The sequence below is a fragment of the Lysinibacillus sp. NPDC093210 genome (genome assembly GCF_044753985.1).
In the GTDB taxonomy this organism is placed as follows: domain Bacteria; phylum Bacillota; class Bacilli; order Bacillales_A; family Planococcaceae; genus Lysinibacillus.
This window is the reverse complement of sequence record NZ_JBIVOE010000005.1, coordinates 1-115,343: the sequence shown is the minus strand read 5'-3', so window position 1 is coordinate 115,343 and position 115,343 is coordinate 1. Positions and strand designations below refer to the sequence as shown.

At 35.5% G+C, this 115,343-nt stretch carries 106 protein-coding genes, 2 pseudogenes, 1 riboswitch and 1 other annotated feature (1 of these 110 running past the window's edge); of the genes and pseudogenes, 26 read left to right on the top strand and 82 right to left on the bottom strand.

The window, feature by feature from the left end; all coding sequences use genetic code 11:
- Both ACIP9C_RS13825 and plsY read right to left on the bottom strand, forming a co-directional pair.
- Positions 1-201, bottom strand: partial view of a HesB/YadR/YfhF family protein gene (locus ACIP9C_RS13825; RefSeq protein ID WP_401011453.1) — the 5' portion only. The gene continues 90 nt to the left of window position 1, outside the view; only the first 201 of its 291 coding nucleotides appear in the window; its start codon is at positions 199-201; its stop codon lies off the left edge, out of view.
- Positions 202-219: 18 nt separating this feature from the next.
- Complete coding sequence (gene plsY / locus ACIP9C_RS13820; protein ID WP_401011451.1) at positions 220-822, bottom strand: glycerol-3-phosphate 1-O-acyltransferase PlsY; 603 nt, start codon at positions 820-822, stop codon at positions 220-222.
- A 652-nt stretch (positions 823-1,474) separates the two neighbouring features.
- Here plsY and parE point away from each other — a divergent pair.
- Positions 1,475-3,451, top strand: coding sequence for a DNA topoisomerase IV subunit B (gene parE / locus ACIP9C_RS13815; protein ID WP_401011450.1), 1,977 nt, complete (start codon positions 1,475-1,477; stop codon positions 3,449-3,451).
- A complete protein-coding gene (parC, locus tag ACIP9C_RS13810) occupies positions 3,448-5,877 on the top strand; it encodes a DNA topoisomerase IV subunit A (protein WP_401011448.1) in 2,430 nt (809 codons plus the stop codon). The genes parE and parC overlap by 4 nt, the downstream gene beginning before the upstream one ends.
- A gap of 178 nt (positions 5,878-6,055) precedes the next feature.
- Here the strand turns inward: parC and ACIP9C_RS13805 are convergent, their stop codons facing one another.
- The gene (locus tag ACIP9C_RS13805) at positions 6,056-6,466 is read right to left on the bottom strand and encodes a hypothetical protein (protein WP_401011446.1); all 411 of its coding nucleotides are present in this window, start codon (positions 6,464-6,466) and stop codon (positions 6,056-6,058) included.
- Between the two features lie 189 nt (positions 6,467-6,655).
- Positions 6,656-6,767: riboswitch (TPP riboswitch) on the top strand.
- Positions 6,768-6,961: 194 nt separating this feature from the next.
- Here ACIP9C_RS13805 and ACIP9C_RS13800 point away from each other — a divergent pair.
- From ACIP9C_RS13800 to ACIP9C_RS13780, 5 genes are read left to right on the top strand one after another with little or no spacing between them, the layout of a single operon-like run.
- A complete protein-coding gene (locus ACIP9C_RS13800; RefSeq protein WP_401011444.1) occupies positions 6,962-7,957 on the top strand; it encodes an ABC transporter substrate-binding protein in 996 nt (331 codons plus the stop codon).
- Positions 7,958-8,251 (top strand): thiamine-binding protein, encoded by a 294-nt coding sequence (locus ACIP9C_RS13795; RefSeq protein ID WP_401011442.1) that lies wholly within the window; start codon positions 7,958-7,960, stop codon positions 8,249-8,251.
- A complete protein-coding gene (locus ACIP9C_RS13790) occupies positions 8,248-9,021 on the top strand; it encodes an ABC transporter permease (RefSeq protein WP_401011440.1) in 774 nt (257 codons plus the stop codon). Before ACIP9C_RS13795 ends, ACIP9C_RS13790 begins: the two co-directional genes overlap by 4 nt.
- Positions 8,996-9,745, top strand: coding sequence for an ABC transporter ATP-binding protein (locus ACIP9C_RS13785; protein ID WP_401011438.1), 750 nt, complete (start codon positions 8,996-8,998; stop codon positions 9,743-9,745). Before ACIP9C_RS13790 ends, ACIP9C_RS13785 begins: the two co-directional genes overlap by 26 nt.
- Positions 9,735-10,484, top strand: a complete 750-nt coding sequence (locus ACIP9C_RS13780; protein ID WP_401011436.1) for a TatD family hydrolase — start codon at positions 9,735-9,737, stop codon at positions 10,482-10,484. Before ACIP9C_RS13785 ends, ACIP9C_RS13780 begins: the two co-directional genes overlap by 11 nt.
- 23 nt (positions 10,485-10,507) lie before the next feature.
- Here ACIP9C_RS13780 and ACIP9C_RS13775 read toward each other — a convergent pair whose 3' ends face one another.
- The 5 genes from ACIP9C_RS13775 to ACIP9C_RS13755 form a co-directional block, all read right to left on the bottom strand.
- Positions 10,508-10,696, bottom strand: coding sequence for a hypothetical protein (locus tag ACIP9C_RS13775; RefSeq protein WP_401011434.1), 189 nt, complete (start codon positions 10,694-10,696; stop codon positions 10,508-10,510).
- Positions 10,697-10,794: 98 nt separating this feature from the next.
- A complete protein-coding gene (locus tag ACIP9C_RS13770; protein WP_401011432.1) occupies positions 10,795-12,339 on the bottom strand; it encodes a solute symporter family protein in 1,545 nt (514 codons plus the stop codon).
- Complete coding sequence (locus tag ACIP9C_RS13765) at positions 12,336-12,674, bottom strand: DUF485 domain-containing protein (protein ID WP_340824673.1); 339 nt, start codon at positions 12,672-12,674, stop codon at positions 12,336-12,338. Before ACIP9C_RS13765 ends, ACIP9C_RS13770 begins: the two co-directional genes overlap by 4 nt.
- A gap of 460 nt (positions 12,675-13,134) precedes the next feature.
- A complete protein-coding gene (locus ACIP9C_RS13760) occupies positions 13,135-14,688 on the bottom strand; it encodes a solute symporter family protein (RefSeq protein ID WP_401011430.1) in 1,554 nt (517 codons plus the stop codon).
- Positions 14,689-15,024, bottom strand: coding sequence for a DUF485 domain-containing protein (locus ACIP9C_RS13755; RefSeq protein ID WP_172771447.1), 336 nt, complete (start codon positions 15,022-15,024; stop codon positions 14,689-14,691).
- Between the two features lie 590 nt (positions 15,025-15,614).
- On the opposite strand from ACIP9C_RS13755, the gene ACIP9C_RS13750 reads away from it, so the two are divergent.
- The 3 genes from ACIP9C_RS13750 to accD all read left to right on the top strand — a co-directional run bounded on the left by ACIP9C_RS13750 (position 15,615) and on the right by accD (position 18,593).
- On the top strand, positions 15,615-16,202 hold the full coding sequence (locus tag ACIP9C_RS13750; RefSeq protein WP_401011428.1) for an SCO family protein: 588 nt from the start codon (positions 15,615-15,617) through the stop codon (positions 16,200-16,202).
- A 1,297-nt stretch (positions 16,203-17,499) separates the two neighbouring features.
- The gene (locus ACIP9C_RS13745) at positions 17,500-17,703 is read left to right on the top strand and encodes a hypothetical protein (RefSeq protein WP_401011426.1); all 204 of its coding nucleotides are present in this window, start codon (positions 17,500-17,502) and stop codon (positions 17,701-17,703) included.
- 35 nt (positions 17,704-17,738) lie between these two features.
- On the top strand, positions 17,739-18,593 hold the full coding sequence (gene accD / locus ACIP9C_RS13740; RefSeq protein ID WP_401011424.1) for an acetyl-CoA carboxylase, carboxyltransferase subunit beta: 855 nt from the start codon (positions 17,739-17,741) through the stop codon (positions 18,591-18,593).
- Positions 18,594-19,184: 591 nt separating this feature from the next.
- On the opposite strand, the gene ACIP9C_RS13735 is transcribed toward accD, so the two are convergent.
- The 13 genes from ACIP9C_RS13735 to ACIP9C_RS13675 form a co-directional block, all read right to left on the bottom strand.
- Positions 19,185-20,984 (bottom strand): ABC transporter ATP-binding protein/permease, encoded by a 1,800-nt coding sequence (locus tag ACIP9C_RS13735; RefSeq protein ID WP_401011422.1) that lies wholly within the window; start codon positions 20,982-20,984, stop codon positions 19,185-19,187.
- A complete protein-coding gene (locus tag ACIP9C_RS13730; protein ID WP_401011420.1) occupies positions 20,984-22,927 on the bottom strand; it encodes an ATP-binding cassette domain-containing protein in 1,944 nt (647 codons plus the stop codon). The genes ACIP9C_RS13735 and ACIP9C_RS13730 overlap by 1 nt, the downstream gene beginning before the upstream one ends.
- Positions 22,928-23,248: 321 nt before the next feature.
- Entirely contained in the window at positions 23,249-23,806 is a 558-nt protein-coding gene (locus ACIP9C_RS13725; RefSeq protein WP_401011418.1) for a hypothetical protein, read from the bottom strand.
- Between the two features lie 369 nt (positions 23,807-24,175).
- Entirely contained in the window at positions 24,176-25,324 is a 1,149-nt protein-coding gene (locus ACIP9C_RS13720; RefSeq protein ID WP_401011416.1) for a sensor histidine kinase, read from the bottom strand.
- Positions 25,324-26,007 (bottom strand): response regulator transcription factor, encoded by a 684-nt coding sequence (locus tag ACIP9C_RS13715; protein ID WP_401011414.1) that lies wholly within the window; start codon positions 26,005-26,007, stop codon positions 25,324-25,326. The genes ACIP9C_RS13720 and ACIP9C_RS13715 overlap by 1 nt, the downstream gene beginning before the upstream one ends.
- Positions 26,008-26,417: 410 nt before the next feature.
- Positions 26,418-27,971 carry a glycoside hydrolase family 10-like protein gene (locus tag ACIP9C_RS13710; protein WP_401011412.1) on the bottom strand — a complete coding sequence of 518 codons (1,554 nt, stop codon included), beginning with the start codon at positions 27,969-27,971 and terminating at the stop codon, positions 26,418-26,420.
- A gap of 942 nt (positions 27,972-28,913) precedes the next feature.
- Positions 28,914-29,519 carry an N-acetyltransferase gene (locus ACIP9C_RS13705; protein WP_401011410.1) on the bottom strand — a complete coding sequence of 202 codons (606 nt, stop codon included), beginning with the start codon at positions 29,517-29,519 and terminating at the stop codon, positions 28,914-28,916.
- Positions 29,520-30,072: 553 nt separating this feature from the next.
- Positions 30,073-30,519, bottom strand: a complete 447-nt coding sequence (locus tag ACIP9C_RS13700) for a DinB family protein (RefSeq protein WP_401011408.1) — start codon at positions 30,517-30,519, stop codon at positions 30,073-30,075.
- A gap of 280 nt (positions 30,520-30,799) precedes the next feature.
- Positions 30,800-31,087, bottom strand: coding sequence for a hypothetical protein (locus ACIP9C_RS13695; RefSeq protein WP_401011406.1), 288 nt, complete (start codon positions 31,085-31,087; stop codon positions 30,800-30,802).
- 5 nt (positions 31,088-31,092) lie between these two features.
- Positions 31,093-31,344 (bottom strand): serine hydrolase, encoded by a 252-nt coding sequence (locus tag ACIP9C_RS13690; protein WP_401011722.1) that lies wholly within the window; start codon positions 31,342-31,344, stop codon positions 31,093-31,095.
- Positions 31,345-31,400: 56 nt separating this feature from the next.
- On the bottom strand, positions 31,401-31,667 hold the full coding sequence (locus tag ACIP9C_RS13685) for a hypothetical protein (protein ID WP_401011404.1): 267 nt from the start codon (positions 31,665-31,667) through the stop codon (positions 31,401-31,403).
- Positions 31,668-32,662: 995 nt separating this feature from the next.
- Positions 32,663-33,568 carry an NAD(P)/FAD-dependent oxidoreductase gene (locus ACIP9C_RS13680; protein ID WP_401011403.1) on the bottom strand — a complete coding sequence of 302 codons (906 nt, stop codon included), beginning with the start codon at positions 33,566-33,568 and terminating at the stop codon, positions 32,663-32,665.
- 377 nt (positions 33,569-33,945) lie between these two features.
- Positions 33,946-35,139 carry an MFS transporter gene (locus ACIP9C_RS13675; protein WP_401011401.1) on the bottom strand — a complete coding sequence of 398 codons (1,194 nt, stop codon included), beginning with the start codon at positions 35,137-35,139 and terminating at the stop codon, positions 33,946-33,948.
- 118 nt (positions 35,140-35,257) lie between these two features.
- On the opposite strand from ACIP9C_RS13675, the gene ACIP9C_RS13670 reads away from it, so the two are divergent.
- The gene (locus tag ACIP9C_RS13670; RefSeq protein ID WP_401011399.1) at positions 35,258-36,154 is read left to right on the top strand and encodes a LysR family transcriptional regulator; all 897 of its coding nucleotides are present in this window, start codon (positions 35,258-35,260) and stop codon (positions 36,152-36,154) included.
- Positions 36,155-36,336: 182 nt separating this feature from the next.
- Here ACIP9C_RS13670 and ACIP9C_RS13665 read toward each other — a convergent pair whose 3' ends face one another.
- Positions 36,337-37,188 carry an aldo/keto reductase gene (locus ACIP9C_RS13665; protein WP_401011397.1) on the bottom strand — a complete coding sequence of 284 codons (852 nt, stop codon included), beginning with the start codon at positions 37,186-37,188 and terminating at the stop codon, positions 36,337-36,339.
- Between the two features lie 76 nt (positions 37,189-37,264).
- Positions 37,265-37,687: a MerR family transcriptional regulator gene (locus tag ACIP9C_RS13660; protein ID WP_401011395.1), complete on the bottom strand. Its 423-nt coding sequence runs from the start codon at positions 37,685-37,687 to the stop codon at positions 37,265-37,267.
- A gap of 539 nt (positions 37,688-38,226) precedes the next feature.
- Here ACIP9C_RS13660 and ACIP9C_RS13655 point away from each other — a divergent pair.
- Positions 38,227-38,502, top strand: coding sequence for a YqhV family protein (locus ACIP9C_RS13655; RefSeq protein WP_401011394.1), 276 nt, complete (start codon positions 38,227-38,229; stop codon positions 38,500-38,502).
- A gap of 307 nt (positions 38,503-38,809) precedes the next feature.
- On the opposite strand, the gene ACIP9C_RS13650 is transcribed toward ACIP9C_RS13655, so the two are convergent.
- Positions 38,810-40,609, bottom strand: coding sequence for a S9 family peptidase (locus ACIP9C_RS13650; protein WP_401011393.1), 1,800 nt, complete (start codon positions 40,607-40,609; stop codon positions 38,810-38,812).
- Between the two features lie 296 nt (positions 40,610-40,905).
- On the opposite strand from ACIP9C_RS13650, the gene ACIP9C_RS13645 reads away from it, so the two are divergent.
- On the top strand, positions 40,906-41,112 hold the full coding sequence (locus ACIP9C_RS13645; protein WP_401011391.1) for a DUF5342 family protein: 207 nt from the start codon (positions 40,906-40,908) through the stop codon (positions 41,110-41,112).
- Between the two features lie 291 nt (positions 41,113-41,403).
- Here ACIP9C_RS13645 and ACIP9C_RS13640 read toward each other — a convergent pair whose 3' ends face one another.
- From ACIP9C_RS13640 to ACIP9C_RS13570, 15 genes are all read right to left on the bottom strand, one after another.
- The gene (locus ACIP9C_RS13640; RefSeq protein ID WP_401011389.1) at positions 41,404-41,751 is read right to left on the bottom strand and encodes a hypothetical protein; all 348 of its coding nucleotides are present in this window, start codon (positions 41,749-41,751) and stop codon (positions 41,404-41,406) included.
- 687 nt (positions 41,752-42,438) lie between these two features.
- Positions 42,439-42,624, bottom strand: a complete 186-nt coding sequence (locus ACIP9C_RS13635; RefSeq protein WP_401011387.1) for a hypothetical protein — start codon at positions 42,622-42,624, stop codon at positions 42,439-42,441.
- A gap of 196 nt (positions 42,625-42,820) precedes the next feature.
- Positions 42,821-44,176 (bottom strand): NAD(P)-binding domain-containing protein, encoded by a 1,356-nt coding sequence (locus tag ACIP9C_RS13630; RefSeq protein WP_401011385.1) that lies wholly within the window; start codon positions 44,174-44,176, stop codon positions 42,821-42,823.
- Between the two features lie 96 nt (positions 44,177-44,272).
- Positions 44,273-45,331: an ACR3 family arsenite efflux transporter gene (arsB, locus tag ACIP9C_RS13625; RefSeq protein WP_401011384.1), complete on the bottom strand. Its 1,059-nt coding sequence runs from the start codon at positions 45,329-45,331 to the stop codon at positions 44,273-44,275.
- Positions 45,324-45,650, bottom strand: coding sequence for an ArsR/SmtB family transcription factor (locus ACIP9C_RS13620; protein WP_401011383.1), 327 nt, complete (start codon positions 45,648-45,650; stop codon positions 45,324-45,326). Before ACIP9C_RS13620 ends, arsB begins: the two co-directional genes overlap by 8 nt.
- Before the next feature lie 679 nt (positions 45,651-46,329).
- A complete protein-coding gene (locus tag ACIP9C_RS13615; RefSeq protein ID WP_401011382.1) occupies positions 46,330-46,539 on the bottom strand; it encodes a hypothetical protein in 210 nt (69 codons plus the stop codon).
- A 181-nt stretch (positions 46,540-46,720) separates the two neighbouring features.
- A complete protein-coding gene (locus ACIP9C_RS13610) occupies positions 46,721-47,920 on the bottom strand; it encodes a DUF2812 domain-containing protein (RefSeq protein WP_401011381.1) in 1,200 nt (399 codons plus the stop codon).
- On the bottom strand, positions 47,913-48,233 hold the full coding sequence (locus ACIP9C_RS13605; protein WP_401011380.1) for a PadR family transcriptional regulator: 321 nt from the start codon (positions 48,231-48,233) through the stop codon (positions 47,913-47,915). Before ACIP9C_RS13605 ends, ACIP9C_RS13610 begins: the two co-directional genes overlap by 8 nt.
- 244 nt (positions 48,234-48,477) lie before the next feature.
- On the bottom strand, positions 48,478-49,494 hold the full coding sequence (gene adhP / locus ACIP9C_RS13600) for an alcohol dehydrogenase AdhP (protein WP_401011378.1): 1,017 nt from the start codon (positions 49,492-49,494) through the stop codon (positions 48,478-48,480).
- Between the two features lie 329 nt (positions 49,495-49,823).
- A complete protein-coding gene (locus ACIP9C_RS13595) occupies positions 49,824-50,813 on the bottom strand; it encodes a DUF4179 domain-containing protein (protein ID WP_401011377.1) in 990 nt (329 codons plus the stop codon).
- The gene (locus tag ACIP9C_RS13590) at positions 50,810-51,349 is read right to left on the bottom strand and encodes a sigma-70 family RNA polymerase sigma factor (protein WP_401011375.1); all 540 of its coding nucleotides are present in this window, start codon (positions 51,347-51,349) and stop codon (positions 50,810-50,812) included. The genes ACIP9C_RS13595 and ACIP9C_RS13590 overlap by 4 nt, the downstream gene beginning before the upstream one ends.
- Positions 51,350-51,590: 241 nt before the next feature.
- Positions 51,591-52,085, bottom strand: coding sequence for a DinB family protein (locus ACIP9C_RS13585; protein WP_401011373.1), 495 nt, complete (start codon positions 52,083-52,085; stop codon positions 51,591-51,593).
- A 269-nt stretch (positions 52,086-52,354) separates the two neighbouring features.
- On the bottom strand, positions 52,355-54,334 hold the full coding sequence (locus ACIP9C_RS13580; RefSeq protein ID WP_401011371.1) for a cation:proton antiporter: 1,980 nt from the start codon (positions 54,332-54,334) through the stop codon (positions 52,355-52,357).
- A gap of 252 nt (positions 54,335-54,586) precedes the next feature.
- Positions 54,587-55,348, bottom strand: coding sequence for a CPBP family intramembrane glutamic endopeptidase (locus tag ACIP9C_RS13575; RefSeq protein WP_401011369.1), 762 nt, complete (start codon positions 55,346-55,348; stop codon positions 54,587-54,589).
- A 13-nt stretch (positions 55,349-55,361) separates the two neighbouring features.
- Positions 55,362-56,021 carry a TetR/AcrR family transcriptional regulator gene (locus ACIP9C_RS13570; protein WP_401011368.1) on the bottom strand — a complete coding sequence of 220 codons (660 nt, stop codon included), beginning with the start codon at positions 56,019-56,021 and terminating at the stop codon, positions 55,362-55,364.
- 449 nt (positions 56,022-56,470) lie between these two features.
- Between ACIP9C_RS13570 and ACIP9C_RS13565 the strand changes: the two genes are divergently transcribed.
- Positions 56,471-56,860, top strand: a complete 390-nt coding sequence (locus tag ACIP9C_RS13565) for a spore coat protein (protein ID WP_401011366.1) — start codon at positions 56,471-56,473, stop codon at positions 56,858-56,860.
- Between the two features lie 77 nt (positions 56,861-56,937).
- Here the strand turns inward: ACIP9C_RS13565 and ACIP9C_RS13560 are convergent, their stop codons facing one another.
- Positions 56,938-57,762 (bottom strand): SDR family NAD(P)-dependent oxidoreductase, encoded by an 825-nt coding sequence (locus ACIP9C_RS13560; protein ID WP_401011364.1) that lies wholly within the window; start codon positions 57,760-57,762, stop codon positions 56,938-56,940.
- A 594-nt stretch (positions 57,763-58,356) separates the two neighbouring features.
- Between ACIP9C_RS13560 and ACIP9C_RS13555 the strand changes: the two genes are divergently transcribed.
- Positions 58,357-59,115 (top strand): glycosyltransferase, encoded by a 759-nt coding sequence (locus ACIP9C_RS13555; RefSeq protein ID WP_401011720.1) that lies wholly within the window; start codon positions 58,357-58,359, stop codon positions 59,113-59,115.
- Between the two features lie 425 nt (positions 59,116-59,540).
- A complete protein-coding gene (locus ACIP9C_RS13550; protein WP_401011362.1) occupies positions 59,541-59,918 on the top strand; it encodes a hypothetical protein in 378 nt (125 codons plus the stop codon).
- A 246-nt stretch (positions 59,919-60,164) separates the two neighbouring features.
- On the opposite strand, the gene ACIP9C_RS13545 is transcribed toward ACIP9C_RS13550, so the two are convergent.
- Genes ACIP9C_RS13545 through ACIP9C_RS13535 form a run of 3 tightly spaced genes read right to left on the bottom strand, consistent with a single transcriptional unit; the run spans position 60,165 to position 63,717 of the window.
- The gene (locus ACIP9C_RS13545) at positions 60,165-61,271 is read right to left on the bottom strand and encodes a Ger(x)C family spore germination protein (RefSeq protein WP_401011360.1); all 1,107 of its coding nucleotides are present in this window, start codon (positions 61,269-61,271) and stop codon (positions 60,165-60,167) included.
- Positions 61,271-62,365, bottom strand: a complete 1,095-nt coding sequence (locus ACIP9C_RS13540) for a GerAB/ArcD/ProY family transporter (RefSeq protein ID WP_401011359.1) — start codon at positions 62,363-62,365, stop codon at positions 61,271-61,273. Before ACIP9C_RS13540 ends, ACIP9C_RS13545 begins: the two co-directional genes overlap by 1 nt.
- Complete coding sequence (locus ACIP9C_RS13535) at positions 62,362-63,717, bottom strand: spore germination protein (RefSeq protein ID WP_401011718.1); 1,356 nt, start codon at positions 63,715-63,717, stop codon at positions 62,362-62,364. Before ACIP9C_RS13535 ends, ACIP9C_RS13540 begins: the two co-directional genes overlap by 4 nt.
- 276 nt (positions 63,718-63,993) lie before the next feature.
- On the opposite strand from ACIP9C_RS13535, the gene ACIP9C_RS13530 reads away from it, so the two are divergent.
- Complete coding sequence (locus ACIP9C_RS13530) at positions 63,994-64,941, top strand: LysR family transcriptional regulator (RefSeq protein WP_401011357.1); 948 nt, start codon at positions 63,994-63,996, stop codon at positions 64,939-64,941.
- A 106-nt stretch (positions 64,942-65,047) separates the two neighbouring features.
- Here the strand turns inward: ACIP9C_RS13530 and scpC are convergent, their stop codons facing one another.
- The 12 genes from scpC to ACIP9C_RS13470 form a co-directional block, all read right to left on the bottom strand.
- On the bottom strand, positions 65,048-66,553 hold the full coding sequence (scpC, locus tag ACIP9C_RS13525; protein WP_401011355.1) for a succinyl-CoA:acetate CoA-transferase ScpC: 1,506 nt from the start codon (positions 66,551-66,553) through the stop codon (positions 65,048-65,050).
- A gap of 28 nt (positions 66,554-66,581) precedes the next feature.
- Positions 66,582-67,217: an HD domain-containing protein gene (locus tag ACIP9C_RS13520; RefSeq protein ID WP_401011353.1), complete on the bottom strand. Its 636-nt coding sequence runs from the start codon at positions 67,215-67,217 to the stop codon at positions 66,582-66,584.
- Positions 67,218-67,420: 203 nt separating this feature from the next.
- Positions 67,421-68,701: an MFS transporter gene (locus ACIP9C_RS13515; protein WP_401011351.1), complete on the bottom strand. Its 1,281-nt coding sequence runs from the start codon at positions 68,699-68,701 to the stop codon at positions 67,421-67,423.
- A gap of 69 nt (positions 68,702-68,770) precedes the next feature.
- Complete coding sequence (locus tag ACIP9C_RS13510) at positions 68,771-70,249, bottom strand: aldehyde dehydrogenase family protein (RefSeq protein ID WP_401011349.1); 1,479 nt, start codon at positions 70,247-70,249, stop codon at positions 68,771-68,773.
- A gap of 84 nt (positions 70,250-70,333) precedes the next feature.
- Positions 70,334-71,470, bottom strand: a complete 1,137-nt coding sequence (locus ACIP9C_RS13505) for an acyl-CoA dehydrogenase family protein (protein ID WP_401011347.1) — start codon at positions 71,468-71,470, stop codon at positions 70,334-70,336.
- A gap of 18 nt (positions 71,471-71,488) precedes the next feature.
- Entirely contained in the window at positions 71,489-72,685 is a 1,197-nt protein-coding gene (locus ACIP9C_RS13500) for an acyl-CoA dehydrogenase family protein (RefSeq protein ID WP_340824596.1), read from the bottom strand.
- Positions 72,686-72,721: 36 nt separating this feature from the next.
- Positions 72,722-73,138, bottom strand: a complete 417-nt coding sequence (locus tag ACIP9C_RS13495; protein WP_401011344.1) for a Zn-ribbon domain-containing OB-fold protein — start codon at positions 73,136-73,138, stop codon at positions 72,722-72,724.
- A gap of 11 nt (positions 73,139-73,149) precedes the next feature.
- A complete protein-coding gene (locus tag ACIP9C_RS13490) occupies positions 73,150-74,313 on the bottom strand; it encodes a thiolase C-terminal domain-containing protein (RefSeq protein WP_401011343.1) in 1,164 nt (387 codons plus the stop codon).
- A gap of 26 nt (positions 74,314-74,339) precedes the next feature.
- On the bottom strand, positions 74,340-74,756 hold the full coding sequence (locus tag ACIP9C_RS13485) for a MaoC/PaaZ C-terminal domain-containing protein (RefSeq protein WP_401011341.1): 417 nt from the start codon (positions 74,754-74,756) through the stop codon (positions 74,340-74,342).
- Positions 74,757-74,826: 70 nt separating this feature from the next.
- Entirely contained in the window at positions 74,827-75,282 is a 456-nt protein-coding gene (locus tag ACIP9C_RS13480) for a MaoC family dehydratase N-terminal domain-containing protein (RefSeq protein ID WP_401011339.1), read from the bottom strand.
- A 4-nt stretch (positions 75,283-75,286) separates the two neighbouring features.
- A complete protein-coding gene (locus ACIP9C_RS13475) occupies positions 75,287-77,455 on the bottom strand; it encodes an acetate--CoA ligase family protein (RefSeq protein ID WP_401011337.1) in 2,169 nt (722 codons plus the stop codon).
- A 417-nt stretch (positions 77,456-77,872) separates the two neighbouring features.
- On the bottom strand, positions 77,873-79,915 hold the full coding sequence (locus tag ACIP9C_RS13470) for a helix-turn-helix domain-containing protein (RefSeq protein ID WP_401011335.1): 2,043 nt from the start codon (positions 79,913-79,915) through the stop codon (positions 77,873-77,875).
- A 267-nt stretch (positions 79,916-80,182) separates the two neighbouring features.
- Here ACIP9C_RS13470 and ACIP9C_RS13465 point away from each other — a divergent pair, with 267 nt between their 5' ends.
- On the top strand, positions 80,183-80,395 hold the full coding sequence (locus ACIP9C_RS13465; protein ID WP_401011333.1) for a TetR-like C-terminal domain-containing protein: 213 nt from the start codon (positions 80,183-80,185) through the stop codon (positions 80,393-80,395).
- Positions 80,396-80,573: 178 nt separating this feature from the next.
- Here the strand turns inward: ACIP9C_RS13465 and ACIP9C_RS13460 are convergent, their stop codons facing one another.
- The 5 genes from ACIP9C_RS13460 to ACIP9C_RS13440 all read right to left on the bottom strand — a co-directional run bounded on the left by ACIP9C_RS13460 (position 80,574) and on the right by ACIP9C_RS13440 (position 85,533).
- A complete protein-coding gene (locus tag ACIP9C_RS13460; RefSeq protein WP_401011331.1) occupies positions 80,574-81,230 on the bottom strand; it encodes a carboxymuconolactone decarboxylase family protein in 657 nt (218 codons plus the stop codon).
- Between the two features lie 61 nt (positions 81,231-81,291).
- Positions 81,292-82,779, bottom strand: coding sequence for a sodium:solute symporter family protein (locus ACIP9C_RS13455; RefSeq protein ID WP_401011330.1), 1,488 nt, complete (start codon positions 82,777-82,779; stop codon positions 81,292-81,294).
- A gap of 1 nt (position 82,780) precedes the next feature.
- Entirely contained in the window at positions 82,781-82,987 is a 207-nt protein-coding gene (locus ACIP9C_RS13450) for a DUF3311 domain-containing protein (RefSeq protein ID WP_401011328.1), read from the bottom strand.
- A 39-nt stretch (positions 82,988-83,026) separates the two neighbouring features.
- Complete coding sequence (locus ACIP9C_RS13445; protein WP_401011326.1) at positions 83,027-84,313, bottom strand: amidohydrolase; 1,287 nt, start codon at positions 84,311-84,313, stop codon at positions 83,027-83,029.
- A gap of 20 nt (positions 84,314-84,333) precedes the next feature.
- Positions 84,334-85,533, bottom strand: coding sequence for a MalY/PatB family protein (locus ACIP9C_RS13440; protein WP_401011324.1), 1,200 nt, complete (start codon positions 85,531-85,533; stop codon positions 84,334-84,336).
- A gap of 227 nt (positions 85,534-85,760) precedes the next feature.
- Here ACIP9C_RS13440 and ACIP9C_RS13435 point away from each other — a divergent pair, with 227 nt between their 5' ends.
- The gene (locus tag ACIP9C_RS13435; RefSeq protein WP_401011322.1) at positions 85,761-86,228 is read left to right on the top strand and encodes a MarR family winged helix-turn-helix transcriptional regulator; all 468 of its coding nucleotides are present in this window, start codon (positions 85,761-85,763) and stop codon (positions 86,226-86,228) included.
- A 98-nt stretch (positions 86,229-86,326) separates the two neighbouring features.
- On the opposite strand, the pseudogene ACIP9C_RS13430 reads toward ACIP9C_RS13435, so the two are convergent.
- The 12 genes and pseudogenes from ACIP9C_RS13430 to ACIP9C_RS13375 form a co-directional block, all read right to left on the bottom strand.
- Positions 86,327-86,422: pseudogene (locus ACIP9C_RS13430) on the bottom strand (hypothetical protein); the annotation flags it as partial.
- A gap of 380 nt (positions 86,423-86,802) precedes the next feature.
- On the bottom strand, positions 86,803-87,306 hold the full coding sequence (locus ACIP9C_RS13425) for a GNAT family N-acetyltransferase (protein WP_401011320.1): 504 nt from the start codon (positions 87,304-87,306) through the stop codon (positions 86,803-86,805).
- A 247-nt stretch (positions 87,307-87,553) separates the two neighbouring features.
- Positions 87,554-88,126 (bottom strand): GNAT family N-acetyltransferase, encoded by a 573-nt coding sequence (locus ACIP9C_RS13420; RefSeq protein ID WP_401011319.1) that lies wholly within the window; start codon positions 88,124-88,126, stop codon positions 87,554-87,556.
- 14 nt (positions 88,127-88,140) lie between these two features.
- Positions 88,141-88,572 (bottom strand): annotated as a pseudogene (locus tag ACIP9C_RS13415) (GNAT family N-acetyltransferase).
- Between the two features lie 125 nt (positions 88,573-88,697).
- Positions 88,698-88,982 carry a CD3324 family protein gene (locus tag ACIP9C_RS13410; RefSeq protein WP_401011317.1) on the bottom strand — a complete coding sequence of 95 codons (285 nt, stop codon included), beginning with the start codon at positions 88,980-88,982 and terminating at the stop codon, positions 88,698-88,700.
- A gap of 242 nt (positions 88,983-89,224) precedes the next feature.
- Positions 89,225-90,946, bottom strand: coding sequence for a sensor domain-containing protein (locus tag ACIP9C_RS13405; protein ID WP_401011315.1), 1,722 nt, complete (start codon positions 90,944-90,946; stop codon positions 89,225-89,227).
- A gap of 359 nt (positions 90,947-91,305) precedes the next feature.
- The gene (locus ACIP9C_RS13400; protein WP_401011313.1) at positions 91,306-91,476 is read right to left on the bottom strand and encodes a transcriptional regulator; all 171 of its coding nucleotides are present in this window, start codon (positions 91,474-91,476) and stop codon (positions 91,306-91,308) included.
- Positions 91,473-91,628, bottom strand: coding sequence for a transcriptional regulator (locus ACIP9C_RS13395; RefSeq protein ID WP_401011311.1), 156 nt, complete (start codon positions 91,626-91,628; stop codon positions 91,473-91,475). Before ACIP9C_RS13395 ends, ACIP9C_RS13400 begins: the two co-directional genes overlap by 4 nt.
- A gap of 200 nt (positions 91,629-91,828) precedes the next feature.
- Positions 91,829-91,978: a transcriptional regulator gene (locus ACIP9C_RS13390; RefSeq protein ID WP_401011309.1), complete on the bottom strand. Its 150-nt coding sequence runs from the start codon at positions 91,976-91,978 to the stop codon at positions 91,829-91,831.
- Between the two features lie 322 nt (positions 91,979-92,300).
- Positions 92,301-92,804 carry a DinB family protein gene (locus ACIP9C_RS13385; protein ID WP_401011307.1) on the bottom strand — a complete coding sequence of 168 codons (504 nt, stop codon included), beginning with the start codon at positions 92,802-92,804 and terminating at the stop codon, positions 92,301-92,303.
- A 70-nt stretch (positions 92,805-92,874) separates the two neighbouring features.
- On the bottom strand, positions 92,875-93,837 hold the full coding sequence (locus ACIP9C_RS13380) for a tyrosine recombinase XerC (RefSeq protein ID WP_401011305.1): 963 nt from the start codon (positions 93,835-93,837) through the stop codon (positions 92,875-92,877).
- Between the two features lie 499 nt (positions 93,838-94,336).
- A complete protein-coding gene (locus tag ACIP9C_RS13375; RefSeq protein ID WP_401011303.1) occupies positions 94,337-94,750 on the bottom strand; it encodes a hypothetical protein in 414 nt (137 codons plus the stop codon).
- A gap of 76 nt (positions 94,751-94,826) precedes the next feature.
- Here ACIP9C_RS13375 and ACIP9C_RS13370 point away from each other — a divergent pair, with 76 nt between their 5' ends.
- The 3 genes from ACIP9C_RS13370 to ACIP9C_RS13360 all read left to right on the top strand — a co-directional run bounded on the left by ACIP9C_RS13370 (position 94,827) and on the right by ACIP9C_RS13360 (position 98,152).
- Positions 94,827-96,317 (top strand): circularly permuted type 2 ATP-grasp protein, encoded by a 1,491-nt coding sequence (locus tag ACIP9C_RS13370; protein WP_401011301.1) that lies wholly within the window; start codon positions 94,827-94,829, stop codon positions 96,315-96,317.
- Positions 96,271-97,236: an alpha-E domain-containing protein gene (locus ACIP9C_RS13365; RefSeq protein ID WP_401011299.1), complete on the top strand. Its 966-nt coding sequence runs from the start codon at positions 96,271-96,273 to the stop codon at positions 97,234-97,236. The genes ACIP9C_RS13370 and ACIP9C_RS13365 overlap by 47 nt, the downstream gene beginning before the upstream one ends.
- Before the next feature lie 61 nt (positions 97,237-97,297).
- Positions 97,298-98,152 (top strand): transglutaminase family protein, encoded by an 855-nt coding sequence (locus ACIP9C_RS13360; RefSeq protein ID WP_401011297.1) that lies wholly within the window; start codon positions 97,298-97,300, stop codon positions 98,150-98,152.
- Positions 98,153-98,196: 44 nt separating this feature from the next.
- Here ACIP9C_RS13360 and ACIP9C_RS13355 read toward each other — a convergent pair whose 3' ends face one another.
- A complete protein-coding gene (locus ACIP9C_RS13355) occupies positions 98,197-99,072 on the bottom strand; it encodes a tyrosine-type recombinase/integrase (RefSeq protein WP_401011295.1) in 876 nt (291 codons plus the stop codon).
- 357 nt (positions 99,073-99,429) lie between these two features.
- Here ACIP9C_RS13355 and ACIP9C_RS13350 point away from each other — a divergent pair, with 357 nt between their 5' ends.
- The gene (locus ACIP9C_RS13350) at positions 99,430-100,224 is read left to right on the top strand and encodes an enoyl-CoA hydratase/isomerase family protein (protein WP_401011293.1); all 795 of its coding nucleotides are present in this window, start codon (positions 99,430-99,432) and stop codon (positions 100,222-100,224) included.
- A 46-nt stretch (positions 100,225-100,270) separates the two neighbouring features.
- On the opposite strand, the gene ACIP9C_RS13345 is transcribed toward ACIP9C_RS13350, so the two are convergent.
- The gene (locus tag ACIP9C_RS13345; RefSeq protein WP_401011291.1) at positions 100,271-101,083 is read right to left on the bottom strand and encodes a hypothetical protein; all 813 of its coding nucleotides are present in this window, start codon (positions 101,081-101,083) and stop codon (positions 100,271-100,273) included.
- A 249-nt stretch (positions 101,084-101,332) separates the two neighbouring features.
- Here ACIP9C_RS13345 and ACIP9C_RS13340 point away from each other — a divergent pair, with 249 nt between their 5' ends.
- Complete coding sequence (locus tag ACIP9C_RS13340; RefSeq protein ID WP_401011289.1) at positions 101,333-102,496, top strand: aminotransferase class I/II-fold pyridoxal phosphate-dependent enzyme; 1,164 nt, start codon at positions 101,333-101,335, stop codon at positions 102,494-102,496.
- A gap of 107 nt (positions 102,497-102,603) precedes the next feature.
- Here the strand turns inward: ACIP9C_RS13340 and ACIP9C_RS13335 are convergent, their stop codons facing one another.
- On the bottom strand, positions 102,604-103,803 hold the full coding sequence (locus tag ACIP9C_RS13335) for an AI-2E family transporter (protein ID WP_401011287.1): 1,200 nt from the start codon (positions 103,801-103,803) through the stop codon (positions 102,604-102,606).
- Between the two features lie 63 nt (positions 103,804-103,866).
- Entirely contained in the window at positions 103,867-104,817 is a 951-nt protein-coding gene (locus tag ACIP9C_RS13330) for an LCP family protein (RefSeq protein WP_401011286.1), read from the bottom strand.
- A 179-nt stretch (positions 104,818-104,996) separates the two neighbouring features.
- Between ACIP9C_RS13330 and msrA the strand changes: the two genes are divergently transcribed.
- A complete protein-coding gene (gene msrA, locus ACIP9C_RS13325) occupies positions 104,997-105,518 on the top strand; it encodes a peptide-methionine (S)-S-oxide reductase MsrA (RefSeq protein WP_401011284.1) in 522 nt (173 codons plus the stop codon).
- A gap of 83 nt (positions 105,519-105,601) precedes the next feature.
- On the opposite strand, the gene recQ is transcribed toward msrA, so the two are convergent.
- The 6 genes from recQ to argS all read right to left on the bottom strand — a co-directional run bounded on the left by recQ (position 105,602) and on the right by argS (position 113,113).
- Positions 105,602-107,380 (bottom strand): DNA helicase RecQ, encoded by a 1,779-nt coding sequence (recQ, locus tag ACIP9C_RS13320; protein WP_401011282.1) that lies wholly within the window; start codon positions 107,378-107,380, stop codon positions 105,602-105,604.
- Between the two features lie 8 nt (positions 107,381-107,388).
- Complete coding sequence (locus ACIP9C_RS13315) at positions 107,389-108,492, bottom strand: TcaA NTF2-like domain-containing protein (protein WP_401011280.1); 1,104 nt, start codon at positions 108,490-108,492, stop codon at positions 107,389-107,391.
- Positions 108,493-108,711: 219 nt separating this feature from the next.
- Positions 108,712-109,305: a DUF6241 domain-containing protein gene (locus ACIP9C_RS13310; protein ID WP_401011279.1), complete on the bottom strand. Its 594-nt coding sequence runs from the start codon at positions 109,303-109,305 to the stop codon at positions 108,712-108,714.
- Positions 109,306-109,538: 233 nt separating this feature from the next.
- Positions 109,539-109,796 (bottom strand): hypothetical protein, encoded by a 258-nt coding sequence (locus ACIP9C_RS13305; RefSeq protein ID WP_401011277.1) that lies wholly within the window; start codon positions 109,794-109,796, stop codon positions 109,539-109,541.
- A 258-nt stretch (positions 109,797-110,054) separates the two neighbouring features.
- Positions 110,055-111,236: an MFS transporter gene (locus ACIP9C_RS13300; protein ID WP_401011275.1), complete on the bottom strand. Its 1,182-nt coding sequence runs from the start codon at positions 111,234-111,236 to the stop codon at positions 110,055-110,057.
- A 203-nt stretch (positions 111,237-111,439) separates the two neighbouring features.
- The gene (gene argS / locus ACIP9C_RS13295; protein WP_401011273.1) at positions 111,440-113,113 is read right to left on the bottom strand and encodes an arginine--tRNA ligase; all 1,674 of its coding nucleotides are present in this window, start codon (positions 113,111-113,113) and stop codon (positions 111,440-111,442) included.
- Between the two features lie 45 nt (positions 113,114-113,158).
- Positions 113,159-113,375: a binding site (T-box leader), on the bottom strand.
- A gap of 237 nt (positions 113,376-113,612) precedes the next feature.
- Between argS and ACIP9C_RS13290 the strand changes: the two genes are divergently transcribed.
- Positions 113,613-115,217 (top strand): ABC-F family ATP-binding cassette domain-containing protein, encoded by a 1,605-nt coding sequence (locus ACIP9C_RS13290; protein WP_401011271.1) that lies wholly within the window; start codon positions 113,613-113,615, stop codon positions 115,215-115,217.
- Positions 115,218-115,343 lie beyond the last annotated feature (126 nt).

The window sequence follows — 115,343 nt, the reverse complement described above, 5'->3', positions numbered from 1 at the left end:
ATCGATATAGTAGGTCACACCATCAATTTTAGTTTGAACACCTATTTCGAAAGGTTCTTCGCGAGTCATCCCAAGAGAAAATCCTTCATGGAAAGGGCTTGAACCACCATATCTTGCATAAAATCGGATTGTATCACCTGTTTCGACTTCCATTTCGTTTTTAAACCATTGAAGCGCTTCATCTGTCAGTGCGATATTCATGTGTGAACTCCTTTCATGTTAAAGCCATTTCACTTTTGGTTCAGTACCATTTTTAATGCGCGTAATATTTGCTCTGTGACGATAAACAATAAAAATAAATAAAAAGGCTACTAATATAGCTAATGCGAAATCGCCTGTCACAAAAAAATAAATAATCGAATAGATTAATGCAACTAGTGCAGCAATCATCGATGTTAGGCTGACAATTTTCGTAAGCTTTAACGTTACGATAAATGCGATGAATAGTAAAATGAATAGTGGCCAAGAATAGCCAAGTAGGACGCCAGCTGATGTGGCAACAGCTTTTCCGCCACGGAAGCTGGCAAAAATAGGAAACATATGACCAATAACCGCAACAAGTCCTAAAATAAGTCCGTGAATTGTGGCATCAGAGAAAACAGGGAGTGTTACTAATAACACAGCAGCTGTACCTTTTAAAATATCCATGATTGTAACAACTAAACCTGCTTTTTTACCTAATATACGGAAGGTGTTGGTAGCACCTAAATTGCCGCTACCATGCTCGCGAATATCTGTTTTGTAAAATATTTTGCCAATCCATAACCCAGAAGGTATAGAGCCGATAAGATAGGCACATAAAATAATAAGTCCGTTTAACATAGGTGGACTCCTTTCATCCAAATAATAACACTTGGTACTAATAGTTTGTAACAAGTATTTTACACTTTTTCTCTTTAATCTACAATGATATGAAGGAGATTTCATCATGGGCCTTGAATTCAATACAAAAGGAAAATATTTCACTATGATTTCAAAAGTCACAGGCTTATGTTAGCTTATGTTAGGTTGTACGACACTATTATAGTATCAATACCTAAGCCCTTTCTTAAAAATATAGGTAAAATGGCAATTTTGTCAATCACACATTCCTTTGGTAGAATAGAAGTCTATCTTTAATTTCTATGTGAAGCTATAAAAAATCATCATTCAACAGATAACGCCTACTCATCACGATTTGGTAAGTTGAGTTTAAGCATGTAGTTGGCGTTTATTGCTGGCTGAATGAAGATAGAGCCTATGACGATAGTTGTGGATTTTGTATAGTGGTCATTGCAGTAAGCTCCAGGCAGTTGCTGTCATTTATGTCCGTTAATTGGCTTTGATTGGTCGTTTAACAAAATTCATAGAAGACATTACGCCATAGCGTAAACAAAAATATATATATCTGTCACTAGCTATTGACAGGAAATGCTATTATTATTAGGATGAGAACGTAATCAGAACATGCGTTTGTTTTTTGGAGGGGAATCTTTTGGCGAATAAACAGTCACCAAGCGTCTATAATGATGACGCCATTCAAGTATTAGAAGGATTAGAAGCGGTACGAAAGCGACCCGGCATGTATATCGGTTCCACAGACGGCAGAGGACTTCATCACCTTGTATATGAAATCGTGGATAATGCGGTGGATGAAGCACTAGCTGGCTTTGGTTCTCATATCATAGTCACAATTCATAAAGATCAGAGCTTAAGTGTTCGAGACTTTGGACGAGGGATGCCAACAGGTATGCATAAAATGGGCAAGCCTACCCCAGAAATTATTTTCACTGTATTACATGCAGGCGGCAAATTTGGGCAAGGCGGCTATAAAACGAGTGGTGGCTTACATGGTGTTGGTTCTTCAGTTGTCAATGCTTTGTCGACATTTTTAGAAGTAACGATTCATCGTGATGGCAAAAAGTATAAGCAGCGTTTTGAAAACGGAGGACACCCTGCAACGACACTTGAAGAAATTGGTCAAACAAAACAAACAGGAACACTTGTCCATTTCCTGCCAGATGACACAATCTTTTCAGTCACAAAATTTAATTATGATACGCTTGCAGAACGTTTACGTGAGTCTGCATTTTTATTAAAAGGATTAAAAATTGAGTTAATCGATCAACGCGAGGAAGGCAAAGGTGATGTTTTCTTTTATGAAAACGGCATTGAAGCTTTCGTTGCGTATTTGAATGAAGAAAAAGATGTTCTTCATCCTGTGAAATATGTAGAGGGTGAACAAGATGATATCGAGGTTGAATTTGCCTTCCAATTCAACGACGGCTATTCAGAAACTATTTTATCGTTTGTTAACAACGTTCGTACACGTGATGGTGGCACACATGAAACAGGTGCAAAATCTGCGTTGACGCGAGTTTTCAATGAATATGCACGTAAGATTGGTCTATTGAAAGATAAAGATAAAAATCTTGAAGGGACAGATATTCGTGAAGGTTTAGCGGCGATTATCTCTGTTCGTATTCCAGAGCATTTATTACAATTTGAAGGCCAAACGAAAGGTAAGCTTGGTACGAGTGAGGCGCGTTCTGTAGTAGATAGCGTTGTTTCAGAGCAGATTTTATATGTACTTGAAGAGAACGCGGAGCTCTCAGCTTCCCTTGTTCGAAAAGCGATACGTGCACAACAAGTCCGTGAAGCGGCGCGTAAAGCGCGTGAGGACGCTCGTAACGGGAAGAAAAACAAAAAAGGTAGTACGATCCTTTCAGGAAAGCTAACACCTGCACAATCTCGCAATGCTGCGAAAAATGAATTATATCTAGTCGAAGGTGACTCTGCCGGCGGTTCAGCAAAACAAGGGCGAGACCGTACTTTCCAGGCAATTTTACCGTTACGCGGTAAGGTCATTAATACTGAAAAAGCGAAGCTCCAAGATATTATGAAAAACGAGGAAATTTCAACGATTATTCATGCTATCGGTGCTGGGGTAGGAGCGGATTTCTCAGTAGAAGATTCTGCTTACGATAAAGTTGTCATTATGACCGATGCTGATACGGATGGCGCACATATTCAGGTGCTACTATTAACGTTCTTCTATCGTTACATGCGCCCGTTAATTGAGGCGGGTAAAGTATTTATCGCACTGCCACCACTTTACAAAGTATCTAGAGGTGTTGGTAAAAAAGAGGTCATTGAGTATGCTTGGACCGAAAACGATTTACAAAAAGCTATTAAAAAGGTCGGAAAAGGCTATATTCTGCAACGCTATAAAGGTCTTGGTGAGATGAATGCAGATCAGCTATGGGATACAACGATGAACCCTGAAACACGTACTTTAATTCGTGTTACGATTGAGGATGGAGCACGTGCAGAGCGTCGTGTGACGACGTTAATGGGCGATAAAGTAGAGCCGCGCCGTAAATGGATCGAAGCAAATGTAGACTTCGGCATGGAGGATGATTCAAATATTTTAGACAATGAATTCATCCAACAAGAGGAGGACCAAGCATGAGTAGTACGGAAAAGTTTCAAGATTTACCTTTAGAAGAAGTAATGGGTGACCGTTTTGGTCGCTATAGTAAATATATAATTCAAGACCGAGCGTTGCCAGATGCGCGCGACGGTCTTAAACCTGTACAACGTCGTATTTTATTTGCAATGTATACAGAAGGAAATACGAATGAAAAACCGTTCCGTAAGTCTGCAAAAACAGTCGGGAATGTTATCGGTAACTACCATCCACATGGTGATAGTTCGGTATATGAAGCAATGGTGCGCATGAGTCAGGATTGGAAGGCTCGCCATATGTTGATTGAAATGCATGGTAATAATGGTTCCGTTGACGGTGACCCTCCAGCTGCGATGCGTTACACAGAAGCAAGATTATCAGCAATTGCTGCTGAAATGTTACGTGATATCGGTAAAAAAACAGTGGAATTTATACCGAACTTTGATGATCAGGATATGGAACCAACTGTATTACCTGCTCGCTTCCCAAATTTACTTGTTAACGGCTCGACAGGGATTTCTGCTGGTTATGCGACGGATATTCCACCTCACGCACTTAATGAGGTGTTAGATGCGGTGTTAATGCGTTTAGATCAACCGAATGCTACTGTTGATGAGCTCATGACGGTTATTAAAGGTCCTGACTTCCCAACAGGCGGGATTATCCAAGGTGTAGATGGCATTAAAAAAGCTTATGAGACAGGGCGCGGTAAAATTATTGTGCGTGCTCAAGCAGCCATTGAACCATTAAAAGGCGGGAAAGAGCAAATCGTTATTACGGAATTACCGTATGATGTTAATAAGGCGAATCTTGTTAAGAAAATTGATGAACAACGTGTCGATAAACGACTTGAAGGTATTGCTGAAATCCGTGATGAATCCGATCGTACAGGATTACGCGTAGTAGTTGAGCTGAAAAAAGATGTGCCAGGAAAAGGAATTTTAAATTATCTCTTCAAAACTACAGATTTGCAAGTAGCCTACAATTTTAATATGATCGCTATCCATAATCGTCGTCCTACGATGATGACCTTGCCACTGCTACTTGATGCGTACATAGCCCATCAAAAGGAAGTGGTGACAAACCGCTCGATTTATGATTTGCAAAAGGCGAAAGACCGTTCGCATATCGTTGATGGTTTGATTAAAGCACTTTCTATTTTAGATGAAGTAATTGCGACGATTCGTTCATCGAATGATAAACGTGATGCGAAAACGAATTTACAGGTCAAGTATGACTTTACTGAAGTTCAATCTGAGGCCATTGTGAGCTTACAATTATACCGTTTAACAAATACGGATATTACAGAGCTACGTCATGAACAAGATGAATTAAATGCACTAATTACAAAGCTAGAAGGTATTTTGCATAGTGAGGCTAAGCTGATTCGTGTCATAAAACAAGAATTGCTCGACATTAAAAAACGGTTTTCTGAGCCACGTCGTTCGAAAATCGAACAAGAAATTGAGGAAATTAAAATTACGCTAGATGTCCTTGTGCCAAGTGAAGAAGTTGTGGTTACAGTGACAAAAGATGGTTATATTAAGCGTACATCTACTCGTTCTCACGCAGCGTCCAATGGGCAAGATTTTGCGATGAAAGATTCGGATTATTTATTGTATGAGGCAACCTTAAATACACAACATCATGTACTGCTGTTCACAAATCGTGGAAATTATATTTATCAGCCCGTGCATGAATTGCCAGATATTCGTTGGAAGGATCTTGGTCAGCATATTTCAAGTATTGTGCCAACGGGTGAAGACGAAACAATTATTGCTGTTTATGGTTTTGACTCATTTGAACAGCCAAACACCTATATTTTAACTGCTACAAAAGAAGGGCAAATCAAACGTTCACCATTACCTGATTATGCCGTTACACGTTATTCTAAACCGATTAAAACGATGAATGTGAAATCGGGTGATGAAATGATACTTGCGGACATTGTATCGGATGATGCCGAATTGTTATTAATCACAGATACTGCATATGCTATCCGATTCCCGATTGAAGAGCTGCCTGTCACTGGCGTTAAAACTGGTGGTGTGAAAGGTATTACTTTAAAAGATGGGGAAGAATTGGTTGGTGTCACAATATTAAAACCGTCTGACACGGAGTACGTTGTAATTGTTACACAGCGTGGTGCCGTGAAAAAGATGAATGTTGCCGAAGTCGATATAGCTAGTCGTGCAAAACGCGGGTTAAAAGTGTTAACAGAATTAAAAGCGAATCCACACCGAATTGTTGCGGTTGTAAGGGCTAGTGATGAGGAACAGGTTATTGTTGAAACGGATAAGGGCGTGCAAGAAATCATTGATGTCAAAGGGTTAACACGCGCTGATCGTCATTCAAACGGCTCCTTCAAAGTCGATATCGCTACAGATGGTGCCATTTCACATGTAGTTAAAAGGAAAAAAGAAGAGTAACAAACTACTTTGCCCATGTTCTATCATAAGAACTGGGCTTTTTTTAATGGTAGTTTTATTGCTTTCAACTAGTTTGAAAAAGGAGAAATGTTAGCACTTGAAAACATAAAAAAACTGTTGAGTCATTTTCAATAACAGAAAAAAAGACCTCTATAATCATAGGTCGTTAGTAAGGCTTCTATTCTTCAACAATTTCTAACTGTTTGTAATAGTTATTTACAATTGGATAAATATCCGGTTTTGAATCGTAATAGATATTGTCAATGTGATGTAAAGTAAATTTAAATTCCTTTTTACCATCCAAAAGCGTAATACTATACCGCCAGCCGACACGTTCTTCTTGATTATCTTGAGGCGTAAATATTATTTCTTTAATTAAAGCTAGAAATTCATTGATGTCAGCTTGCTTAGTAATCGTTTTAGAAGCTCCAGTTGAACCATCCTGTATGATAACTTTATCTACATTTACAATTTTCGCGTCTTTATAAAACGCCTCTAATAATTGTGTATTTCCACTAATATTTTCATCAGTACAGGCAGAAAGTCCAAATAGAATTACTAATAATTTTAAGAAAAACGATTTTTTCAAATGACCACCTCAAAGTCTCTTTTTTTCTAGTAGACTTATTAAAATACAAATAGTTACATTTTTTCGGATAAGTTTTGGTAGTAATTACAATAATCTTTTAATAACAACTTAAATTTTATCGCGTTTGAAATTACTAGCTTGTCATTTTACGATAGATATGGGTATAATAATCAACGAAAAGTTCATAAGTTAAGAATGTAGGGGGGCTGGAAGTTGCCAGCTGAGATTGCGTCCATTTAGATGCTGACCCTTTGAACCTGATTTGGCTCGTACCAGCGTAGGGAACATCTATTCAAAAATATTCGTATACTATTTTTTGATACCGTTTGCAAACGTCTGGGATAATTCCTAGGCGTTTTTTGTTTAGGATTCATTATTCCGCCTATAACTAGGAGTAATCTATCATAAGCGATGCAAATGGCCTTAGAATACCTTTTTCTGGTGAAAACATTCAATCATGAACACTTTCAAACTACTAGACTTGGAGGACACAGCATGAAAAAGTGGTTTTTCGTTCTTGTTGCTGCATTATTAACATTAGTTGGTTGTAGCGAAAAAGAGGACAAAGAGGAAACAAGCACATTGAAAAAGGTATCCGTTGTACTGGACTGGACACCTAATACAAATCATACAGGACTTTATGTTGCGAAAAAGCTCGGCTACTTTGAGGAGCAAGGTTTAGACGTAGACATTATCTTACCTGGTGATGCTGGTGCAGATCAGCTTGTTGCATCGGGCAAAGCGCAGTTTGGCGTAAGCTATCAGGAAGGTATTACCCAAGCACGTGTACAGGATGTACCGCTAGTATCGATTGCCGCAATTATTCAGCATAATACATCTGGCTTTGCATCAGATGCTTCAAAAGGTATTACGTCACCAAAGGATTATGAAGGAAAAACATATGGTGGCTGGGGTTCCCCAGTTGAACAAGCTGTTTTACAATCTCTTATGCAAAAAGAACATGCCGACATTAAGAAATTAGATATCGTTAATGCTGGAGATTTAGACTTTTTCACAATGATGCAGAAGGATATTGATTTTGCATGGATCTATTATGCTTGGACAGGTATTGAGGCGGAGCTTCGTGGAGAAAAATTAAATATGCAGTATTTAACAGACTATAGTGAGCAACTCGATTATTATACACCTGTACTTGCAACGAATGAAAAGATGATTAAGGATAATCCTGATGTGGTAAAGGCATTTGTTGCAGCTACTACAAAAGGTTATGAGTATGCGATTGAACATCCTAGTGAAGCGGCTGATATATTGCTTGAAGCGGTACCTGACTTAGATAAAGCACTTGTGCATAAAAGTCAGGAATGGTTAGCAAACAAATATCAAGATGATGCAGCGCAATGGGGCGAACAAAAATTAGCAGTTTGGGAAAACTATGCGGAATGGATGACAAAGAACAACGTTTTAGAAGGCGAATTCCATGCAGATCAAGCTTTTACAAATGATTTCTTACCAGAGAAAGGAGCAAAATAAATGGCTAATTCATTAATTAGTGTACAAATTATACCTAAAACAGAAAAATACGAGGATGTAATTCCTTTCGTTGATGCGGCGATTGCGATTATCGATGCTTCAGGTGTGCGCTATGAAGTGCAGCCACTAGAAACGACTATGGAAGGTGAACTGTCTACCTTACTGCAAATTATTGAAAAGATGAATAAAAAAATGATTGAATTGGGTGCCATTAATGTTATTACGCAAGTAAAAATTTTATATCAGCCAACTGGCATTACAATGGGGACGTTGACGGAGAAGTATCGAGGATGAAACAGGTAGTAACGAAAGGAAGGTCGATTATTTTTATCGCCTTCCTGTTAGTTATTTGGGAAATCATTATCCGTTTGGCTGACATCCCACATTGGCTATTACCAGCACCGAGTGCCATCGTTACTGAGGGTGTTCACTCTTATGAAACGTTTATGCCCCATGTGTTCGCCACTATACAGCTAGCGGTACTTGGCCTTGCTATTGGTATATTTTTCGGCTTGAGTGTTGCGATATTATTACACCGCTCAGCGACGGTAAGGGCATTTGTGTATCCGATTTTAATTGTGTCACAAAATGTGCCTGTCCTAGTCCTTGCACCTTTATTAATTATTTGGTTTGGTTTCGGGCTGTTACCGAAGCTGATTATTATTTGTCTCGTTTGCTTTTTTCCGATCGTTATTGCGGCAATGGATGGATTTCGTCAAACATCAGCTGAGCTTAAGCATTATTTTTCAATGATTGGTGCAACAAAAGGTCAAACATTTTGGAAATTAGAATGGCCTTTTGCTTATCCTTCTATATTTTCTGGTATTAAAATTGCAGCGACTTATAGTGTGATGGGAGCTGTCATCGCAGAATGGCTTGGAGCGAAAAAGGGGATTGGTGTCTATATGACACTTGCTCAATCATCGTTTCGTACGGATCGTGTATTTGTGGCGATATTTGCGATAGTTTTGTTAAGTTTATTGCTATTTAGTGTTATTCGTTTTGTTGAAAAGCTTGTTGTAAAGGGGAGGGGATCACATGCTGAACATTCAAGACATTTCTAAATCCTTTGGCTCGCTTGAAGTAGTTAAAAACTTATCTTTTACCGTTAAGGAAGGCGAATTTGTGGCGATCATTGGTCCCTCTGGTAGTGGTAAAAGCACTCTCTTTCAATTAATAGGAGGAATAACGCCTTTGAATCATGGTGCTATTTTGTTAAATGGAGACGACATTCAGCAAAAAACAGGCACTATTGGTTACATGCCACAGCAACCTTGCTTATTACCATGGCGGACAATTTTGGAAAATGTCACAATCGTAGAAGAATTGCAGCAGCGACCTAATATAGAACTTGCAAGAAAATGGCTAGAAAAGGTTGGCCTATCCTCTTTTGAAAATGCTTATCCTCATGCTTTATCAGGGGGCATGCAGCAACGTGTATCATTTCTGCGAGCTATCGTCAGTGAGAAACCAATCTTATGCCTAGATGAGCCGTTTTCAGCGCTGGATGAGTTTACAAGATTAGAAATGCAGGCATGGCTGTTATCCATTTGGGAGGAACATAAAAAATCAATCTTGTTTGTTACACATAGTATTGAAGAGGCGTTATTTTTAGCAGATCGCATTATTGTACTAACAAAACGTCCAGCTACAATCAAGGAGGAAATAATTGTTCCGTTTGCACGACCACGATCCGAGGAAATTCGTCATTGTGCACAGTTTACACAATTAAAACAACAACTTTTCCATTACTTAAAAGAAGAAAAGGACGATGCATATGTTGATTGATGCACATATCCATTTAGATCAGTATAAGGAAGAAGAAGTGCCTCGGCTACTTGAAGAAGCACAATATGTCATTGCGGTGAGTATGGACTTGCAATCTAGTAAGAAAACGCTGAAGTTAACGAAATCATACGATAAGGTAAAGGCAGCCTATGGTTTTCATCCTGAACAATCTTTACCTAATGATAAGGACAGACAAGCCTTATTTGATTGGATACGGCTTCATGCTAGTGAGATGATTGCCATTGGAGAGGTCGGGTTACCTTATTATCGTAGACAAGCTCAGAAGATTGATGAGCGGCCTTATATACATTTATTAGAACAATTTATTAAATTGGCTAAAGAGCTTCGCAAACCGATTGTGTTACATGCTGTTTACGAAGACGCTTTAATCGCATGCGATTTACTTGAGCAACACGGTGTGACGAAAGCACATTTTCATTGGTTTAAGGGAAGTGAAGAGGCAATTGTGCGCATGATACATAATGGCTACTATATTTCAATTACACCTGATTGTGTTTATGAAGCGGAAATTCAAGCATTGATTAAAAGATATCCATTGGAACTCATGATGGTTGAAACAGATGGTCCATGGCCATTTGAAGGACCTTTTGACAAAGATCGTACTTCGCCGTATATGATGACTAAAACCATCGAAGTAATTGCAACTATTAAAGGCTTAACAACACAAGAAGCGGCAAATATTGTAACACAAAATACGAAGAAATTTTATAATTTATAAAGACACGACAAAAACAGCCACATCTAGTTCGATGAATCGTCTATATGTGGCTGTTTCTTATGCTTTGTTCTATTTTGTTCTAATGTTGCACGCTTCGTTTTTGTAACGCGCTCATGCGTACTGAAAGGGGAAGTTTGACGTTTTTTCTCAACATCTTTACCTTGTGTACGTTTTAAATGCATACGCTTCTTTTTAGCCTTAGATTGTGCCATAATAATACCTCCATATAACATTACCAATATATTACCTAAAAAGGAGTTAAAAGTAAAACCTCGTAAGCTAAATGCCTACGAGGTTGTTAGTTATAATATTAGTGAGATACGTCTTGTACTGAAATACCAGTGTTTGCTTTAACATCAACTTCGCGGTATTTCGCATCATCAGATTCTTTAGAAAGTAAAGTTCCGATGAATCCACCTAGGAAACCAAGCGGCACAGAGATAAGTGCTGGGTTTGTTAACATAATTAACGGTTCACCAACGAAGATTGCTTTTCCTTCAACTGGATTCCAAATGTTTGGTGATACTGCTACAAGTACTAGAGCAGAAATTAAACCTGTTAACATCGCTGTTACTGCACCTGTAGTATTAAAGCGTTTCCAATAAATTGTGTAAATAATTACTGGTAAGTTTGCAGAACCTGCAATACAGAACGCTAGTGATACTAAGAACGCAACGTTTAATGTTTGAGCACCAAGAGCAAGAAGGATTGACACTATAGAGATAGTAATAGAACCGATACGAGCAGCAAGTACTTGCTCTTTTTCTGTAATCTTACCTTTTTTAATGATTTGACCATAAATATCATGTGATAGGGCAGATGCACCAGAAAGTACAAGACCTGCTACTACCGCTAAAATTGTTGCGAATGCTACCGCACAAACGAATGAGAACAAAATGTCGCCACCAAGTGCTTCTGCAAGAAGTGGAGCAGCCATGTTACCAGCCGCGTTAGCAGCAATAATTTTTTCTTTACCAACGAAAGCTGCTGCACCGAATCCTAAGAAGATTGTTAATACATAGAAAATACCTACAATCCAAGTAGCCCAAATTACTGAAGAACGAGCTGTTTTTGCGTCTTTTACAGTGAAGAAACGCATTAAAATATGTGGAAGACCCGCAGTACCTAATACAAGTGCGATTAACATCGAGATTGTATCAATACCGTTAGTATACTTAAGACCAGGATTTAAGTATGCAGCACCGCTTTCAGTAGCTGTAGTCATTTCTGAGAACATATTTGTAATACTGAAGCCGAACTCTTTTAACACTAAAAACGAAATAATGACTGTACCTAACATTAATAGACAAGCTTTAATAATTTGTACCCAAGAAGTTGCAGTCATACCGCCGAATAAAACGTAAGTCGTCATCATAACACCTACGATTAATACTGCAACCCAATAGTCGATTCCTAGAAGTAATTGAATAAGTGCGCCTGCACCAACTAGTTGTGCAATCATGTAGAATAAAACAATTGTAATTGTACTTAATGCTGCTGTACCACGAACTTTTGAATTGTTAAAACGTGCTGTAATCATGTCAGCTAGTGTAAATTTACCAAGGTTACGTAATGGTTCAGCTACGATATAAAGAACTACTAAGTAAGCTACTAAATAACCGATAGAGAAGAAGAATCCATCAAATCCGAATAATGCAACAGCACCAGCGATACCTAGGAAAGAAGCTGCTGATAAGTAGTCACCAGCGATAGCTAGTCCATTTTGCCAGCCAGTTAAACCACCGCCTGCTGTGTAAAAGTCAGTCGCAGAAGAAGTACGTTTAGATGCCCACCATGTAATAATTAATGTAAGACCAACGATTGCTACGAAGAAGAATATTGCTATTGGGCTCATAGGCGGCCACCTCCGTTTTCATATTCAGCGATAATTGCTTTTGCTTCTTTGTCATAACTATTTGCTTTCGCAACATATAGGTGACATAAGCACCAAGTCATGATGAATAATCCTGCTGCGTAAATCCATACCCAAGTAACTTCCCCAAAAGCTTTTTGGTGTAGGATTGTTGTGTAAGATGTAAGAATCGGAAGCAACAGGTAAGCTGCTAAGAAGAATACAGTGATAGACCAAAGAAATGCGTTCTTCTTTTTTACAAGTGCTTTAAACGATTCTTGTTTTGCAATTGCATCATAATCAATTACAATGCTTTTGCTTGCTTGATTGTTCGCCATAAACATTCCCCATTTTGTGTTTATTTTTACTGCTTAAATACTGAATTTTGCTACTTTAGTGAATTCACATCTTAATTTTATGAGACAGTTCACAAAATTGCAATACATTTCAGAAAAATTATGGAAAAAAAATTTCCGTAAAATTAGTCTTGAAACAGAAAATACAAGACAAAGCCTAGAAATTAAAGGGTTTTGCAATATTCAGATAAATTAATGAGATAGGGATATTACTAGCTTCTTGACAAAAATGAGGATGTAATAACCGAGAAAAAATGCGTTTTTTCCAGAAAAAATAAACACTATTTCTCTAGTGAAAAATGGATATTTTCTTAAATTTGGAAAATAAATAGTATTGTTCAATAAGTAAAATGTTTGAATTTTTATAGTAAAAAATTAAAAAAACCCGACCGAAGTCGAGTCTTTTTATTAAAAATTAATGTTAGATTACGATATAAATCTGTTAATGAGAAATATCTGAAACTGATACACCTGTATTCGCTTTCACACGAATTTCTTTGTAAATACGATCTGCTTCGGCTTGAGACACTTTGCTTGCAGAAAGAACTGAACCTAAGTAACCAGCAATAAAGCCTAGTGGTATCGTAATAATTGCTGGTACTGCTAGTGGCACTAATGGCTTCCCAACAAAGAGTGCGGCACCTTCTATTGGACTCCAAACGTTCGGACCCATTGCGCCTAAAACTAAGCAGGAAGCTAAACCTGTTACCATTGCAGTAACAGCACCAGTTGAATTGAATTTTTTCCAGTAAATTGTGTATAAAATGACTGGTAGGTTAGCAGATGCTCCGATACAGAATGCAAATGATACTAAGAATGAAACATTTAAGCTTTGAGCAAATAATGCAAGAATAATAGAAACAATGGCAATAGAAATAGAGCCTGTACGTGCAGCTACAACTTGTTGTTTCTCAGTTAATTTACCGTTTTTAATAATCTCTCCATATATATCATGAGAAATAGCAGATGCACCTGTTAACACTAAACCAGAAACTACCGCTAGAATTGTTGCAAAAGCGACAGCGCAGATGAATGACATTAATACATCACCACCAAGGAATTCAGCTAATAGTGGTGCTGCAGTATTACCAGCCTTGCTTTCTGCGATGATTTTATCAAGACCTACAAAGTGCATTGCACCAAAGCCTAAGAAAATTGTTAACGAGAAGAAAATGGCTGTAATCCAAGTTGTCCAAGAAATAGAAGCACGAGCTGTTTTCGCATCTTTAACAGTAAAGAAGCGCATTAATATATGTGGCAATCCTGACGTACCTAAGACTAGTGCCATCATCATCGATACAGAGTCAATCGAGCTAGAGTACTTCATACCTGGTACTAAAAATTTATCGCCATGATCGGCAGAGATAGTATCAAACATTTTTACTAAAGAGAAATCAAATTTCACTAGTACAAGTGTTGCTAATAGACCTGTCCCAAATAGTAAAAGTCCAGCTTTAATAATTTGTACCCAAGAAGTCGCCGTCATACCACCAAACAATACATAAGTTGTCATCATAACTCCTACAATTAACACCGCAACCCAGTACTCAATACCAAATAATAATTTAATAAGTGCTCCAGCACCCACTAATTGCGCAATCATATAGAGAATAACGATAATAATTGTTCCAGTAGCAGCTACACCACGAATACGCTTTTCATTAAAGCGAGCTGTTAACATATCTGCCAACGTATAGCGTCCTAGATTACGCATTGGTTCAGCAATTACATATAATAGAACTAAATTTGCAACGACATAACCTACAGAGAAGAAGAAGCCATCAAAACCAGTTAATGCAATAGCACCGGAAACCCCTAGAAATGCTGCAGCTGATAAGTAATCACCAGCGATTGCAAAACCATTTTGCCAACCTTTTAGGCCACCGCCAGCTGTATAGAAATCACTTGCAGAAGAAGTGCGCTTTGCTGCAATATACGTAACGATTAAAGTTAAACCTACGATTCCTAAAAAGAAACCTACTGATACTAAATTCATTTATTTTCCACCTTTCGCTTGATACTCTGCAAGAACTGCAGCAGCAGCTTTATCGAATGAAGCAGCTTTTTTTACATATACTGTACAAAGAACAATTGTCATGATGAAAAGTCCTGCTGAGTAAATCCAAACGCCCGTTATACTGCCAATAATTTTTTGTTGTAGTACAGGCTGAAAAGCAAGGATAGGCAATAGAATATAAAGAAATAAAAACCCTGCTGTAATCGAGAAAAGGAAGGTATTTTTCTTTTTCACGAAAATGTTGAACGATTCCATAGCTTCAATTGCATTATAGTCAACTGATTGCACGTTTTTGTTCTCAGTAATGTTAGCCATTATTATTCCCCCTAAAGTTATATATTTCTGTTTTAAACGACATATTTCTTTGCTAATCGCCGTTATATTCACTTATTTTATGAGGTAGAATCTTATAATGCAATACTAAATTTTTAGTTTTTTAAATTTTTAGTTAAATTTAGATAGTCGAAATAATGTAGAAATAATAAGGATTTAATAGAAATTATCCGTAAGAAAGAGAACACATTTTATTTGTGAAATAGTATTTTACAAATAGTTAATTGATAATAATTTTGAATGTAGGAGAAAAAACGAACACAAAAGAGAGATTTAGTGTTTTTCTTATTTTTGTATAAAATGTAAGTAATAAAAGAATAGCAAAAAAACAGTGTTATATAACAATGTTGCATCGTATTGGGAAATAAGAAAATTAGTAAAAAAATGTTGTGAATTTTTTTTGAAATTTTTTTGAATTAAAGGAGTGGATTAAGTATTTAAATACCAAAAACATACAGATTAAGAGCAAAAGACATAATGAAGGAAATGATTCAAGTTCATTATCTTGTATTTGTATTCTATTATTTATACAATAAAATACGATGATAAATTGGAGGGAAGTGTACATTTTGATGGGAAAGAAAAGGATTATGCTAGTTGGGTTACTAGTATTAAGCACCATATTGGCAGCTTGTGGCAGTTATAAATTTGAACCTGAAATGAGCATTGAGGTAGAAGATTTTTCATTTACGAATCAAAACAATAAGCAAGTAAGTCTTGATAGCTTAAAAGGACAGCCTTGGCTAGCAATGTTCATATTTACAAATTGCAACTCGATTTGTCCGCCGATGACATATAATATGACCGATGTGCAAAAGTCATTAAAGGATGAAGGTGTAAAAGATTATCAAATAGTGGCATTTAGTGTAGATCCTGAAGTAGATTCACCAGATGTTTTAAAAGATTATTTAAAAACATATTCAGTAATTGATGATAGCAAATGGCAGCTATTAACTGGCTATAAGCAACAGTATATTGAGCAATTTGCCCGAAAATCATTTAATTCATTAGTGAAGAATGATCCGAATTCTGATCAAGTTGTACATATGTCGAGCTTTTATTTAGTAAATGCTGACGGAGTTGTCGTGAAAGATTATGACGGCGCTACAAATGTACCTGTTGAAACAATCGTAGCAGATATGAAGGCATTAACTAAATAAGATGAATAAACTCAGATGATTTAACGATTATCTGAGTTTATTTTAATTTTGTAAAGGGATACCAAAGTCTAAACTACATAAAACCAATAAATTCGCACCAGTATTTTTGCTAACATTTTTGATTCAGTGAAAAATGGTACCACGAAACTGACAGTTTAGATATTATATGGATTTTTTATATGAAAATTATTTTCAAACAAGCTAGGTTTTTAACCCTGCTTGTTTTTTAATACGGATAGTTTGTTCATATTTATTGGTTTTTTGGCGATATATACATCTATACTGAAACTCTTGATTTAGTAAAGTGGCGACAATTATAAAAAAGTTACGATTAATAACCCTGGATATTGGCTCAGTGGGCCACGTCGGAGCGATGCCAGGTACGTGCTTTCCTTGTAAGTCGCCGTTTACAAATGGCCTTTATTAGCTTCAGGATGAGTTTGGAAGGGTATCTGTAACCTTATTCCCGCAAGTTTCTCATCTTGTTCAAGAGCTGTTACTAGAAGATGAATTGCTTTACAGTGAGAGAAAGCTTGAAAAGCGCTTTGGTAGACCTCTAGTGAAAGTAAAACATGCACAAACGACGAAAAGAATATGAAATTGAAGTAATTTTAGAAATTGCATAAATTTTTATACAGTTTCTACTTTACTTTTAAATAATTATTTTGTAAGATAAAGCCAACTTTAAAAGTGGCCAGACCACTTTTGAATTCATTCAGTAAGAGACGCCATCATCTGAAGGTGGTGGATTTTGTTTCTTTAATAGTAGGTATCCAAACACCTACTGAATGAAGATAAAGCCTTTGGATGCATTGTTTATCTGCGCGAAAGGAAAGCGACAGCGATAATTATTCCAAGGCGAATAGATTGACCGAGGAGTTGATCGTATGGATAAAAAAACCCAACAAAAGAAAGTGTTTTTAGATATCGTCCAACAATTACGACAACTTATTAAAATGGAAAAAATACAGGCTGGTGAAAAGTAACCTTCCGAATGAGTCCTTTCAGAACGTCTGGGTGTCGGGCGATCCTCTGTGAGAGAGGCATTGCGAAGTTTAGAGTTGTTAGGTCTTAATGAGACATGGGGGAGGTACGTTTCTAGCTTCTACACAAAAGCATCGGCTCGAAGAAATATTGTCGATGTTTATATTAGAAGATGAAAAATCAATAAAAGGATGTCGAATTAACGCGACAAATTCATGAAATGGAAGCCGCGTTATAAGTTGTACAGTGACTCTGCGAACACTACCTATGTGGGACAGTTTTTTTGTAAAGCTAGAGATAGAGGTACGATTAATTGTCTGGATGTTTTACGAGAAATAATCATCATGTCAGAAATCGTTTTTTACTAAAAGTCTGGTTTCAATTAGCAGTTTATGCCGGTGACCGTTTAAATCGAAACTCAACAGAAGAAGAAAAATTAATCATTCAAACTATGTTGAAATCGATGCAGCTTGGCTATGAAAAAGAGGCATTAAAAGCTTACGAACATAAATGCTGAACAAGGCATTTAGACAAACATAGGAGGAGTAAAACATGGCAATACGCAGCTTATTTAATAAAAAGAATGAGGACGGACAGGAAAAGGGATTTCCGGAAGGACTTATGACAAAATGTCCAGAATGCCGTCACATTCAGTTAACAAAGAAATTAGAAAAAAATCATAAAGTGTGTACAAAATGCGACCATCATTTCAAAATGACTGCACAGGAGCGCGTAGCTTATTTCTTAGATGAAGGTTCATTTGTTTCAATGGATGATCATTTACAAACAAGTAATCCACTTAATTTCCCTGATTATGTAGAAAAAATTTCAGTGGCTAAACAACAAACGGGATTAAGCGAAGCAGTACTGACTGGGGTAGGTACTCTTGATGGAGAAGAAATTGTTGTAGCAATTATGGATTCTCATTTCCGTATGGGCTCAATGGGCTCCGTTGTAGGAGAAAAAATCACACGTGCCGTTGAAAAAGCTATTGAATTACGTGTACCGGTTATTATCTTTACGGCTAGTGGTGGAGCGCGCATGCAAGAAGGTATTCTATCATTAATGCAAATGGTAAAAACGAGTGTGGCATTAAAACGTCATAGTGAAGAAGGACTATTATTTATTTCGATCATGACGCACCCTACATACGGTGGCGTTTCAGCAAGCTTTGCTTCTGTTGGAGATATTAATATTGCAGAACCGCAAGCATTGATTGGCTTTGCTGGTCGCCGTGTAATCGAAGAAACATTAAGAGAAAAATTACCAAATGATTTCCAAAAGTCAGAGTTTTTACTAGCGCATGGTCAGCTTGATGCAGTTTTCCATAGGAAGGATTTACGAAACCAAATAGCAATACTTGTAAAAATGCATACAATTGAAGAACCAATTAAAACAAGTATATAAGAAATTATATGTTCTCAATCATTTTAGAAATTCTTTAGTGAGAAAACCTTTTTCGACTGTTGATAAAATAATGTACGAGAAAATATTGATATCCATTAAGCAGTTTCTTTTGTCAAAAGATCTATACTTAAATGAAGATGTAGAAGCATTAGATATCGCAGTCGATTGTAAGTGAGAAACGTACCAAGCATATTTTCGATATTAAAATAATCGTTTTTTATCAATCATGTTTTCATGGGTTATTTTTATTTTTATAGTTCAAACATTTGAGTGAATTTATGAGGAATAAAAAAAGAAGACACCAAAATCTAAACTTATTTGACAATTAAGTAAAGCTTAGACTTTGGTGTCTTTAAATTTTAGACTTTGATGTCTATGTACATTTATTTTAATTTTGTTGTCTCACTATCAAAAGTATACTTTTCAATGAAACATAACTTCCTATAATTTATATTATGTAAACTAAAATTATTTGGCAAGGAGGAGAGCCTGGATTCGACTACTACTCTACATGGATGTACAAGGACAAGAACTTCCAAACACACTATCATATATCTTGATCTATTTTCAATTTGGACAATGACCTACAACCTATTTCCTTAAAGCATCAGCAGGTTCTGTATGAATAAGTTTATGGCTTGCCAAAACACTGATTAGAATGACTACAAATCCTGTAGTTAAAATTGAAACAAATATTTGTAAAGGTGAAACGCGAATTGCTACATCAAACAGCATTCCAACGAGATATGCTCCTCCGATAAGCACAGCATTGAAAATTGCCGCCATAGCGGATAAAAGAGCATTTTCGCTGATAATAATCCTTTGTATTGTGCTTTTCTTAAAGCCTAATGCTGATAAAAGCCCCAATTCCTTATATCTTGAATTTTGTAGTTTAACTATTAATACTTCACTGATAAACAAACCGATTGCCAAAATCAAGATTGAAACAGTAAGAAACAAGCGACTAAGACTTTTGAATGTGTTTTGCAAAGCTCCCACTTCAACAGCTGCGTTTTTACTGTCAATTTCTTTTTCTCTAAACAATTCACTCACTGCAAAAATATCTTCAAAATCTTTCACATCATAGCTGATGGAATAGACTTGCTCATCCTTAATGCCAGTATAAAATTCCTGTTCAATATCTGCGCTGACAAAGAAATCATCGTACCCCGCATTATAAATACCACTTACAGTTAATTTGTACTCTTGATCTTTATATTTAAGGGTTATTTCTTTACCAACTAATTCGCTAATATTGCTTGCAAACTTTTTAGCAAGACTTGGGGTTAGGGCAATTTCATTCACCTCTTTTTTTGGCATTATCCCATATGACATGCTTTCTGTTGTTTTCGGCATTGGATATTTTTCTATCATTGTTTCGTTGTTGTCATCAATACTTAAGCTAACATCATTAATCTTATATTGACGGTAAACATTTTCAATACGTTCATCTTTATTCAATAGCTCAAAAACTTCCTTGTCATCTTCATCAGTTTTGATGAAGCCATTGTTATAAGCTGTATTTTTCTCCTTGAAGTCCTCTATAGACTGCTGCATAATATTGCCGTAAGACAAGGACAGCATAAAGCAAAAAACGCCGATAGAAATTGCCAAACTAATAGCAATATATCGTGTGAAATGCACCTTAAAATTTTTCAGTCCTCTTTTGAAAGATGATACTTTTTTAGAAGGTTTAATTGTGAGGTTTTGTACGCAAGCATTCTTTTCTTGAATGCTTGCGTCTTTTGCAACAACCTTTCCATTTTCAATCGAAATTACTTCATCTGCAAAATCACATAGTTTTGAGTCGTGTGTAATTACGATAACTAACTTATCCTTAGAAATCTCTTTCAGCAAAGTAATAATTTCAGTGGAATTGCGACGATCAAGCGCACCTGTTGGCTCATCCGCTAAGATAATAGTTGGATTACTGATTAAGGCTCTTGCGATGGCAACCCTCTGCTTTTGACCGCCTGACAAATCTTCAGCTTTCTCACTTTCTTTTTCCGAAATACCGATTCTGTTTAATAATTCTTGGGCATTCTCTACATTGCTTTGTTCATCTAAACCGTTTAACTCACAATGTAGCATGATATTTTCAAGTACAGTATATCCGCTTAATAGATGATAGTTTTGAAAAATAAAGCCTATGTTATCTCTGCGGTAAGCACATAACTCGTCCTCATTCATTTTGCTGATTGATGTTCCGCAAACGGTAATATCACCGCTATAATCGCTGTCAAAGCCTGCAAGCATATTTAACAATGTGCTTTTGCCACTGCCAGATGCACCAAGCAAGCTCACAAGCCCTTTGTTCGGAAACGTAAAATTTGTATCTTCAAGAATATGCGAATTACCGTATTTTTTTGTAAGATTGTTAACCTGAATCACTATCGATCACCTTTCCTTAAAGCAGTTGTGATGTTTGTTTTTACATACGAAATTACAGTGGTACCATAAGCTATAACCGCAACACCTAGTATTAGAAGCGTTCCTTTAGTCAACATTTCTACATTTAGAATATTCACAGAAAATAAAGCTTCTGTACCTACATTAATAAGTGGAGATGTTACAAACATTAGTAGAATTCCAGTGACAGCTACCGTTAGCGTTTCTGCTAAATTCAATAAGTTTAAATGACGGTTGTTATATCCACTAACCTTATAAATAGCATATTCCCTTTTTCTCATAACCCCCGTGATCAGGAAAATAGCTATGACCATCACAACAGATAGAACACCAATAATCGAACTTGCAGAACCTGATTGTTCGGTTGTTTGAGTATTTAATCTAACAATGTCCTCGACGAGCTCAAATCTACCAAGGGGGACAATGCCCTGTTCGTTAAGTTCACCCTTAATAGCAATCATATCAGCAGGCGTTTTTGCTCGAATAAGGAAATTTGTTTCATTCCCCTTCATGTCTGCCTGGTTTCTCAAATCATCAAGAGCTGTTTGGTTGAAAAAGAAAGCGTCATCAACAGAGAATTCCATCATTTTACCTTCATAATCAGTTACAGCTGTTGTATCCGCAACGCCTACAATAGTAGCTGTAATTTTGGCATCTTTCTGTACAGGACTACCTGTATCCCAATTGTACATAGATGTGCTGAAATCAATTTCTTTGCCAATTGCTTGATCATTTTCAATACCTAATGATTTAACAAAGCTCTCAGGAACAACAACCTCATAACCCGACCCTGTTGGCATTTTTCCAGTTATGAGTTTATTTATAACTGGAACGCTACCCGTACTTGCTACCTGATAATTTTGCTCGTCCACAGTAATGGAGATGTTATCCATGCCCTGTAAAAAGGCTGTGAAGGCAACGCGCTCATCACTTGCATACTCCTTATATAAGCCACCAATATCTTGAGTTATATCGGCATCTGGCTTTTCATCATCGTTGTCATCCGTTTCCCCTGCACTTGTAAAGCTTCCAACAATACTAAGATCCAAAAGTCCTTCTCCATAAGTGTCAAGAAGCCTATCGAACGCATCTTGACTACTGTTGTTAATTGCTCCACCTTGTGTTGTAAGCAATAATATTGCCGCCATCATAATAGAAAGCGTAGATACTATAAAACGCCCAAAATTTCCTTTTATTCCCATAAGTGCTAGCGAAAAGGCGTTTTTTATTGATAGGCTATGATTTTTCCAAATTTTAACCTCTGGAGATTTAACAAGATTATTACCAATTGAAGAAACAAGTTCACCCTTATCAAGCTCAAAAATATTATCTTTATCGCTAATCAAAGAGGTGTCATGCGTAACGATGATTACTGTTCTGCTCTTTGAAATTGCTCTTAAAGTATCCATTGTAATTTTTGCATTCTTTTCATCTAATGCACTTGTTGGCTCATCAGCAATAATGACCTGCGGATTTTTCATTAGTTCTCGTGCAATGGCTACACGCTGTTTCTGTCCGCCCGAAAGTTTTTTTATTTTTTGGCTTGCAATGTCGAAAATCTTAAGTTCTTTCAGTATTTTCTCAGCATTCTTTGTTTGTTGCTCATCTTTTAGATATTGTGTTAGTAATACATTCTCCAGCACTGTGAAATCCTCTAGTAAATTAAAATCCTGCCAAACGAAGCCGAAGATATTGTTGTAGAAATAGCTTTTCTCCTTGTTTGTTGATGCTTTGATATCATTACCACCATATGAGACGTCTCCGTCGAAATCCTGCTCCATGCCACTCATGATTTTTAGCAAGGTCGTTTTGCCACTACCGGAAGCACCGACAATAAAATTCAGTCCTTTTCCTATTTCAACTGAGACATTATTTAGGGCGAAATCGCCGTTATATTTTTTTGAAACATTCTTTAGTTCAAACAATTATTTTCCACCTTTCTGAGTTAGTCTTTTTTTTACAAGAGAAAGCTTCCCCTCTATTTCTTTTAATGTTCTTTATTATGTTTCTAAAAATATTCATCTCAGTTCCTCCTAGCTTTATGTCGCCATTGTATAACAACCCATGTTAAATTCTTGTTAAGAGGAATACCTTTTATATATTTGCGAAAAAAAATACCAGGTACTAAATACAATTCAGCATTGTATTAGTACCTGGCGCCTTTTTTCCTTACGAACAACAGTACTGTTTCAAAAGCTTCCCCTTAGCAGAAGGTTTCTTTAAGACAGCTCTATTTTCTCTATATTTTACTTATTGCTTGTTTCTACTTGCACAGCTTCTGTTACTTTGGCAGCTTTTGTCAGCTTTCCTTCTTTTTCAAGTTGCGCAATTAGTTCTTCTAACGTGATCCCTTTTTGTTTAGCCATTTCTTCTAAGTTGATAGGAGTTGATTCGATATTACCTTCAGCTTCCACGGATGCAGTTACACTAGTAGCTTTTGTCAGCTTCCCTTCTTTTTCAAGCTGTGCAATCAGTCCTTTTACTGTGATTCCTTTTTCTTTAGCCATTTCTTCTAAGTTGACAGGTTCACTGCTTTTCATCACTTCACTTACATTGCCAGACATAGTACCTTCAGCTTCCGCAGATTCACTTACACTAGTTCCCTTTGTCAGTTTTCCTTCTTTTCCAAGCTGAACAATCAGTTCATCTACCGTAATCCCTTTTTCTTTAGCCATTTCTACTAAGCTGACAGGTTCACTAGATTTAGTGGTTTCCCACATGTCGGTGTTGCTCGCAGCATATACTGTTCCTGCCACAGCAGATAACCCTAGCATAAGTGTAGCAATTGATAATGTTTTCTTCATATTTAATTCCTCCTTGAATGTCTATTAGCCTTTACCCAAGATGTGTAACAATGATAACAGTACATTTTTGAAATCGCTCTTCTAAATATCCATTCTAACCACTAGCGTTTTTCATCAGATGACTTGTTAGCTCAACTGTAATATTTACTATCCCCCTATCTGACTTCATCATCTATTTTCTTTACAAGTGAAAGACTGTCTTCACTAATACGACACTCTTCATCGGTATAGCTTGCAATCTCCCCACTTGTTATCACCAGTTTATAACAATCCATGTTAAATCCGTGTTAAGAAGAATACTTTTTAACAAATTGCAAAAAAGCTTTGAATAAACAGTTTCAACTGTCATTCAAAGCCTTTTTCATTTTGTTAGTTTATTTTACTAAGTGTAATTTTAAAACAAGTACCGCCATTTTCATTGTTCGTAACTGCAATTTTTCCATTGTGCTTGTTTATGATACTTAATACGATTGAAAGTCCCAAACCTGAACCTCCCATTTCGCGAGAGCGCGATTTATCTACTCGGTAAAATGGTTCAAATATAATCTTTTTTTCCTCATCAGGAATACCAATTCCAGTGTCTTTAATTTCAACCATTGTCTGCTTTTTATCTGATTTAACAGTAATTATTACCTTACCGTCTTCGATATTGTATTTAATACAGTTTTCAACAATGTTATAAAACGCTCTATAAAGTAAATCTGTATTTCCATTAACAACACTATCATCGCTATCCAAAAATAGTTTAACCCCTTTTTCATTAGCAATATGAGAAAGTTCGGAAACAATGTCTTCTAAAACAACCTTCAAGGTAATCGTTTCATTCTCAAATCCGTCATTCATATTTGTCATATCTAAAAGACTCCGTACAAGCTCAGATAAGCGCTGTGTTTGCTTTTCAAACACACTAATGAGTGCTTCATATTCTACTGAAGTATGTGCGTTTTTCTTTTTAAATACATCCACCTTGGCTTTTAAAACTGCAAGTGGCGTTCGGAGTTCGTGTGCCGCATTTGCAGAAAAGCGGCTTTGCATCGTAAAAGCATCGTTTAGCTTATCCGTCATTTCATTAAAAGACAGGGTTAGCTCAGCAATTTCATCATTAGTTGGTGGTATGTCCATCGTTTCCGATAGATTATGCACAGTCCTATTCTTAATTTGACTATTTAGTGTATCTAGTGGTTTTAATACTTTACCCGATACATAATAGGTCAATATGCCACCACCAATAATGATTAAAAGCATATAAAAAGTACTTTCAAACCGAAAGTCCATTCTTGCTTTTTGTGCTTCAACAGATGGTGTAGTCATCATGGTATTTGATGACGTTTGCACATCATCAATAACATTGTTATTTTCACCAACCACTTGTGCAGGTAATACAGTGGCCGCATCAATTCTTGTTGCCATTATACCAGCATAAAAATTTAAAATTAATGTAAGCCCAACACAACAAATCGCTAGTAAAATTACCATCATTGCAGTAAGTCGCAGCCGAATTGGCATTTTTTTAAACATCAAACTTCACCATCATTTGTCGTAATAAAATAGCCCTCACCAATCTTTGTACGTATTGGGTCGTAATCTAATAGGGCTTTCATTTTTTTTCGTAATGTTGCTATATGAACTCGAATAGCGCTACTAAAGCTATCGGCATTTCCATCCCAAATGTGTTCAATTAATTCTTCTTGACTGACTATCTTTCCTTGATTAAATAGGAAATATTCAAGTAAAGCGAATTCTTTTTTTGTAAGTATCAGTTCTTCTTCACCTACAAATGCGCTACGTTTTGATAAATCAATATTTATATTACCGCAAGATAAAAGGATATGTTCCTGCACGAATTTACGCCTTAGTAAATTCCTTATTCTTGCTTCCAACTCCACAAAGGCAAATGGTTTCGTTAAATAATCATTCGCGCCAATATCTAATCCTTTAACTTTTTCATTTACAGTACTTCTCGCACTAAGGATTAAGACTTTTAATTCTTTATTTTCTTCTCTTAACTTTTCTAAAACCTCTAGACCGTCCATTTTCGGAAGATTTAAATCAAGTATGATTAAGTCATAATTTTCAACGTACGCCAACTCATAAGCATCTTCCCCATTATTACAGGTATCAACTGCATACCCTTCTAGTCTAAGCCCCTCAGCGATTGCTTCCTGTAAATCTAACTCATCTTCAACTACAAGTATTCTCATATCTTAATCACCTCATTTTTATTATTTTAAATAGGTGTGTGTTAAATCTATGTTAAGTAATTATCCCCTTGCCTCTATTATTAACCCCATTTAAACTTCATCATATAAGAAAATAATTAATTATAATAGAACGACATCAAATTCCGGTATATATACACATAATTCAACGACAAAAAACCACTCTAACTTTTGCTTTAAAATAAAGTTTGTTCAAAAATTCTTCACAAGCCAGCATTTTACGATAAATAAAAAGAATCCATTTTGTAAAAAGATTGATCAAAATGGATTCATATCCCTCAAATTTAAGAGTGGTTTTTATAAGAAAGATCGCTTATTTTCTACCAACAGGCTTTGAATCTACAGATTTTTCTGGTTGCTCTGGCCCTTCAGGTGTTGGCTCTATTGTACTGTTAATTTCCATATTTTAGAACAAAAGCAGTTTTACTTTCCACACCTGTAGCAGATATAGACTTTATACCATATGTGTATACTTTACTATTATTTGCAATCGTATCTACATAAACAGTATTACCTTGTGTGTTATAAACCACGTCTACTATATTTTTAACGTCTTCATATGATCCTTCTTTTGTTCCATCAAATCGGTATATTACATATTTCCTTGGTTGAGTACTATTTTCATCTGTAATAGTAAGCTTCATGCCGAAAGACTCTTTACTCAATTTAACATCAGTTGGACATAAAGGTATTGCAGAGCCTTTCCAATAAATTGTAGGTGTTAAAGCTTTATAATTGTATAGTTGCTGATTTAGATAAGAAGCATATCCAAGAGCGTTATTGTTAATACTTTTTAGAGAAAAATGCATTTGCCCTTGAGCATTTTTATTTGCTCTGTTGGCGATTACTTGGCTGATAAGTTCCGTCTTATTATTCCATGCAGTATCAGAATCATTTCCAACTTTATAATTGGCCATGCCAATATATAAATTAACAGGATGGACTTTTGCGTATGTTTGGACTTCTCTTCCCCACCAATCTAATAAAACAGAGTAATTTGCTGCTTTATGATTTCTAGACCAATAGATTTGAGGCGCAATATAATCGATACTTCCATCTTTAATCCACTGTCTTGTATCAGCATAAAGATCATCGTAGTTACTCATTCCATTCGTGTTACTACCAGTAGCATCTTGCCCTTTGTTTCGCCAAATTCCAAACGGAGAAATTCCATATTGAACATGAGGTTTAATTGCCTTAATGCTTGCATAAACCTTTTTTACTAATTGATTAACATTATTTCTGCGCCAGTCTTCAATATTATTGAAAGAGCCACCATACTTTTTAAAAGTTTGTTGATCTTTAAAAGTCTCTCCTTTTATTTTATAAGGATAGAAATAATCATCCATATGTACAGCGTCGATATCATAGTTGCTTACTAATTCTTCTATGGTTGATAATAAGTAATTTTGAACTTCCGGCAAACCAGGATCTAAATAGTATTGTTTACCGTATTTCACTACCCAATTAGAATTTTCACGGGCTACATTATCGGCAGCAAGATTAGTCAAAGATTGCGAAGGCATAGTGACCCTATATGGGTTTACCCAAGCATGAAGTTCTAATCCTCGCATATGTGCTTCGTCCAGCATTATTTGCAATGGATCAAAACCCGGATTGGTCCCTTGTTTATTGCCTGTTATATACGATGACCATGGAGCGAGCTTAGACGGGTACAGTGCATCATTTAATGGCTTAACTTGAAAAATAACTGTATTAAAGTTATCAGCTTTTAATTTGTCTAAGGTACTTTGAACCCATTGAGTATATTGGGTCTTACTCATACCTGCCTTCATATCAATATTAGATACTGTTGCAATCCAGGCAGCACGCATTTCATTTTGAGGTAGTGAATTAGCTGTAGCCTTTTGATTTGTAAAAACAGGAATAAGTAAAAGTAAAATAAAAAAAGTTACTATGCACTTTCCAAAAAAAATTTTAAACATAAATTATGAAATCTCTCCTTTTAATTCTAAGCTATTAAAACTGTTACTATAACCTAAGTAAATACCATTTCAGCCTATTCTATAAAAGTAGGAACTGATTTATCCTTCTAAATTTTGTCGGCAGGACCCCCTATTGGTAATTTCAATTGTTTGCGAAGCTCGTTGGAAAATTTTATTCTGTTTCTTCGCTCACTATATAATACCACAAATACCCAATTATTCTCCCTTCACCGGTAATCTCCATTTATTTAAATTCTTGACGCCAATTTTATGATAGTGTTGAATAGCAATCATTTGGTCAATTGTTAAGTTGTTTGTTTGATAAAGTAGACCATACGGTGGAGGGATTGGAAGAAATTCTTCACACGATAAACATCAGTTTGAACATAAATGTCCAATAAAAAAATCATCTCAAAGGATAACTGAAATGAAGATTTTTATAAAACTTTATTATTTGTTTATCTTAGGATAACGACATTCAAACATATGTAAATAAAAAGTTCAAACATATTATATATATCAAATATGTTCGAACTCTTTTGTTGTTGCTTTGTAAAAAAGATTGATTATTTCGGAAAGCGAATCTTCAACTAACGCACCCCGTTAGCCATCCATGAAGCGCTAAAATCTGCTCTTCACCACAGAAAATGTAAGATGATTAAGTTCTTTCATGGGAGTTGAATAAGAAAAGAAACGCTTATGCAACAATCGCATCCTTTAACGGAATAACACATGAGCTTCTATTAGCTAGATTTTTAATAAGATGGTCTACTACTTGGTAGAAGGTGACTGGCAGCCATAAGAGTATGCAAGACATAGAAAACCACTCTTTTCTAGGATAGGTCTACTCATTGAACTGGCGTCAACAGTAAGGAATGGATGCCCATTTTCATATGCCTTTTTTGCACGAATAGCTAAAAGTGCTGTATAATAACCTTTTCCTCAGAACAACGGTAGTGTTGAACCTCCCCATAAGCTTGCGAAGGAGGAGTTTTCTTCCAAATACATCCAAGCTGCACTTACAAGCTGACCATCTTCATAAATTCCATAAAGGTATAGGGATTCAGGATTATTCTGTTTATCTCTCCAAAGTCTTTCTCCCAGCTCAGCATGCGGTACATTCCAGATGGCATCTTCTAGAACAATAATGTCTTGAATGCCTTGTTCATCTGTTATTTCCTTTAAATTGAAGTGTCGGTCATTATTAAGCAAGGGGTGCTGTTCATCTAACTTCATGACCATTAGTGCTTCAGGGTCATCTATTGTGAAGCCTTCTTGTTCAAGAATATCTTTCAAACTAGCAGGCTTGTCGTAGTTATACACCTTCCACTCAAAATCCTGCTCAAGGTTACTAAAATAGTTTAACTCGTTCTTAATAATTTCTGTTACATTGCTTTCGTTTACATTAGATGAGACAATGAACCCTTTTTCACCAAACTGTGAAATGTGACGCACGACATGTTCTGTTTCCTCTCTTATGTAACCTTTTACTTGAGCCTCTTGTCGAAGTTCTTTGTGGAATAGTGAGATTAATTCATTTTTATCCATGGGCGACCCTCCTATATAATTCTTTTTCTAACGAATCTTATTCCCTTAATTAATATATTGATTAGTACCAATTATTTCAAAAGAAGACGTTCGACTCAATCTTTTTTTTCGTAAAAAAGACGCTTTTCCTTGTTCCATAAGGTAGTGACCCCTTAAAGTTAGGGTTTTTACTGTGCAGCTAATTGTCTGGCATGTTTCGGAAAGTCTATAGACGGAGAAAAAGAGAAATGTTAATCCTAGAAACAATAGAATTCCACCTGCAATCATATTTGATATAATATATTTGGACTGAATGGAATGAAACTCAACCGTATCCATACCACCCTTAGAATCTAAATAAGCACTAGCTGTAGCTGCTCCAAGATCAACACTAAATGTTAATACAAAAAAACCTACTAACGTGATAACCATTGTAAATATTAAAAAGCCCTATTTCTTAATAAATTGCATCATATCCCCCTGTCCACTACTTAACAAACTGGCCCTTTTCATGAAGATAGACGCTCTCCTCATTACAGAAAAGCAATAAGAATTAAATTAGTTTTAAGTCTCTTCAAATGAAATTTGCTGAAACTGGACTTAATTCTAATTCTCTTGACCAAACAGAAAGTTGGCCAACATGATGAATTTCGTGAGCAACTATATGATGTAATATTTCACTTCTTGAATAAGTATTTTCATCCCAAGGAACAGACACAAGTTTATCATTTGATTCATCCGAATTTGTTTGTATAAACTTAACTATGTCATTATGAAATGTATCTGAAAGAGATTTAACTTTTTCAAGGGTATTAAAATCATTAAACTGAACTACCACATCGTCTTTACCCTCAATAGCACGAATCCAACTGTACTCCACATCTATTATATGAAAAAGGGTATATAAAATACTTCCTACCCCTCCTATACGGTCTTTTAACAAATCTTCGGTTGATAATTGTTTACACCAGTTAAACCATTCGTCCCTTACCTGCCAGTTATACTCAAAAAATTTTATCACTGAAAACACCTCATGTTTAATTGTTAGTCAAATGTGGTATTTGCCTCTTGTCCTAAAATACCTTGTTCTTTTTAAATTAAATGGCCTTTTAATGAAACCTAGTTCTGATTCTTGTAAGCATGCCCGTTGTGGAATATTAAGATAGTGATTTCTCCTTTTTACAAGATACTTTTATGATGTCGGAAGAGGAGAAAACCCCTTTTCATTGGTTTAAATGTCTCATTCATCCTTCCAACTACGTAAAAGTTCTTCGAAAAAGAGTTTCGGCGCAGAGGACTTGTCATCTTGGAGATAGCTTTTTGCCACAGCCATAATATTTAACTTCAGAACAATAAATATATATTGCCATATATTGCCCGTATATGCCATTCGCATAGTAATATTCAATTTTGGTGTTACTATTAGTAATTTCACAATTCCATAGCTGATAACCATATCTAGCTGTTCTGTCTTCTTCTGCTTCAAATTGTTTATATGGTTTTTTTGCCTCGTAGATCCAGCTAGATGAAACTACTTGATTTGATTTAAATTGCCCTTCGATTAGTAATAAAGAGCCAAACTTCACCATGCCCTCTAAATATTTAATGAAATACTAAAGCCACCCTCGTGAATTCCTTGCGGGTCCTTTACCCATATGTATTTTTTTATTCCTAATGGATGGAATAGAAATTCTTCAGCAAATGAGGAGGAAGAACCTCCAGAAACTTTTTGGATAATCGCGCTTAGTAAATGAGAGTTTCCACTATTATATTCAAAGGTTGAACCTGGTCTATGTATAACTGGTTGTTCTAGTATGAATTTAACCCAGTTTTTTGACTTTGGAATTTTCCTACTTGTAACCCTGAAGTCATAGTCAACAAATGAAATAATGTGACTTTCTCCTATATTGGGTCATTGAACTCTAATATTTCAGGAAAGTAGTTATAAATAGGTTCTTGAATGTTTTTTATTAGCCCTTTATCGACCATAATTCCAATTAATATAGACACAATACTCTTTGTAATGGAATAAACCTTTGTCGGTTTTTCTACGACTTTTTTATTCTTTAAATATTCAAAGATCCGTGTATTTCCTATATAAATGACAAAACCTTCAATTTTAATCTTCTTCACTTTCTTCTGTAACTCATTACAAAATATATCACTCATACATATAATCCCTCCTCCACTAAATTGCGTCATTAGTTTATGTACATCAGTTTATAATTTAACCTAAATTTTAACATAAATTCATTAATTTTATCAAAGGTGTAAATCAATTAAATGGCCCGATTGTTGAACATTTGTTAGATAACACTATTCAACTAAACTGCTGTTAGTTGAATAACAGTACTCCAATGAATTCGTTTAAAAGCATCTGGTAAATGGTGCTCTTTATCTTTTCTTAATGCTTCATTTGATGTAATTTACTAATTTTCAAAATAATGATAGCGCTATGAGACGTATTGAGATTCAGTAATGCGTACCGTCGCCCATCTCGATTACTCTCCCAGCGCATAATAAAAGTCTTTATCCTTTGTTAAGATAAGGTATCAACCAGCTTAGTTTGTTCAAATTTATGAATAATTTTCATAATATTGGATAAATCTACAATAAACGATAACTAGCATTATTTAAACGAATGATCCCTAGTTGAACGATAAATTATGTGAAACATCAAATAATTAGAAAGTTGTGACCAAGGTATTTATATTATGTAAACTAAAATTATTTGGCAAGGAGGATGGCTTAAATATATCCTCTAACTCCCCATTTCATTTTCTGTATATGAGCTAATTATTTTTTGGTACTATTACGCTGTTTTGAACTTCTTGTTATTCTTTTCCACTAAACTCTAAAATATTTAAACACTCAGATGCTTCTGGTGCTTCAAAAAATTTAGTAACATGAATAAACGTCGCTTCCGTGATTTATATTCCTCCCGGCTTATTTTATTGGTTGTTGCCTCACCTTGTAAAACTGAAAATGACAACCTAATTTTGTTTTAGGAAAGCTATGCTGTTAGTTCAAAACTTCAACAAAAAAACCTTCAATCCTTTTTATACAACAAAGAAAAAACGAATTCTAAAATCAAAATCCGTTCTTCTTGATTTGTTTTATTAGCTAAGTTCCTATTTAGTTAAAGCAGAAGGTCTTATAACGAATCAAAAGCGTTCCATCGTTAGATCAGTATTTACTGAAACCGCAGCTTTATTACCTTTAGCAGCTGAAATCATTAATGAGGATGGTTTAGATCTTTCGTTTTCCCCTGCAATATATATATTTTTTTGGGATGTTCTACCAACACCATCTGTTATAACTTTTCCATTTTCATGAATATCACAGCCAAGCTTCTCAGCAAATTGATTTGGGCGATAATAAGATGGGGCTACAAATCCACCCGATCTTATAATTGTTGCTCCTGATTCAAACTCTATTTTTTGTAAGTAACCGCCACTACCTATTAAGTCTTTTATCTTTTCCGATATAATTTTGATATTGTGTATTTGTAACTCCATTTTACCTTCTTTAGATAATTGAACTCCATTCGTTAAGACAACTAAATCCTGCGACCAATTATAAATTAACTTAGTCAGATGCAGTACATGCTCTTCTTTTTCTGCAATAACCACTAATGGCTTATCTTTTTGCTCCCAGCCATCGCAATACGGACAACTAAAAAGACTTTTCCCATAAAACTTTTTTATGCTTGGTATCGTAAATATTTCTTGGATACCGGTAGCGAGTATTATTTTTTCTGAAACAAATTCCTGATTCGTAGATGTTTTGACAGTAAATCGCTCATTACCTATATCCTTAATGATTTCAGTAACTGTTGCATTAAAATATAATACGGATGGGTAATTCTCCACCTCTTTTAACGCTAGTTCTTTAAATGCTTGTGGTTTTATCCCATCTCGAGTAATAAATCCATGTGACGATTGTGTCACTTTATTCCTATTTGTTCCATCGTCAAATAATGCAATGTTTCTCCTGGCCCTTCCTAATGTTAGGCTCGCACTTAAGCCAGAAGGACCTCCACCTATAATAATACAATCAAGGACATTCATTTTTTACCTCCGAATTGATATGGTTTTATTTTGAATTGTATTTGCAACAGAGAACTACAGTATTCCCCCATCATGAATTTCCATTCTTTATACTCTAAGTTTTGATACCTTATTATACTAACTAAATAACATCAACCTAAAAACGTATCGAAATAAAAAATTCGATACGTTTATTGTTTGATTATTTATCATAGCTTTCATCAAATAAATGCTCTAGCCACTCTGTTTCTACAGTTACAAACCTACTGCACCTTGCTAGTTCGTTACATTTGGAAGGATATTTCCTATTTACGCAGTCTTTAGTTGTTGAGAACTTCCTTCTTGATGCCAAACTTCCCCACCTGTAATTACGACTCCAATGACGTGAAATTACTGTTTTACACTTCTGTTTGAACCGATTGATGTTTTTTATCTGGGAAGTGATATAAAAACAAATAAATAACTAATGAAACTAACGAAATAACAGCCGCAAAGACATACATTATTCGATAACTGCTAATGGATGCAGTGAACCCCATGAAATAAGAGCCTAAACCATATCCAAGATCATTTAGTAAAAAGAAAGTAGCAGTAGCTGCACCACTTCTAACTGCAGGCGATTGTTTGATCGCAAGTCCTTGGAAGCAAGGGAACAGAATACCATAGCTAAGTCCCATAAGAATGCCTGCAATTAAAATGATCGTTACTGAATGAGCCTGACTTAACAAAAACATACCTATCGTAAAAACGATGATTGATGGATAAAATATATAGTGTTCCTTATAGCGATCAAATAATTTAGCAACAACTGGGCGAAAAACAACAATCATTAAGGCAAAGACAATAAAAAACAAACCAGTTATAGAAGATTGATGAATTTCCTTCGTATAAGATGCTAAAAAGCCTGACAAGGAACTATACGAGAAAAATAAAAAAAAGGAAACGAGAGAAATTGGCAACGCTTTGATTTCTATAATATCATTCCATTTTAATTTTTTCTTTACGATTGTTTCCGGTTTTACTATTTCTGGTAGTTTGACGAGTGCTACTAAAAGCAATGCAATTGCAGAGAGAATAGAAACTACAATTAAAAGCAAATAAATGTTTTCACTTTCCCATAAAAGCAGACCAATTGAGGGGCCAACAACCATGGCTAAACTAAGAAACATACTAAAGTATCCAATTCCCTCACCTTGACGAGAACGCGGTAAGACAGAAACTACTGCTGTGTTTGTTGCTGTTGAAGCAACTGCATAGCTCATTCCATGAATAAAACGGACAAATAAAAATAAAATAATCCCATTTATTACACCAAAATAGGATATCGTAGCAATAAAAAATATAGTAAATCCAATTATACTTATTTTCTTATTACCAAAACGGTCCACCCATATACCTGAAAAAATACGTGCTATTACACTACCAATTACATATATCGTAATAACTAAACCCATTTGTTGTTGGTTACCATTCATTCCTGATTGCACATATAAAGGTAAAACTGTCGCCAGCATATAAAACATCAAACCAATTAAAAAATTACTACCGCAAAGATACAAGAAATTTGTTGTCCAAATTTTTGGTCGACCCAATTCTGCCTCCCCACTTTCTATCAAAAATATAACGATATTTATTATAAAGTTAAATTAATTTAATGTATAATTAACTTTAATGATGTATTGTATTAGTTTTACTAATGGGAGGACTCCGATGAATTTTGAACAGTTTGAGTATGTTAAAGCAATTGTCGAGAATAAATCGATGTCGATTGCATCACAACAATTGCATGTCACCCAATCCGCAATTAGCCAGTCCATTTCGATGCTTGAAAAGGAACTAGGTATACAATTATTTCACCGTTCTCGCAATGGTACATTACCAACCGAAGATGGTCTGTGGATTATTCCAAAGTTAATGGATATTTTGCAAAAATCTAATAAACTTAAAATGGAGATTCAATCCAAAAATGCAACCTTTTCAGGAAAGGTTGAAATCGCTACTATTCCAAGCATTTTTATGACCCTGTTACCAGATGCGTTGGTAAATTTCAAAAAAGATTTTCCACTTGTACATTACTCGATTTCAGAAATGGAAAATCATAATGTGATTAAAGCAATCATGCAAAAAAAAGCAGATGTTGGATTTATCACATTAACAAATGAATCACAATCGTTAGACAATCAGCTGATTTTTCATCCATTAAAACTACAAAGTAATTTTTATCTTCTTGTTTCAGCAAAATCAGTTCTTGCGATACACTCCGAGATTCAATTACAAGATGTACTAAGTGAGTCCTTTATTTTATATGGAGAACATTATTATAGAAACTTAATGAAGGAGTTTGAAGAGAAATACGGTCAAATATCCACAATATTTCATTCCTATAACCCAGAAGTAATAAAAAAATCCGTAGCCGCTGGTCTGGGCGTTAGTATTGTCTCCAAAATGATGATTGAAGACGATCCATATATTGATAGTGGCAGAATTAAGGCTATACCGTTAATCGGATATCCTTTTAATTTTTCCTTATCTTTTGGTGCTATTTACGATCGAAATCAGACGAATGATAAATTGATCCAACGAATGCTTGTGTACTTTAATGCATAAAATACTTCCTGTGTCCTCCTCCATCCCCTGCCTCGGAATAAAGTTTGATTAAAAACTTCATGCAAAACCGCATACAATTGCAATCAAAAAGAACCCATTTTAAAAAATTTAACAAAATGGATTCTTTTTTATGATTGGAAAATTTTTAAGATATTTGATGGATAATAATGTAACGTTTAGTATTAAACATCGATATTGCGACTTGCCATCCAGCGAATCATTTCAGGATCAGCATGAGAGAAGAATTGGCTTTCTCCCTCGTTTAATGTCGCGATATCTTTCTTGTCTTCCATAGTTAATTCAAAATCAAATACATCAATATTTTCTACCATACGCTCTGGTTTAACAGATTTTGCTAAAACAATGATATCTTGTTCAACTAACCAGCGAGTGATTACTTGTGCAACTGATTTGCCGTATTTTTCACCAATTTTAACTAAAATAGGGTTGTTGAAAATATCGTTTTTCCCCTCAGCAAATGGTGCCCATGCTTCTGGCATAATGCCTTCTGCTTTTAACGCATCAATATTTTTCTCTTGCTGCTGGAATGGGTTGATTTCAATTTGATTGACTTGCGGAGTTACTTTGTTAAATTCAGCTAAATCAACAGCTCTGTCTACCGCAAAATTTGAAATGCCAATTGCACGAACTTTTCCTGTCTCCTGAAGCTCTTCCATTGCACGCCATGCGCCATAAACATCATTATATGGTTGGTGAATCAATAATAAATCAACATAGGCTAAACCTAAACGTTTCAATGAACGCTCAAATGAAGACTGTACGCCATTATAGCTGACATTTTCTACCCAGATTTTTGTGGTGATAAAAAGTTCTTCACGTGGAACGCCAGAACTAACAATTCCACGCCCGACAGCTTCTTCATTCATATAGCTTTGCGCGGTATCGATATGACGGTAGCCAGCTTTAATAGCTTCTTTTACCGAGGTTTCGGCTTGTTTAGGGTCAGTGATTTGAAATGTCCCAAATCCTAAAATAGGTACTTCTACACCATTGTTTAATTTAACAGTTTGCATTTAAAATTCCTCCAAAAAACTATTTTTGATTACATTCTTAACTATAAACTTTGGAGTTGACTCCATAGCAAGCGATTTAATCACTTTTTCTCTCCCATAGTTTTTCCACGTTTTCGGAATTCATTTCTCCTGTCTTAAATTTAGCGATATGTTCATCATAAGTTTCAATTTTATAGACCAGTAAATCTCGTACTTGATTCATTACAGCTAATTTTTCATCCAACTCTTTCAATTGATCTCTCAATATTTGTTTTTGGGCTTCTTCAACATTTTGCGTTTCTCGAATTTGAGCCAAAGTTGCAAACTCGATTAAAGACTCAATTGATAGCCCAGCATTACGCAGATTTTTAGCTAAATAAATCCAGTTTAAATCACTCGTAGTATAATCTCGATAGCCGTTTTCATTTCGATGAACAGACGGAATAACGCCAACTCTTTCATAGTAACGTAAAGTATCCACTGTTAATTCAAACATTTCAGCAGCTTGTTTAATATTCATAACTATTCTCCTCGTATAATTTGTGTATTCAGTTTAAATTATAAACCTTGGAGTAAACACCAAGGAAAGTCTTATACTCACGATCAGTAACAGGGGTTGAAGTGAGAATTTTAGGACACTTTTTTTGCACTAATAAATCGCATTATTAAGCTACCTATTCAGTGTATCTTTTAATATTTGATTTTTTAAAACTTGCACTCGATAGATTGCAGAAAATCCTGGCACACTAAAAAAAGTTGATATGGAGAAATACTCCTTATCAACTTTTTAGCCTGTTTCAAAAGATCGTCACTGCCATTGGATACGTCTAAATTAAACGATAATAGCAATATTTAATTGAATTATCCCCTCTTGAACGATAAATTATGTATTATATGTACCTAGACTATTTCTTTTTAAAAACAGAAAATGGATATATAAAACTGATTCTATTTGATTGGGATCATACATATATTGATTTTAATATTTCATTAAAACAGAAGTCTATAATTATACTAATGATGGAAATATAATAAGCGAAAATTTTCTATAAAGATAGGATGATGACTATTATTGAAAAATCTCTTCTTGCTATGGTTATTTTACGCGTACTGTCTGGAAGTATTGAAGTAAGTGCTGGATTTTTGATGCTAAAGTTTAATAGTTTAGAAAAAGCTTTCTATATTAATACAATGCTTGCATTGGTTGGCCCAACAGTTTTAATCGTCACGACTGCAATTGCATTATTTGGACTAGCTGATAAAATTCCTGTGGCGAGAATCATTTGCCTATTTACAGGAATTACACTTATTCTTATTAGCTCACATATTAAGTAATAATAAAGTTTTCCAAAAAATAATAAAAATTTTCAAAAAAATGTCTTGTAATGGATATTAATCACATTATGATATTTACTTAAAATCTAATGACTGCTCAACATACATATCAAAATACCCATGGTAGTAAAATGCGAAAACACTTTGGACTATAGAGCATTTAGCTTATTCAATTGAGACTAGGTCCTATCATAGTAGAACCTAGTCTTTTTTTATTTAACTTCCAATCTTTTCTTAAAGAAAGATTTTTTAAATTTTCTCATAGTATCTTCTCAGTCGGGTGTTCTTTTTTCAATGAACGCATAAATTACGCTTTCACTTTAGATTCAGCGAATTGATTCAAAAATGAGAGGATTTTTTGATAAACAGCAATTTCATTTTCTTTTTTAGAGAATCCATGTCCTTCGTCTTCAAGAAGCATGTACTCGACATCACGACCTTTATCTCTTAAAGCTTGTACGATTTGATCAGATTCCTCTTTCACAACACGGGGGTCATTCGCTCCTTGGATAACTAGCATTGGTTTCACCATAGTTTCTAAATACGTAAATGGTGAGTATTCAATGAGTTTTTGCTTGTCTCTTTCAGGGTTTCCTACCCATTGATCCATAACTGGCTTCCAGTCTTCAGGAACCGAGTTGATAAACGAGAACAAATCAGATGGACCAAATATATCCACTACGGCTTTGAAATAATCAGCATGTCTACCGTGAAGCAATAAGGCCATGTAACCCCCATAACTTCCCCCCATCAATAAAATATTACCTTTTTCCGCGTAGTCATTTTCTATAAGCCAGTCGAGTCCAGCTACATTATCGAGGCGTGGACCGTGTCCCCAATCTCCTTCTACCATTTTCATGAAAGCCAACCCATAGCCTGTAGAACCACGGAAATTTGGAGCAAAGATGCTATACCCTTGATTTAAAAAGAATTGGAAGGAAGCTCTAAAAAATTTACGCTCTGCAGCTTGCGGACCACCATGCGGCCAAAAGATGATTTCACCATTATCATTTTCCTTTTTAGCTTTGAAAAATAAGGACTCTATTTCAAGTCCATCAAAGGAAGAATAAGTAATCACATCTGGCTCAACTAATTCGCTTTGATTTACACCTGGAACTGTGTATTCCGTTAAAGATGTCCATCCATTTTCCTTCAGTTGATAAATATTATGCGGCTTTGTAGCCCCTCTTCCTAATAAATACAAACTATCGGATTTTGTAACTATAAGTTTTTCGATGACACTGCATGGTGAATCTAATTCTTTCCAATTATTCGATAGCAAATCATACATGTATAAATGATCTTCTACTCCTTTTTCACTGATTAAATACAGGCACTGCTTTTCTTTGTTATATTTCAACGTAGTAAAGCTTTCATTCTCCAAATCTTTCAATTTTACAAACTCATTTGTCTCTAAATTATACGAAGCCAAATACGTAAAATCAGCATCGTAATTCGTTAATAAATAGATAAGCTCATCGGATACAAAAACTGCGTCACTGACCGTATGTTGCTGATCTGTTAGCGGTGTCAGAAGAATATGTTCCTCTCCTCGTTTGGCGTATAAGAGAGTATACGTATTAGCAAAATGTTTATAGTAGAGGGCTACCTTTTCATTCGGGCTAAAATCGAGTAAAAAAGTGGGCGCATCTTTTCCCTCAAGAACTGTTTTTTCCTCGCCAGTCACCAAGTCATAGACATAAGCATTTAAATACGTTGGGTTTCCTTTCGAAGATGTATAATAAAGCTTGGTACCATCTTCTGATAAAATTGGTCCCATATTGCGAGTTCCTTCTTCATAAATAATTTTCTTCATTGTCCCACCTTGAAGCGGAAGTCCATAAAATTGCGTATTTTCGTCTCCATTTTGGTCAAAACCAGCAATGATGAACCGCCCTTGTTTATCATAGAGAAGGCCATGACAGCTTTGGTCAATAAAAGTAAGTGGCGTCGGGAACGTACTTGGTAAATTCATGGCCCATAAATTATACTTGCCACTTAAATTTGTACTGAAAACTAGTTGTTTTTCATCTGGACTAACCGCAAAATCACCAATCGAAAATGTTCGTAAAAACTGTTCTACATCTGGTTTAGAAAAAGATACCATAATGAAACCTCCTACTTTTTTAAATTAAGTGAAAAGTCTATCTATTTATAAAATACCATTATTACTCTTCAATGTATAATACGTGATAATAGATATAATTAATGCTTCTACATCTTCATATATGTATGTATCTTTTAAGTTATGAATTTAAAAGATATACTTGGTTGTTTTATTCTTATGAAATTCTAATCTTTTTCGCCTTATTCTTTAATTTTACGTTGTTAATACGAGGACATAAGCAAATTAGTTCAGGGAATACTAAAAATTCAACAAAAAAGAAGAAAGGAGCTGTCATTTTGCTACAAAATTTTGAGGTAATTAAACCGTTGTTTGAAGGCAACATTCACGAACGTTTTCAATTTAAAATAAACATTGAGGGGAATGACTATCGAGGAATCTTTCATGATAATGAAGTTCAATGGTTTCACCCACAACCTCATAGTAAAATTAACAAAGATCAACTTAAATCCATTGAAGCTCACGTTCACAATTTGATGAGTTAACGTTTTTCCACTATCAAGCGTAGCTATCTATTAGCTGCGTTTTTTATGCAAATTTATTGCTATTCGACCGAATACGTAAGATTGTTACAGAGAATACAATAAAGCTCTTAAGTCATTAAGTAATCTAAAATATATGTTCCGTTGCATTCTTCAGTTTGCTGTATATAATGAAGAACTTGCAACACTTTGGACAAAAATGTTCAAACAACTAAAATTACTATTGCGGAGAGGATAAAGGAAATCCATAAATAGCAAAAAGCATAAGCTTGTTAAGCCTACGCTTTTCAAAAATTAATGTTCAGGCATCGTTATTCTTTTACAAGCTATTTTTGCTGCTGGAGTTCCAACACCAGCCTCTAGTGCTGCATCTACTGAATCTCCCCAAGAACCACTGCTAGCCTTTATTTCGTTCCCTGCTGTCAAAACTCCCCCTGCTACAATTTCAACACAATCATAATAGTCTGGATTAGGATTACTATCAAGATACTGTGCAGCTAGGTCGTCTGCTTTCTTTTGTATTGAAACTCGAGCTGGTTCAGCCAATGAACTAAAAACACTCTCAGCTTGCCCACCAAAATGTACAATTACGTCGTTAATGTCTCGACCAGTACGATGTATTTCTTCCATTTCAGATGACATATTTAGTCCTCTCCATCCTTGAAATTTGAACTTATTTAAGTTCACAAATATTTTATCCAACTGAGATTGTTCTTATCCATTCACAACTATTTCTTATTTGTCTGGATTTTCTTATCTCTTAATGTTTACAAGAATGTCCAGATATCTTCTAAAAAATTGCTTATTTAATACCTTTTCGTTTTTCAGTAAATTCATGTCCTCGTCCATTTGCAGTTCAATTTTAATGTAATTTATTTTAACCATAAAACTAAACGCAATATGACGTATCGAGTTCCAGTAATGCGTACCGTAGCCAATCACTCTCACAACACAAAATAAATACCTTCTACGAGCAATAAAACGTTAAAAGGACTTGAATAAGTCACTTGAGCTCTTTTATTATTATCGTTCTAAAACTATACAATATTGTTCTTTATATTTTTCATGGTTCCAATTGTACATTTGTACCAGTTGATTTAGAGATAATTCTTCATAGTAACATCTAGTATACGGTATATTTATTTCATATCGTCATGACCAATCCATACTCTCCAAAGTTCTACTATTTGTCCTTATTTAATTTTTTCTCTGAGGTACGCCAATAAATGCTTTGCTCTCGATTCTGAATAGATAAAATTTACTTCATAAATGCATGGATAACTTGTATATCCACTTACATCATAGTAAGCGTCCTTTTTAATGTCTAATTCATTTAAGTAAGTCATTTACATTTGCAACAAATAATATTTGGGCATTGGGGTCCTTTTTCCCCCAAGGTACCAACTCATATGGTTTTACTTCTAATTCAATAGTTTCCTTAACAGTAATAGTCTTCGGTTTTGTTTCAACTTCTGGCATTTCATGATTTGTTGCTATAAATGAACAAAAACTCATTTAACAAGCTCCTATATTTAATCCTTATTAAATTATCCAGCAACGTGTGTAGAGACTGGTGAAATGGCAATCCAACCTACCTATTGCGGTCTTCAGCTACAAACGCAATATTGCATGATGTCCTTCATCCCCTACTATCCCATTTCCTTCTTATTGTTCTAAAAAGGACTGTTAGCTTTCACTAACAGTCGATAAATTAACAACAAGTATTTGATTGATTGACAAGATTAATACTACATACGCCTGTTTCTGGAAGATCCAATTCCACACGTTTTGATGCTTCCTCATCGCCAGATAAGTAAGATGTTATTGAACGGACTTGTTCATAGCCTGTTGCCATTAAAAATGTTGGTGCGCGGCCATAACTTTTTGCACCGACAATATAGAAGCCTTTTTCTGGTTGTCTTAGTATTTCTTCTCCATGTGCTCGTACTGTTCCACAACTATGCTCATTAGGGTCAATTAGTGATGCTAATGCTTGCACACTTTCAGTTGCTGAATCAATAGATAGGCGCAGTTCACTGTTCAATGAAAAATCAGGTCGATTACCTGCATTGACGATAAGCTCATCGAATCCTGTTAATACGTATTGTTTACCTTTTAAAGTACCAATAATATTAATTTTTTCTTCTTTTTTAACATGAGAAATATAGAATGGTGTTACTACCTCAACTTTACCTGTATCTACTAATTCATGAATACGTACACCAAGTGCACCTCGTGCTGCTAATGCATCTTTTTCTTCGCCACCATAGGCTTCTTCTACAGAATTTTTTCTCATAATCCATATTAACTTTGTTGAAGGATTTTCTTTTTGTAATTCTGCAAGTGACAATAACGTATTGATTGCTGAATGACCACCACCAATAACAGCAATCTTCTTATCGGCATATCTCTTACAATTCGAACTTATATCTGGAATACCATACTCAATGTGATTTGCTAATGCTTTTTCATTTTGTAGCCAAACACCTGTAGAATTCGCTGGGTTTGGTTTGCCCCAGGTACCTGTAGCATCAATGACAGCTCTCGCCTCTATGACCTTGATGTCGTCCTCTTTTTCAACATAAACGTTAAAGGATTGATTTACTCGATTTTTTGTCTTCATCTTATCATTATATTGTCGTGAAATCCCTACTACTTTTGCGTTTAATTGAATGTTAGGTTTTATTTGTCCTAACTCTGACAAAGGTTTTAAATAGAAATCAATTAATTCATGTCCTGTAGGTAACGTATCTAAATTAGGTTGGACCCAATCGGAACTCTCTAATAAAGCTTTGGCAGCTTTATTGATGTTATATCGCCATGGAGAAAATAACGTAACATGCCCCCAACTTCGAATATTATGTGCTACTTCCTGTCCTGCCTCTAGTAAAATAAATGCCTGCTTTTGTTCTACTAAATGAGCTGCTGTAGCTAAACCAATTGGGCCTGCGCCAATTATTACAATGGGTAAATTATTTTTGGAATTATTATTGCCCTTTTGTACCTTTATATCGGTAGCAGACGTACAACAAGATCCATTTTGATTGATTACTTTTAGTGATTTCATAATTAATTGCTCCTCTTTTATTCTTACATAAGCATTTACTTATATAAAAAGCATTTAGCTATACATTTATTTTAAAAAGTTTATAAGGATTGCTCCTTATAATTTATTGGTTTTAAAGTATTTTTGTTGCCAACGTAAGGCAACCCAAACAAGACCTATGAGAACAGGTACTTCTACCAGTGGACCAATAACAGCGGCGAATGCCACCCCACTATGAAGGCCAAAGACGCCAACTGCCACAGCAATCGCTAATTCAAAGTTATTACTTGCAGCTGTAAAAGAAAGAGCTGCTGTGACAGGATAAGATGCGCCAGTTTTACGTGAAGAGAAAAATGAAACAGCAAACATGATCACAAAGTAGATAAATAATGGAATTGCAATTCTTAATACATCGAGTGGAAGTTTGACTAATTGCTCGCCCTTTAAGGCAAACATCATCACTATCGTGAACAAAAGTGCTATTAAGGTAAGTGGTGAAATCTTCGGTAAGTACTTTTCTTCATACCACTGTTTTCCTTTCGTTTTGATCCCTATCCAACGAGAGAGGAACCCTGCTGCAAATGGAATGCCTAAATAAATAAGAACGCTCTTTGTAATCTCCCACATGGAAATGGAAACATGGAAATTCTCTAAACCAAACCAGCCAGGTAATACATTTAAGAAAAAGTAAGCAAATATTGAATAGGTCGCGATTTGAAAGATAGAGTTAAAGGCAACTAGACCAGCTACATATTCACGGTCTCCACGTGCTAAATCATTCCAAATAATGACCATGGCAATACAACGAGCTAAACCAATCATAATGAGTCCAGCCATATATTCTGGATAATCATGAAGAAAGATAATGGCTAAAAAGAACATTAAAAAGGGTCCGAGTAACCAGTTTTGAAAAAGTGATAGTAAAAGAATCTTCCAATCTTTAAAAACACGCCACATTTCCTCATATTTAACTTTTGCCAAGGGCGGATACATCATCACAATTAACCCTATTGCAATCGGTAACGATGTTGTGCCCATTGACATGGACTCTAGTGCTTCACCAATATTAGGCATCGTAATACTTAATAAAACACCAATACCCATCGCAACAAATATCCAAAGGGTAAGGTAACGATCGAGAAAAGAAAGCTGTTTGGTTAAAGATTCATTACTCATTATCCGTTCCCCCTACATGGTTACAATCTGTACCACAATTGCAACCGTTTAAAGGTTTAATTTGTTCTAAAATGCCCTTCATTAATGGCGTTTGTTCCTCTACTAAACGGTAATGTTTCCAAGTCCCTACTTTACGTTCCGTTATAATACCTGCCTCCTTTAATTTGCGTAAATGCTGACTAACTGCTGGCTGTGATATACCTAAAACATCCACAAAATCACATACACATACCTCCCCATTTTTCATACATGCAAGTAATTTAAGACGGTTCAAATCAGCTGTTGCTTTTAATTGTTTTTCAATTCGTGTGTTTTCCATTTATCTGCACCCCTTATATAATCATTTACTTATATATTAGTTTAAATAAAATCACCTCGTTAAAGAAAGGTGACATATACGTATATAACTATATACTTATATTATGATTGAATGTTTTGATTTGCAATAGATATTTACTCAATTTGAAAATTTCTTTTTCTTTTAACAACTCCGGTTTAGTAAGGATCTTTAAAGGTGTAATTTCTGTCCAATTAATAATGTCTGGGCAAAAGATCAATAATAAAGTTGTTTAATTCTTATTGAAGTAACGCACCCCATTGGTTGAATAAAGAATGGCTTCTTCTCTCGTTTCCTTAATGGTTAATAACGTATATATTTCTGATTTCTGCCCAAAATTTCACTTGCCTCTTTTTCTGTTATAACTCGATTAAATACTTACATAATGGTGTATATCTTACTAGGGTTCATCAATACTATTTATATTAAATTTTTTATACTTTGAGTGCAGTTTATTTCTTCGTCTGTTGTTAAAGTTAGCTTCATATTTTTCCCACATAGTTTTCTTTATACTTACGATATTTTATCAACTTATTCTATTTTTTCAGTAATAAATATTCAAGAAAATCACCTCATCTATAAAGTGACTATAGAATAAGGTGATTGAAATTAAAATAATAAAAATCTACGCCAACTTTTTTTATAAAAATCGTCACTTCGTTTAGCGTGACTCTTTTGTAGGTTGGCATACATCACATTTTCTTTGGTTTTTATTTTTAAATTTCGCAAATGTTTTTTCAAAGTTACTCCCACATGCACATTTAAAAAGTAACTTTTGAGAAAATCCGTGATACTCCGTCGTTAGCAACTTACTTTCCGTATTGTTCTCAACAAACTCTTTAATTTTACCAATCGTCCATCGTTTATTCATTCACTTACACCTCCGTACTATATCATTCTGCGGAGGCTTTTTTTGCATCCGTTCAAATATAAAAAAGTCTTAATTATCTTAAGTTCCTCATTATAGCATGAGCTGGCGCACAATAAAACAGAAGAAAGGTATCTTATTTAACTAAACTGCTCCATAAGTTGAAAAGAAATTGAAATATACTCTATTCTGATATTAAATGAATCTTCTTTACTATGTTTTCTATTATTGAATTTTTATCTGCATAGCCATTGTAACGAACGTATATAACTGCTTTCCCATTAGAAGCAAACACTTCTTTTGAAGCCCCTTCCTCATGAACAATCAAAAGATCTAATTGGGGATGTTTTATTTCAACAAAATCTTCATGACTATCCCCATACCTATATCTTTTTATTAAATCAGCAATCAGATTATCCGTAAGAGCCGATATGCTCAACTGATAAACCTCAGTACGAATACTTGGCGAATATTCACCACTCCTGTCTTCCCACATTTCTCCTGGAACGATCCCACTTTCATCTGTATCATATTGCACTGGTGCTAATGGACCCCAATTATATGTATATCGGTTTTCCCAATCAACATCATCTCTCATATATGAAGTTTCTCCTCGAATTAAAGCAGGATTCTTCTCGACATCTGCTAATCTGACAATGGGTAAATCCACATTTTCTTTGGGCAATGTTTTCGTCTCACCTTTTACAAGCTGTAACAATGGAAATATTGCACTCAATCCAATAACTACTGTAATGAGGAAAGCTAAAGTTGAATTTAATCGATAGTGCTTTTTCCAAGGGGCATGATGATTAATCGGTTTTCCTTCGATAAGATTTTTTCGCAAAGCACGAATGGAAAAAGCTGCTTGTAGCGCATTATAGGTCGTATATCCGATAAAGGCGGTTACAATAGTTTGTTGAATAGCCAATCCTTGAACCAAAATGAGGGTAGGTGTTCCATCAAGAAACCAAATAGCAGACAACATACCGATCATTAAGATCATGGCACCAGTAGCTATACATGCATTCATCGCTAATTTCTTATCCAGTTCCTTTAATGTGTACGATTGTTCAGCCGGGTCTGTATGTAGTTCTGGTGCATTGAGTTCAACGGGTGAAGAATATACGTGAAAAAAATTATAGCTTGTCACATAATCCCATCCACTTTCTTCATACATCTGTATTTGTTCTGGCGTAATCTTCTTATTTATGGACACATCTATTCTAAACCTCATTTTTTTCGGTTCACCTTTAACAAAATGGGCGAAATGTAACCCCATCTTTTTCAGATGGAATCCCATTGCAGCCATGTCTGAAAACCAAGATTCATGTTCCCCGATGCGCCAATAATCACTTGGTCGAAGTTTACGGACGATTTTATTCATGCTCATCACCTTCCTCTAAAATGGTGCTATCTTTTATCAATGCTTTTAATCGACTATACTCGAAACGCAGCGCTTGCTCTCCTTCTGTTGTAATTAGATAGGTCTTCCTTCTTCCATCATCTTCTGCCAATGAAATAAGCCCGTCTTTTTGCATTCGGGAGAGTACACCGTAAAGTGTTCCCGGTCCCATTTTTAATCGACCATTCGAAACTTCTGTAATGGAATGCATTAGCTGATACCCGTGGTTAGGACGCATTAACGCTAGTAATACATAATACATTGCTTCTGTCATCGGTCCCCCATTATATGCCATCGGTTACAAACCTTCTTTCATTCTATAAACTATTATGTTATACGATATATCGTATAACATAATAGTACTTAATGGTTTATCTAATGTAAATAATTATAAATATTTTTCTATATTAAGGAATAACCCTGAATTTCGTGACTATTTTTAAAAGACAAAGGCGTAAATTTTAAAATTAAAAATGTCCAAAACAATAAAAAGACAAGTGTAAATTTAATTTACACTTGTCTTGCAATGAACAATTCAATTATTTTGTAAAGTCTATAACCATACGGCCTGTAATTTTACCTTGTTCCATTTCTTCCATAATTTCATTAATTTCTTCAATTTTACGTAATGTTACTTTCGGTACTACTTTACCTTCTGCTGCAAATTGGAATGCTTCTTGTAAGTCTTGGCGTGTTCCTACTAATGTGCCTATTACTTGAATACCGTCTAGAACTAAACGTGGGATATTTAAATCCATAGTATCTACCGGTAAACCAACAGCGACAACGCGTGCGCCAGCTTTTACAACATCGATCGCTTGGTTGAATGGCGTTTTAGCTACAGCTGTAATTACTGAAGCATCTAAACCTCTACCATTTGTCAGCTCTTTCGCTTTTGCAATTGGGTCTTCATTTAATAAGTTTACGACCACGTCTGCACCTACTTCTTTAGCAAACGCTAGCTTATCATCATTTATATCGAATGCAACTACTTTTGCACCGTAGACATTTTTAGCGTATTGTACAGCTAAGTTACCTAGACCGCCAATTCCAAATACCCCGATCCATTGCCCAGGTCGGATATTTGATACTTTCACAGCTTTGTAAGTTGTAACGCCTGCACAAGTTACAGAAGAAGCGGCTGCTGGATCTAAATAATCAGGGACTTTTACAGCATAATCAGCTGATACGATAACCTGCTCAGCCATAGCGCCATCTACTGTGTAACCTGCATTTTTTACGTCACGACATAGTGTTTCACGACCTGTCGTGCAGTATTCACAGTGTCCGCAGCTTTCATACATCCAAGCGATTGATACACGGTCACCAACTTTTAAAGAAGTAACGCCTTCAGCTACTTCAATAACTTTACCAATACCCTCATGTCCTAGAACGATTCCTGTTACATCACCGAAATCTGCATTTTTTACGTGTAGGTCTGTATGACATACACCACAAAATTCTGTTTGCACTAATGCTTCACCATGTCTTAATGGTCTGAGTTGTTTCTCTTCCACACTTACACTTTTGTCTTTTGTTACGACTGCTGCTTTCATAATTAATATGCCTCCTTAAAAGTAAGAAATTCATGTTAATTAATAAACGTGCATGCACTTAAATGTGAATTCGCTTCCATTTTATAAAGGATTTTAATTGATTACAATATATTTAAATAAATTCATAAAAAATGAGTCTAGTTTCTCAGAAAAATGCTATATTTTAAAATAATTTGAATATTTTTATAAATAAACATAACGTTGGTTGGGATTTTATCTTACGTTCTTATGATTTAAATTGTTATACGAAAATAACAAAAAAATTTTAGTATTTAGAATTATCTTACCTAACCCCTATAACTCTGTTTTAGTTTATATTAAATATAATGTTATTCAAGTGGAATTTTAATAATTGGTAGTTGAATATTTTCTTTCATTGTTAATGTTTTTTCATCAACAATTCGTACAGTCGGAGTAAGAATTAATGTATGAATATCGGTATCGGGAACAAATATTTCAATGTATCCATTTACTCGTCCTGAATTACTCTTAAAGCTTGTTGTACCTAAATCCTCATAGGTATTTCCTGCATTATCTTTCAAGTCAATCATTAAATATTCAGTATCCCAATCTAGGTTACCCTCATAATACAGCGTCGTTGCATATTTTCCTTTTGTTAATTGGTTAAATACTAACTGGTATTGTTCATTACCAAATGGAATGTTTATCTTTTGGGAATTGGCTTTAGTTGGTGTAAGCTCTAATTGATAACTCCAGTCCCCTTCTATAAGGGTTGTATAGTCCATTCCTTTAAGTACTTTGGGGCTCCATTGTACAGTAATTGTTTTATCAATCACCTCATCTGAAACTCTTGCCGTAAACATTCCCATCAATGTATAATCATCTTTTTTAATAATCTGCTGACTTTGTACGTTTACTGTATTCCCGTTTACTTCTAACTTTTCTAGCCAAAATAAGGGGTTTCCATTGATCGGTTTATCATGTTTCATTTCATAACTTATCGATATGATGCTACCATCAAAAAAAGCTTCGGCTAATTCAATTGTAGAGCCATTACTTTCATCTAATTGATTGATAATTGTTCCGTAGTCACTAAATACTTGTAATTGGGGACTGTTATTTACTTGTATTAATTGCTGAACGATTGGTAGACGGTCAGCCACTGCAGGTAGCCAAATTGTACTGCTAGTAACTATTATTGCTGTCATTGCGATAGCACTTAACCATTTGATTTTATTATTAGTACGTTTCTTTGATACACTTAAAATACGTTTCTCTATGTTCTTCATTTCCCAATCTGAAATTTCAACAGGTTCAATTTTATCAATATCGATTCGAATAAAATCTTTTTCACTCATCTTGATACCCCCCAGCTTATCTCTTCTTTTAACTTAAGCTTGCCACGATATAATCGATTTTCGACAGCTGCTTTAGAAATATCAAATATTTCGGCTATTTCTCCATTGGAATAGCCTAAGTAATATTTCAGTAAAAAAATTTCCTGATCCGTTTTATTTAAGTCTAAAATTTTGATAAACAGTTGCTCTTTTTGAAGTTTTTCTTCTAAGATACTTTCTGGTAAAGCATTTACACTTGATATCGATGGGGATAATTCTGTCGTTTTTGGCTTATTTTGAAGAGCGCGATATGTATCAATTGCTTTATATTTTGCAATAACACTTATCCATTTTTTAAAATCATCCTCATTACCAGTAAATTGATAGCTCTTTTGCCAAATGATAAGAAAGACATCATTTATACATTCTTCAATAGCGGTTTGATTAGGTTGTAACACTTTTACGACAATCGCTTTAACATATCCCCCATATGTGTAAACTACTTCCCTTAAAGCTAATTCATCCTTTTTGTGTAGCCGTTCAATTAATGCAAACATAAAGTGATACTTCCTCCCTTCTTTTCTATAAGTAATAACGAGCAAAACAAAGAATACTCTCAACTATTGTTTCTTTTAAAATTGATATGGATAAAGAAGTTTGAATACGTATGTTATGTATAAAAAGCTCCTGATAAAGCAAAAAGAGCTGCATATGCAACTCTAATCTTTAGACATCACTATCGCTTTAAGGAGACTACTAAAAATGAGAATTTTAGGAATTTGCCACTTGTACTGCTCATTAAGCTTTGTCGTCCGCCGACGGGCCATAGATGCCTGGCACTTTGATATCAAGAAGACGTAAGTATACCCCGAGTTGCGCACGGTGGTGAACCATGTGACTTATACCAAACGTACGTAATGCAATCGCTCGCGGTTCCCGGCGAATGATATAATCATCTTGCCTTAGCGTCCATTCTTCACCGAGGATTTTCTCGTCACATTCTGCGAGTAACTTTTCTAACTTGTCGACGTTTAAATCAAACTCATCTAGTACATCCGATAGTTTTTCAAGAGCTTCTCGCTGTATTGGCACTTTTGAAAGATCTAGTTCGGGGTACTGAATAATGGCGATTTGCCAGTTCAGTAAGTTGATGAGGTGCGTCGATAGCCCGCCGAGTGACATAGATTTGTCGTGAGGCTTCCATGACATATGCTCCTCAGGCAAGCGTTCAAGAATACGGCGCGTATTCGCCAGTTCATGTGTAACGTCCCCAACGATTAATTGTTTACTCATAAATGCCTCTCCTCCTTCTTTATGATTAGCATACTATAAATTCCATTTAAGTGTAAATGTCCCCGATATGAGGTTTTTTCGCTATGAAATCTTACACTTTCGACCTTTCCAAAAGATAGTTTCCTTGCTGAGAAAGATTTGATTCCAAGCTGCTTAATGGTAAAGAAAAACAAGCAACCCAAATGAATGGATTGCTTGTATATAAACTAGATAGACCGTACCTAACCATTGGTGAAATGCAACCCCTAGGCCTAACTTCTAGCCAATTATTACTCTTCTTCTTCGAGCAAAATAACACTTTCTAAGTTAATGACAAATCTTCTTAATTCTTTTGCTACTTCATTATTTATATTACCAGCTTGATACCATTCATGTATAAGGCTTCGTTGTGCTTCAATTGCTATTAAAGCTAAGTATTCTTTGAGTTCCTCCTGTTTAGAAGAATCCATTTTATAACTAGTATATTGAGGATGACGATAGTACATCGCCACTTTTTGTGCAATATCTATTGAGTGTTCATTCGTTTCTTGCACATGCTTTACAATTGATGATGATACATAATCTGTTAAATCTTTTTTCACCTTATTAATTTGTTCAACAATATCGATAGGAAGTTTGCTCACCTTTCGTTCACGTAAAAAATTACGCAAACGACGTTTTAATAAAGTAAATGACCGGTTATTCAACATATCTTTTCTTTCTCTAAGAATAAAGTTAACTTCTTGTTGAATGGTTTGATTAAATCCATGCTCAGTCATATATTGATGTGTATAAAATATTTCTAATTCCATTCCAACCTTCCTAGCTTCCAATATTTTTTGCTTGTAAGTTTGAAGTACTGCCTCTGACTGTTCTAGCTCAATATTTAATAGCATGGCGTTATATTGGTTTATTAAACTGAGAGCTACAGGAGCATTTTCCTCATCCGTTTCAAGTTGAATACTATGAATGGCATGTTCAATCATCTTTCGTTTTTCACTCATTAAATTGGATTGTTGTGAGGCTTCTTGCTTGTTTAAAAAAGGTAAAAATAAAGTAGCCATTACCAAGGTAAATAAAATTACACCTGCTGCTAAGAAAAGGAGTAATTGCCGCTCAGGAAATAGATCCCCTTGATTGGTTAGTAACGGTATCGATAAAATCCCTACCATCGTAATCGTTCCTCGAACTCCTACAAGTGTTGTCACGATATGATCTTTAAAAGTTAAAGTATCTTCACTTTTAAATAATTTTTTATCCAGTAAATCGAAAAACATCGTCCAAATAAAGCGGATACCTAATACCAGAAAACCAATAACCAATACATATAAAATAAGTACACTATTGTTTATTTCTTCACTTACGAGTATAAGTTTTGTTGCAGTAGGTAGCATCAATCCAAGTAAAATAAAAATTATTCCATTTAATGTAAAGGTTAGCATTGACCAAAAATGCTGTGTTACTAAATGTTCCTGTGCAATAATACTTACTGCTTTTTCTTTAATAATGGTTGCAATGATTCCTCCCGCAACGACAGATATAACACCCGATGCATGAAAAACTTCTTCGGATAGGAAAAATAAAATAAAGGGTGCTAGTACTTGTAGCAATACGTAAAATGTTACATCTACAATTCCTATGCGCCGTAATTGAAGGCGTATCCAAAACAGAAATAATGCACCGAATATCCCAATAAGGGCACCAATAAAGAACATGTAAGTAAAGTCAAGTGTTGCTGATTTTATAGAAAAATAACCTGTTACAATCGCTGCAACGGCATATTTAAACGCAATTAGCCCCGATGCATCATTGATTAAAGATTCCCCGCGAACTAAATTCATAATATGTTCTGGAATGTGCACTCGTTTGGCAATACCATTTACCGCGACTGGGTCTGTTGGCGATAAAATAGCCATTAAAGCAAATGCAGCAGCTAATGGAATTGAAGGAATCATCCAGTGTACAAATAGACCACCAATAATAGTCGTTAATAATACTAAGACAATTGCATTACCTAAAATAGGTAACCTCATTTTCCATAATTGTTCACGAGGAAAATGTGCTCCATCATAATAAAGTAACGGAGCAATAAACAATAGCAAAAACCATTCTGATTCAATCTCAAAGGTGAAGTCTTTTGCTAATAAAGCAACGACAATGCCAACTGCTATTTGTATAAGAGCAATTGGAATGAAAGGAATATAATGTGCTAGCACATTTGTAACTAATAATAAAACGAGTAAAAATAATATTGATATTAAAATTTCCATGTACGGTCCCCTTTTTCTAAAGCAATCTGCATGCATTTCATTTTTCATAATCAATCAAATAATAGTTGACTAATCACCCTTGACTTATAAACTACCCATATTTTCGCTTCTATACTGCATTGATTACTTTTTCAACAGTTAGTATTTGTTTAAAGACTGTAAATACACCCAACACAAAATGTTTTAAACACAAAGAAAAAGCCGTTTCTTTAAAGCGAAACGGCTTTCCTGTTACAATATTTTTGAATAGTGTTATCCTTGAAGAAATTGAAGATTCTTGTTTCGATAGCTTTCAAATGCTGTAAAAATAACGAATGCCAACATAAGTGTAAGAAACCCAGACGAAACATTCGTATTTGGAAGATACACTTCCCAGAATGAGTTAATTAATGCGTGAAAAATAATACAAAGAAAGATACTTTTCGTGAATTGATATATGACTGTCATTAAAAAAGACAATGCCAATGCCATTAGCGTAAACCAAAGAAAGTTCATGCTCATTTGATTGGAACCAACTACAAACCATAATGGCAAATGCCAAATCGCCCAAATTCCTCCGACAATTAGTGTACTTGTAAAAGCTGACCATCTTTTTTGCAATGCAGGCTGCAAATACCCTCGCCAGCCGATCTCTTCCAACCCTCCGCCGATTATCATAATTGGAAAGTAAATTAATGCTAGATAAAGAGGTTGCTCCTTCGTTGCTCCACCCCAAAGAGTTGGCAAAAAGCAAGCTATAAACGCCAATCCAATCGTAAATAGATACCAAGCTAATGGATGTCTTGGATTTTTTATATTACGAATAAACGACTTAAACTCTTTTTTCGAACTATACTTCTTTTTTAGCCAAATCTCACTAATACCAGGTGCAATACCGCCGAGAATAAAGATTATTATGGATAATGGAGTTCCAAACTTAAGGAGATTGAATTGTGATAAAATCGCTAAACCACCCCAAAGAATCCATGACAAAGAAAATGTGTAAAATAGAAACTTTCCTACCTCTTTCCCCATAAATGCTTCCTCCTCAATTACTACCCAATAATAATTGTACAGACTTGCATAAAGTGTTCATTAGTCGAACCTCATCAAAAAGCTTTTGATCATTTTGGAGCATACCATAACATTTTTGTAAAACAACATCTCTGACAATCCCATCAATGGAAGTCATAATAAAAGTAAATAAATCTTCTAGTGTTACTGCAGGTTGAAAACTCCCTACGGAAATACCCGCTTGTATTGTATTACATATTTGTTCCACCAAATATTGTCCACTTTCATTTTCGGTAATGTTCGGTAAAATTTTCATTTGTCTATCAGGATTGTTTGCAAACAAAATCGTAAGTTCAAAATGGATTTTCCCCACCGTTGATAAATTTTCTTGTATGTATTTACCGAGAAACGTAAATAGCTTTTCTAATTTCTCTTTTGGAGCACCGCTGCTGCCTATTAATGCATCGACATCGGCCTTATAATCAGCATTTGCATTAGCCTGATTAATGATCTCAACAAGTATTTCATCGACATCCGAATAATAGCGATAAACGCCTCCTTGACTTACTCCAGATGCTTTAATGATATCTCTCATCGTAATTTCATAGAGTGGCTTCACTTTACACACCGATAAAGCTGCTTCTAATATGGCTTTTTTCTTTCTAATTACATATTCAGGACTTACCTTTGGCATAGTTACCTCCTTATACAATAAAAATGACACTAGTGTCATTTTTATTGTATTACTCTAATTATGAATCGTCAATAATCAAATTACAATAATGTGATTTTTTAACAATATTTAAAATAAACCCCCTTTGTTTATGTGCTTAGACAACAAGCGGTAAATAGTTTCTCTAAAAAAAGAAAGAACATTTGCCATCAAGTATTACAATGATACGCCCTTAATTATATGGATTTTATAGTCCTCTTTGAAACAACTTTATTAGTATTTCATTTGAAGAGTATCTACACACGATTGAAACTACATAACGTCTTTGTATTTCGCGTTTGTTTCTTAAGCAGTCATATAGAAAAACTATTTAGATTGGTTATTTTATTCTTCTTAACTCTACCTTCCTTATAGTCCAAACATTTTTTTTCGAATTGAATAACCTATTTAGAAAAGAGGAGGTGATAGAAATGGCATCATTTGAAATTGGTTCGAGAAGTCTTTTCAATTTTAGAAATGAACGCTTTTTCCTATTAGTTGAAGATGAAATTACAGTTCCAGATAAAGGTGTGGAGATTGATCCGGTTAATATCTATGAGATTGACCAACAAACTTTCAATTTTATTAGAGATGAAGGAGATACACCTGTAGTTGTACCACGTTTTACCCTTCCCCCTGTACCACCTGGATTTGAATTAGAAAGAAAATGTATTTTCACTGTTAATAATTCATACTTTGTAATCTATGATTTAGAAAATGGAACAGATAACAATGTACTATTAAGAATTAGCGCAGCTTTATTTAACTCCATGAGAAATTCTGGTGTTCGTGAATGTGTACCTCAAAATTTTATTAACTAATTGGTATTTACATTTTTAAATCTAAGCGTACAAAAACAAAAGAGCATGCTTTTCAAAGCATGCTCTTATTAAAGCAATTAATTTTCAAGGATGCGCGCTCTCCTGCTGACTTTACAAACTAACCTCATTAGTTCTTTATGTGCTGCTGGAAAAAGTGTGAAAAATATATCCATTGTTCGACGCATTGGCATATGACAAATAATGGGTAGGTTTCGATGAATCCCTTTTAAAGTAATTTTAGCTAACTTTTCAGGAGACATCATTTTTTGTTTCTCGAATTGCTTTATGATATCTGACTTATTCATATTGATTGCTTTTGATCCTTCAAAAATAGGTGTATCAACAAATGTAGGACAAAGCGCACTTACTTTAACCCCGAATTCTTCTGCCTCATAATGAAGAGAAGTGGTTAAGCCTACAACCGCATGTTTAGTAGTTGAATAAGCCGTCGATATAGGAGAAGGTCCCAAACCTGCTGCAGATGCTGTGTTCACAATATGTCCGAATCCTTGGTTTTTCATAATTTTATAACCTACTTGTGTGCCATTAATGACTCCCCATAAGTTAACATCCATAATTTCTTTCCAATTTTCAATCGTCAAATCAAAGAGTTCGCTATACATTGCAATCCCTGCATTATTAAAAAGATAATCAATTCTACCAAACTCTTCGAATGTATTTATAAGTAGTCGTTCGACACTATGATATTCAGTTACATCCAAGTAGACATACCTAGCACATAGTATTTCCTTGTTTAATTGTACTTCTAAGCTTTTCCCTGCTTGTTCGTTAATATCTGAAATGATAACAAACACATGCTGTTGGACTAGTTCATTGCAAATAGCTCGACCTATACCTGATGCACCACCTGTAACTACGGCAACTTTTCTCCGCTTCTCCATCTGAATCCTCCTTATATCGAAAGAACTGTTAGAACGCTCCTGGCTTACTCCAACAAATAAGGTCCCTTATAAACATATACAACGATAAAATGATTAACAGTGGTTTAAATAGTTGCTGAATTTACGTTAAGCTCATGTTCTGCATTGTGTTTTATGCAAATGAAAATGAAGTTTAGTGACTTACTAAAATTTCTTTTAAATAAATTGAACGACCGTTCTAATTAAATTATATATGCGTTACCAAATAAAGTATATACTTGAATTAAAATTCATAAATTGTGTACATTTTTTCTTCACCGTTTTTATTTCCCATTATCGAAATTACTTCTTTTAGAAATCACTTTTTTACAGTTGGATGGAAAGCTTTGATTGAATCATGTTAATTGTTTACATATACACCAAGCTCCCTTCTACCAACAGAAAGATTGTCTTATGCGCTATGTTTTCTTCGACATGCCCTAAAACGGTCATATTAGAAAAAATATTAGATTTTAATCTTTCATACAATTAATTAAGGGAATTACATGTGAGAGTGCTGTATGTGATAGGCCTCTCCGTTATAGAAAACGTTTTATTAAAAGGAGAGATATTGTGATAAATGAAAAGGCTAACTCTTTAGAAGAAAAAAAAGAAGAAATAAAGTTTTCAGTTGTTATACCCGCCCATAATGAAGAAAAGTACATTGGAAATTGCTTAGAATCCATTGCAAAAGCCTCCCAATTTATTAAAGATCAAGTTGAAATTATTGTTGTGCTCAATCGCTGTACAGACAAAACAGAAGACATTGCAAAATCGTACAACTGTATCACAATAAAGAATAACGATAAAAACCTATCTAAAATTAGGAACACAGGAGTTGAAATAGCTAGAGGTGAAATTATCGTGACAATTGATGCAGATACTCTAATGAACGAACATGTATTATCGAAAGCGGAGGAAAACTTAAATTCTGGAAAGTACATTGGTGGAGGCGTTACGGGAAAATTCGAAAGAATGTCATTAGGGATTTTTGTTTCTACTATGTTATTAATTGGGCCATTACTCTTTAAATATGGTGCCATTTCTGTTGGCATCTTTTGGTGTTACAAAAAGGATTTTAAAACGATTAATGGATTTAATGAAAATATGCTTATGGCAGAAGATGCCGATTTTGCGAAACGATTAAAAGTATGGGGAAAAAAGAATGGGAAAAAATATGGAACAATTCAAAATGGGATGATAACTTCTAGTAGAAAGTTTGATAAACATGGTGACTGGGTTTTACTTAAACGCCCGAGAATGGTTCTAGCTTACCTTAAAGGAACAGACCATAAATACGCGGATGAAGCATATTATGAAAATCATGATAGATAACTAGCGATACATGACACTGCAACAAGTTATGTCTATCATGTATTTGTCCTCTTCCATATGATGTGAATCGACCTACCGCTTCATTACTAATTTAAATTCGCAACAGAATGTAAAGTATTCCTTCAATGCATTGTTCGTGTTTCTGGCATTTTGTGAAGTGTCCAGCCGCTGAGTAAATCGCATTTTCAGCCAATTTACACGAACGATACTGATGTTCAACTCTATAATAGTTCGTAAATAATCTATTGTATAGTATTTTTGCAACCAATCTTTTTCTAACAATCACTTACTTTAGCCTCTTTTTTTCTTAACAATCTAAGCCTCTTTGAAAACTACTTAAAGGTAGTATTTTAATGTGCGAAGAAATAATAAAAGTGCGGATTTAGTCAATTTACTTATAATGGTAGTTAAAGAGGTGAAAAAAGGTGAAAATAAAAACGATTGTGTTCTTAATGTTTTGTTCTCTTTGGCTCGTAGCTTGTACGAGTAAAGAAGAAACAACAAATCCTATAGAAATTCAAGAATTGATGAATTTCGAGGAAGTAAAACCTGATACATTACAAACAGTATCTGATGCGAAGGATATTAAAATTATTGAGAAGACATTTAAAAAAGCGAGAAAATTTGGTGAGGTTGACAATAAAATTGTTCCTCAATATAAGATCAAACTTAACGATAGCGAATACTATTTATGGATAGACCAAACAAAAACAGGTACAATAGCGAACGTAAATAGTAGAAATATGTTTTACAATATACTAGCTACCGATGAATTTAAAGAAGCCATTAATTATCCAGATTAAAATAATTTAATATGAAACCTCTATTTCCTAGAAAAGCAACTATCTATGCGAAATGAGCGTTTCTCCCCTTTGCAAAGAACCCTTAATTGTTCTTCTGCTCCGCTTCTATCGCAAATACATGCTTTACTTTATATCTCTAAATGTAAAAGCCTTTCTACAGTGAAAATTAGAAAGGCCCTTTTAATTATTTATAGTTTTGATCGTTCATGTTCTTAAATAAGCACTAGTGTACAACGTATAAAGAAATTAATCGATTGTTCCAGTAGTTTTTAAATTGACGTCTACGGTTACATCAATTGGTAATGTAGGATAAGCATTTTCCCACTTTTTAATGATACCCTTATGATGTAATTGCATTGTTCGGTACCTCAAGCCAAATCCATAAGGATCGAGATCTTTTTCTTGAAGGGAAGTAAACATTTTTTCCAATTCCTGTTTTATTTCTCTTGCAGCTAATTTATTATAATCTTCCAATTTATCCATTAATAACGTCTTATTTGACTGACTTATTGTACCAGACATCTCAACACTAACCTTTATAGATTTCGGTTGTCCATTTTCTTGTATGATGTTGTATTTCATTTTAGTTGTCGTCATAGTTATTAATAATTTAAAACCTTCGCTATCGAGTCTAAAACTATATCCTGGAATGCTATTTTTAAGAGCATTAAAAGCTTGCGTATATTGAGATGTCAGTTCAAGTGGTTTCCCCTTATCCCCCACTACTAATAATTTATTTACAATTAATTGTGTACCTGATTTGTTGGTCTCCACGATAGGTAGTATTGCATCTATCCCTTTACTGTGAAAATCCCTGCGAATTTCATATAAATAGACAGAGACTACATAAGTACTATCATTCCCTGTTTCACCAAAAAACTTTGTTAACGGAGAAGCCACTACGGATTCCCCTTTTGGTAAGGTTCGTAATACCTCTTCAGCTGAACTTCTAGCAGCACCTATATATGCAATAGATTGGATGTCACCTCTTCTAAATAAATAATCCATAAAATCCTTTAAATTCTCTTCTAAGAGTGTTTCATTAATTAAAATAACTTTGGCATGTCCAAATTCTAAAACTTTATCCGTATGGGTCTCTAATATTTGGATAATCTCTCCGATATTATCTCCCTCATGCACTAAAAATTGATAACTTGAACTTGTATTGCTTTTTTCTTTGATGGAAACAGGTATCGCTAATTTTAGTGTGACTCTATACTTCCCCTCCTCGCTCTCGGAAGGGTCAATTCCAATCCCTGTAACAAACACTCGGTTATCAATATCTTTAAATCCACAGCCCGTAAGAAAGCTCATAACGGCAAATAATATCACTAAATATTTTAAATGTGCCATTATAATTTGAGCCTCCGTTTAGCAGTTAGTAAACTAACGATTAAAACACCGTAAAATAACGGTAATAAATCATAAAAAAGCATTGATAATTTCACTAATTCAAATTCATTAATAACACGTGTTGTAGCTAATGCAATTAATCCGAATAGAAGAACAACTAAATATGGAGTGAGGTTTGTATCTTTCCATTTCAACTTTTTAAAATGGACTATGCTTTCAAATAATTTTAACGAGACATACCAGTGTATCAATAAACTAATAAAGGCAACCCCTATAAATACGATGACAAAAAGGAACGTGACGCGTTCAATTATCGAATATTTCATGCGTACAGAATCACTCGTAGTAATCCAAGGAAACGTAAGATTTTCAATTTGTTCAAAGCCATTAAATCCAATCGGTATAAAATAGGTTGTAAATAAAGTAAAGGCACCTAATATCCCTAATATGGCAAAATGCTTTAATCCCGCTTTTTTCTTTATTTTTATATATTTATTAAAAATAATGATGTTCACTGCACCAATAAAAATATACGTTGATGCTGAAAAAGAATTATAACTAGGATAATCATTGATGTACGTAAAAGCTATTTTTACAAAGTCCCATTCTAATTTTGGTTCAGTATATATTTTTATGATTAAAAAGATAATGATAGGTAAAAAAATGATTAATATAAGCTCAGTCATATAAAGTACACTTTTCTCTTTTATAAACATGCCAAAAGAAATAACCAATAAAAATGCCAGTGTCGTAATGGTAATAGAGGTTTCATAGGACAAAAATGTATTAAACATAAAGACATACGTTGAAAGTGTAATAAGACCCGCTGCAAACCATGAACAGGCGAAGTATAATAAAATGGGATAATAGAACCATTTAGGCGTACTCTTCTTCAATATTTCGGGTAAGGTCATATTTGGAAAGTAACTAAATAAATTTATGACAATAATAGTAAGAATAACTCCTGTAATGACTGCAATCATCATAGAAAGTATAACGCCATCTTTACTATCTCTCATTAAAATTCTTGGCACCGATGCTATAAGATTTGTAACCATTGTGACAAGTATAAAGTAATATAGATAACGGCTCATCCTTTAGTTCGCACCTCTAATTCCTTCCTATCTGACTGCCAATACACTTTTAAATAGGGCTCACCAAAACTTCGTTTATTTACCAAGAACATTAACAGCCATATAGAACCTAAAATTAACCCCATCATACCGAATAGCGTAGTATAGATGACTAATAAATACCTGCAAATTCGAATAGAAAAACTCATCTCACTAATTGGAATGACAAAGCTTGTAATGGCAACAGCTGAAACAATAATAATCATTATATTCGAGGCTAATGTAGCTTCAGTAACCGCAGTTCCTAAAATTAGCCCACCAACTGTCGTAGCCGTTGCACTAATAGCCTTTGGCAATCGTATACTTGCCTCCGTAAGAAACTCCATAAAAATAAGCATAAATATTACCTCGATAAAGGACGGATATGGAACGCCTACTCGACTACCGGCAACAGTAAGTGCCAATTCCGTTCTTGGTATGTCTGGTGTATAGGATGTTATCGCAACATACATAGCAGGTAATACAAAACAGACAAATAAACCAATATACCGAAGAATCAATGTAAACGTAGTGATCCAATAAGTATGATAGTTATCTTCCATCGATGTCATAAAGTCAAAAAATACTACGGGCGCGATTAAAGCCTGAGGACTCCCATTTAACATAATTACCACTTTCCCTGCCGCAAGATTGTAGGAAATACGGTCAGGTCGCTCCGTCAATATGGTAATGGGAAAAAGGGAAAATTTAGAACCATTGAGATGTAGCTGTAATTCTCCAGTAGATTGAATAAGCGGGACATCTAAATTTTTTATTTTTTCTTCGATATTTTGAAGAACAGATTGCTTTACTGTTTTTTCATCATACATAACGATCAAAGTCTTGTGACTTTTCCCTTTTAAGGCATGCGTGTCAAACTTTAATGTTGGTTCATGATAACGCTGGCGAATGATGTTTAAATTTGTCTCAATATCCTCGCTTAATGCTGTTTGAGGTCCGTATACAGTAGGCTCAATAAGTGTTTGTTGTAAAGCCATGGTGTTGACTAATTTAATATCAATCAAATAGAAGGCATCATTAATTGCTAATAGAACATATCCCTTCGTTATTTCGATTAGTAGCTCTTCCCCGAATTGCATTTTTGTTAAGTTAGGTAATGATTCAATATAGAATGTAAAACTTTTATTTGATTTCATTTCGAAAAAAGGTTTTATGAGCATTTCGTGCAATTTCGCACCATCTATTGCTGATTTTAAGTAAAAGATATAAACTGTATTATCTTCTATTTGTAAAGGCTTTAAGCTTATGTCATCGGAAGGTGAAAACTTTTCTAATAGCTCATTCATTAACGGAGGAAAATTCAAATTAGCCATATTATCCAAGCATTATACACCTCCATTGAAGTATTTTTGAATACAACTAGGTTAACCGATAGCACTTTATACTAAACGTTCTAATCCTTCGTTTTAATCTGGAAATTTAGGCACACAGGATGGTTATAGATGCGTGATTTGTCTGATCATTATTATTACAATCCATTCTTTACAAGTCTTTTGGCGTTATCAAAACCAAGTTGTAAATCGCTAGATTCTAAGATTCTCTATTTGAACCATGTTATAATATAAGAAAAAAATAAAGAAGGTACATCTATGGAAATACGCCAGCTTGAATACTTTAAAGTACTATGTGATGAACTTCATTTTACTAAGGCTGCAGAAAAATTAAATATTTCTCAACCAACGCTAAGCCATCAAATTAAAGTATTGGAAATGGAGCTTGGCATTCCACTCTTTGATCGTATAGGAAAAAAAATCGCGATTACAGAAGCGGGTAAAATATTGCATGAACAATGTATTCATATATTTCGTGCAATCGATAATACAAGTAATCAAATCATTGACTTGAAACAACTAAAAGCAGGTAAATTAGTAATTGGTACGTTACCTGGTGAATTAACAAATTCGGTGTCCAATTATTTATTAGACTACCATCGTGATTACCCAGATTTAGAAGTATGTATTAATAGCTCCGATGATTTATTAAAACAGTTTAAGGACAATAAAATTGATTTTGCTATTTCCTATAAACAAGCGTATTTTGATTATGCAGAGGAGCAGCTTATCATGATTCCACTATTTACAGAAGAACTGCTTTTCGTAGCACATCGTGATTATCCTATAGAAACTGAAGATATCGCATTTCAAGATGTATTAAGGACACCACTTATCTTGTTTCCTGCAATCAATCAATGCAGGAGATTGATTGATTGTGCAGCTCGTAAAGAAAAGCTTCATGTCCACCCAAAAATAGAGACTGCGAGTGTTGAAGCCATTTTTAATTTAGTTGAACAAAATGTTGGCGCAACAATCATTTCAGAAACACTTTATGACCAATATTATTCCAATACGATTTGCAAGCGTACTATATATAATCCTCCCTTAGAACGTGAAATCGTACTTTTATATAGAAAAGATAAATTCATTAATTTTGCAGCGAAAGCTTATATTCAATTAATGATTGATGGACTTGAAAAAGCTGGTTTTTCTATTTCAATAGAGAGTCTAAATCTTATTCATCTATTAATAAAATCTTCTTAACAAAACAAATCCACAAAACTTCGCTGTACATATGCCAAGTTTTGTGGATTTTATATTTTGGGCTAATGAAAAAATGACTAAGTACTATACTTAGCCATCTTTCGCTTTATTTTTTCATTGTCTTTGTTTTCGCAAGTTGCACATGCCATGAAAGTGCTTCTTCAAGTAAATGAGGTGTATGATGATTGCCTGATTTCTCTACTGCAGCATGGTAATACGCCCATAATTGCGGACGATAATTTGGATGTGCACAATGATTGATGATTAATGGCACACGTTCTTTTGGTGCTAAGCCACGTAAATCAGCTACACCAAACTCTGTCACAATAACATCCACGTCATGCTCGGTATGATCCACATGAGAGACCATCGGGACAATACTTGAAATATTACCGCCCTTGGCATAGGACTTCGTTACAAATATACCCAAACGTGCATTGCGAGCGAAATCGCCAGAACCTCCTATACCATTCATCATCTTCGTTCCAGAAACATGTGTAGAATTTACATTTCCATAAATATCAACTTCAAGTGCTGTGTTGACCGAAATCAAACCTAAACGGCGGATAATTTCAGGATGATTCGATATTTCCTGAGGTCGTAAAATCAAACAGTCTATATAGTTTTCTAGTTGACTATATACTTGCTCACCACGTTCTTTTGACAATGTGATCGATGTGCCAGAAGCAGATTTCACTTTGCCTGCATCGATTAATTCAAATACCGCATCCTGCAAAACCTCCGAATAGATTTCTAAATCCTCAAATTCGGATTCTAAAAATCCATTTAAAACGGCATTTGCTACCGATCCTACACCAGATTGTAGCGGTGCTAACGTTTTTGTTAAACGGCCAGCCTTCACTTCATCACGTAAAAAATTAAGTAAATGCTCTGACATATTAGCAGTTTCTTCATCTGGCTGTATAATTGTAGATGGCGCATCTGTTTGATGAGATAGCACGATTCCACGTACCTTTGTAACATCAATTGGAATGCCAATCGTTCCAATTCGCTCCCCTGCATTTGTTAATGGGATTGGCTCTCTTTTCCCTTGTACATCTGGTATATAAATATCATGAATACCTTCTAGTGCATCAGGATGCGAAACATTTAGTTCAATAATAATTTCTTTAGCCATTTGTAAAATAATTGGAGAATTACCTACAGAGGTAGTCGGTATAAGCAAGCCATCCTCAGTAATCGCAGTAGCCTCAATGATGGCAAAGTCAATCGGCCCGACAATTCCTTGGCGAATTAATTCGGCATTATGCGATACATGGGCATCTGTATACAATACTTCTCCACTATTTATCATTTGTCGAATAGCTGGATCACCTTGATAAGGTGCACGCTTACGAATAATACCTGCTTGCGCCATCAGTTGATCCACCTCTGGACCAAGTGAAGCTCCTGTATAAACATCCACTTGGAATTTTTCCGTTTTTGCTTTTTCTACAAGTGCTAGTGGTACTATTTTTGCATCACCAGCCCGTGTAAAGCCACTCATTCCTAATAACATGTCATCTTTTATCCAAGATGCGGCCTCTTGAGCAGATACAATTTTATGTTGTAATGCTTCATGTCGAATCTTCTTTTGTGCAAGTTTTAACATCTATAGATCCCCCTTATCTACGCTTAATTTATTCAGACCATGGTGAGTGCAATACGCAATCACAAAAGTTTTTAGACTTATAGTCTGGAATATATAGGGCACAGACATCCGATTTAATATTGCCAAATGTTGTTTCAGGCTTATGTCTAAATCCTTCAAAAAAGGCTGGCAAAATTTCTTTTTTAAATTGATTACGTGGAAAAGCTTTTATAATGGCATTGCGTTCTTCATCAGTCAAATCATAATAGCCTTCTCCCATCACATCGAGCCCTACCCCTGCATAGAGCAATGCCACTTCATTTTCTTTATGCTCAGCTACTCCGATTGTCGTATGGAGGGCGATGGCATCCCATACTAACTGAATTGAATCCTCCTCAATTTGATAATGTGCTAAAAATTGACGTGCTGCATTGGCACCATCCACCTCGAAGCGCTTGTCTTGACTACTATATTGCTTTGTTAAGCCTAAATCATGAAACAAGGCACTTACGTATAGAAGCTCTCCATCATAATTTTTCTTTGCTTTTTCTCCTTGTAGTGCGCCAAACAAATACACACGATTTGAATGATTCCACAGCAATTCTGAACCATGCTCCTTTAAAATATCCTGTGCGTCTAATGCCAAACGGCTGTCAGGTATATGAATACCAGCAATATTTGTCATCTGTAGTTCCTCCCTGATTTGCATTAATTAGTGCTTATAAAAAATTATAAAAAAGGACCATCTATTAATCAATTCTATAATTTCTATGATAATCATAGGTTTTTTCTATGATATCTCTCCGCCGAATTGTTCTTAATAGAAGTCATAACAAAAAAGAGAGTTTCCTTTAGGAGAAAACTCTCTTACTAAAAATATGAGCGATGTTAAATAACTTCAATACTTTCTTCCATAACAATCTCCTCAACATTTGAGCGCTTTTTCTTCGTCATACCATTTGCAATTAATATACAAAGCATGCTGAGTATAAATAGTCCTAAAAAAATGATCCATGCCACTTTGTAGCTTTCTGTAAGATCATAGATAAGACCAGAAACGATAACGCCTAGTGAGCTCGTTGCAACGAAGAATACCTGCACGAAGCCAAAAATGGCACCGAAATCTTTTTTGCCAAACAAATCATCTGTCATAAACGGAGGTCCGATTGTCGCGATGACAATACTAAATCCGTAAGCGATAGCAAAAATGAATGCAAAGCTCTTAGCGTTTGCCATAAGCAATGACACCATGGCTATTGTCATACAAACACCTACAAATAGGATTCCGCCTGTTGTTCTAAATTTATCGAAAATGGCTCCAAGTATTAGCTTTCCAACAGTGTTTGATAAAGATAACAGACCGAAAATTGTTCCAGCAAATAACGCAGGATGCCCAATATCCATTAAATAAGCCGGTATATGCATTTGTACCCCGCCTGCAACAAGTGCGAAGCATACGACACCGAAAATAAATAGCCAAAATATGCCTGATTTCTTTGCCTCATTCAGCGTTAAACCCGCTTGAGTGGTATTCGCTTGCTCCTCTTGGGCACGATCTGCACCAAGTGCCTTCGTCCCTTTTTCAGCAGGGTTTTTCTTAGTGAAAAATAAAATTAATGGCAACGAAATTACGATAATTAGTACGCCTGCAATGACATATGTTGTTCTCCAACCATAATTTGAAATTAACGTTGTTAAAATAGGGCTAAGTGCTGCCGTCCCGACACCTGAACCAGCGAATGCTAATCCCATAGCAAGCCCCTTTTTTTCATAAAACCAATTCGTCAGCATAATGGATATAGGAATATTGGAAAATCCAGCGACACATACTCCTATAAAAAAGGCGATGATGGCAAAATAGATTGCCGACTGCGCAAAGGAATACAACATAAAGCCACAGCCTGCAAATATTACACAGACAGACATTATTAACTTCATATTACCTTTAGCAAGGAGCTTTCCCATAAAAGGTGAAGCTATCGCAACACCTAGCCCTCCTACGGAAAGTACAATCGAAAAAGTTGTTCTTGTCATGCCCAATTCACTTGTTACCGGCACAAGAAATAAACTGTGTAGAGAATTTACAATGGAGAATGCCGAAAACATAATCAAGAAGCTTGTTAAAACAATATACCATCCATAAAATATTCCGTTTTTTGCTTGTGGCATACTATTCCCCGTTTCATTTTTTCTTGTCCTACGATTATATTTTCATACCTATCTATCCGTCGTTACACGTTAGCCAATTTGAATATAGCATGTTTTTTCACGCGTGAATTCGAGTACAGAGTCTGTACCAAAGCCACTCGCTTTTTGGCCACCGAATGGAAGTTCAGTTCCAACGATGCGATACGTATTTACCCATACATTTCCAGATTCGATAGAGCGAATCATTCGATGGGCACGATTTAAATCAGATGTCCAAACACCTGCACCTAATCCGTATTCTGTATCATTGGCAATAGCAAGTGCCTCTTCTTCTGTATCAAATGGTATCACGACAGCAACTGGCCCAAAAATTTCTTCTTGGCAAACTTGCAAGTTATTACTTTCTACTTTTAGTAAGGTCGGTTCGATCCAATAGCCATCCGCTAAATCAACTTGATCTGGTAACAAGTTGGCACCGCCGAAGCGTCCGCCAACGATGATTTCACCGCCTTCTTGTTGCCCTAGCTCAATATAGGAGCGAACCTTGTTGTATTGCATTTCATTGGCAACTGGTCCCATTGGCGTTTGCATGTCTAATGTGTTGCCCAATTGAATATGTGTTGCCATTTCTTCTTTCATTAGAGCAATCATTGTATCTAAGACAGAGCGCTGAATTAGAATACGTGAGCCTCCGACACAAAGTTGTCCTGCATTGCCTGTAAAAATACCATTTACTGTGACGCCACTTGCTGCTTTAGCTAAATCAGCATCTTCAAAAACAATATTCGGTGATTTGCCACCTAGTTCTAATACCATTGATTTAGGATGTTGCGCAGTAGACTCGGCGATTGCCTGCGCCGTTTTTCCTGAACCTGTTAAGCTTACTTTATTAACGTTTGGATGACGGACAAGCGCATCGCCCACTTCAGTACCTGTACCAGAAATAACATTTAATACGCCTGGTGGTAAGATACTTTGAATAATTTCACCATAGCGGAGCGGTGCAGCTGCTGCTAGCTCTGATGGTTTAATGATGACTGTGTTACCACCTGCAAGTGCTGCAGCTGCTTTAACCGTAAAAGTCCATAATGCTGAATTCCAAGGAATAATGCCTACCACAACCCCGAAAGGTTCACGTATTGTAAATCCTACAGTGTTTGGCCCAAGCTGTACGGTTTCACCCTTGCTCCCAACATTTGTCGCTGCAGCTGCTGCATCGTACCAAATACCTGATAATATAGGAATAAGTCCGAACTTTGTTTCACGAATAACCCAACCATTATCTTTCGTTTCTAGTTCAGCCAATTCATCGCCATATTGTGCAATCATATCGCCAATACGTCGTAAATAACTAGCTCTTTCACTAGCAGGAAGTGCTGACCAACTTGGAAGGGCTGTACGAGCAGCTGTCACTGTTGCTTCAACATCTTCAACAGTGCTACAAGGAATGGTTGCCCACACCTTACCAGTTGCAGGATCATAGCTATCAATTTTATTACCTGAAGATGATGGAATTGCCTTACCGTTAATGACATTTTGATAGTCTTTCAAATTATTCAATGTTTTCAATGTCTTTCCCACCCTTTCAAATATGAGATTGCTTAAACATTGCAACATACTGCCTTTGCAATGTTTAAGACGTAAGATAATCTACTACCAACCTAAGGCAACTGCTGCCTGCTCATAATATTGCTGTGTGCTTCCTAGATAATTTTCATAGAAACGAGCTCTTTTCACATATAGATGGCAATCAATTTCTTCTGTAAAACCGATCCCACCATGAATTTGAATACTTTGAGATGCGACTTTAATAAATGCCTCTGTAGCAAATAATCTAGCACTTGAAACCGCTTCTACTTTATCATCTGCATTACTTTCAATCGCCCAGTTTGCATAATAGGCTAACGAACGAGCTGTTTCTAAATCCATTTTCATATCGACTAATCGGTGTTTAATCGCTTGGAATCTTCCAATCGGTTGATTAAACTGTTCACGAATATTCGCATATTCAACGGCAGTTTCAACGATTTTTTCCATACTTCCAACAATCGATGAGCAGAGGGCTGCATTAAATGATAATAGACCATCTTGCAGTACGTCCCACCCAAGATCAATGGTGCCAAGAATTTGCTCACTTGAAACTTGGACATCATTAAAAGTCACTTCTGCAAGTAAACGGGTTTCATCCATGTTTTTTTGAGGTTGCACTTGTAGCGCCACATCATCACAATCCACGATTACTAATGATATTCCTTCCGCACCTTGCCCTTTAGAAGTACGCACTAGAACGAGTAAGCTATTAGCAAGCTCAACGTCCGGTACTAATGATTTCACACCATTCAACGTTAGAACGTCATCCTGTAATGTGCCATTTAATTTCACATTTGAAGGCTTGTAGTTTCCACCAGGCTCTAACCATGCAACAGTAAACGTATGCTCACCACTAGCAATAGCTGATAAATATTTATCTTTTTGTTGTTCAGTACCAAATCTCTCTAATAGTGGTACAGCTAAAGCATTTGTTTCTAAATATAAGCCTGGAAGCAAAGCGCGACCAGTCTCTTCTAAAATAGGTACTAAATCTAACTGACCTAGCCCCATACCACCATTTTCTTCTGATACATTCACACTTGCACAGCCAAGTTCAGCTAAACCAGCATATAGCGCTTGAAATGAGCTTGTATTGCCTTCTGTAAACTCACGGGCTACTTTTGTTTGTCCAACATCATCTAAATATTTGCGTACATAGTTTCGAAACATTTCTTGTTCTTGATTTAAAGAAAAATCCATATCTAACACCCCCGCTTTTTATCGACCCATATCTTTTGGTAAACCTAAAATTCGTTCAGCAATGGTATTCTTTTGTATTTCGCTTGTTCCTCCGCCAATTGTCTGACCAAAAGAGTACAAATAATTATCCTGCCAATAGGACCGATCCATCAATGCGTTTTCTTTCCATAGAACGCCATGATGACCTTGCATCGAAATCGCTTGAGCAAACAGTTCTTTTGTTAATTCACTAACAAGTAGCTTATCCATAGAGCTTTCTGCACCCGGATGACCATTTTTCAATTGCTTTGTTAAATTTCGATAATAGTTTAATAGGGACCCACGCGAACGAGTGTATAGGTCTACCATTGTTTTACGAATGAATGGATTTTTAATTAGCGGCTCATCTTCATCATTCAATTCCTTAGCTAACGCAACTAAATCATTGAATTGTTGCTCTAGCGTAAAGACTTGGCCACCAATTCCAGTTCGTTCATGCATTAGAAGGGCAATGATAACCTTCCAGCCCTCATCCACTTGACCGATAATTTCTGCATCATACGCAATAGCATCATTTAAATACACTTCATTAAAATCTTTTTGACCATCCATTGAGACGATTGGTCGTGTTTCTACCCCTGGCTGATGCATATCGAGAAGGAATACTGTAATACCTTTATGTTTTTTCTCTAGTCGGCTCGTTCTTGTAATTAAAAAGCAGCGATCCGCTACATGACCGAAACTCGTCCAAACCTTTTGCCCATTGATAATCCAACGGTCACCATCTTTTACAGCAGTCGTTTGAATAGCTGCTACATCTGAACCAGCATTCGGCTCTGAATAACCTTGGCACCAAACTTCTTCACCTGTAATGATTTTCTCGATATATTTTTCCTTTTGTTCTTCCGTACCGATTTGCATCAATGTCGGTGCAACCATATGAAGACCTACATAATTTATTAATGGTGGTGCTTTGACACGCACCATTTCTTGTTGATAGACAATCTCCTCCATCAGCGTTGCATTGCGTCCACCATATTGTTTAGGCCATGCAATCGCTGCCCAACCGCCTTCATATAGTTTCTTTTGCCAATCTCGTAAAAATAGCTCATATTCTTTTGATTCCTTATCTAATTGCACTTCGCCTTGTAACCATCCATCTGGTAAATTCGCTTCCAGCCAAGTTCTTAACTCTTGACGAAATTGCTCTTCCTTTTTCGTAAATGAAAAATCCATGTAATCATTCCTTCCTATTAAAACGATATTAATCTGTTATGCTTGTATCCATTGTGGAAGAGCTCGATCTTCCGTAATATCCTGCCAAGTCATTTTTACAGGCATGCCGATTTTTACATCCTCTGGTGGACATGCAAGCACATTGCCAATTATTTTTACTTCATTCAAATGGTCTAGTTGTACGACAACAATAATCGTTGGTAAATCATCTTGGAAACCTGGTAGGAACGGGCGATATGATACAACATACGAATAGATAGTTCCCGTAATATCCGAACCTTGACTTTCCCAGCTAAGTTCTGTGGAACCACATTTTGCACAAGCTGGTCCAGGTGGGTGATTATACGAATTACATGTTTCACATTTTTGTAGGACTAGCTCATGCCGATCAGCTGCATCCCAATATGGTTGATTGTCTTGTGTTTTAAGTGGAATTGGTTTTTGATAACTCATGATTTTCCCTCCTAGTTTCTTAAAATCATTGCACCCGCAATATCTGGGCCAGACCAGCCCGTACAAATGCCAATTTCGCAATTTTCAACTTGACGATCTGTACCTTTGTACTCATGACGAATTTGACGAACAATTTCAAGTACATTGTTCATGCCATGCGTGTAACCTTCCGATAGCATGCCCCCTGCTGTATTTGTAGGAAGCTTGCCACCCATTTTCAGATTGCCACTTGCAACGAAATCCCCTACTTCGCCACGTGCAGCAAAGCCATATGCTTCTAATTGGCGCAATACCACCCAACTAAAGCAATCGTAAATCGAAGCGACTTGAATATCCTGTGGTGTAACTCCTGCTTTTTTATAAAGGGAAGGTGCGACGAAGTCTGATGCCACTTCATCTAAATTCGTCCAGTAATGCGCATGTGATACAGTTCGTCTCGCTTCAATGCCCATAATATAGACAGGTCTTGACTTGCAATCTTTTGCTTTCTCAGCGGATGTGACGATAATGGCATTCGCCTCGTCTGATTCTAAGCAAAAATCATGTTTATTGAATGGATAGCTTAAAGGTGGTGTCTTTAAATACTCTTCCATTGATAGTGGCTTACCATAAAAGAATGCTTTTGGATTTCGTTGTGCATGCTCATAAAAGCTAACACAGACGTGCCCTAAATGTTCGTGTGTAAGTCCTGTTTGTTGCATGTGACGCGTTGCGAATAAGCCGAACCATTGACCTGGTCCACCTGCTCCATACGGAATGAAAAAACTTCCGCCATCCATTGCCCCTTGAAGCATATTTACATCCCAGCCACCGCCGCCCATACGAACGCCAGAGCGGCCATTCATTGCACGATAAATTAGCACGGTATTGACTTGACCTGTTTCAATTAATCCGATGGCATCTGCAATTAACATTTCTGTACTGCTTCCGCCTCCCATAATATCTTTGACATATTTCGGTCGCGCGCCTAAATATGTTGCTAACTGATGGGATGTACATGAATCATTTTCAGAGTAGCTCATAAAGCCATCGATTTCTCTCGCTTCTAAACCTGCATCTTTTAATGCAGCACGGGCAGCGTCTAATGCTAAATGTAAAGGTGTTGTACCTGAATTTTTCGAACGTTCACTTTCTCCTACGCCTACAATGGCATAGCGATCTTTAATAGTAGCCATATTGCCAACCTCCTTATTTCCATTTGTTAAATCATTTGTAATGTCGCTTCTCCAAATCCAACTACTTTTCCTGGAGCTTTTTCCGCATATAGTTCTAAATCAACGAATTGTTTAGCTTCGTTTTCATAAATTTTTTTAACAATGGCAGAGCATGTAATTTCGTCACCAGGTCTTGTCATCGCACCAAAGCGCATTTTAAAATTCGTCGGTGCAGCAGAAGTCCCTGCTAGGTCCATCATGTACTGACCAAGAAAGCCCATTACAAGCATGCCATGTGCAATAACCCCTGGCATCCCAATACTTTGAGCAAATGCATCGTCTGTATGTAACGGATTAAAATCCCCTGATGCACCGGCATATTTCACAAGCTGTACCTTTGTAACAGCAGGCTTCAAAAGTGGTTCGAGCTTTTGTCCTTCATGTAAATTTTTAATTTGAAGCATGATTTTTTCCCCCTTTAGTGATGGATTAAAAGTTGAACGAAGACATCAGTATCTTCGTTCAACAGTTTATTTACGCTTTACTACTCGCTACAGCACGATAAATGATATTTGTACGACTAATTACGACTAGCTCGCCTTCTTCATCCTTCATTTCTGTATCCATTACTAAAAACTGCATTGGCCCATTTTTTCCTTCTTTTTCATATACATCAGTCACTTTCATTTGGCAGTGCAAACGATCACCTGAGCGAATCGGACGATGATAAATGAACTCTTGCTCTCCATGTAGCATGCGACTAAAATCCAAAGGCAAATTAATTCCTTGCCCACTGTCAGCTGCTATCGCGACTGGAAAGCTTGGTGGTGCAATTATGCTGCCATATATCGTTGATTTTGCATATTCTTCATCCACGTATAATGGATTAGGATCACCAATTGCTTCGGCAAATTGGCGAATGTGTCTTTTTTCTACTTCAAAAACATATTGTGGTCCTGTTAAACCAATTAAGCTTTGATCTAGCTCCATATTATTACCCCCTAACTACTGACTTTTCGTACACATCTTTTTGTACGACAATCATGGCATCCGCTGCTTTTACGCCGTCTTCATAGACGATTAATGGATTAATATCTAATTCTTCTATTATTTCTTCATTTTCAGTGACAAGCTTCGATACCTTCAGTAATACGTCAATGATGGCTTCAATATCGCCATGCGCTTTTCCACGTGCTCCTGTCAGAAGTGCTTTGCCTTTAACTTCTTCAATCATTTCAACGGCATCGGCTCTTGTTAGTGGCGCCACTCTAAATGAAATATCTTTAAATACTTCAACAAAAATACCGCCTAACCCAAACATAACTACTGGACCGAAATTCGGATCCTTAGTTGCACCTATAATGACCTCTGTACCTTCAGGAAGCATTTCCTGAACAGAAATACCGTTGATTTCAGCATCTGCTTTATATTTTCTTGCATTGTGATAAATTTCAGTAAACGCTTTCATTACATCGTTCGCTGATTGAACATTTAGTCGAATTGCATCTGCCTCGGTTTTATGTGGAATATCTGCTGAATCAACTTTTAACACGACTGGATAACCAATCGTATTCGCAAACAAAACAGCTTCCTCAGCCGTCGTAGCGACAGTTCGTTTTGTTGTTGGAATCCCATAAAGATCTAAAATGTCAGTTGCTTGGGCTTCACTTAAAGTCGAGCCAGTTACATGTGACATGTCTATACGTTTTTTAGGTGAATCCTCTTCTTGGACCGTTGCTTGTTGATGCTTTCTATAACTTTCGCTATATTCTACAAGCTTTGCTAAGCCTTTGATTGGATTTAAATTACCTGGAATGACAGGAATGCCATTTTTCTCAAGTTCATCTTTTCCTTTAGGGACAGACATGCCTTCTAATGGGAATGTCGTAATAAAGACGAATTTATCTGAGTTTTTACATATATCAATAAACTCCTGTAAGTATGGATTATCTGCTTCCCAGTACAACGGAAATTCAGTTAGGATAATATTATGAACTTCTGGATCGGCTACAAGCGCTCGAAGTGGCGCTATATATAATTCTGGATTCGTTACTGAAGCGGCTGCTGTTAAGTCAATTGGATTGATTGCACTTGCGTAAGATGGAACATGCTTTTTGATTTCTGCCTTTGTCTTTTCACTTAGCGCAATAATATTTAATCCTAGCCCTTCGCAACGATCTGCTTCGTTAATACCTCGTCCACCCGAGCTAGTTATTAATACTGTATTTTTCCCTTGTGGAAGTCTATTAGATAAAAATAATTTTGAAAACGTAATAATATCTTCATAGTCATCGACCCTAACAATACCGCTTTGTCTGAAAAACGCATCATAAACTAAATCTGATCCTGCAAGAGAGCCTGTATGTGAAGCCGCTGCTCTGCTGCCGGCTGAACTTTTTCCTGTTTTCATCAACGCAATTGGCTTGTTAAGATTAAGTGCTTCCTTTGCTAAACGTCGAAGCTTCTTAGTATCTTTAGCCCCTTCTAAATAACCGGTAATGACTTTAGTTTTTGGATCATGAATCATGTATTCTACTACATCTGAAAATTCTGTTTCCATTTCGTTTCCGACACTTGCAAAATAATTAAAGCTTAAACCATTTTGTGCTGCAGCCATATACGTTAATACACCAAATGCGCCACTTTGTGAAACGTAGCCCACAGCTTTTTCTTCATGTAATGGTACTGCCAAAATGGCTGGTGAAAATGTGCCGATCATTCCATTCGTTGTATTCACTAATCCAACACAGTTTGGACCTATGATTCGGATGCCATTTTCCTTTGCAATGTTAGCTAACTCCTGCTGTAACAGTACACCCTCTTCCCCAGTTTCAGAGAATCCAGATGCGAAAATAATTGCTGCTTTTATATTCTTCTTCGCACAGGCCTTGAGATTGTCCAGAATTTGTTCTGCACCTACACAAAATATTGCTAAATCTACTTCCCCTGGGACAGCTGTGATTGAAGGATAGCAAGTTAGGCCCTCTATTTCACTAGCTTTCGGATTAATAGGATAAATGTCTCCAGCAAAACCGCCGTCTATAAGCGCTTTCAATTGAATGTATCCAATTTTATATGGATTTGTGGAAGCACCAAGCACTGCAACAGACTTTGGATTAAACAATGGTTCTAGCGATTCATAAGCTTTCAATTCTTTATTCATTATTTCACCTCGGTTTCGAATAATAGAAAAACAAACGATTATGTTGTCTATTGTAACGAACTCATTTTAAATATTCTGAAAACAAATGCATGTAAAATGATTTAATTATTAGGGAGTAAAAAAAAGAAAAACATCTGGAAAACGTACGTATAGCAAGGGGTCAAATATTTGTATTTTATTTCTTGTACACATTACTCACGACTTTTACGCTCGATAACCTCGACTTACGGGAAGGATAAAAGCTAAAAAACGAATATACGCCATTTAGATGATTATTAATGTACAAGATAACAGCCTAGAAATGGTGAAAGGAGCAAAAAATGAAAATAGAAGATATATGGCGACAAATAAAAAAACTGCCTTTTTATATCGTATTTGCTCGATATATGAAGGCAGTTGTAACATTCTAATATTCTTTTAAATAAACTTTTGCAACCAGCGACTTATATTATTTTGGATTTTGACCGAGGGGGTTTTAATCCCTCTTTCTATATTACTAATATAAGACGGTGAAATTTCAAGTTCTTCTGAAACTTGTAAAAGAGACAAATTAAATTGCTTGCGTATCGCTCTTAATTGATTGCCAATAGTGGCTCCTTTCGCTTTATGTTGGGCACTGTCTTGGAAATCTAGGGCATAATGAGTTGTACTTTTTGTTTTTTCGATAGAACGGTATTGATTTTTTATAATTTCAGGTGGTTCAACAAGAATGGTTGAATCTAACCATAGCCGAACCCAACCTTTATTATTAGCAATTGTCTCATCCCATTTATGATAATGCCATGCAGACAGTACGCCATCTTCAAGCAATTGATCCAATGCTTTTTCTAAGCGGTCTCTCGTACGTGATGGGGTGCGTTCATTTACATTTTCACCAATTGCTTCTAGTAAAGTGCGAATTTTATTTGGCTGCAAGAAATCGCCCTTTCTTGCTTGTGTTCGCCATCGCCAACTAAAATATCTCGCCAATCTTTTTTCCCATTTTTGACTGTACGGATTGTAATGGAGCGTTTGAATAGGTAAAAGGGCAATTTGTCGTCCTGATCCATACAAATACTTTGTAAAAACTTTATCAACTGTAAATGTAAATGTTTTTTGTTTATCTAATTGTGCGATATCATATTCATTTCGATTATAATCGACAAAAAGGAATGTTCGTCCTTGAAGCTGCGTTTGAACAGCTTTTCCTTTTTCATAAACCGTTGCCTTATTTAATTCAAGCCATAAACTCTGAATTTTTGTAAGCGATTGCAAAACCTTGTCCTTTTGTTGTTGCTCATAACCGCCTCTTCTCCCTTCACCTCCTAGCTTCGGCTTTAGACCGCGAATCACCAATAAATCAGTAAAGTGTATTTCTATGATATCTTCTGTATAGCGTGCTTTTGATAAAAAGATACTACATAATGCATCAAACATATCTACGTCTAAATCTGTTAAGTTTTGCGCTTGCTTATGTGCTTTCTCAATCAACAATTGTGTAGCGAATGGGTTCTTAGTAGTGTGATATGGACGTATTTGAATAATCCCTTCTAAATTGCCTTTATATAAAGGTGTTGTGGGCCATGGTGTAGTTTCTATGTTTTGAAAACTGTTTTTATATAGTGCTTCCCTCACATATTGATAAGGAGCATTATTCATGACATGCAGATGATGTTCTACGCCTAATGAAAGAGCGATAGTTTTACTAAGAGGCAGGGCATCCTGATTCTTAGGTGTAGTTATTTGCAACATAGATTCAATTTCTTCTACTGTTAAAATCGCTAGCTTCATTGATTCAATAATATTATGAAACCATTCTGTCATATAGTTGTTCACTATATTTGTATATTTTGAAATAAACGTATCATTTGATGACAGATTTTTCGTCATTTGTTGATAAAATACTTCATTTAATTCCTGATTGCTCATCTGGTCCATCATTTCATAGCCAATTAAAATTTCTAGCTCCTCAAGAATCCATTCTGTTAGATAAACTTGAAACCAAGAGCAAAACTCTTCCCATGCAGTATCTTCACCAAGAAAGGTGTTTGCTTTGATAATATGCTCCATTCGATGAACATATTTTTCAAATTGAAGTGCATTACGATGTGTTGATTTTCGCTTCTGTGATTCGTTTAGCTGGTCCTCGTATTTTTGCAGTAAAAACGAAACAATGTTTTTTGCTATTTCAGTAATTACGCGATTTCTAGAAGAAATCCGTAAATTCATGAATAATTGTTCACTTTCTTTATAGGTACGATCCCAAATAACAAAAGAACTGGAGATTACATTTTTAGTCAATGTAATAGCTTTAGTCGTATTATCATTACTCGCAATTTTCTGTTGTTCATAAATACAAAGTACATAATAGTTATCAATTTTATTGAATAAATTTCTATTCATTTTCGTTCTATTAATTTCATTTCGAAGCATTTCCAATTGGTTAAAGGCAACATTCTCGTAATCATTTTTATTTATCATGAATACCTCCTTGAAAAAAATACGAACAGTAAGACTTTTAACTTGTACTATATGTTTATAATTGTAATTTTATCACCAGTTAACAGAATATTCTATATTTATCTTTTTGATAGTGTTTATTTATATGGAATCTACTGTATAAAAAGAAGACTACTGCAATTGATTTCCGCTACGGGCTAGCGCTTTCCCGCAGGAGTCCCCAGCCCTTCACTCCAATCAACTTAAAAGACAATAAAAAATTCTACTATTAATAATAAATTTTTGTTCATGGATTATTTAGTTTGTTATATTGCCTCAGCACATATTGGCGTTTTACAACAATGGTTGCTGGAAGATCGCCAAGAAACTCCACAAGAAATGGCGCAAATAGTATCCACCATTACGCTAAATAGTCCTTTTTTTTGCAGCAGGCTTAAAGAAATAAAACGAAGAGAGACATTCCCTAAAATTGATAGGTTATGTCTCATAGTTTTAAAATAATTATATATAGTTTTTAAATGTTGCAATGACTTCGATTTCTACGAGTACATCTTTTGGAAGTCGACTTATCTCTACAATTCCCCCTTGTGAATAGAGTCCAATCGCTTTCGGAGCCTTGTCCGACCGTATAAATGATTTATGCCGTTTGCTAAAACTTCCTTTTTCTAATTGTTTATTGTTACAAGTCATACGCATTAAGTGCATTAACACTATGAGCAAGCGCCGAGCCAGCTTTTAGCGCGGTAGCAACAAATATCGCTTCTGCTAATTCTTCTCGGGAAACTTCTAACTTCTTTGCATTTTTGACGTGAATTTCAATACAATATGCACAACCAGTTATATGGGCAATCGCAACAGCGATTAACTCTTTGTCTTTCTTACTTAAAAGTCCTGGCTTTAATGCTTCTAAATCAAACTTATTAAATGCACGAAAAGCTTCAGGGCTTAATTGATTCAGTTCTTTAAAACGAGCAAGATTTGATTTTTGATATAAATCTTCATTATGCTCTCCATCATATGCCTGTAATGCATTTAAGCTATGCGCGATAGCAGAGCCAGCTTTTAAAGCTGTGGCTACCATAATAGCTTCTGCCATTTCTTCTTTAGAAATTTGTAATTTTTTTGCATTCGTAACATGAGCATCGATGCAATAAGGACAACCAGTGACATGCGCAGCTGCAATCGCAATTAACTCCTTCGTTTTTTTAGGAATTATGCCATCAGAAAGCGCTAATTTATCGAATTCAGCAAATGCTTTAAATGTCTCAGGTGTTAGTTTTGCAAGCTCAGGTAATCTACGAATAGATGATTTTTGGTATAGACTATTATTCTCCATTAGAAATGCCTCCATTTATCTTTTAGTTCATTTTTAATTCAGAATTTTCAGATATTAATAATTATGAAATACTTTCTACTGCACTTTCGTTGGAAGACTCGTCAGTCATAACGATTCCTTTTCTAGTAAATACGCTAACAGTTAAACTTACAAATATATTAACGCCTAATGCAAGGAAACCGATGTTGATGTCTTGCAAATAAGATGGCCAAGTTGGGAACAGTTTACTTAAATTTGTGCCAGTAGCAGCCTGCCAACCAACTATCGCCACACCGACTATGATCCCTACAAATACGCCTTGTACTGTGAATGGGTTTTTCTTTAAAAAGCTAAAAATAACGGCAGGTGCAAATTGAGTAACAAGACCATAACCCATTAAGAATAATAATGTAATAGCACCACCACCACTAAACGTAAAGTACAATGCAATTAATGCAACCACAGGAACTGTATATCGTGCAATGATTCCAATTTGCTGATCAGTAGTTTGAGGTCGAAGCGGTTTTAAAATGTTTTTTGCAAAGAGCGTTGCCGCGGACATTAAGATTAATGAACCTGGCACAATAGCAGTTAACAGCCCTGCTGCACCAATAAAGCCAACGATAACTGGATTAAATGTTTGTGTGGAAATTTTAAATAAGGCTAAATCTACATTCCCACCTGAAAGATTTGGAACTTGTAAAATAGCTGCTGCTCCCGCAAAAAGAACAAATAAGATAAATAAAGCATAAATAGGGAGCATAATCGCATTTTTCCTTAACGCATTCCCACTTTTCGCTGAAAATGTAGCAACAAATGTATGTGGCCACATATAAAACCCTAATGATGTCAACATCATCGTTGATACATACCATGATGCACTCAACCCTGAGTCTGGCAGCGATAAAAACCCTGGATTAGCAACCTCTATTGCCTCCCACATTGGTTGAATGCCCCCATAATAATGGAAAGGTAAGTAAATCCCTAAAAATAACACGACACCAAGAATAAGAAAATCTTTAATAACCGCTGTCCAAGCTGACCCATGAATGCCGGAAACCATTACATAGACAATCATAGCAATTGTGCCAATCCAAATCGTAATTTTCGGATCAATTGCACCATAGGAAGCTTCAGAAACAATAATACCTAGACCTTTTAGTTGGATAATTAAATAAGGGATTAAAGCCGCTAACCCTACAACAGCTACAAGCATGCCAAGCGCTTTACTTTTATAGGCCTTTTCAAAAAAGTCAGATTGCGATAGTAATTTATGTTTCTTTCCATAAGCCCATATTTTAGGTGTTAACCAATATGCAATAACGTAGTTCAGCATCATAATATTGTAAAATGCAGCGCCGCCTTTTCCATACATCCAGCCACTAATACCTAAAAATGCACTAGTTGTATATATTTCGCCAGCCATTAATAGAAAAATGAAAATTGAGCCAAATCCTCTGCCACCAACACTCCATAGCTCTAGGCTCATATCCTTTCCTCTACTTGCTATAACACCTAAAAGTAAAGCAACACATAAGAAAAATGCAATGATTCCTACTGATATAATCATATTATTCCAGCTCCTCTCTCGCACTAGGATTTATTCGGTGCACTATAAGCATTAAGCCTGTCCCTAACAAAATCCATAAAACCATCCAGAATAGCAGAAATGGAAGACCTAAAACGTAAGGTTCAGCACTTTTTATAAAGGGGATTCCTATAGGCATTCCTAAATACGCAATGAACGATAGTAAGTAACAAAGTCTTTTTCGTGTCATTTTTCTATCTCCTTTTTTCAATCAATTTTTGAATTTAGCTTATTGTCTTACTAACTGCACAAATCCGTTTTCAACAAATAAACTTTTAATATCTCTTTTATCAGGCGTAAATTCTATTGGAATTTCATTATCTAAAAAATTAATTGTGTATTGAACAGTAGCCGCTACACCAAGCTTTAATGCATCTTCATCGATATCAAAATAAACATTATGATGTTCTGCCCCCATTCCTTTTTCTATATTTTGTATACCTACGAATGCAAAGACACCAGGAAAATACTTTTCGTAAAATGCAAATGATTCGGAAGCCATCCACGCTGGTGTGGAGTGCAAAGCATTTATCCCAACTGCACCTTCTACTGCTGCAATGGCTAGTTGAGCACAATCTTTTTGGTTGCTGACAATTAAATCACATTCCTTAGGCTCTGTAATAAATTCAAAAGTACAATGATGCAATTCACAAACCTTTTCTAGTATTCTCTTAAATTCATTTGCCGCATGAGCCCCTTGTTCAAAATCCAAATATCTTGCAGTGCCCGAAAACTGTAAATTTTCTGGGATAATATTTATTGCAGTACCCGAATTTATTGTTCCGATTGAATAAGTAATCGTTTTGTACGGGTCTAGAGAGTTTAATCGCATCGCTTTCAAATTACTATAAAAGTCTGTAAAACAATCTAATGGCGCAACTGATAAATCTGGTCGTGAGCCATGACCACTTTTTCCTTTTATCACAACGTTAAAACTAAACGAGGCTGCCATTCTCGGTCCTGCTTCAACAGAGATCTTGCCTGTCGGCATATCAGATTTTAAATGGATGCCCCAAACACCGTCTGCCCCAATTTCGCATAATCGCTTTAAAAGGTTAAAAATGCCTCCGCCCATTTCTTCCCCTTGCTCAAAAGCGAGTAGCACTCTACCTTTCACTTTGTCTTTATGTTGACTTAAAATTTTCGCAGCACCTAATAGCATGGCCGTATGTCCATCATGTCCACAAGTATGTGCAGCTTCATCGGTATTAGAAACGACTACTTTTTTCATTTTTAAATTAGTATCTTCCTCTTTCATCGGTAGTGCATCTAAATCTGCCCTAAGTATTAAAGTTTTTCCAGCTTGATTTCCATCGATAAAGCCAATAATGCCACCGTCAGGGACAATCTCATAGCCAATCCCAAGTTTGCTTAACTCTTCTGTCACTAATTTTATTGTTCTTACTTCATGTAAACCAATCTCTGGGTTTCTATGAAGATCTCGTCTTATTCCAATTACATAGTCCTCTATTTCTTTTGCCCATTTTAACGTTTCAAGTTCATAGGAAGTTTTCATAATTATCCTCACCTTTCTAATTAATTGTTCGTTTCGATATCCTGAAATTCCTTAGCAATTCTTTCAAGTGCTTCTTTAATAAGTGGTCTCGGTGATGGAATGCAAATTCGTTGGAATCCATCTCCTTCCTTTCCAAACAGGTCTCCATCTTCAAGCAGTACATTCGCTTTGTTATAAATTCGATGATGAACTTCTTGTGCTGAAAGACCGTATCCGTTAAAGTCCATCCACATGACGTAAGTTCCTTCAGGTATAGTGACTTTCACCGTTGGCAGTTTTTCAGCTAGAAAACTTTTCACATAGATCATTGTGTCGTCAATATATTCGGTTAATTGTTCTAACCACTCCTCCCCTTCATTGTAAACTGCTATTAGAGCAGCAATTGTAAATGGAGATGGTAACTGCATGCCCATTTTTTCGCTAAAAGTCTTTCGAATTTCAGGATTTGAAATAATTACATTCGTACAATGTAGACCAGCGACATTAAATGTTTTGTTGATGGCTGTGCAAGTAATAATATGGTCTGAATTACTTGCAATTTTAGCTAATGGTGTAAAGGTTTGATTTTTTCTAATCAAGTCTCCATGTATTTCATCCGCAACAATGATGACATTGTTCACTTCACAAATATCTGAAAGCCTTTTCAATTCTTCATTCGTGAAAATTCTTCCTGTCGGGTTATGTGGATTACAAAGAACAAACATTTTAGTGTTCTCTTCTTGTGCTTTCGCTTCAAAATCTTCAAAATCAATGGTGTAATTGCCATCACTGTTTCGAATCAATGCATTATTACGAACAATCCTGCCATTCCCTTCAATAGCAGCTGTGAATGGTGGGTAAACAGGACGTTGGATTATGATACCTTCACCGCGTTTAGTTAATGCTCTTACCGCGATATTTAATGCATGAACTGTTCCAGGACTGAAAACAATTTCATCTTTTTCAACCGACCAATTATGTCTTTTTTTAAACCAATGCTGTATCGCTTCATAATACTCGTTTGGAAAAATAGAGTATCCAAAAATACGATGATCGACGGTTTTATGAAGCGCCTCTATCAATGGTTGAGGTACTGGTAAATCCATATCAGCTGTAAACAGTGGGATCGTTTCATGATCATATCTCTCTGTATAGCCAATTTGTTTAATTAACTCCTCACCGTCCCACTTTAAGGAATACGTATTTCGGCGCTGAACCATTTCATTAAAATTGTATTGCATTCTATTTCCCCCTCTAACTTTTCATAAATAATTCTGTTTAAATACATTTTTTCAAACGTTTATAATTAATTTTTCTCAGTTTAGCACCTTAACTGTAAAATGGTCAATATAAAAATTCAGATTTTTTTAAAAATTATTTGTTTTGCAAGTAACTATCCTTATAAGATTTTCTAATATGTTAGAATAAAATAATAATCCTCTATAAATTATTGAAAGGAGGCTGGGTGATGGATAAGGAGAAAGTTTTTTATGAACTTATGGAAACGCTTTACGAGACATCTAGGCTGATTAGTTCATACGAAAATATCCCAAGAAAATATGGTACTGACGATGAGCTTTACATGATAGAAGTACATACTCTGAATTTAATTGGCGATAAAGTAAAAACAAATACTTCTGAAATTGCGGAAATAACGAATCGCACAAAAAGTGCTGTTTCTCAAATGGTCGATAAACTAATCAAAAAGGACTTAGCAATTAAATATAGAAATCCTAACAATTATCGAGAATTGACTATCGAATTAACATCAAAAGGTAAGTTAGTGTATGAATATCATAAAAAGCTCGATGAAGAAGAATACGGAAGCCATTTGAAGAATCTTGAGCAATTTACAGTGGAAGATTTTCAGAACTATATTACAATTTTAAACGTAATTAATCGAAGGACACGAAAAGTGCTTAATGATAGAGGTTAATGCAATGAAGCATTTAGTACTATTTCTGGCTAATTTGCGTTTGTTTGCACTTTTCATAACAAAAAGAGCCATCATAAATACGATGGCTCATTAGTTTTTCAGTTTAATTCATGTTGAAATACATTTTCAACTGCTTGTGGTAAATTATTTGCGATCTCCCACCATAAAGCTAATTTAAAAGCAGAATATCCTTTTTTCCATTGTTTTTAGGGTCAGCTTGTAATTCTTTTGATGATAGTATGCCTTATGATGGAACAAAATAATCCGCCCATCTTCTTCCCCTACCTTATCGCTTTAATTACACACTAATTTTTGTAAACATCCAAGTTAAAGTGAAAATGATGTACGTTGAAGCAATACACATCCAAATAATATTACCTTTTGTGCTTACATCCTTAGTGACAATCAGTTTTTTCAAAAAGCTAGTTAAATTTAAACAAAAAACAATTGCGAAAATTGGATTAAGCATGAAAGATAAGACCAATATTAAATCTATCAAATGAATCACTTTCCCTTTTAAAAAAATATAAAGAGTCCTCATAATAATAGGAAGACTCTTTATTTAAAATTATATTCAGCCAAATCTCCAATACAATAGTTCCGCAGTTTCTTTATAAAGTACTGCCCCTGATTTTTCTAATACTCTATGAGATGCAATATTATCTTTTTCAGTATCAGCAACAACAAATTTCACATTAGGCTGGCTTAACAACCAGTTTTTCATTGAATTAATTGTTTCTGTCATATAGCCGTTTCCTTGATATTCAGGCAAAGTGTAATACCCTACTACTACCTCACCATAGTCGTTTGGAAGACCTTTTAACATGATTCCTCCTACGCTACAGTTTTGACTTTTCGACACAATTAACCAATTGGTATACCAAATATAGTTTTCCTTATCACGTACCAACTTAGCATGTCGAATTTCCATCGCTTGTTGAAGTTCCGCATCTAAATAGCTATCTGATTCCATTAATGATAATTGAAGCTCCAACTTCTTCGGGTTATCAATGAGTAATCTTAGGTTTTTTGCATTTAGCGCAAGTATTCTTAATCTTTCTGTGTTTAATTCAATCATACTTAATCTCCTATTATCATTTTTGACGTCATTTTAAAGGCAAAAATATTAAAATAGGTATATGTTATTGGCAGCTACTCCCATTATATTTTATCCAATTTAATTGTAGCATTACATAGTGTATTGCTATATTAAATGGTAAATAAATTTTAGCATTAATTATAATTATTGTAAATTAGGCGTCTGATTAGCTCTAATTAGTGGTGACTACTTTGATTAATGACACGCACAAAAATATTAGTTATAACTAATGAACTTTTCTATTTTTCCAATCCTCTATATGCAATGTGTAATGTCGATATATTAGAGCATCTATTTCTAAATTTTCTTTGAAATCAAAGCCACATTTTTCTATAACCTTCAAAGAACTTACATTGCGGGGTTGAACGATAGCATTCAGTTGTTCAATATTTGTCTGTTCAAACAAGTAATGTAGTAAGCCTTTTACCGCTTTAGTTGTGTAGCCACGATTTCTGAAATGTTTTGACATAGCATAGGCAATTTCTTGATTTGGTTCGGTTAGCTCTTCTTTCGTCCCGGTATTGCAAAAACCAATGAATTCCCCAGTTTCTTTTAATATGATTGCTAGTTTCAAGTAATTTTGACCATTGATATTAGGAACAGCAGATAAAAATGCTTGGTTGGAAGGTATTTCGTAATTTATTATCCAGTTTAATCGTTGTTCTCTCGTAGTACGCCAATCAGGCAAAAACTCATAAACTTCTGGTTGTGAAGTTAGCTTATAAATCGCATCGACATCTTCACTACTAAACTCTCTCAATAAAATTTCATCACAGTCGATTGTAAATAAATTATGCATTGTTAAACCTCCATTTATTTCGAAGTTAAATCTTTTTTCAAATAGTAATGCTTAAAGTTTCTACCTACATTATCTAAAATCCCAAATACCTGATAACCGTGCTTTTCATAAAATTCTAACGCTTGAAAACTTAATGTATCTACCTTTATAAAACCGCACTGCTATGCTAAACCCATATCCTCAAGTTCTAGTAATAATTTTGTGCCAAATCCCAATTTTCGTATGTCCTCATCTATCATTAAAGTGTGAATCTCCAGCCAATTCCAACATACTTCAGCAAGAATACCACCACGAACATTGTCGTTTTCATCTTTAAGGAATACAGTAATTTCTTCGTAATTGCTTCTTAAATCTATTGGAAAATGCATTAAATTAAATTTGTAAAGCTCATTATTCACTATTTGTTTAGCTTGATCGTTTAATTCTTTCGTTATATACAAAGACATTATTTATTTCTCCTATCAGCTCATATTGTTAGTTCGATTATAAATGACTGACATTCAATAAAAAAACCTCATATTTGTTTCATAAAAGAAAATAAGCCATGTGGTAAAAACCACACAGCTTCTTTTTATATGTTTGTTCTTTTTCTTTTTTCCTTTAGGATAATTCGTTGAATGCTCTTTAAAGACAAATAATATGTTGCACTTAAAGTATCCATATCGGTGCCTGAAAGATATCCCTGATAAATATTATTGTTCCTTACATCTAATTCAGTCCTTGTAGTAGTGCCTGCCCCCCAACTCTTTTTACTATCTTTTCTTCTGGGGATATAAATATATTCACCATCTACATAGTTTTGAATTAACGCGATTAACTCTGCTGGTAACAGATTATTTACTTTCTTATAGCTCATGTTTGCACTCCTAAATGTATTATCGTTCGTTTAGGAAGAGCAAAGGCTATTTAATTTTAAATTTCATTTTATGCAATAGCCTTTGCTATGCAAAAATAGTATGCTTTCTCATACGACCAATCCTCCTTTTCTAGAGTTTTTCCACCCAAATTGTACCATGTATTTTTTAGAAAATGTAAATATATTTTTGTTTTATAATTTTATTATGTAAACTAAAAAAGGGGATAAAAAACTAGCCCCTCTTAGGAGCTAGATGTAATTGTTAGCGATTGATTTAAAATGTTAGTTGTAAAGTCTTGCACTGATAGCGGCTTGCTAAAATAATAGCCTTGGACGAACTCACAGCCATGTTCACGAAGAACGTTTAATTCAGCTTCTTCTTCGACCCCTTCTGCTACTACTTGGAGGTTTAAAGCATGTGCCAATGAAATCATAGCTGAAATCATCGCTATGCCTGTTTTCTCAGGTAGAATATCACGCACAAATGCCCGATCTATTTTTAATACGTCTACAGGGAATTTTTTTAAATAATTTAATGATGAATAGCCTGTTCCGAAATCATCCAATGCAATGGTAATGCCTAATGCTCGTAGCTGCTCAATCGTATTTATTAACTCTTCTGTATAATCAAGCATACTCATTTCGGTAATTTCAATTTCTAATGAATGTGGGTCAATTTTTGTTTTTTCAATTACATCGCGTACCATTTCAACAAAGCCTGGTGTACTAATATGGATAGGTGAAATATTGACAGCTACGCGTAAATTCGATTGAAATGTTTCGTTCCATGCACATACTTGCGCACAAGCTTTATGTAATACCCATATACCAATATCATTTATAAGACCACATTCTTCCGCAAACGGGATGAAACGATCTGGTGGCATCTGTCCTAATTCAGAATCATACCAACGAAGCAATGCTTCCATACCTACCACTTGATCTGTTTTTAAATCAATTTTGGGCTGATAATGTAGTTCTAATAAATCCTTTTTTAATGCTTGATGAAGTTTGGTTTCAAGTAATAACCATTTATCATTTGCCTCATCCATATTATGTCGATAAAGCTTATATTGATTACCACGTGTTGATTTTGCAGCATACATGGCGATATCAGCATTTTTTAATAAATCTTCAATTGAATTAGCATGATCAGGAAAAATGCTAATACCAATACTAATACTCGCATAAAATTCATATGCATCTACGATGAAACTGTCATCGAAAACAGCAATGATTTCTTTTGCCATTTCCTCGATACGTGAAACATCATTTAAAATCATGACGAATTCATCACTGTTATGACGATAAAATGAATTGGACGTGAAGTCTACATTGCGTAAACGGTTTGCCATTTCCACTAGGAACATATCGCCTATGATGTGGCCAAGTCCATCGTTAATGTTTTTAAAACGATTCACATCAATGAAAAATAACGCAAACTTCTCTCCTGTACGTCGAGATTGATGGAATTCATTTTCTAAACGTTGTTCTAATTTACGACGGTTTGGTAACCCTGTTAATTCATCATGATACGCAATATGTGTAATTTTTTTTATGTCCTTTTGTGCGGTAATGTCTACTCTAATGGCAATATATTGATAAGGCTTGTCATTATCATCGAGAAAAGGAATGATTGTTGTTTTTACCCAGTATAGACTACCATCTTTTGCACGGTTGCACACCTCACCATTCCACATGTCACCTTTTCCGATTGTTTTCCACATTTCTCTGAAAAATGATTTGGGATGGAAACCCGAGTTTAGTAAACGATGATCTTGTCCAATTAATTCTTCACGCTTATATTTAGAAATTTTACAAAAATGATCATTAACAAAGGTAATTTTTCCTGTCCGATCTGTAATAGCAACTATGATCGAACTGTTCATTGCTGAAAAAATATCTTGTAATTCTTTCAGGCTGTAGTTAACTTGATTAATACTACTAGGCGTGATATTCATCATCTTCATTCTCCGTTCGTTAAAATAAGAGGGTTTAGTACTTATTCTTTATATTACAGTGAGGTATAAAGTTGTGGTAGATGGCCCTTTTTTATGTAATTATATTATAGTCTTAGAAAAGCAGTTAATTCAACCCAAATATACAATATGCATAGATCAAATTTAATAGAATTCTATAAATTAGACAAAAAAGAATGACTTTAAACGCACGTGTTTCACCATTTTTCCAATTTTAATAATTACATTTGTACTACTGTTAAAACTATAGAAATACTATTTACCTTGTTAACTACAAAAATCTAAATTTATTTATAAGTGAAAATGCCTTACTGTCGCAGCTGGGCAGTAAGGCATTTTACATGTTAAGAGATATCATATTCAATAAGACCTCCTATAATTTTCGCTTGTTCATTATAAGTATCAAGTTGTTCTTGTGATAAATTTAACATATAGTAGTGAAAATTAATGGGCTCTAACTCGTATTTGTTACATATTTGTCGGTAAAACTCATAGCCTTGTCGATAGTCTGTCATACGACTAACTTCCTTTCGTTTGCTGCTTCATTGAAATCTTTTAATTGCTCTTGCGATAACTTATTAATATAGTAATAAATATTAATTGGCTCTAAATTATATTGCTCGCATTTTTTACAATATAACTCATAACCTTCTCTATACTGTGCCATTCCGGTACCTCTTCTCTTTGTACTATAACAGTTATTTATTTGTATAGATACTATATAACAGATGTGTTATCAAGTCAATAATAATTCTGAAATTTCTTTCATATTAATAAAAGCCCAGTCTACTAATTTAGTATGGCTGGGCTTTTCATAAACTATTCACTTTGGCGTCCGTCATAACCACATCCTTTGTAGCTAATGTTTTAAATTCCTAGTTGTTTCGCTTGCATATTATAAGCGGAAAGCTGTTCTTGCGATAATTGGATAACATAATAACGGAATGAAATTGGCTCTAACCCATAACGATCACACATTTCACAATAAAACTCATAACCATCACGATATTTCGACATCATAATTCCTCCAGTTCAAACTGTTTTATAACAGTTTTCTTTATTTTTATTTAATATATAACAGATTATGTCGTTCGTCAAGAGAATATTCATGTAGGATAATGAAAAGAAGCCCGATTTCTCAGTAAGATTCAAGTGTGAGAAGTCGGGCTTATATTTGTTTGTATTACCAGAGATGTTTCAATAACCGAATGACCAGTCTTGGAATCCATAAAATGATATTCCAGATTACTTCAAATAAAATAGTGTTTCTAAGTTCAGTTAAGATTTTTTTCGTATACAACTTTATCTTTCTTCTTTTCATGTTAACTCCTATTATACTTTAACTTACAATACCTTTCCTTTCATAGATCTGTTCAATATGTCTTTGTTCATGCAAATACACCTGCTCTATCCATTGGTCGAGCGGTAATTTACCAAAAGCAGGGTGGTTCACGGCTTTTTTAGCTAGCAAAGATGGCTCTTCTAATGCATGCAGAAAAGTAGTGAATTGTTCTCGTGTATCATTTAACATCGTCAAAATTTCTTGTATCTCGAAAGGCTCGGATGCAGGTTCAACGATTTTTGGCGCTATCAGCTTTCTCGATCTGTCTTTTATTTGCTGAACATTTATACGTTCGGGATCCGTATTTTCTTGTGAGGATAACCCCCAGGCAATTGCCTTAATAGTCGACGCTTCTACTAGCACTAAGTGATGACATATTTGTGCAATGCTCCAACTGTTTACGTCCGGTTTTAGATTAAATTGTGTATCGTTAAATATTGCTATTTCTTTGAGTAATTGCTCTCTTGTCGCACTTAATTGTTCAAGTAATGAATATATCATACACTATCCCCTTTCTATTTTAAGGTCCTACTCTGAATATATGCTCTGTATAAGTTCGTATTCTCTTTCTCTAGCTGTTATCGACGATATTAAATGGGTTATTTTCCAGAACGTGTTGTAACTGTTCATCCTCAATATGCGTATAGATTTGTGTTGTAGCGACACTAGAGTGACCAAGTATATGCTGTAAACTTCGAATATCTGCCCCAGCTTTATACATCATAGTGGCGGATGTATGACGCAGTTTATGAGGTGTTAGCCGATCTTTTTGTAGCCCCGATTGTTTATTTATTTGTTTGACGATTTTGGCTACTGTTTGCCGTGTAAAACGTGTACCTTTTTGCGAAATAAAAAGTGGTTCTTCTCCTTCGCCTTTGTATGTCGTTTTTCCACTTTGTTCGTAGTTTTTTAGTGCCAAAATGCAGCTATCGTTCAAATAAACGGTCCGTTCTTTATTGCCTTTTCCGATAACAGTCAAATAGCGTCCTTGTATTGACGATGTATTTAGTTGGCAAAGCTCGGATACTCGTATGCCTAGATTTAAGAAAAACATCATCATGCAATAATTGCGTGGAGAGGCACGATGTATTTGAATGCCTTCGATAAACTGTGTTGCCTCATCCATATTCATATAAATTGGTTTTCTGCGTCCAATCTTCGGTGTTTCTAACTCTTCGGCTGGATTCTCTTCAATGAGACGGCGTTTTCCTTTAATGTATTTGAAAAACGATTTTAATGTAGCTACTTTCCGTGCTCTAGCAGAAGCGGAATTTTGACGTTGCACTTCGCAGTATTCCATAAATAAGTAGAGATCCTCCAAAGTAATAGCACGGATTTCTTCTATTGTAATAGTAGCAATATTAATTTTTTCTATTTGCGCTATCTCAATATCGTTTTGCATAGCTAAGTGGAAACGAAAGAATAATGTGAGATCGTATTCATATTCTTTTCTAGTGCGCTGAGATTTACCTTTGATCGTCGTTAAGTAAACAAGGAAATCTTTCATTATTTTAGGTAGTTGAGTCTTTTGCATAAAATCACCTCTATTTTCTCTATTTTACCATGAAAAAAACGTTCCCAAATATAAATTTGGGAACTTTATTGCTAAAAAAGTGCCCTTTTATAACGAATGGAACAAACGTTCTTTTTTATGAGATAAAAAAGATGACTTCTAAGTAATAGAAATCATCTCTATGTTAGTCAACAACTGTTTTTTAATTATCATTTAAACATCCAAGCTTCACTCAAATTTCTTACATTACAGCTATTGGTCTCTCCCCTTTATTTCGTTATTAAAGAAGCTATTAATTTTTCACGGGATGTTTTAATGGAACTATTTTTTCGTAATAAAAAATCAGCTTTTTCACTATTTTTCTATTAGGTTTCACTTTTTATGCATAAACCGTTCGTCGAATGAATATTAAACTCTAGTATACTAGTATGCGCTGAGACGAATCGAAAAATCAAACGTCGGGTAACGATACGAGTCGATTCGTCTCATAACTCGCGTGGTAATTTTTGGATATTTGTAATTATTTAGCGAAAATACTATAGGTACCATCATTTTGCTTTGTTAGCTTCCAGTTAGTAGATAACATATTTTGAATTTTCGTAATAGTATGCTCGTCGCAAGATAAATTTTTAATTCCTGTATCTTCTAATTGGAAATCCTTTGTTTCTTCTAATTGAAAACGAAGATTTAGTAAACGCTGAATGCCCGGTAATGTTACATATTTAATTCGATAATTACCGTGATAGGCATCAAGAAATGTTTGTTCCCCTTCTTGATAAAGAGCCAACGTTTCATTAAATTCATACTTTGGTTCCAGATTACGCCATGATGACACATCCCCAGTTCGTAAAGTCTGTAAAATCTTCTCGTCAGATAAATCTAGTTTTGATAGCTTGTCTAACTCATAAGCTTGCATTAAGTTAATATTTGTCATTTATACTAGCTCCTTTTATGTATTTCTTATTAGTGTAACACGTTTTTTCTACTACTTAAATTCGGAGGCGGTTCACATGATGAAATTGTATGATTCAGGTTCTTTTTTTGATGAAATGTTAGATGGTGATCAGCCGAAACTACATTATCGCTCTTTCCATCGTAAGCTTAGTGCTTTTTCACAAGATCAGCTAGAAGAAAAATACCAACAAGCTCAATCAAGCTTCCTTAGACAAGGTATAACATTTACTGTATATGGTGCACAGGGTGGGACGGAGCGAACAATGCCGTTTGATTTTGTCCCAATTATTATCCCACATGAGCAATGGAATATAATTGAAACAGGTATGAAACAGCGTGTTAAAGCCTTAAACTGTTTTTTACATGATGTTTATAATAGACAGCTAATTGTTAAAGATGGGATTATTCCAAGCAGTCTTATCGAACAAAATCCATTTTATTATCCAGAAATGCTTGGTGTACAAGTACCTATAAATAATCATATTTTTTTAGCAGGAATTGATTTAATTCGCGATGAAAATGGTGTTTATCGTGTACTGGAAGATAATTTACGTAATCCTTCAGGCATTTCATACGTTTTTCAAAACCGGTATGTAATGAAAGAAGTATATCCTGAGTTCTTTTCAAAACATACAATCCAATCTCTTGAGAAACAAATGACAATTATGAAAAATGCCCTCCTTTCACATCGACCAACAGCTTTAAAAGCTAATGTAGAACCAAAAGCAGTACTTTTAACTGCGGGGATGTATAATTCTGCTTATTACGATCATGTATTTTTAGCCCAACAACTAAATATTCAGCTTGTGGAAGGACGAGATTTAATCGTTCAAGATCTTAAAGTTTATATGAAGACAATATATGGCCTTGAGCAAATAGATATTATTTATCGCCGCATTGATGATGATTTCTTAGATCCTACTGTCTTTCGAGAAGATTCTTTACTAGGAGTGCCCTATTTATTAGCGGCCTATAAGGCAGGAAATATTGCAATTTTGAATGCTGTTGGCAATGGGGTTGCAGATGATAAAGCGATGTATGCATATGTACCCGACATGATTCGTTATTATTTAAACGAGGAGCCGATTTTAGAAAATGTGACGACCTATCATCTTGAGGATGAAAGTCAACGAGCATGGGTTCTTGACCATTTAAAAGAACTAGTAATTAAAAATGTAAGTGCTTCAGGTGGTTACGATATGCTGATTGGGCCACATGCAAGTGAAGATGAAATCGCAAGTTTTTACGAAAAAATAGTAAAACATCCAAATCAATACATTGCGCAACCGACCATTCAACTATCACGTGCACCCGCATATCAGCATGGTAAGTTTTACCCTTGTCATGTCGATTTACGTGTTTATGTTATGAACGGTGGTGATATTTTTGTGCTTCCTGGAGGTTTATCGCGTGTTGCACTTAAAGAAGGCTCGTTAATCGTTAATTCATCTCAAGGTGGTGGAGCAAAAGATACGTGGATATTAAAGGAGGAATTGCAACATGCTAAGTCGAGTAGCAGACGCACTATATTGGATGGCAAGATATAGTGAACGAACAGAAACTAATGCACATATATTACAAGTACAGCTGTTGAATATGTTGGAGCAATCGGGTAATGAAAATGAATATCTTGATCACTGGGAAGCAATATTAGACATTTGTGCATCGAAAGAAGAGTTTATATCAAGCTATGAAGTCATTCGTGTCAATCCTCTTATTGAATACCTTTTATTTTCGGAGAACAATAGCAATGCTATACATGCAACATTAAGAGCCATTCGAGAAAATGCACGCATTACACGTGATAGTATTCCTATTGAGCTATGGGAATTACACAATGCCTTTTATTTATACATGCAGCAAGAGATAACTGTGAGAGAACGACCTTTTCCGTTAATATCTTTAAACTATTTTTTACACAATGTTCGTAAGACATCCTTGACGGTTACTGGATTAATTGAGGGTTCTATGGAACGGGATTTGCCTTTTTATTTTATGCAGGTTGGTAAATGGCTTGAACGTGCCGAGAAGATGATTCGAATGATTTTAATTATGCTAGAGCAACAAAAGCTAATGGCTAGCGATTTACAAGAGGCAGACGGAACATTTTTGCTCGATTTATCAAAAGCAACAGAGCCTTACCTACGTAAGCATCATCAAACACATTTACTAAATGTTATACACTATTTATTGCATGATGATCACTTTCCTCGCTCAGTGATTGTTTGTCTCAAAAAATTAGAAGAGGCATTTACGCATATCGAAGAAGACCATCTAACAGAACGTTTTTTAGCACTTAACACGCCGTTAAGAGCATTGTTAAGTGCTATTAACAATATCAATTTATCGACATCTTCCTTAGAGGAAGCAATATTTTCAATGGAGGAAAGATTGTGTCAATGTATTGATTTTGGTCATACATTTTCGACAATTTATCATTTATATGAACCCAGCCTACAATCTTGAAAGGAACAATTCACAGCTCCTTTTCAACACGCAAGTCAGTAATCAAAAGGAAGCGGACACGATGAAATTTGAAATTCAACATACAAATATTTTTCAATATGAATCTGAAGTCGACCAAAGCTTGAATACCATCCGCTTAAAGCCTCGAAGTGATGAGCGTCAGCGCTTGCTGTCCTATCGTATTGCTATTTCGCCTTCTTCATTGACGCGCGAGCATGCGGATATTTGGGGCAACACGGTCGGTACATTTTATATTCCTGAGCAACATCAAGAGCTAGAAATAGAAACAACGTCTATCGTCAGTATTCAACGAGCACCATTTATTCATCGGATTCAATATTCACCAGAGATGCAGACGATTTTCCATTCGCAGTTATTTTATGAGCATTATTTGCCCTATTTAAAATCAACGAGTTTTACGTATATGACTGAAGCACAAATAGAAGAAGTTTTTCATGCAATAGGTCACGCAGAAAATCCAGTACTGTTCTCGCTAAATTTAATGCAGTATTTATATTCGACTTTTGAATATGATCCAACAGCAACAAATGTCACGACAACTGCAAGCCAGGCATTTGATTTAAAACGAGGTGTTTGCCAAGATTTCACACATGTAATGCTAGCAATTTTACGTGCTAAAGGAATCCCTGCTCGCTATGTTAGTGGCTATTTATATGTTGATGAAAATTCAGCTCTCATCGGTGATATCGCTACACATGCATGGGTTGAAGTTATGATTCCTGGCATCGGTTGGATTGGTTTAGACCCAACAAATAATGTAGAAGTATTAGAAAATCACATTATTTTATGCATTGGTCGTGACTACACAGATATTAGTCCCGTTGAAGGTGTCTATTCAGGCGGCAAGCATAATTTGACGGTCAAAGTAAATGTTAAAGCATTAACACATTTTTAATAGTGCGTGCAGTGAAATTTGTGAAAACATCTTTTACTGCACGTCTATTTAAATCTTTCTCCTCGCTCGGTTAACACCCATTTTCGAACATACCCCATGTTTTGCTGGATCGTTTCAATTGTTTTCTCACTTTGTAATGCCTTTTGAAGTACAGTGTAACGTACATCCGTCGCCCGCACACTAGTGCCGATATCTTTAGATATCGTTTGAAAAATCCGCTCTATTGTTTTTGTCGTGATCGGTTTCGTTTGGCTTGCCTCACTTACCCATAGCCATTCCCCCACATTTTTCTGATGTAATTCCTCGGTTGCATCTTTATAATGCATTAACATTTCCTTTAAAACATTTGAAAGCTTAATTTCTCTCTTACCGTTATGATTCGCAATAGAAATATGCAAATTTTCCATGCTGAGATGCGCCCATTTCATGCGAACAAGTTCTGCTGGCTTACAACCAGTTTCAATAAACATTTGAACAATACAGCCATTTCTTCTTGCTAGCCAAGCATGCTCTTGCGTTTTTGCGTATTGAAAATAAGTTGGCCATACTTCTGTAATACTCATTAATTGCTCTTTCGTAAGCAATTTTAAGGAATCCTTACCTCTCTTTTTGGGCTGTAAAATGCTTTCATAATCGAAAGGTTCTGCCCATTCTCTCAAAAAGATAAAGTCTACAAAACTCCGAAGTGAAGCGATTTTGTGATTGAATGTATTTACATTAGGATAGTTCTCTTTTAAATAATTACTATATATAAATATTAATTCTTTGAATTGGTTATCTACATGTTCAACGTTATGCTCATTAGCAAAAGCTAAAAATTGCTGTCCATCAATATTGTATTGTTTTTTGGTAGCAGCACTTTTCTTTAATGAATCTAAAAGCAATATATAGCTTCGCCATGCCTCCTTCAATGTCACCATTTTGCTTCCTCCTTATTAGATAGGGCGTAAGATAGTTTAATTTTATAATATTATTAGGGCGTGTAGTGTATTTTTTTTAAATATCAATAGTGTCGGATAATCTGTTATAAAATAATAGATTACTGCTCCTCGAATGGAGAAGTTCCTTTTCAATAAAGAAACAAATGTTCCTATAGTAGTTTCTCATATCTTTTGCTTTATTACAATAGCAATATTCTGTTGTAGTACAATCGCTTGGATATGCTTTTAATTTTGTATAACAGGCTGAAAATACATGAAAATTCGTATTATTTAATGTTTACTCTCCTTTGTGTTATATAATATAAGTACTATCTGAATGTAGGAGGCTTTTCAATTATGCAAGTAAGAACAACTCGTCTTGAGGCTGAAGATGCCAAAATTATTTATCAGGAAACGGCTGGACTTGCGATCATTACCATTCACCGACCGCAGGCGAAAAATGCGCTAACCGCAAATATGTGGGATCAATTAGCCAACATTGCCCTAAAAGTGTTGGATAATCCGAAAAATAAAGTACTTCTTTTACGTGGGTCCGGTGAAAACTTTACTGCTGGCTCTGATATTAAAGAATTTAACGCCATCTCACTTGAAAAAGCAGAGGAAGCATTTTTACATATGGAAAAAACCATTTCAACAATTGAACGTTTACCAATTCCAACAATTGGTGTTATTAATGGCCCGGCGATGGGCGCTGGCTTAGAGCTAGCTTTAGCTTGTGATATTCGTATTGGCTCTGAAAAAGCGAAATTAGGCATCCCCGTAGGCAAATTAGGCATTACATTAAACAATAAATTCGCTCAGCGCCTTGTCCAACTTGTCGGCCCTTCTACAACGAAGGATTTAGTATTTACTGGTCGGATGTTTAAAGCGGAAGAAGCATTTAAGCTTGGCATGCTTAACTATTTAGTTGCTGAAAAAGACATAAATAAATTTATGATTCGAATGGGTAAGCTTGTTGCTGGTATGTCACCAGAATCATTACTAGCTGTAAAGCAATCTGTACAAGAATGTGTCGATAGTGTACCAGCACTTTGGCAAGGTTCTACACCTTTTGTAGGAAGCGATTTTGCAGAAGGCTGTCGCGCCTTTGTCGAAAAACGTCAACCGCAATTTACACGCCCGTCAAAATAAAAATACAGGTACTCTTCTCGCCTTTCGCGTATGGAGTACCTGTATGTTATTTTCGTTTATGGAAAGCGACATGAACATAAAGATTGATGACATCTAGTTCATAGCCAAAATGTTGAAAGAAGGATCGTTGTATTTCTTCTTGTAATAAATATAAGCGGCGTGGTAATAAATAATCAATTGGCATTTTTAATTGCAATGAAATGGTCGCCTTTGCCTGTTCTCCAAGACTAAACTGTATTTGCTCAACCTTGTGCACAATATCTTGCTGATTACAGCAATACGTAAGTAACTGAATATACACTTGCTTTTCAATTTCAATATATTCTTGGTGGAAATCAGGTCGAACGATTGTTGTTTCACCGATTTTTTCACGCTTTGGAGTGAAAATCTCTTTCCCTTTTTGAATGAGTCGTTTAAAAAAATTTTGCTCGACTTGGCGATACGGTATCGGCATAACATGCTTTCCTTGTGTCTGGCGAATAAATTTCGCTTTTTGTATTTCCTTTTGCGAGCGAATATCCTCGACATAATAATATGTTTCAATTGGTCCTAGCTCTAAACGCTGGGCAATATTTTTCGTCATTTTATCAGATGTGCCAATGAGTAAAATAGATTGAACACTGTAAGTATCGAGCGCTTTAATGACTTCCTCTCGATGCGTTTCCTCTGTGAAAATCGCGCGTCGAACAGCAGTTATCGTATTCTTTTCAAATTTCGCAGATATGCCCGCTACTTTAACTCCATTAACAATTAGTAAACCATCATCAATTATTGCCTCTACCCCTATTTTGTGTGCAAAAACGAGAGCACTAGTACTTTTCCCTGTTCCACTCGGTCCACTTAACGAACATACCTTCATCTTAACACCCACTTTCTTCGCTTAATAATAGCAGAATTAACACTCTTTTTTTACTGGTATAGGCAAGACGCTATTATATGCTCAAGTTTTTCTCATATTAGCTTAAATTTTTCCGCTAGTCTATGCAAGCATCTTCTCCATTAATAGAATATATTCTTTTTTCAGAATAACTTTCCCTTTCTGTGCTTTAGTATGTTAAAATGTGAACTACTATTATTCTGTTATACAACTATAAGGAGTGTACTAGTTTTGAAAATCGTACCATCAAAAAAAATGTCTTTATTTACACCAGCAATTTTCGGAGATTTAAAGAGTTTCGCAAAGCAACAACAAGAAAAAGGAATGACTTTAATAGATTTAAGCTTAGGTAGCCCTGATCTTCCACCTCATGCGAAAATTCGTGAGCATTTATCGTATCGAGCGAGCTTAGAAGAATCATATGGCTATACGCTATCAGGGACACAACGCTTTTACGATGCGGTAAGCCGTTACTATAAACGTCGTAGTAATGTCGATTTAGATCCTACTAATGAAATCATTCAAACGATTGGTTCTCAAGAAGGTTTAGTACATTTACCTATCGCCTTTTGTGATCCAGGAGACATCGTACTATCAACGAATCCAGCCTACGTCGCATACGATGCTGGCATTCATCTAGCTGGTGCAACACCTTACTATATGCCTCAAACGGCTGAAAACGATTATTTACCGGATTTAGACGCAGTGCCGGAAGAAATTGCACAAAAGGCAAAACTACTTATTTTAAATTTACCAGGAAATCCTGTACCTGCTATGCCTTCTCTTGCATATTTCGAAAAGGTAATTGCTTTTGCTAAAAAATATAACGTTATTGTGCTTCATGATGCAGCATATTCAGAGTTTTATTTTACTGGTGATGGTCCTATTAGCTTTTTAGCAACACCTGGCGCTAAAGAAGTTGGATTGGAAATCAATTCGCTTTCAAAAAGCTTCAGCTTAGCTGGAACTCGAATTGCTTATATTGCAGGTAATGCCGAAATGATTGCTGTCTTAAAGCAACTTAAATCGAATTTAGACTTTGGTATTTTTGAACCGATTCAAGATGCTGCTGTAGTAGCATTAGACAATGCAGAAGAAATTACAGCGAATTTGCGTGCAACTTTCTCAGAACGTCATAAAACACTAATGAACGGCTTGCATGCACTAGGATGGGATGCAGCGCCTTCTGATGGTGGTATGTTCGTCTGGGCAAAATATCCGTACGATATTGACTGTACCGAATTAGCATTTAAGCTGATTGAGCAAATCGGTGTTGTCACAGTACCGGGAACTGTTTTTGGAACAGCAGGACAAGGTTACTTGCGCCTAGCACTTGTGCAACCAAAGGACGTATTGCAAGAAGCAGTAGACCGTCTGAAAAACGTTTCAATTTAATAACAATATAAAAAGCATGTGATACAGGGTACTCCCATTCCACATGCTTTTATTTTCCCTCTTATTTACTAAAAAAAGCTACCGCGAGCTCGCGGTAGCTGTTTCTATTACACATCATACTTTTGTACTTCTTCATCCTCATAGCGATTATATCGTTTCTTAAATAATTTAAATAAATGTGTTACAAGGACTTTAAAGATCGCATAGCCCGGAATCCCTAAAATAACGCCTGGTACACCAAATAGCGAACCTGCTGTTAATAATACGAAAATAATGGAAACTGGATGGATACTTAATGATTTCCCCATAATTTGTGGAGAAATAAACTTGCCTTCAATCAACTGCACTACTGTCCAAACGATCGCAAGTTTCACTAGCATGAATGGAGAATTAACAAGCGCGATAATGGCTGCTGGCGTAATGGCTATAACCGGACCTAAGTATGGCACTACACTTGTGATCATCGCTAGGAAGCCAAGTAGTAATGCGTATTTCATGCCGATAATTAAGAAGCCAATCGTTACCATTGCTCCGATACACATTGAAACTAAAATTTGCCCTTGTATGTAAGAACTAATTTGCTTGTCCATATCGTGTAAAACATCATGTAAACCTGTGCGCATGCGCGGCGGGCAAATTTTCATGACGAATCTCGGTAGTTTTTCTCCATCTTTCAGTAAATAAAATAAAATAAAAGGTACTGTAACGAGCGACAAAATAATGCCCGTTAAGGTTGAAAGAAATCCTGTTATACCAGTAGCAACACCTTGTGCTAAATTCGCTGCTGTATCTTTTACTGTTTCGATAATGTCTGTAGTGAAATTCATCACTACTTTTTCATAGTTAAAGTCCATATTGGCTAAATACTCATTTACGCGAGAGTTATTCAAGTACTCCACAATATTTTGGGTTAGCGCCATAAAATACACAGGGAATTCTTGTGCTAAATTCGTAAATTGATCACGTAAAAAAGGATAGACTAGCACGACGAGTAACGTAATAACGCCAATGACACCGATATACAAAATTAAGATGCCCCATGCTCTTGGGATACGCCACTTTTCAAGTATTCCTAATAATGGTCGTAATAAATAATATCCTATTACGGCAAGCACCCCTGGTAAAATAACAACTTCGAATAATACTTGTAGCGGGGTAAATATGAAGGAAACTTTTCCAAACATAAAAATCACACATGCGAGTAATAATAAAATAATCAACGTAAATAATAAATTTTTACCACCTAAAAAGCGGATAAACTTCGTCGAAAAAAAGTTTGAATGCTCCCTTGGTCTTTGTTCTCTCATATTCACACCCCAATCCAATTGCTCACCTATATTTTACAGGATAATGTTGGCTTTAGCGAAACATCACTCTAAGGAAATACCTAAAAATTTACTTAAAAACTCTTTATTTTTCTGTTCATCAATAACAATTGCAGACCCTGCATGGCTAAAGTTTTGGAAATCATAGCTGCCTTCAATCGGTACTGTCGCTTTCTCTATTGATATTTTCCCTTTAGACACCATTTTTAAAACTTGTTGTATTTCGCCTGTAGACGAATAATCAGTTGTCACATAGCCTTGGGCTGCACCAATAAATTTTGGTAAGTTCAGTACGTTTTGGGGTGCTAATATTTCATTTTTTAATGCTTCAATTACTTTTTGCTGGCGAGCAACTCGACCAAAATCTCCTTCTGCATCATGACGGAACCTTGCATAGCCTAGTAATTCCTGCCCATTGAGGTTATGCGTACCTTTAGTAAGCGTAACGCCAATTTTTTCAGACATATCTTTTTCAACATCTATTTCCACACCATTTGGTGCTAAAATATCAACAAGTGACTCGAAATTTTTAAAATCTACAAGTGCGTAGTGATGAATTGGTAATCCAAACATATTACTTAATGTATCTTTTAATAGCTGAACACCACCTAAATAGTATGCAGTATTTAGTTTATAGGATTGGTAGCCAGGAATGTCTGCGTAAATATCTCGCATAAATGAAACAAGCTTGACATCATTGGTTTTCTTATTCCAAGATAATACCATCATTGTATCTGTTCGTGATTTTTCTTCACCACGTGTATCGATCCCTAATAATAAATAGTTTTCAATATCACTATTTATTTGGTCCCCACTAAAATCTTCTTGTGCTACCTTTGTGTCAGTTGCTAATTGTAAACCACTACGATATTGCATAATGCTATATCCCGCAATTACAATGACACAGAGTAATAAGAACGTAAACAATGCTCTCCCTTTACGCAATCGACGTTTTTTCGGACGTTGCGAGCGTCTTGTATACTCTTGCTCTTCCATATCAAAATAACTCCTCTATTTTTTTTATAGTAATGTAACGATTGCTAGTAAGGAAAGTTTCATTTTTCTTTCTTCTTTCTAACCTCATCAACATCTCTCTATTCGTTATTTTACACCCTATTTGCCAGTTATGAGCAAAATAATGCTATAATATTTTCACGAAAGAAAGGATGATGAACATGATTGAAAAAGCGACGTTTGCAGGTGGCTGTTTTTGGTGTATGGTTAAGCCATTTGTTGAGTGGGACGGCATACATAAGGTCACATCTGGCTATATGGGTGGCCATTTAGAAAATCCAACATACGAAGATGTTAAAAAGGGCAACTCCGGTCATTTAGAAGTAGTAGAAATCGAATTTGATTCGTCGATATTTAGCTATGAGCAATTACTTGATATTTATTGGATGCAAATTGATCCAACAGATGCCTATGGTCAATTCCACGACAGGGGCGAGTCATACTCAACTGCAATTTTTACTTATTCAGAAGAACAAAAAAGAATTGCAGAGGCATCGAAAGAAAAACTTGCGAATAGTGGTCGCTTTGATAAACCTATTGTAACCATTATTCGTGATGCTCAACACTTTTATCCAGCAGAAGATTACCATCAAGATTATTATAAAAAAGAATCAGAACATTATAAGCAAGATCGCGCTATATCTGGGCGTGATGAATTTATTGCAGACTATTGGAAGAAATAAACGGAATAGTCGGTATCGAGGCCCTCTTATTTTATTTCAACAAGAAAAGAATCCATTGTGTTTTCACAATGGATTCTTTTCTTTTACTCGTTAACTTTTGAGGTAAGTTTAAATGACTCCATTGCCTCAAAGAAACGCTTACCATATTTCTCAAATTTCACTTCACCTATACCACTAATTTGTCTTAGTCCCTCGAGCTCTATAGGTTTTTTATCACATAACTCACGCAACGTTTTGTCAGAGAACACAACGAATGGTGGCACCTTTTCTTCATCCGCAATCTCTTTCCGTAATAATCGTAAGTGTTCAAATAATGGGTCATTGTCTGCAAGTACTCGAACAGTAACCGCTTCTTTTCGCATAACTATTCGACTGCCTAACAGTACGGATTTTCCTTCCTCTGAGACATAAATCGTTGGAAATGTCCCATGCTTCACCGCTAGTAACCCTTCCGCAATTAAAAACTCAATAAAATTTGAAACTTCCTTTGAAGATTGACCTTTTAAAATGCCATATGTTGAAAGCCTAGAAAACCCAAATTCAAGAACCTTTTGATTTTTAGAGCCGATTAATACTTGCGCAACCATCGTTTTACCGAATTTTTGGCCCATCCGTACGACGCAAGCCAAAACTTTTTGCGCGTCTACAGTGACATCTTTAACTTCACGGCTGTCATTACAATTACTGCAACGATTACAAGGCTCGCCTGCTTCTTCGCCAAAATACGTTAAAATCGCATTTTGAAGGCAACCTTCTGTATGACAATAATCAACCATTGTTTGTAATTTTTCTAATTCCTGTGCAATTCGTGCTTCATCACGTGTTTGCTCTATTAAAAATCGTTGTGTTTGTACATCTCCTGAAGCGTAAAGCAATATACAGGCACTTGGCAGTCCATCGCGTCCTGCACGCCCCGCTTCTTGATAGTAGCTCTCCATATTTCGCGGCATTTGATAATGAATAACAAAGCGTACATTACTTTTATCTATTCCCATACCGAATGCATTCGTTGCGATCATAATACGAGCCTCATCCTTTAAAAAACGTTCCTGTTCAGACATGCGCATATCCTCTGATAGCCCAGCATGATACTTTGCGACCGATACACCTGTACGAACTAGTATTTCATACAAACTATCAACCGATTTACGTGTCGCCGCGTAAATAATACCTACTTCTGTTTTATTTTTTTCAATATAATTTTTAATATATCGTTCTTTATTTTCACCGATTAATACTGTAAAAGCTAAGTTTTCACGTTCAAAACCAGTAATAAGCGTTGCCTCTTCATCAATCGTTAATAATTGACGGATATCCTCGCAAACAGCTGGTGTCGCAGTAGCAGTTAATGCGAGAACAGTTGGTTTTTGTGGCCACAGTGTAAACAATTTTTGAATCGCACGATAACTTGGTCTAAAATCATGGCCCCATTGTGAAATACAGTGAGCCTCATCTACCGCTAGCAATGGCACGTATAATTGTGATAACGCCTGTAAAAAGGAGGCGCTTTCTAATCTTTCAGGGGCAATATATAGAAGCTTTAAATAGCCTGCACTCGCTAGCTGCATTGTTTCATCTACTTCTTGTGTAGATAACGTACTATTAATATAAGCAGCTGGTATATTTGCTGCTCGCAACGACTCTACCTGATCCTGCATGAGTGATATTAACGGTGAGATAACAATCGTTAAGCCATCAAGCATCAGTGCAGGAATTTGATAGCAAATCGATTTCCCCCCACCTGTTGGCATGACACATAGGCTCGACTGTCCACTTAACGTTTGCTCAATAATTTGGGCTTGTCCGGTGCGAAACGAATCGTACCCAAAGTGGTGCTGTAGCATTTGTCTTGCTTGCTCCATATTATTTCTCACTCCTCTGCAGTAAGACGAATTAACTTATACTCGCCCTGATCATTTTTAAAAATTTCATATGTCATAATGGAATTGGCCAGTGCCTCCTGCCCCGCAGAATTGGTCAGCACATATTCCGTTTTGGCACGCACAACAATATTTTGCCCAACTTTCTCTATACGTTTAATTGTCGTATTAGAAAAATGAATTTTTGCTTGCTTAGATGCATAATAGGCAACCATGTCTTTAAGCGTGCTCTGTAAATCCTCTGCTCCAGTGACAGTATTCATTACACTTGCATCATTAATCGCAACAGCTGCTTTTAGATGCTCATGGAAGGTGTCAATAAATATTTTTACCTCGTCCTCATTATAAGCAAAAACATCCTTACCATATTTCTCGATAGCTTGTTGCACTGCTTCTTTGTCACCTTTTTCACTATACGTGTATAGATTTTTTGATTGAGACAAACGATCTTTTGCCTTCATGCCGTCTGTAATCCATTCATCAAGTAATTTTACTATATCCTGCAGTGGCAATATGTATGGTTGTGAAACACCTTGTTGCTGCCGATTAAAATAAATGCCCACGATTTGACCTTTCTCAGCCTCCATCACCGGGCTACCTGGTGGTAAGGCTACCTCTCCATCTATATAATAAGCAGCTACTTTGTCATTATATTTTTTGATTGTGTGTGGTAAGCCATCGACATACACAGCTAGGTTATCCAAATTCCCATTATAAACTGTTGGAACGTTGACCGAAGCGTTATATTTCACTTGTAGCACGGCTATATTATAGGCTGTCGACATATAGCGTACTTCAGCTTCTACAAGCTTATCGTTACTAAATTGCACAAGCGCTGTAGGCTTTGATGATACGAGTGCTCCATTCGTTACAATATAAAGCATCTTTGGCTCTTTTTTCACTATAATGCCTGCACCAATTCCGTTCTCACCTACAACCTTCACCTCTGGAACAAGCTTTTCCTCCTGCTTCTCCACAGGTTTTTCCGATTTCACCTCAGCCTTATCCTTATTAAACATTTCTGCAACGGACTGATCACCACAGCCAGTTAATAGGAAGGTTGCCGCTCCAACGATTAGCATTTTGTTTCGCATACATTCACCAGTACTTTCTTTCTCATCTTCTTTCCTATTCTATCATAAACAAGGATTTCGTTCGTTTCAAGTTTACATAATATTATTATTGATTCATTTTCTTCAGAACAAACGCTTTATATCAAAAAAAGAGAATAATCCTATAATTTATTAATAGTAATAACTAACTGATTTTTTCACTCCTTTTCCTTATACTACATAAAAAAAGAAAAACAGAAATTAATTCTGTTTTTCTAGTGGAATACCAAAAACTCGGAATATGTAGTCTTGCTCTTGTTCTTTTGAAGCAATGCCAGTGGCGATACCACCTTGTTTAGTCCCTTGAATAAACCACATGGCATTATGGTCTAGATCTACCGTTGAAAAGTCACCATGATTCCAACGATTTAATATCTCTAAATATTTATCACTATGTTGGAATCTATCTTTATTTTCCTCTACCATTTGCAGCAATGTGACAATTCTTTCGGGGGTAATCCTAATGGATGATTCTTTCTCATCAGCAATTATCTTTTGATGTGACATTTGTTGAATAACTTCTTGCACTAGGTTATCAATAAAGGGGTCATCTCCACTTTTCCATTCATCAAGCATTTGGGAATATGTAGGGTTCTCCCAACCAAAATTGATATCCACTGTTGATACAAACTCTTCCTCATCATCTACGTTTGAAATTGATTGACTGTTTTCTAATTGAATCGCGGCACTTTTAGAAACTTCGTTTTCATAGTTCTTTTTCATAATCAAAAAAGTACCACTTATACTCAGGAACGCCGTTAAAACAACGATAGCTAAAACATGAATCAACTTCATTTTTTGCCACCTTTCTTTATTAATTAATAATTACCCCAAAATTATCATATCGTCTCCTAATTTTCAACACAAAACAGAAGTCTCCGCCTAAACGAGAGACTCCTATTCCTTGTTAAAACAATAAATTTACGATTACCGCACAAACATATGTGAGGCTGATGATTTGAGTTTTCTAGTATAGTTGCTATTAGCATAAAATTCGGCTGTAACCAACATAACTTTTCCTATATATCCTACGTTGCTAAATATAAAATTTTTTTCGTTGCTGTTGAATTTGCCCAGTAACCACCATTTTGGGTTGACACATCTAACCAAACATCAGAGTTGTCCGCTTCACGTTGTAACTTAAATTTAACGTATCCTTGGAACGGCCATGTCTCACCTGTTACGCCTTCTAATGTCACATAAACATTTTTACTGTCCTTAGTCACGCAAGTATAAATAATTGGTTCACTTGCTCCTGTTATGACATAACCTTTACTACATCTCATCTTTTATTCCTCCAATATTATTTTTTTAATTGCTAGAGTTAGCTAACCTTCTAACGCTATCTAAAGGACAATTTTGATTCGATTTAACAACCTTTTTTTAAATATAATTTCATACTTATATATTTTTACTAAACTTAAAATCAACAAAAGGCAGTAACGATAAAGGTTAAATCCTTCTCGTTACTGCCTTTTCAATTAACATGTAGTGAATTCAAAAAAAAAGACATGCCATATCATTCATGCATGCCTATCATATATTTATTTTTTCTTTAATAGGAGAGTAGTACCAATAATACCGAGCATTAATGCCAAAAAGATCGTATAGGTGAATGAATGATTGCCCGTTAAATCATAGCAATACCCAATTAGCGTTGGTATAACAGCGCTCATCATAAATCCGCCAGATAATACCATTGATGACCAGCTATTGGCCTCTTCATTATTACGTGCTTCATCCAATGGTAATAATAATCCGATTGGAAACAATCCACTGAGCACTATCCCAATAATTAGGACAGCCACCCATAACATGAATCCTGTTCCTATCCATAATAGTACAAAACCGATGACCCCCATAATGCCTAATGATAGAAGCCAATAAATGCGACTTGACCATTTTTCCATTAGCAACGGTACAACAATATTCCCTATCATTTGTACGATAGATAAAAAAGTTAGCATGGAACTAGCAGCAACAAGTGAGAACCCTTTATCTTGTAGCATGGGCGTTAGCCACGACATCATCGAGAAAAATAACGATGTTTGTAAACCAAAATAAAGTAAAATCGTCCATGCACGACCGTTTTTCCACGGATTACGTGATGCTTCCTTTGTAAGATTTTCCCCTTGCATAGTAGGTCTATCTTGTTTGTTTTGGATAACAAGCAACCAAATTATAAGAGCGAATACTGCAAGCACTGCCCAGCTACCAAGTGCAACTGTCCAGTTGTTATGAAAGCCATTATAAAATGATACCGTTAATGCCGCACTTAATGTTGCACCTGTCCCAATACCAAAAGAATACACCCCAACTATTGTCGTAAAACGGCTTGGGAATTTTTCTTTAATAAACGCATTTAACATCGGACCGATAATGGCAATTGCAAAACCTGCTACAAAACTTGTCACGACTAGCAATGCATAGCTTTCTTTTATCAATCGTAATCCATTAGCTAAAAAAAGCAGTGCTAATAGCAGTGCAATAGCAGACTTCGTACCAAGACGTCTTTGTAACGGCACAGCCAGTGGTGCAAACAGTCCCATACAGAACACTGGAATAGATGTCAGTAAACTCATTTGTGTATTGGATACTTGTAGCGACTCCATTAACACATTAAACAAGGGGCCAATCCCTGTCACAGCGGGTCGCATATTGAGGGCAACGAAAAATATACTGACAACTGCGAATACGATTGCAGTTGTCCATTGTTTATTATTCATGCGATTAATACCTTTCTTCACGCCAATTTCATTCGTTCTCTTTCAACCTACACTTGATTAACTTCCGTCGTTGTCAGACATCTGATTTCTTATATTCTTTTTACCATTTTTTCTGCATATCGTCAATATTTCGGTAAATTACTTATAAAATTGCTCAGTTCAAGAAAATACCGTTGTGCATTATATAGATAATACAAACAACATTACATATTTTTTGGAGCACTAATGCCTAAAAGTACTAATGATTCTTCTAGCATGATTGCTACACAATGACATAAAGTTAAACGAGAACTTTGTAAATCATCATTCGATAAAATCTTATTATTAGCATAATATTTATTAAAGGCGCGCGCTAATTGTAATGCAGATTTAGCAACTAATGACGGATCAGCTTGTTCATATGCATTTGTAACAACGCGAGGAAATTGTTCTAGCAATAGAATGACTGGCCATGCCTGCACACCTAATGGTTGATAAGTCATTTCCCCCAGTTGAACATCAGCTTTTTCTAAAATGGAGAAAATACGGGCATATGTGTATTGAATATACGGACCTGTCTCACCTTCAAAATGCAGCATCTGCTCAATAGAAAAATCAATATCATGTAAGCGATAATTTTTTAAATCATTGAAAATAACTGCACCGACACCCACTTGCTTAGCAACCTGTTCTTTATTTTGTAAATTTGGATTTTTCATTTGAATATTTTGTTTTGCCGTCTCTATAGCTTCAGTCAAAACGTCATTGAGTAAAACAACCTTTCCTTTACGCGTTGACATTTTTTTGCCCTCTTTTAAGATCATCCCAAAAGCTACATGACTTAAATCTTTTGCCCATTCATAACCCATTTTCTCCACCACATTAAATAACTGTTTGAAATGCAGCGTTTGTTCATGTCCAACAATATAGAATATTTTTTCAGGATGATACTGTTGTATACGATAAAAGACAGCTGCTAAATCACGTGTTGCATATAGTGTCGCGCCGTCTGTTTTTGTAATGATACACGGAGGCATTTCCTCTAATTCCACAACATAAGCACCCTCTGATAATGTCAGCAACCCTTTTGCTTGTAATTCTTTTACCACATTTTGCATTTTATCATTATAGAAAGCTTCGCCATCGTAAGCATCAAAATCAATACCAAGAAGCTGATAAAGTGTCGTGAATTCTTCCAATGAAACTTCTCTAAACCATTGCCAAAGCTTAAGTGCCTCGTCATCCTTATCCTCTAACGATTTAAATGCAGCTCGCGCTTGCTCAATTAGAGTGGGGTCTTTTTCCGCTTCTTCATGAAACTTCACATAGATTTTCAATAATTCTTTAATAGGTGCAGCTTTAATTGTCTGTTGATTTCCCCAATGTCTATAAGCAACAATTAGTTTTCCAAACTGTGTTCCCCAGTCCCCCAAATGATTAATACGAATGGCATTATAGCCATTTTTCTCAGCGATATTGGCGAGTGCATTACCAATGACAGTTGAGCGCAGATGTCCCATTGAAAAAGGCTTCGCAATATTAGGAGAAGAAAAATCGAAAACAACGTTGCCTTTATTTATTGGGCTCGCTCCATATAATTTTTGTTCTTTCATTATTTTGCTTAGTATTTGTTGTGTAATGACATGTTGATTTAAAAATAAATTGACATATCCGCCGACTATTTCAATCGACTGAATCAATTCACACGTTAAATTTTTTTGAATTTCAGTGGCAATTTGTTGAGGAGATTTTCCGAGCTTTTTAGCCAGTTTAAAACATGGTAATGAAAAATCACCAAGGTCTACATGTTTAGGTTTTTCAAGCAATTTTTCAATCTCTTCTACTTTCACTTGATGATTGCACGCTATAGCAATACTCTTCGCAATTTGTGAATTCATTTGTCCCTTTCCCCCTTTTAAAAAATAAAAAAAGCCCTCGTCTCAATAAGAGACGAGAGCATACATTCCCGTGGTACCACTCTAGTTGCCATTATTATGACCACTTTCTATTGATAACGAGGTGACTCCCCGATATTCTCTACTGACATTTCGAGAAACTTCTCCAAAGTGCGTTTCATTCATACGATCTGCATTAGGCTCACACCATCCCTAATTCGCTTAGCAGCACAAAATGAATTACTTTCTTTTTCACAGAATTTAGCAACTTCTGATTTTGGAATATTCTATATTATCCAATCTTGAAAGTCAACTTTAACATTATTTTTTCTTTTAAAATAAATATTTGTATCTTTATTCATTGATAAGCAACGACTTGTACTATCGATTGCTCTATTAGATACAGAGTTATTATCGGTAAACGTTGATGTCATAATGTTTATAGACTATGGAACATATTTCATGATATACTAGAGCCATTGTGAAAAAAGGAGGAACTTGCATGATTCAAGTAAGTAATGTAGGTCTTCGCTATGGCGATCGTAAACTATTTGAAGACGTAAATATAAAATTCACACCGGGGAATTGCTACGGTTTAATCGGGGCTAACGGTGCAGGAAAATCAACATTCCTAAAAATTCTTTCTGGTGAAATCGAAGCACAAGAAGGAAATGTATCAATGGGTAAGGACGAACGCTTATCTGTCCTTAAACAAAATCACTTCGAGTACGACGAGCATACAGTGCTTGATACAGTTATTATGGGTAACAAACGCCTATATGATGTGAAAAATGAAAAAGATGCTATTTATGCAAAAGAAGATTTCTCTGATGAGGATGGCATGCGTGCTGCTGAATTAGAAGGTGAATTTGCAGAGCTAAACGGTTGGGAAGCTGAATCAGAAGCAGCAACATTATTAAACGGTTTAGGTATCTCAGATGATCTTCACTATATGTTAATGGGTGATCTTGAAGGTTCTGACAAAGTTAAAGTATTATTAGCACAAGCATTATTCGGTCAACCAGATGTATTATTACTAGATGAGCCTACCAACCACCTTGACTTAAAAGCGATTCAATGGTTAGAAGAATTCCTAATTAACTTTGAAAATACAGTTATCGTCGTATCCCATGACCGTCACTTCTTAAACAAAGTATGTACACATATCGCGGATCTTGATTTCTCAAAAATTCAATTATATGTGGGTAACTATGATTTCTGGTATGAATCTTCTCAATTAGCACAAAAAATGGCGCAAGACCAAAATTCTAAAAAAGAAGAAAAAATTAAAGAATTACAAGCGTTTATCGCTCGTTTCTCTGCCAATGCGTCAAAGTCAAAACAAGCAACATCACGTAAAAAAATGTTGGATAAAATCGAGCTTGATGACATTAGACCTTCTAGCCGTAAATATCCATTCATCAACTTCCAAATCGGCCGCGAAATCGGTAATGATGTATTAACAGTTGATGGTCTTACAGCAAGTCAAGACGGTCAAACGTTATTTAAAGATATTCGTTTTTCAATGAATAAAGACGATAAAATCGTTTTACTTGGTAGCCCTATGGCTAAAACAGCTCTTCTTGATATCTTAATGGAAGATAAAGAAGCTGATGCTGGTACATTTAAATGGGGTGTTACAACATCTCAAAGCTATTTCGAAAACGATCATGATAAATACTTTGAAGGTTCAGAAAAATCATTAGTAGAATGGCTTCGTCAATATTCACCTGACGATGAAACAGAAAGCTTCCTACGAGGCTTCTTAGGTCGTATGTTATTCTCTGGTGAAGAAGTGAAAAAATCCCCTTCTGTATTATCAGGAGGAGAGAAAGTACGTTGCATGCTTTCAAAAATGATGCTGGCAACAGCCAATGTTATTTTACTAGATGAACCAACAAACCACCTTGACCTTGAATCAATCCAAGCGCTAAATGAAGGCTTAATCCGCTTCAAAGGTGCCATGATTTTCACATCTCATGACCATCAGTTCATTCAAACGATTGCAAACCGTGTCATTGAAATCCGTGAAGATGGTTCAATTTTAGATAAACAATTAACATATGATGAGTTTTTAGAGTGGAAAGATAGCCAAGGCTTAAACTAATCCATTCCAAAATAAAACCTCCCCCACTCGCTGAAGTGACCCCTAAAAGTTAGACACGGTTATTTCATTTAGGCAGCTTGGGTAAACTGAGTTCGGTATTGTACCGGACTCAGTTTTAATTTTGCC

What these genes read in the sequence shown, in the direction of transcription:
- ACIP9C_RS13350 (WP_401011293.1), top strand. Translation starts at nt 99,430, where the DNA reads ATGCAAGTAAGAACAACTCGTCTTGAGGCTGAAGATGCCAAAATTATT.
- ACIP9C_RS13710 (WP_401011412.1), bottom strand. Translation starts at nt 27,971, where the DNA reads ATGTTTAAAATTTTTTTTGGAAAGTGCATAGTAACTTTTTTTATTTTA.
- ACIP9C_RS13540 (WP_401011359.1), bottom strand. Translation starts at nt 62,365, where the DNA reads ATGAGCCGTTATCTATATTACTTTATACTTGTCACAATGGTTACAAAT.
- ACIP9C_RS13490 (WP_401011343.1), bottom strand. Translation starts at nt 74,313, where the DNA reads ATGGCTACTATTAAAGATCGCTATGCCATTGTAGGCGTAGGAGAAAGT.
- ACIP9C_RS13385 (WP_401011307.1), bottom strand. Translation starts at nt 92,804, where the DNA reads ATGATATATTCATTACTTGAACAATTAAGTGCGACAAGAGAGCAATTA.
- ACIP9C_RS13500 (WP_340824596.1), bottom strand. Translation starts at nt 72,685, where the DNA reads ATGGATTTTTCATTTACGAAAAAGGAAGAGCAATTTCGTCAAGAGTTA.
- ACIP9C_RS13330 (WP_401011286.1), bottom strand. Translation starts at nt 104,817, where the DNA reads ATGGAAGAGCAAGAGTATACAAGACGCTCGCAACGTCCGAAAAAACGT.
- ACIP9C_RS13370 (WP_401011301.1), top strand. Translation starts at nt 94,827, where the DNA reads ATGATGAAATTGTATGATTCAGGTTCTTTTTTTGATGAAATGTTAGAT.
- ACIP9C_RS13515 (WP_401011351.1), bottom strand. Translation starts at nt 68,701, where the DNA reads ATGCCACAAGCAAAAAACGGAATATTTTATGGATGGTATATTGTTTTA.
- ACIP9C_RS13605 (WP_401011380.1), bottom strand. Translation starts at nt 48,233, where the DNA reads ATGGCATATAATGGGGGACCGATGACAGAAGCAATGTATTATGTATTA.
- ACIP9C_RS13755 (WP_172771447.1), bottom strand. Translation starts at nt 15,024, where the DNA reads ATGGCTAACATTACTGAGAACAAAAACGTGCAATCAGTTGACTATAAT.
- ACIP9C_RS13290 (WP_401011271.1), top strand. Translation starts at nt 113,613, where the DNA reads ATGATTCAAGTAAGTAATGTAGGTCTTCGCTATGGCGATCGTAAACTA.
- msrA (WP_401011284.1), top strand. Translation starts at nt 104,997, where the DNA reads ATGATTGAAAAAGCGACGTTTGCAGGTGGCTGTTTTTGGTGTATGGTT.
- ACIP9C_RS13705 (WP_401011410.1), bottom strand. Translation starts at nt 29,519, where the DNA reads ATGGATAAAAATGAATTAATCTCACTATTCCACAAAGAACTTCGACAA.
- ACIP9C_RS13315 (WP_401011280.1), bottom strand. Translation starts at nt 108,492, where the DNA reads ATGCGAAACAAAATGCTAATCGTTGGAGCGGCAACCTTCCTATTAACT.
- ACIP9C_RS13435 (WP_401011322.1), top strand. Translation starts at nt 85,761, where the DNA reads ATGGATAAGGAGAAAGTTTTTTATGAACTTATGGAAACGCTTTACGAG.
- ACIP9C_RS13300 (WP_401011275.1), bottom strand. Translation starts at nt 111,236, where the DNA reads ATGAATAATAAACAATGGACAACTGCAATCGTATTCGCAGTTGTCAGT.
- ACIP9C_RS13470 (WP_401011335.1), bottom strand. Translation starts at nt 79,915, where the DNA reads ATGATAAATAAAAATGATTACGAGAATGTTGCCTTTAACCAATTGGAA.
- ACIP9C_RS13615 (WP_401011382.1), bottom strand. Translation starts at nt 46,539, where the DNA reads ATGAATAAACGATGGACGATTGGTAAAATTAAAGAGTTTGTTGAGAAC.
- argS (WP_401011273.1), bottom strand. Translation starts at nt 113,113, where the DNA reads ATGAATTCACAAATTGCGAAGAGTATTGCTATAGCGTGCAATCATCAA.
- ACIP9C_RS13635 (WP_401011387.1), bottom strand. Translation starts at nt 42,624, where the DNA reads ATGAGTTTTTGTTCATTTATAGCAACAAATCATGAAATGCCAGAAGTT.
- ACIP9C_RS13760 (WP_401011430.1), bottom strand. Translation starts at nt 14,688, where the DNA reads ATGAATTTAGTATCAGTAGGTTTCTTTTTAGGAATCGTAGGTTTAACT.
- ACIP9C_RS13780 (WP_401011436.1), top strand. Translation starts at nt 9,735, where the DNA reads ATGTTGATTGATGCACATATCCATTTAGATCAGTATAAGGAAGAAGAA.
- ACIP9C_RS13765 (WP_340824673.1), bottom strand. Translation starts at nt 12,674, where the DNA reads ATGGCGAACAATCAAGCAAGCAAAAGCATTGTAATTGATTATGATGCA.
- ACIP9C_RS13455 (WP_401011330.1), bottom strand. Translation starts at nt 82,779, where the DNA reads ATGATTATATCAGTAGGAATCATTGCATTTTTCTTATGTGTTGCTTTA.
- ACIP9C_RS13310 (WP_401011279.1), bottom strand. Translation starts at nt 109,305, where the DNA reads ATGAAGTTGATTCATGTTTTAGCTATCGTTGTTTTAACGGCGTTCCTG.
- ACIP9C_RS13680 (WP_401011403.1), bottom strand. Translation starts at nt 33,568, where the DNA reads ATGAATGTCCTTGATTGTATTATTATAGGTGGAGGTCCTTCTGGCTTA.
- ACIP9C_RS13335 (WP_401011287.1), bottom strand. Translation starts at nt 103,803, where the DNA reads ATGAGAGAACAAAGACCAAGGGAGCATTCAAACTTTTTTTCGACGAAG.
- ACIP9C_RS13630 (WP_401011385.1), bottom strand. Translation starts at nt 44,176, where the DNA reads ATGAAATCACTAAAAGTAATCAATCAAAATGGATCTTGTTGTACGTCT.
- ACIP9C_RS13580 (WP_401011371.1), bottom strand. Translation starts at nt 54,334, where the DNA reads ATGGAAATTTTAATATCAATATTATTTTTACTCGTTTTATTATTAGTT.
- ACIP9C_RS13670 (WP_401011399.1), top strand. Translation starts at nt 35,258, where the DNA reads ATGAATTTTGAACAGTTTGAGTATGTTAAAGCAATTGTCGAGAATAAA.
- ACIP9C_RS13360 (WP_401011297.1), top strand. Translation starts at nt 97,298, where the DNA reads ATGAAATTTGAAATTCAACATACAAATATTTTTCAATATGAATCTGAA.
- ACIP9C_RS13770 (WP_401011432.1), bottom strand. Translation starts at nt 12,339, where the DNA reads ATGAGCCCAATAGCAATATTCTTCTTCGTAGCAATCGTTGGTCTTACA.
- ACIP9C_RS13480 (WP_401011339.1), bottom strand. Translation starts at nt 75,282, where the DNA reads ATGGAGCTAGATCAAAGCTTAATTGGTTTAACAGGACCACAATATGTT.
- ACIP9C_RS13565 (WP_401011366.1), top strand. Translation starts at nt 56,471, where the DNA reads ATGGCATCATTTGAAATTGGTTCGAGAAGTCTTTTCAATTTTAGAAAT.
- ACIP9C_RS13520 (WP_401011353.1), bottom strand. Translation starts at nt 67,217, where the DNA reads ATGACAAATATTGCTGGTATTCATATACCTGACAGCCGTTTGGCATTA.
- ACIP9C_RS13585 (WP_401011373.1), bottom strand. Translation starts at nt 52,085, where the DNA reads ATGAGTAAACAATTAATCGTTGGGGACGTTACACATGAACTGGCGAAT.
- ACIP9C_RS13775 (WP_401011434.1), bottom strand. Translation starts at nt 10,696, where the DNA reads ATGGCACAATCTAAGGCTAAAAAGAAGCGTATGCATTTAAAACGTACA.
- ACIP9C_RS13450 (WP_401011328.1), bottom strand. Translation starts at nt 82,987, where the DNA reads ATGACACGAAAAAGACTTTGTTACTTACTATCGTTCATTGCGTATTTA.
- ACIP9C_RS13650 (WP_401011393.1), bottom strand. Translation starts at nt 40,609, where the DNA reads ATGGTATCTTTTTCTAAACCAGATGTAGAACAGTTTTTACGAACATTT.
- ACIP9C_RS13410 (WP_401011317.1), bottom strand. Translation starts at nt 88,982, where the DNA reads ATGAGCTATAAGAAAGTAAATAATCTGTTACCAGCAGAGTTAATCGCG.
- ACIP9C_RS13400 (WP_401011313.1), bottom strand. Translation starts at nt 91,476, where the DNA reads ATGACAGACTATCGACAAGGCTATGAGTTTTACCGACAAATATGTAAC.
- ACIP9C_RS13465 (WP_401011333.1), top strand. Translation starts at nt 80,183, where the DNA reads ATGGATTATTTAGTTTGTTATATTGCCTCAGCACATATTGGCGTTTTA.
- ACIP9C_RS13425 (WP_401011320.1), bottom strand. Translation starts at nt 87,306, where the DNA reads ATGATTGAATTAAACACAGAAAGATTAAGAATACTTGCGCTAAATGCA.
- ACIP9C_RS13750 (WP_401011428.1), top strand. Translation starts at nt 15,615, where the DNA reads ATGGGAAAGAAAAGGATTATGCTAGTTGGGTTACTAGTATTAAGCACC.
- ACIP9C_RS13345 (WP_401011291.1), bottom strand. Translation starts at nt 101,083, where the DNA reads ATGAAGGTATGTTCGTTAAGTGGACCGAGTGGAACAGGGAAAAGTACT.
- ACIP9C_RS13445 (WP_401011326.1), bottom strand. Translation starts at nt 84,313, where the DNA reads ATGAAAACTTCCTATGAACTTGAAACGTTAAAATGGGCAAAAGAAATA.
- ACIP9C_RS13420 (WP_401011319.1), bottom strand. Translation starts at nt 88,126, where the DNA reads ATGCATAATTTATTTACAATCGACTGTGATGAAATTTTATTGAGAGAG.
- ACIP9C_RS13665 (WP_401011397.1), bottom strand. Translation starts at nt 37,188, where the DNA reads ATGCAAACTGTTAAATTAAACAATGGTGTAGAAGTACCTATTTTAGGA.
- scpC (WP_401011355.1), bottom strand. Translation starts at nt 66,553, where the DNA reads ATGTTAAAACTTGCACAAAAGAAGATTCGACATGAAGCATTACAACAT.
- recQ (WP_401011282.1), bottom strand. Translation starts at nt 107,380, where the DNA reads ATGGAGCAAGCAAGACAAATGCTACAGCACCACTTTGGGTACGATTCG.
- ACIP9C_RS13560 (WP_401011364.1), bottom strand. Translation starts at nt 57,762, where the DNA reads ATGGAGAAGCGGAGAAAAGTTGCCGTAGTTACAGGTGGTGCATCAGGT.
- ACIP9C_RS13570 (WP_401011368.1), bottom strand. Translation starts at nt 56,021, where the DNA reads ATGCCAAAGGTAAGTCCTGAATATGTAATTAGAAAGAAAAAAGCCATA.
- ACIP9C_RS13620 (WP_401011383.1), bottom strand. Translation starts at nt 45,650, where the DNA reads ATGGAAAACACACGAATTGAAAAACAATTAAAAGCAACAGCTGATTTG.
- ACIP9C_RS13380 (WP_401011305.1), bottom strand. Translation starts at nt 93,837, where the DNA reads ATGCAAAAGACTCAACTACCTAAAATAATGAAAGATTTCCTTGTTTAC.
- ACIP9C_RS13715 (WP_401011414.1), bottom strand. Translation starts at nt 26,007, where the DNA reads ATGAGAATACTTGTAGTTGAAGATGAGTTAGATTTACAGGAAGCAATC.
- ACIP9C_RS13390 (WP_401011309.1), bottom strand. Translation starts at nt 91,978, where the DNA reads ATGTCGAAATATCGTGATGGTTATGAGTTTTATTGTGAAATGTGTGAT.
- parC (WP_401011448.1), top strand. Translation starts at nt 3,448, where the DNA reads ATGAGTAGTACGGAAAAGTTTCAAGATTTACCTTTAGAAGAAGTAATG.
- ACIP9C_RS13485 (WP_401011341.1), bottom strand. Translation starts at nt 74,756, where the DNA reads ATGCTTCAAATTAAAAATTTACATGAAGGACAAAAGCTCGAACCACTT.
- ACIP9C_RS13305 (WP_401011277.1), bottom strand. Translation starts at nt 109,796, where the DNA reads ATGAGATGTAGTAAAGGTTATGTCATAACAGGAGCAAGTGAACCAATT.
- ACIP9C_RS13535 (WP_401011718.1), bottom strand. Translation starts at nt 63,717, where the DNA reads ATGGCTAATTTGAATTTTCCTCCGTTAATGAATGAGCTATTAGAAAAG.
- ACIP9C_RS13405 (WP_401011315.1), bottom strand. Translation starts at nt 90,946, where the DNA reads ATGATGAATATCACGCCTAGTAGTATTAATCAAGTTAACTACAGCCTG.
- plsY (WP_401011451.1), bottom strand. Translation starts at nt 822, where the DNA reads ATGTTAAACGGACTTATTATTTTATGTGCCTATCTTATCGGCTCTATA.
- ACIP9C_RS13460 (WP_401011331.1), bottom strand. Translation starts at nt 81,230, where the DNA reads ATGGAGAATAATAGTCTATACCAAAAATCATCTATTCGTAGATTACCT.
- ACIP9C_RS13355 (WP_401011295.1), bottom strand. Translation starts at nt 99,072, where the DNA reads ATGGTGACATTGAAGGAGGCATGGCGAAGCTATATATTGCTTTTAGAT.
- ACIP9C_RS13365 (WP_401011299.1), top strand. Translation starts at nt 96,271, where the DNA reads ATGCTAAGTCGAGTAGCAGACGCACTATATTGGATGGCAAGATATAGT.
- ACIP9C_RS13595 (WP_401011377.1), bottom strand. Translation starts at nt 50,813, where the DNA reads ATGAGTGAAAAAGATTTTATTCGAATCGATATTGATAAAATTGAACCT.
- ACIP9C_RS13795 (WP_401011442.1), top strand. Translation starts at nt 7,958, where the DNA reads ATGGCTAATTCATTAATTAGTGTACAAATTATACCTAAAACAGAAAAA.
- ACIP9C_RS13395 (WP_401011311.1), bottom strand. Translation starts at nt 91,628, where the DNA reads ATGGCACAGTATAGAGAAGGTTATGAGTTATATTGTAAAAAATGCGAG.
- ACIP9C_RS13785 (WP_401011438.1), top strand. Translation starts at nt 8,996, where the DNA reads ATGCTGAACATTCAAGACATTTCTAAATCCTTTGGCTCGCTTGAAGTA.
- ACIP9C_RS13545 (WP_401011360.1), bottom strand. Translation starts at nt 61,271, where the DNA reads ATGGCACATTTAAAATATTTAGTGATATTATTTGCCGTTATGAGCTTT.
- ACIP9C_RS13655 (WP_401011394.1), top strand. Translation starts at nt 38,227, where the DNA reads ATGATGACTATTATTGAAAAATCTCTTCTTGCTATGGTTATTTTACGC.
- ACIP9C_RS13720 (WP_401011416.1), bottom strand. Translation starts at nt 25,324, where the DNA reads ATGTTTAAAAAAATGCCAATTCGGCTGCGACTTACTGCAATGATGGTA.
- ACIP9C_RS13640 (WP_401011389.1), bottom strand. Translation starts at nt 41,751, where the DNA reads ATGTCATCTGAAATGGAAGAAATACATCGTACTGGTCGAGACATTAAC.
- ACIP9C_RS13660 (WP_401011395.1), bottom strand. Translation starts at nt 37,687, where the DNA reads ATGAATATTAAACAAGCTGCTGAAATGTTTGAATTAACAGTGGATACT.
- ACIP9C_RS13475 (WP_401011337.1), bottom strand. Translation starts at nt 77,455, where the DNA reads ATGAATAAAGAATTGAAAGCTTATGAATCGCTAGAACCATTGTTTAAT.
- ACIP9C_RS13725 (WP_401011418.1), bottom strand. Translation starts at nt 23,806, where the DNA reads ATGAAGAAAACATTATCAATTGCTACACTTATGCTAGGGTTATCTGCT.
- ACIP9C_RS13590 (WP_401011375.1), bottom strand. Translation starts at nt 51,349, where the DNA reads ATGTTTGCATTAATTGAACGGCTACACAAAAAGGATGAATTAGCTTTA.
- ACIP9C_RS13685 (WP_401011404.1), bottom strand. Translation starts at nt 31,667, where the DNA reads ATGAGTGATATATTTTGTAATGAGTTACAGAAGAAAGTGAAGAAGATT.
- accD (WP_401011424.1), top strand. Translation starts at nt 17,739, where the DNA reads ATGGCAATACGCAGCTTATTTAATAAAAAGAATGAGGACGGACAGGAA.
- ACIP9C_RS13695 (WP_401011406.1), bottom strand. Translation starts at nt 31,087, where the DNA reads ATGGTGAAGTTTGGCTCTTTATTACTAATCGAAGGGCAATTTAAATCA.
- arsB (WP_401011384.1), bottom strand. Translation starts at nt 45,331, where the DNA reads ATGAGTAATGAATCTTTAACCAAACAGCTTTCTTTTCTCGATCGTTAC.
- ACIP9C_RS13530 (WP_401011357.1), top strand. Translation starts at nt 63,994, where the DNA reads ATGGAAATACGCCAGCTTGAATACTTTAAAGTACTATGTGATGAACTT.
- ACIP9C_RS13800 (WP_401011444.1), top strand. Translation starts at nt 6,962, where the DNA reads ATGAAAAAGTGGTTTTTCGTTCTTGTTGCTGCATTATTAACATTAGTT.
- ACIP9C_RS13505 (WP_401011347.1), bottom strand. Translation starts at nt 71,470, where the DNA reads ATGGATTTTTCTTTAAATCAAGAACAAGAAATGTTTCGAAACTATGTA.
- ACIP9C_RS13575 (WP_401011369.1), bottom strand. Translation starts at nt 55,348, where the DNA reads ATGGGGAAAGAGGTAGGAAAGTTTCTATTTTACACATTTTCTTTGTCA.
- ACIP9C_RS13495 (WP_401011344.1), bottom strand. Translation starts at nt 73,138, where the DNA reads ATGAGTTATCAAAAACCAATTCCACTTAAAACACAAGACAATCAACCA.
- ACIP9C_RS13790 (WP_401011440.1), top strand. Translation starts at nt 8,248, where the DNA reads ATGAAACAGGTAGTAACGAAAGGAAGGTCGATTATTTTTATCGCCTTC.
- ACIP9C_RS13610 (WP_401011381.1), bottom strand. Translation starts at nt 47,920, where the DNA reads ATGAATAAAATCGTCCGTAAACTTCGACCAAGTGATTATTGGCGCATC.
- adhP (WP_401011378.1), bottom strand. Translation starts at nt 49,494, where the DNA reads ATGAAAGCAGCAGTCGTAACAAAAGACAAAAGTGTAAGTGTGGAAGAG.
- ACIP9C_RS13375 (WP_401011303.1), bottom strand. Translation starts at nt 94,750, where the DNA reads ATGACAAATATTAACTTAATGCAAGCTTATGAGTTAGACAAGCTATCA.
- ACIP9C_RS13440 (WP_401011324.1), bottom strand. Translation starts at nt 85,533, where the DNA reads ATGCAATACAATTTTAATGAAATGGTTCAGCGCCGAAATACGTATTCC.